General features: G+C 38.0%; 89 protein-coding genes and 1 pseudogene (2 of these 90 cut by a window edge). 46 read left to right on the plus strand and 44 right to left on the minus strand.

Annotated features, from left to right (window positions below; all coding sequences use genetic code 11):
* Window positions 1-496 carry the 5' portion of a methionyl-tRNA formyltransferase gene (gene fmt / locus QM524_RS15765; RefSeq protein WP_283345305.1) on the minus strand. The gene continues 428 nt to the left of window position 1, outside the view, so 496 of the gene's 924 nt are visible here — the first part of the coding sequence; the start codon lies at window positions 494-496; its stop codon lies off the left edge, out of view.
* 428 nt (window positions 497-924) lie between these two features.
* Here fmt and greA point away from each other — a divergent pair, with 428 nt between their 5' ends.
* The 4 genes from greA to QM524_RS15785 all read left to right on the plus strand — a co-directional run bounded on the left by greA (window position 925) and on the right by QM524_RS15785 (window position 4,944).
* Complete coding sequence (gene greA / locus QM524_RS15770) at window positions 925-1,398, plus strand: transcription elongation factor GreA (RefSeq protein WP_095160227.1); 474 nt, start codon at window positions 925-927, stop codon at window positions 1,396-1,398.
* Window positions 1,399-1,633: 235 nt separating this feature from the next.
* Complete coding sequence (locus QM524_RS15775) at window positions 1,634-3,697, plus strand: BatA domain-containing protein (protein WP_283345306.1); 2,064 nt, start codon at window positions 1,634-1,636, stop codon at window positions 3,695-3,697.
* Window positions 3,698-3,812: 115 nt separating this feature from the next.
* The gene (locus QM524_RS15780; RefSeq protein WP_095160229.1) at window positions 3,813-4,283 is read left to right on the plus strand and encodes a redoxin domain-containing protein; all 471 of its coding nucleotides are present in this window, start codon (window positions 3,813-3,815) and stop codon (window positions 4,281-4,283) included.
* Between the two features lie 67 nt (window positions 4,284-4,350).
* On the plus strand, window positions 4,351-4,944 hold the full coding sequence (locus QM524_RS15785; RefSeq protein ID WP_283345307.1) for a DUF6992 family protein: 594 nt from the start codon (window positions 4,351-4,353) through the stop codon (window positions 4,942-4,944).
* A 216-nt stretch (window positions 4,945-5,160) separates the two neighbouring features.
* Here the strand turns inward: QM524_RS15785 and QM524_RS15790 are convergent, their stop codons facing one another.
* From QM524_RS15790 to QM524_RS15815, 6 genes are all read right to left on the minus strand, one after another.
* Entirely contained in the window at window positions 5,161-7,992 is a 2,832-nt protein-coding gene (locus QM524_RS15790; RefSeq protein ID WP_283345308.1) for a T9SS type A sorting domain-containing protein, read from the minus strand.
* A gap of 441 nt (window positions 7,993-8,433) precedes the next feature.
* Window positions 8,434-11,262 (minus strand): T9SS type A sorting domain-containing protein, encoded by a 2,829-nt coding sequence (locus QM524_RS15795; protein ID WP_283345309.1) that lies wholly within the window; start codon window positions 11,260-11,262, stop codon window positions 8,434-8,436.
* Between the two features lie 287 nt (window positions 11,263-11,549).
* A complete protein-coding gene (gene rplI / locus QM524_RS15800) occupies window positions 11,550-11,993 on the minus strand; it encodes a 50S ribosomal protein L9 (protein ID WP_095160600.1) in 444 nt (147 codons plus the stop codon).
* Between the two features lie 87 nt (window positions 11,994-12,080).
* On the minus strand, window positions 12,081-12,332 hold the full coding sequence (gene rpsR / locus QM524_RS15805) for a 30S ribosomal protein S18 (protein WP_095160599.1): 252 nt from the start codon (window positions 12,330-12,332) through the stop codon (window positions 12,081-12,083).
* A gap of 65 nt (window positions 12,333-12,397) precedes the next feature.
* Window positions 12,398-12,760, minus strand: coding sequence for a 30S ribosomal protein S6 (rpsF, locus tag QM524_RS15810; RefSeq protein ID WP_095160617.1), 363 nt, complete (start codon window positions 12,758-12,760; stop codon window positions 12,398-12,400).
* A gap of 201 nt (window positions 12,761-12,961) precedes the next feature.
* Window positions 12,962-13,930, minus strand: coding sequence for a hypothetical protein (locus QM524_RS15815; protein WP_283345310.1), 969 nt, complete (start codon window positions 13,928-13,930; stop codon window positions 12,962-12,964).
* A 217-nt stretch (window positions 13,931-14,147) separates the two neighbouring features.
* On the opposite strand from QM524_RS15815, the gene QM524_RS15820 reads away from it, so the two are divergent.
* Window positions 14,148-14,813, plus strand: coding sequence for a YggS family pyridoxal phosphate-dependent enzyme (locus QM524_RS15820; RefSeq protein WP_283345311.1), 666 nt, complete (start codon window positions 14,148-14,150; stop codon window positions 14,811-14,813).
* Window positions 14,814-14,918: 105 nt separating this feature from the next.
* On the opposite strand, the gene QM524_RS15825 is transcribed toward QM524_RS15820, so the two are convergent.
* The 5 genes from QM524_RS15825 to QM524_RS15845 form a co-directional block, all read right to left on the minus strand.
* Window positions 14,919-15,635 carry a peptidylprolyl isomerase gene (locus QM524_RS15825; RefSeq protein WP_283345312.1) on the minus strand — a complete coding sequence of 239 codons (717 nt, stop codon included), beginning with the start codon at window positions 15,633-15,635 and terminating at the stop codon, window positions 14,919-14,921.
* Between the two features lie 67 nt (window positions 15,636-15,702).
* Window positions 15,703-16,629 carry a hydroxymethylbilane synthase gene (gene hemC / locus QM524_RS15830; protein ID WP_283345313.1) on the minus strand — a complete coding sequence of 309 codons (927 nt, stop codon included), beginning with the start codon at window positions 16,627-16,629 and terminating at the stop codon, window positions 15,703-15,705.
* Window positions 16,630-16,689: 60 nt separating this feature from the next.
* Entirely contained in the window at window positions 16,690-17,814 is a 1,125-nt protein-coding gene (gene holB / locus QM524_RS15835) for a DNA polymerase III subunit delta' (protein ID WP_283345314.1), read from the minus strand.
* A 98-nt stretch (window positions 17,815-17,912) separates the two neighbouring features.
* A complete protein-coding gene (locus QM524_RS15840; protein ID WP_283345315.1) occupies window positions 17,913-19,091 on the minus strand; it encodes a GlmU family protein in 1,179 nt (392 codons plus the stop codon).
* A 344-nt stretch (window positions 19,092-19,435) separates the two neighbouring features.
* Window positions 19,436-19,681: a type B 50S ribosomal protein L31 gene (locus QM524_RS15845; protein ID WP_095160592.1), complete on the minus strand. Its 246-nt coding sequence runs from the start codon at window positions 19,679-19,681 to the stop codon at window positions 19,436-19,438.
* Window positions 19,682-20,687: 1,006 nt separating this feature from the next.
* Here QM524_RS15845 and QM524_RS15850 point away from each other — a divergent pair.
* The 4 genes from QM524_RS15850 (at window position 20,688) to QM524_RS15865 (ending at window position 26,231) form a co-directional block, all read left to right on the plus strand.
* The gene (locus QM524_RS15850) at window positions 20,688-23,159 is read left to right on the plus strand and encodes a ribonucleoside-diphosphate reductase subunit alpha (protein ID WP_095160591.1); all 2,472 of its coding nucleotides are present in this window, start codon (window positions 20,688-20,690) and stop codon (window positions 23,157-23,159) included.
* A gap of 217 nt (window positions 23,160-23,376) precedes the next feature.
* Window positions 23,377-23,829, plus strand: coding sequence for a regulatory protein RecX (locus QM524_RS15855; RefSeq protein WP_095160590.1), 453 nt, complete (start codon window positions 23,377-23,379; stop codon window positions 23,827-23,829).
* A 311-nt stretch (window positions 23,830-24,140) separates the two neighbouring features.
* Complete coding sequence (locus tag QM524_RS15860) at window positions 24,141-25,313, plus strand: pyridoxal phosphate-dependent aminotransferase (protein WP_166577155.1); 1,173 nt, start codon at window positions 24,141-24,143, stop codon at window positions 25,311-25,313.
* A 69-nt stretch (window positions 25,314-25,382) separates the two neighbouring features.
* Window positions 25,383-26,231: a prephenate dehydrogenase gene (locus QM524_RS15865; RefSeq protein WP_166550631.1), complete on the plus strand. Its 849-nt coding sequence runs from the start codon at window positions 25,383-25,385 to the stop codon at window positions 26,229-26,231.
* A gap of 56 nt (window positions 26,232-26,287) precedes the next feature.
* Here QM524_RS15865 and QM524_RS15870 read toward each other — a convergent pair whose 3' ends face one another.
* From QM524_RS15870 to QM524_RS15885, 4 genes are all read right to left on the minus strand, one after another.
* Window positions 26,288-26,941, minus strand: coding sequence for a DUF4230 domain-containing protein (locus QM524_RS15870; RefSeq protein WP_283345316.1), 654 nt, complete (start codon window positions 26,939-26,941; stop codon window positions 26,288-26,290).
* A 95-nt stretch (window positions 26,942-27,036) separates the two neighbouring features.
* Complete coding sequence (hemA, locus tag QM524_RS15875; RefSeq protein WP_283345317.1) at window positions 27,037-28,314, minus strand: glutamyl-tRNA reductase; 1,278 nt, start codon at window positions 28,312-28,314, stop codon at window positions 27,037-27,039.
* A gap of 422 nt (window positions 28,315-28,736) precedes the next feature.
* Window positions 28,737-29,570, minus strand: coding sequence for a group I truncated hemoglobin (locus QM524_RS15880; RefSeq protein ID WP_283345318.1), 834 nt, complete (start codon window positions 29,568-29,570; stop codon window positions 28,737-28,739).
* A gap of 360 nt (window positions 29,571-29,930) precedes the next feature.
* A complete protein-coding gene (locus QM524_RS15885) occupies window positions 29,931-30,356 on the minus strand; it encodes a heavy-metal-associated domain-containing protein (protein ID WP_283345319.1) in 426 nt (141 codons plus the stop codon).
* 386 nt (window positions 30,357-30,742) lie between these two features.
* Here QM524_RS15885 and QM524_RS15890 point away from each other — a divergent pair, with 386 nt between their 5' ends.
* A complete protein-coding gene (locus QM524_RS15890; RefSeq protein WP_283345320.1) occupies window positions 30,743-31,654 on the plus strand; it encodes an SDR family oxidoreductase in 912 nt (303 codons plus the stop codon).
* Window positions 31,655-31,920: 266 nt separating this feature from the next.
* Here the strand turns inward: QM524_RS15890 and QM524_RS15895 are convergent, their stop codons facing one another.
* From QM524_RS15895 to recG, 5 genes are all read right to left on the minus strand, one after another.
* On the minus strand, window positions 31,921-35,451 hold the full coding sequence (locus tag QM524_RS15895) for a T9SS type A sorting domain-containing protein (RefSeq protein WP_283345321.1): 3,531 nt from the start codon (window positions 35,449-35,451) through the stop codon (window positions 31,921-31,923).
* 317 nt (window positions 35,452-35,768) lie between these two features.
* On the minus strand, window positions 35,769-36,824 hold the full coding sequence (gene obgE / locus QM524_RS15900) for a GTPase ObgE (RefSeq protein WP_283345401.1): 1,056 nt from the start codon (window positions 36,822-36,824) through the stop codon (window positions 35,769-35,771).
* Window positions 36,825-37,492: 668 nt separating this feature from the next.
* Entirely contained in the window at window positions 37,493-38,065 is a 573-nt protein-coding gene (locus tag QM524_RS15905) for an adenylate kinase (protein WP_095160578.1), read from the minus strand.
* Window positions 38,066-38,400: 335 nt separating this feature from the next.
* On the minus strand, window positions 38,401-39,180 hold the full coding sequence (locus tag QM524_RS15910; protein ID WP_283345322.1) for a DUF3050 domain-containing protein: 780 nt from the start codon (window positions 39,178-39,180) through the stop codon (window positions 38,401-38,403).
* Between the two features lie 307 nt (window positions 39,181-39,487).
* Window positions 39,488-41,584: an ATP-dependent DNA helicase RecG gene (gene recG, locus QM524_RS15915; protein WP_283345323.1), complete on the minus strand. Its 2,097-nt coding sequence runs from the start codon at window positions 41,582-41,584 to the stop codon at window positions 39,488-39,490.
* 580 nt (window positions 41,585-42,164) lie between these two features.
* Here recG and QM524_RS15920 point away from each other — a divergent pair.
* From QM524_RS15920 to QM524_RS15945, 6 genes are all read left to right on the plus strand, one after another.
* Entirely contained in the window at window positions 42,165-44,582 is a 2,418-nt protein-coding gene (locus tag QM524_RS15920) for a gliding motility-associated C-terminal domain-containing protein (protein WP_283345324.1), read from the plus strand.
* A 326-nt stretch (window positions 44,583-44,908) separates the two neighbouring features.
* Window positions 44,909-47,332, plus strand: coding sequence for a T9SS type B sorting domain-containing protein (locus tag QM524_RS15925; RefSeq protein WP_283345325.1), 2,424 nt, complete (start codon window positions 44,909-44,911; stop codon window positions 47,330-47,332).
* A 350-nt stretch (window positions 47,333-47,682) separates the two neighbouring features.
* Window positions 47,683-48,234, plus strand: coding sequence for an NADH-quinone oxidoreductase subunit NuoB (gene nuoB, locus QM524_RS15930; RefSeq protein ID WP_095160573.1), 552 nt, complete (start codon window positions 47,683-47,685; stop codon window positions 48,232-48,234).
* Window positions 48,235-48,262: 28 nt separating this feature from the next.
* On the plus strand, window positions 48,263-48,751 hold the full coding sequence (locus QM524_RS15935; protein ID WP_283345326.1) for an NADH-quinone oxidoreductase subunit C: 489 nt from the start codon (window positions 48,263-48,265) through the stop codon (window positions 48,749-48,751).
* A 424-nt stretch (window positions 48,752-49,175) separates the two neighbouring features.
* Entirely contained in the window at window positions 49,176-51,011 is a 1,836-nt protein-coding gene (locus QM524_RS15940) for an ABC transporter ATP-binding protein (RefSeq protein WP_283345327.1), read from the plus strand.
* Between the two features lie 280 nt (window positions 51,012-51,291).
* Entirely contained in the window at window positions 51,292-52,164 is an 873-nt protein-coding gene (locus QM524_RS15945) for a glycosyltransferase family protein (RefSeq protein ID WP_283345328.1), read from the plus strand.
* Between the two features lie 233 nt (window positions 52,165-52,397).
* On the opposite strand, the gene QM524_RS15950 is transcribed toward QM524_RS15945, so the two are convergent.
* Window positions 52,398-53,381, minus strand: coding sequence for a glycosyltransferase (locus QM524_RS15950; RefSeq protein WP_283345329.1), 984 nt, complete (start codon window positions 53,379-53,381; stop codon window positions 52,398-52,400).
* A gap of 108 nt (window positions 53,382-53,489) precedes the next feature.
* Here QM524_RS15950 and QM524_RS15955 point away from each other — a divergent pair, with 108 nt between their 5' ends.
* Entirely contained in the window at window positions 53,490-54,299 is an 810-nt protein-coding gene (locus tag QM524_RS15955; RefSeq protein WP_283345330.1) for an FkbM family methyltransferase, read from the plus strand.
* 245 nt (window positions 54,300-54,544) lie between these two features.
* On the opposite strand, the gene QM524_RS15960 is transcribed toward QM524_RS15955, so the two are convergent.
* The 5 genes from QM524_RS15960 to QM524_RS15980 all read right to left on the minus strand — a co-directional run bounded on the left by QM524_RS15960 (window position 54,545) and on the right by QM524_RS15980 (window position 61,983).
* Window positions 54,545-55,705 (minus strand): glycosyltransferase family 87 protein, encoded by a 1,161-nt coding sequence (locus QM524_RS15960; protein ID WP_283345331.1) that lies wholly within the window; start codon window positions 55,703-55,705, stop codon window positions 54,545-54,547.
* 515 nt (window positions 55,706-56,220) lie between these two features.
* The gene (locus QM524_RS15965) at window positions 56,221-57,015 is read right to left on the minus strand and encodes a polysaccharide deacetylase family protein (RefSeq protein ID WP_283345332.1); all 795 of its coding nucleotides are present in this window, start codon (window positions 57,013-57,015) and stop codon (window positions 56,221-56,223) included.
* Window positions 57,016-57,294: 279 nt separating this feature from the next.
* On the minus strand, window positions 57,295-58,020 hold the full coding sequence (locus tag QM524_RS15970) for a glycosyltransferase family 2 protein (protein WP_166577139.1): 726 nt from the start codon (window positions 58,018-58,020) through the stop codon (window positions 57,295-57,297).
* A 33-nt stretch (window positions 58,021-58,053) separates the two neighbouring features.
* Window positions 58,054-58,800, minus strand: a complete 747-nt coding sequence (locus QM524_RS15975; RefSeq protein ID WP_283345333.1) for a glycosyltransferase family 2 protein — start codon at window positions 58,798-58,800, stop codon at window positions 58,054-58,056.
* Window positions 58,801-58,878: 78 nt separating this feature from the next.
* The gene (locus QM524_RS15980) at window positions 58,879-61,983 is read right to left on the minus strand and encodes an AAA family ATPase (RefSeq protein WP_283345334.1); all 3,105 of its coding nucleotides are present in this window, start codon (window positions 61,981-61,983) and stop codon (window positions 58,879-58,881) included.
* A gap of 452 nt (window positions 61,984-62,435) precedes the next feature.
* Here QM524_RS15980 and QM524_RS15985 point away from each other — a divergent pair, with 452 nt between their 5' ends.
* Entirely contained in the window at window positions 62,436-64,679 is a 2,244-nt protein-coding gene (locus QM524_RS15985) for a beta-N-acetylhexosaminidase (RefSeq protein WP_283345335.1), read from the plus strand.
* A gap of 109 nt (window positions 64,680-64,788) precedes the next feature.
* Here QM524_RS15985 and QM524_RS15990 read toward each other — a convergent pair whose 3' ends face one another.
* The 3 genes from QM524_RS15990 to QM524_RS16000 all read right to left on the minus strand — a co-directional run bounded on the left by QM524_RS15990 (window position 64,789) and on the right by QM524_RS16000 (window position 67,826).
* Window positions 64,789-65,412, minus strand: coding sequence for an HD domain-containing protein (locus QM524_RS15990; RefSeq protein ID WP_283345336.1), 624 nt, complete (start codon window positions 65,410-65,412; stop codon window positions 64,789-64,791).
* A 229-nt stretch (window positions 65,413-65,641) separates the two neighbouring features.
* On the minus strand, window positions 65,642-66,682 hold the full coding sequence (locus tag QM524_RS15995) for a sugar phosphate isomerase/epimerase family protein (protein ID WP_283345337.1): 1,041 nt from the start codon (window positions 66,680-66,682) through the stop codon (window positions 65,642-65,644).
* A 265-nt stretch (window positions 66,683-66,947) separates the two neighbouring features.
* Window positions 66,948-67,826, minus strand: a complete 879-nt coding sequence (locus tag QM524_RS16000; RefSeq protein WP_283345338.1) for an NmrA family NAD(P)-binding protein — start codon at window positions 67,824-67,826, stop codon at window positions 66,948-66,950.
* 83 nt (window positions 67,827-67,909) lie between these two features.
* On the opposite strand from QM524_RS16000, the gene QM524_RS16005 reads away from it, so the two are divergent.
* The 3 genes from QM524_RS16005 (at window position 67,910) to QM524_RS16015 (ending at window position 69,823) form a co-directional block, all read left to right on the plus strand.
* The gene (locus tag QM524_RS16005) at window positions 67,910-68,284 is read left to right on the plus strand and encodes a winged helix-turn-helix transcriptional regulator (protein ID WP_095160616.1); all 375 of its coding nucleotides are present in this window, start codon (window positions 67,910-67,912) and stop codon (window positions 68,282-68,284) included.
* 71 nt (window positions 68,285-68,355) lie between these two features.
* Entirely contained in the window at window positions 68,356-69,060 is a 705-nt protein-coding gene (locus QM524_RS16010) for a hypothetical protein (protein WP_283345339.1), read from the plus strand.
* A 58-nt stretch (window positions 69,061-69,118) separates the two neighbouring features.
* Window positions 69,119-69,823, plus strand: a complete 705-nt coding sequence (locus QM524_RS16015; protein WP_283345340.1) for a hypothetical protein — start codon at window positions 69,119-69,121, stop codon at window positions 69,821-69,823.
* Window positions 69,824-70,008: 185 nt separating this feature from the next.
* Here the strand turns inward: QM524_RS16015 and QM524_RS16020 are convergent, their stop codons facing one another.
* Window positions 70,009-70,341, minus strand: coding sequence for a winged helix-turn-helix transcriptional regulator (locus tag QM524_RS16020; RefSeq protein ID WP_283345341.1), 333 nt, complete (start codon window positions 70,339-70,341; stop codon window positions 70,009-70,011).
* Between the two features lie 124 nt (window positions 70,342-70,465).
* Here QM524_RS16020 and QM524_RS16025 point away from each other — a divergent pair, with 124 nt between their 5' ends.
* From QM524_RS16025 to QM524_RS16035, 3 genes and pseudogenes are all read left to right on the plus strand, one after another.
* Entirely contained in the window at window positions 70,466-71,077 is a 612-nt protein-coding gene (locus QM524_RS16025; RefSeq protein WP_283345342.1) for an FMN-dependent NADH-azoreductase, read from the plus strand.
* A 75-nt stretch (window positions 71,078-71,152) separates the two neighbouring features.
* Window positions 71,153-71,575, plus strand: coding sequence for an SDR family NAD(P)-dependent oxidoreductase (locus tag QM524_RS16030; protein WP_283345343.1), 423 nt, complete (start codon window positions 71,153-71,155; stop codon window positions 71,573-71,575).
* A pseudogene (locus QM524_RS16035) lies at window positions 71,544-71,654 on the plus strand (AraC family transcriptional regulator); the annotation flags it as partial. The gene QM524_RS16030 and the pseudogene QM524_RS16035, both read left to right, overlap by 32 nt.
* Window positions 71,655-71,715: 61 nt before the next feature.
* Here QM524_RS16035 and QM524_RS16040 read toward each other — a convergent pair.
* A complete protein-coding gene (locus tag QM524_RS16040; RefSeq protein ID WP_283345344.1) occupies window positions 71,716-73,044 on the minus strand; it encodes a carboxypeptidase-like regulatory domain-containing protein in 1,329 nt (442 codons plus the stop codon).
* Window positions 73,041-74,216 carry a hypothetical protein gene (locus QM524_RS16045; RefSeq protein WP_283345345.1) on the minus strand — a complete coding sequence of 392 codons (1,176 nt, stop codon included), beginning with the start codon at window positions 74,214-74,216 and terminating at the stop codon, window positions 73,041-73,043. The genes QM524_RS16040 and QM524_RS16045 overlap by 4 nt, the downstream gene beginning before the upstream one ends.
* Before the next feature lie 566 nt (window positions 74,217-74,782).
* Between QM524_RS16045 and QM524_RS16050 the strand changes: the two genes are divergently transcribed.
* Window positions 74,783-76,117, plus strand: a complete 1,335-nt coding sequence (locus tag QM524_RS16050; RefSeq protein WP_283345346.1) for a PAS domain S-box protein — start codon at window positions 74,783-74,785, stop codon at window positions 76,115-76,117.
* A 430-nt stretch (window positions 76,118-76,547) separates the two neighbouring features.
* On the opposite strand, the gene QM524_RS16055 is transcribed toward QM524_RS16050, so the two are convergent.
* On the minus strand, window positions 76,548-77,438 hold the full coding sequence (locus QM524_RS16055; RefSeq protein WP_283345347.1) for an AraC family transcriptional regulator: 891 nt from the start codon (window positions 77,436-77,438) through the stop codon (window positions 76,548-76,550).
* Between the two features lie 601 nt (window positions 77,439-78,039).
* On the opposite strand from QM524_RS16055, the gene QM524_RS16060 reads away from it, so the two are divergent.
* From QM524_RS16060 to QM524_RS16075, 4 genes are all read left to right on the plus strand, one after another.
* On the plus strand, window positions 78,040-80,826 hold the full coding sequence (locus QM524_RS16060; protein ID WP_283345348.1) for a DUF1553 domain-containing protein: 2,787 nt from the start codon (window positions 78,040-78,042) through the stop codon (window positions 80,824-80,826).
* Window positions 80,827-80,900: 74 nt separating this feature from the next.
* Window positions 80,901-82,382, plus strand: a complete 1,482-nt coding sequence (locus QM524_RS16065) for a DUF1501 domain-containing protein (RefSeq protein ID WP_283345349.1) — start codon at window positions 80,901-80,903, stop codon at window positions 82,380-82,382.
* A gap of 240 nt (window positions 82,383-82,622) precedes the next feature.
* On the plus strand, window positions 82,623-83,696 hold the full coding sequence (locus QM524_RS16070) for a twin-arginine translocation signal domain-containing protein (protein ID WP_283345350.1): 1,074 nt from the start codon (window positions 82,623-82,625) through the stop codon (window positions 83,694-83,696).
* 230 nt (window positions 83,697-83,926) lie between these two features.
* Window positions 83,927-85,375: a c-type cytochrome domain-containing protein gene (locus QM524_RS16075; protein ID WP_283345351.1), complete on the plus strand. Its 1,449-nt coding sequence runs from the start codon at window positions 83,927-83,929 to the stop codon at window positions 85,373-85,375.
* Window positions 85,376-85,859: 484 nt separating this feature from the next.
* Here QM524_RS16075 and QM524_RS16080 read toward each other — a convergent pair whose 3' ends face one another.
* Both QM524_RS16080 and QM524_RS16085 read right to left on the minus strand, forming a co-directional pair.
* The gene (locus tag QM524_RS16080) at window positions 85,860-86,105 is read right to left on the minus strand and encodes a hypothetical protein (RefSeq protein ID WP_283345352.1); all 246 of its coding nucleotides are present in this window, start codon (window positions 86,103-86,105) and stop codon (window positions 85,860-85,862) included.
* A 79-nt stretch (window positions 86,106-86,184) separates the two neighbouring features.
* Complete coding sequence (locus QM524_RS16085) at window positions 86,185-86,694, minus strand: toxin-antitoxin system YwqK family antitoxin (RefSeq protein WP_283345353.1); 510 nt, start codon at window positions 86,692-86,694, stop codon at window positions 86,185-86,187.
* Between the two features lie 189 nt (window positions 86,695-86,883).
* On the opposite strand from QM524_RS16085, the gene QM524_RS16090 reads away from it, so the two are divergent.
* Complete coding sequence (locus QM524_RS16090; RefSeq protein WP_283345354.1) at window positions 86,884-87,570, plus strand: DUF4397 domain-containing protein; 687 nt, start codon at window positions 86,884-86,886, stop codon at window positions 87,568-87,570.
* 59 nt (window positions 87,571-87,629) lie between these two features.
* On the opposite strand, the gene QM524_RS16095 is transcribed toward QM524_RS16090, so the two are convergent.
* On the minus strand, window positions 87,630-87,977 hold the full coding sequence (locus QM524_RS16095) for a winged helix-turn-helix transcriptional regulator (RefSeq protein WP_283345355.1): 348 nt from the start codon (window positions 87,975-87,977) through the stop codon (window positions 87,630-87,632).
* A gap of 142 nt (window positions 87,978-88,119) precedes the next feature.
* On the opposite strand from QM524_RS16095, the gene QM524_RS16100 reads away from it, so the two are divergent.
* From QM524_RS16100 to QM524_RS16115, 4 genes are all read left to right on the plus strand, one after another.
* Window positions 88,120-88,878, plus strand: a complete 759-nt coding sequence (locus QM524_RS16100) for a type 1 glutamine amidotransferase domain-containing protein (protein ID WP_283345356.1) — start codon at window positions 88,120-88,122, stop codon at window positions 88,876-88,878.
* 3 nt (window positions 88,879-88,881) lie between these two features.
* Window positions 88,882-89,820, plus strand: coding sequence for a bestrophin family protein (locus QM524_RS16105; RefSeq protein WP_283345357.1), 939 nt, complete (start codon window positions 88,882-88,884; stop codon window positions 89,818-89,820).
* Between the two features lie 12 nt (window positions 89,821-89,832).
* Window positions 89,833-90,408 (plus strand): TMEM175 family protein, encoded by a 576-nt coding sequence (locus QM524_RS16110; RefSeq protein ID WP_283345358.1) that lies wholly within the window; start codon window positions 89,833-89,835, stop codon window positions 90,406-90,408.
* An 86-nt stretch (window positions 90,409-90,494) separates the two neighbouring features.
* Window positions 90,495-91,115, plus strand: coding sequence for an NADPH-dependent F420 reductase (locus tag QM524_RS16115; protein ID WP_283345359.1), 621 nt, complete (start codon window positions 90,495-90,497; stop codon window positions 91,113-91,115).
* 21 nt (window positions 91,116-91,136) lie between these two features.
* Here the strand turns inward: QM524_RS16115 and QM524_RS16120 are convergent, their stop codons facing one another.
* From QM524_RS16120 to QM524_RS16150, 7 genes are all read right to left on the minus strand, one after another.
* Window positions 91,137-91,361: a ferredoxin gene (locus QM524_RS16120; RefSeq protein WP_166577118.1), complete on the minus strand. Its 225-nt coding sequence runs from the start codon at window positions 91,359-91,361 to the stop codon at window positions 91,137-91,139.
* Window positions 91,354-92,601: a peptidase U32 family protein gene (locus QM524_RS16125; protein WP_283345360.1), complete on the minus strand. Its 1,248-nt coding sequence runs from the start codon at window positions 92,599-92,601 to the stop codon at window positions 91,354-91,356. The genes QM524_RS16120 and QM524_RS16125 overlap by 8 nt, the downstream gene beginning before the upstream one ends.
* A 384-nt stretch (window positions 92,602-92,985) precedes the next feature.
* The gene (locus QM524_RS16130) at window positions 92,986-98,397 is read right to left on the minus strand and encodes a T9SS type A sorting domain-containing protein (RefSeq protein ID WP_283345361.1); all 5,412 of its coding nucleotides are present in this window, start codon (window positions 98,395-98,397) and stop codon (window positions 92,986-92,988) included.
* A gap of 166 nt (window positions 98,398-98,563) precedes the next feature.
* Entirely contained in the window at window positions 98,564-99,691 is a 1,128-nt protein-coding gene (locus tag QM524_RS16135) for a lactonase family protein (RefSeq protein WP_283345362.1), read from the minus strand.
* A gap of 240 nt (window positions 99,692-99,931) precedes the next feature.
* Window positions 99,932-100,549 carry a PepSY-like domain-containing protein gene (locus tag QM524_RS16140; protein WP_283345363.1) on the minus strand — a complete coding sequence of 206 codons (618 nt, stop codon included), beginning with the start codon at window positions 100,547-100,549 and terminating at the stop codon, window positions 99,932-99,934.
* A 105-nt stretch (window positions 100,550-100,654) separates the two neighbouring features.
* Window positions 100,655-101,893, minus strand: a complete 1,239-nt coding sequence (locus tag QM524_RS16145; protein WP_283345364.1) for a metallophosphoesterase family protein — start codon at window positions 101,891-101,893, stop codon at window positions 100,655-100,657.
* A gap of 99 nt (window positions 101,894-101,992) precedes the next feature.
* Window positions 101,993-102,814, minus strand: coding sequence for a DUF3667 domain-containing protein (locus QM524_RS16150; RefSeq protein ID WP_283345365.1), 822 nt, complete (start codon window positions 102,812-102,814; stop codon window positions 101,993-101,995).
* A 790-nt stretch (window positions 102,815-103,604) separates the two neighbouring features.
* Between QM524_RS16150 and QM524_RS16155 the strand changes: the two genes are divergently transcribed.
* The 12 genes from QM524_RS16155 to QM524_RS16210 all read left to right on the plus strand — a co-directional run.
* Window positions 103,605-104,807 (plus strand): pyridoxal phosphate-dependent aminotransferase, encoded by a 1,203-nt coding sequence (locus QM524_RS16155; RefSeq protein ID WP_283345366.1) that lies wholly within the window; start codon window positions 103,605-103,607, stop codon window positions 104,805-104,807.
* A gap of 197 nt (window positions 104,808-105,004) precedes the next feature.
* Window positions 105,005-106,294 carry a sodium:proton antiporter NhaD gene (gene nhaD / locus QM524_RS16160; protein ID WP_283345367.1) on the plus strand — a complete coding sequence of 430 codons (1,290 nt, stop codon included), beginning with the start codon at window positions 105,005-105,007 and terminating at the stop codon, window positions 106,292-106,294.
* Between the two features lie 218 nt (window positions 106,295-106,512).
* The gene (locus tag QM524_RS16165) at window positions 106,513-107,448 is read left to right on the plus strand and encodes a fasciclin domain-containing protein (protein WP_283345368.1); all 936 of its coding nucleotides are present in this window, start codon (window positions 106,513-106,515) and stop codon (window positions 107,446-107,448) included.
* A gap of 113 nt (window positions 107,449-107,561) precedes the next feature.
* Entirely contained in the window at window positions 107,562-108,608 is a 1,047-nt protein-coding gene (locus QM524_RS16170) for a sensor histidine kinase (protein WP_283345369.1), read from the plus strand.
* The gene (locus QM524_RS16175; protein ID WP_166579458.1) at window positions 108,605-109,369 is read left to right on the plus strand and encodes a LytR/AlgR family response regulator transcription factor; all 765 of its coding nucleotides are present in this window, start codon (window positions 108,605-108,607) and stop codon (window positions 109,367-109,369) included. The genes QM524_RS16170 and QM524_RS16175 overlap by 4 nt, the downstream gene beginning before the upstream one ends.
* A 4-nt stretch (window positions 109,370-109,373) precedes the next feature.
* Window positions 109,374-110,087 (plus strand): hypothetical protein, encoded by a 714-nt coding sequence (locus tag QM524_RS16180; RefSeq protein WP_283345370.1) that lies wholly within the window; start codon window positions 109,374-109,376, stop codon window positions 110,085-110,087.
* Window positions 110,088-110,407: 320 nt separating this feature from the next.
* Window positions 110,408-111,106 (plus strand): ABC transporter ATP-binding protein, encoded by a 699-nt coding sequence (locus QM524_RS16185; RefSeq protein WP_283345371.1) that lies wholly within the window; start codon window positions 110,408-110,410, stop codon window positions 111,104-111,106.
* A gap of 88 nt (window positions 111,107-111,194) precedes the next feature.
* Window positions 111,195-112,130 carry an HlyD family secretion protein gene (locus QM524_RS16190; protein ID WP_283345372.1) on the plus strand — a complete coding sequence of 312 codons (936 nt, stop codon included), beginning with the start codon at window positions 111,195-111,197 and terminating at the stop codon, window positions 112,128-112,130.
* Window positions 112,127-113,266: an ABC transporter permease gene (locus QM524_RS16195; protein ID WP_283345373.1), complete on the plus strand. Its 1,140-nt coding sequence runs from the start codon at window positions 112,127-112,129 to the stop codon at window positions 113,264-113,266. Before QM524_RS16190 ends, QM524_RS16195 begins: the two co-directional genes overlap by 4 nt.
* Before the next feature lie 180 nt (window positions 113,267-113,446).
* On the plus strand, window positions 113,447-114,769 hold the full coding sequence (locus QM524_RS16200) for a TolC family protein (protein ID WP_283345374.1): 1,323 nt from the start codon (window positions 113,447-113,449) through the stop codon (window positions 114,767-114,769).
* 5 nt (window positions 114,770-114,774) lie between these two features.
* Complete coding sequence (locus QM524_RS16205; protein ID WP_283345375.1) at window positions 114,775-115,182, plus strand: hypothetical protein; 408 nt, start codon at window positions 114,775-114,777, stop codon at window positions 115,180-115,182.
* Window positions 115,183-115,326: 144 nt separating this feature from the next.
* Window positions 115,327-115,343, plus strand: the 5' end (the start) of a protein-coding gene (locus QM524_RS16210; protein WP_095164130.1) for a MarR family winged helix-turn-helix transcriptional regulator. It continues 637 nt past the right edge of the window; only the first 17 of its 654 coding nucleotides appear in the window; the start codon lies at window positions 115,327-115,329; its stop codon lies off the right edge, out of view.

The raw sequence follows: 115,343 nt of genomic DNA on the forward strand, positions 1-115,343 counted from the left end.
AGACGGTTCCAACATTATCCTCCTCATGAATAGGTTCTTTTTCTTGAAAAATCACAGAGCCTGTATCTATTTCATGCTTCAAAAAGAAGGTAGTCACCCCCGTTTCTTTTTCGCCATTAATAATTGCCCAGTTGATTGGTGCTGCACCACGATATTGCGGCAATAATGAACCATGTAAGTTAAATGTACCCAAAGGTGGCATTTGCCAAACCACTTCTGGTAACATTCGAAAAGCAACTACGATTTGTAAATCTGCCTGATAACTTTTGAGTTCTTCCAAAAATGCAGGAGCTTTCAACTTTTCAGGTTGTAGAATAGGAATGTGTGGTGCATTGTTCAATATATACTCTTTCACAGCCGACATACCCAACTTTTGCCCACGCCCGATTGGTTTATCGGGAGCTGTTACGACAGCCACAACCTCGCAACCATTTTCTACCAAAATTCTTAAACTCTCTACCGCAAATTCGGGCGTACCCATAAATATAATTCTCATAATTATTTGATTGTCTATTTTCTCTTAAAACTCTAAAAACGTTTTTTAAAAGCCACTTTTTACATTTTACAAAACAATTTGGTACTGTGTTTCGTTATTGAAAAGCAGGATTAAAAACAGGCAGTTATATTTATTCTTTTAAAAACACAAAAGGGATTTCTTTTTGAAAAAGCATAAAAATAAGCTATCTTTGTAATCTCAATTCACACAAAATGAAAAGAACACAAGCAATAACGGCACAAATATAACTTCGATTTTCTACAAAGGTCTTAAAATCTTGTAGAACGGTCAGAAGCCGTTCTTTTTTATTTGTCTGAGTTGAAACTTTAATTGGGAATTCCGTCTTTTTGCTGGCAAGAAATTGTCAGTAATTTTTTTTGTATTCACCACCAAATCAGTCTAAAACATTTTAAACATAGCAGAACAGTATGGCAAAGGTACAGTATTATACGCAGGAAAAACTTGATGAGCTAAGAGCAGAACTTCATTTCCTTAAAATCCAAGGACGTGCAGATATGGCTAAACAAATTGCTGAAGCTCGTGACAAAGGCGATCTTAGTGAAAATGCGGAGTATGATGCGGCCAAAGATGCACAAGGATTATTGGAATTAAAGATTTCTAAAATGGAAGAAATCGTAGCTAATGCACGTGTATTAGATGAATCTTCTATTGATACCTCTAAGGTTTCGATTCTTTCCAAAGTTAAAATCAAAAACCGCCGTAATGGTATGGAGGTAACCTACACGATCGTGTCGGAAGAAGAAGCTGATTTAAAAGCATTTAAAATCTCAATTTCTTCGCCATTTGGTCAGGGTTTATTCGGCAAAAAAGTAGGTGACGTAGCCGAAATTACCGCTCCTGCTGGAAAACTAGAATTCGATATTTTGGAAATTTCTCGCTAATATTCTCTGCTTTACTTCCTCTAAGCTTTTATTCTAGCGAAAAGTCCATAAATATTTTGGAATAAATTTTGCAAAAGCCCTCATTGAGATAAATCAATGAGGGCTTTTTTGTAGTTTTATAATAATATTCAAAACATTACCCTACAAGAATGGAACGAAGTACTTGCTTAGCAAATTTTTTCGAGCATCTATCGTTGTCAAACTAAAACCCTGAAATAAGACCTATATTTCGTACATGCAATTTTTATATCCTAGTTTTTTGTGGGCTTTGCTAGCGGCAGCCATTCCTGTTATCATTCACTTGTTTAATTTTCGCAGGACCAAAAAGGTTTACTTTACCAATGTCGCTTTTTTAAAAGCCGTTAACACGACCACTTCATCCTTTCGCAGACTCAAGCATTTGCTGATTATGGCCGCCAGAATCCTAGCGATTATTTGCTTGGTGTTGGCTTTTGCTCAGCCTATTCTTACTCCAAAGTCGGGGAATATTGCCAAAAGTGCTGGCTTGACCAGCATGTATATCGATAACTCTCTATCGATGCAAAACGAGTTGAACAAAAAGAGTTATCTCGACAAAGCAATCAATAAAGTAGAAGAACTACTAACGGCGTTTCCGCAAGGTTCGAGACTGCAATTGGTCACCAACGATTTTTCGGCACAAGAACATAGCTTGAACAATACCCAACAAATCAAGGAGCGAACCACAACCATTGATTACACCCATACGCCTCGTACCGTCGAAAACGTGCTCAAGCGCCAAATCAGTCTTGCAGCCAAACATCAATCTCAAGGTGGAAATCAATTTATCCTTTTTTCTGATTTTCAAAAAAGTACCGCTGGCGCTCTCAATCGCTTAAAAGTAGATACTTCGAGTACCGTATTCTTAGTTCCTGTGCAAGCCAAAGCTATACAAAACGTTTTTGTAGACTCAGTTTGGTTAAATACGCCTTTTATCAGAGAAATGCAAGTGAACACTTTGACGGTAAAACTTTCTAATACTGGCGAAAGAGCAGTGCAAAACCTACCGATAAAACTATTTGTTGACGAAGTACAGATTGCTTCGGCGGTAGCCAATATCGATGCTCATGGCGCTGCCACTGCTAATTTTAATTTTACCGTAAAAGATAAAGGCTTCAAAAAAGGAAGAATTTCTTTTGATGATACGCCTGTTACTTTCGATAATGATTTTTACTTTGTGTTGCATGCTGCTCCTAAAATTCGTGTCCTTCACTTATTTGGGCAAAGTGCTCCAGAAAAATTTGTCCAACACGTTTTTGAAAACGATAGCGTGTTTGTGTTACGTAGTGTTTCGGCAAGTAATGTAGATGTAGGTCAAATCAGAACCGCAGATTTGGTGGTGGTCGAAGGCGTGCAAGTGATAGATGGCAGTTTGAGTGTGAGCCTACAAGATTTTATCAAAGCTGGCGGTTCGGTCATGGTGATCCCTCCTACGGCTCCTGATATAGCCAATTATAATTCATTTTTAGGAAAGTACGGTATTCGCAACATTCAACTCAAATCGTCTACACCATCTGACTTAAGTATTCTAGCTGAGCCTAGCAAATCTGGTGGGTTCTTTGGTGATATTTTCGACAGCTCAAATCTTCGTGCGTTGCTGCAAATGCCTTCACAATCGGCGAATTTGACATGGCAAGTAGCTGGCGAAAAGCTTTTACAGTTTCGCAATGGCATGCCTTATTTGAGCAGTACAAGTGTTGGTCAAGGTGAAATATACTTGGTAGCCTCGCCACTCGCCAAAGAATGGGGAGACTTTGCTCGAAATGCCTTGTTTGTCCCAATTATGTACAAAATCGGTGCGCTTAGTGTTCGTCAAGAACCATCGGCGTATTCGTTCAAAGAAAATACTTTTACGTTAGAAGTAGATAATGCTAATGCAAACACAAGCTTTAAGCTCAAAAAAGGCAAGCTCGAACTGATTCCGATTCAGCAACTTAACGGTAAGCAACTGACCATTGAGCTTCCCAAAGCAAATCAACTCAATGAAGGTCAAGAAATAGAATCAGGCTACTATGAATTGATGAATAATGGAAAAGTAGATCGTATTTTGGCCTTTAATCATGACCACAGCGAGTCACAAATGGAATTTTATTCGAGTGAAGAATTAAAATCTATTTTTGGCAATCAGAAAAACGTTCAGGTTTTTGACCAAATTGATGATACCGATTTTGTCAAAACATTTAAAGAACAAAACTTTGGAAAAGCGTTGTGGCGCTATTTCTTGATTAGTGCACTTCTATTTTTGGCGATAGAAATCTTGTTAGTGAGATTTTTTAAATAATTTCAGCAAGAGCTTTAACTAGCAACGAGCAGTTAATCAAAAACATTTTTGCAGTCACTTAGTTATTTTATAAGATCAGGGTTATCTTGATTTCACATTCAAAACAATTATCAAAATGGCATTACAAAAAGGCGATAAAGCTCCAGCATTCACGCTTTATAATACAGAGAAAGCTGAAATTTCATTGGCAGATTATCAAGGCAAAAACGTAGTATTGTTGTTTTTCCCATTTGCATTTACAAGCGTATGTACAGCAGAATTGTGTGAAATGCGCGATAATATTCTTACCTATTCAAGCCTTAAAGCTGAAATTTTGGCGGTATCGGTAGATTCTTTATTTACTTTAGGAAAATACAAAGAAGAGCAAAATCTTCCATTCCATTTGCTTTCTGATTTCAATAAAGAAGTTTCAACAGCTTATGAAAGTATTTACGATACATTTGCTTTTGGGACTAAAGGTGTTTCTAAACGTTCGGCATTCGTAATTGATGCTGAAGGTATTATTCAATATGCTGAAGTGTTGGAAAACGCTGGCGATATTCCAAATTTTGCCAATGTAAAAGAAACATTAGCATCACTAGCTTAGTTTAAGAGTAATGAATAGTAGTTGTTAAATATCAACTACTATTCATTCACATTCATACCTTTTACTTATGCTAAAATATTTTACCATATTCATTGGTGTACTTTTAGGGTCTGGTTGTTTTTCACAAACAACAGACCCTAATTTGTTTTATAAAGAGCAAATTCGAATCAACCAAGACGGTATGAAAGTATTGGGAGGTTGGGCGGCGGCCAATATGATTGCCAGCGGCATAGCTACTGGGCAAACCCAAGGAAGCACTAAATATTTCCATCAAATGAACATTTATTGGAATATTGTAAATGGAGGCTTAGCAGCGCTAAGTACTTTGCAGGCCAACAAACAACTACAACGGCTACCTAACAATTGGGAGACAAATAGGGCTTCACAAAAGAAAATTGAAAAACTTTTTCTCATCAATACAGGGCTTGATTTAGTGTATATTGGTACTGGAGCATATTTACTGAATAGAAGCTCAACGAGCTGCAACTCTCCAGAAATGCTCAAAGGATATGGACAATCACTGATCTTACAGGGTGGATTCTTATTCTTATTTGATGGTGCCATGTACTTACTTCACCATAAACATGGTGTAAAGCACAGCAAGCTCCTCAACCAAATAGCATTTGATGGACAAAGGATTTCACTCACATGGGTATTTTAAATAATTGAGTGATTTGAAATTGAGTGAATGAGTGATAATTTAAAAATTGTATTCTGGCTGTAGAGTCGCAATGATTGCCTCTTAAGCTGAGTGATATCTAGCATAGTAGCATCAAAAAAGCGGTCAGGAAATATTTCCTGACCGCTTTTTTGATGAAAACTTAGAGAATAACCCCAATCTTAAAATTCGGGATGGCTCCTTTAAACCTAACTATAACTAGCGATTAATTTGTACATGTTTGGTTGCTGTAAAGTTTTCATTTCTAATTCTTATCAGATATGGACCTTCTGGCAACTGCGTTAAATTAATATCCTTTTTAGTTTCGAAAGTAGCTATATCAGAAGCATAAACAAGCGAACCACGATTGGTGTACACTTCGACTTTGAGATTTGCCCATGGATAGCGAGTATCTAGTGTAAATGCACCATTACTTGGGTTTGGATATACAGCAAATCCTCCATCCTCATATAACTGTATATTTTTTCTGTCGGAAATAGGAGAAAGACAAAACTTAGTACCGTAGCTCTGCGTTGAATAAAGCTTCTTGGCTGTCACCTGAATATCGCCTGGGTCACTCAATTTGATTTGACTAGTCGAACCATTCAACTGAGTTCCATTCCAAGTCCAGATATATTGTTCTGTTTGAGGGTTGGCAACTCCAATAGAATAAGGGCTATAACGTACAATTTCATCTACCGAAACTTTTGCAGGAGTAGGTTTTACTGCTACATAAATTGGTGAAGAAAGCGCTGAGTTACAGTTATTATTATCTGTTTGGAAAGCTCTAAATGTTCCAGATAAAGTAACATTGAGGTTTTGTACAAGATACTGATTTGTTTTTCCACTTTGTACTGCCACCCAAGTAGGATAGTTTCCGTTGGCTAAAGCCATTTGAAGAACAGTATTATCACCATCACAGAAAACGGTATCCTTGCTCCACGAAGTAGTTGGAGTTGCAGGAATTTGGTTTACTTTAATCGTTAATGGAGAAGAACTCAAAGAGAAACAACCTTTAGCATCTACAGTCTGTACAGTATAATTTCCGCTTTGACGAACATTGAGTGTTCTCGTTGTAGTACCTGTATTCCATTTATAACTTACAGCTCCTGTATTCGAAGAGATCAAATCAACACTTGTATCTGAGCAAAAGGTTGTTGGTCCATTTGGAACAATATTAGGCGTAACTGGTAAGGGATTTACCTTTACCACAACTGCATTAGAGGCAAATGAAGAGCAACCCTCCGAGTTAATCGTTTGAACGGTATAAGACCCTGACTGATTTACAGAAATCGCTGCGGAAGTTGAGCCTGTAGACCAACGGTATGCCAAGTTTTGACCCGAAGATGTTAATGTTACCTGTGAATCCGCACAAAACTCTAAAGCACTATTCGCACTAATCGTTGGTTGCGCAGGAGAAGCTTTTATAAAAGTTGTCAATGGAGCAGACTGTGTCAAACATCCAGAATTGTCGACTGCTGTAACGGTATAATTTCCTGCGCTGTTAAGAGCAATACTTTGTCCAGAGGCTCCAGTACTCCAACGAAAGGCAACACCATTTGAAGCAGAAACAGTCAAACCATCATTCTGACATACACCAACAGTTCCTGATGGGTTTGTAGTAACGGTCTGTGGGGTCGTAGTTCTCACTAAAATGGGTGAAAACTGCATCACATTACCACGGCTATCGATCGCACGTGCGTAATAAGTACCATTAGAAAGTGTTACTTTTTGTTGAGTAGAGAAAATAGCACTTTCAAAATTAACACTACGAGACCATTGATACTGATTATATCCCGATGGCATGGTCACATCTAAAGTATTATTTCCACAAGCAAAAGATAATTGAGGCTGTACTGTTGGTGCTTGTGGTACTGAATTCTGGAAAAAGCTATCATTTAGAGAGTTGCTCCATGCTTGGCCTAACTGTAATAGCCCGTCGCCATGGAAATGTAAACAATCTGACCTTCCTGGATTTTGGATATTATCTGTATAAGGCCCCAAAAATGCATTGGTCATACTTGAAGCTACTGTACGTTGTGCTGCCAGTACTGGCTCCCATGACTCAGACGCATTTGAAGGATTACAATTATTGGGCGCAACACTAGCAGAGGTTTGTGCTATAACCCAAGCGATATTTTTTCCAAGTTGCTCTCTTGTTTTTGAGATAACAACTTGAAGCTTTGCTGTATAATCAGATTGAGATGTTCTAAATGGATAATTATCTGCCTCTCCTTGGCACCATAATATAGACCTTGCCCCTAATAAAGGAACAAAATACTGTAATACTGATTCTAATCCGCTATAAGGTAACCGATTGGGATAATACCCTCCAAGATATATATTTGAAGCACTACCACCTATAGAGGAAACAAACCATGATTCTATTGAAGTACCATTAAAACCTGCATTTAGGAAAAGAATAGGTACATTGAGCTTTGCAGCTAATAAATCTCCAAGTTTTCCCCAACAATACGCACCTTTTCCTCTAGGGGCAATATATGTATCGGCACTTAGTTGCGTAAAGGGGCTCAATGTAGCATAAGAGGTTCCTCCATTTATTTGGTCATTGGCATTACCAAAGGTATTTACTCTATCATCCTGAGCGCCTTGTTGGCCCATGTTAAACAAACCTTCGGCGTTGGACTGACCTGCAATAATAAATACCTCTCCCACCCCAAACCTGTCAATGGAAGCAATATTTCCTACTACGTTATTATTGAGTACGCCTCTGATTTCCATTCGATACCATCCTTGATTAATGGTCATCGAACTTGAAAACCCTCCATTCGTAGGAAAATCTTTTAGGGTTTTCCAATCACTCCATTCCCCTGGATTGCCTTGACCTGCGTTGATAGCAATTAATCTGGCCTCAATTCTATCTACTTGCTGCTCGTATGTACCCGAAACAGTAATTGTGGCCACACCAGCATTATTACGTTGATAAACAGCGCGGTTTAGTGGCGAAGTAATGGAAAACTGCCCTAAACTTACACTAATACTTCCCAATAAAATAACTATGATACCTAATAATTTTCTCAAAAAAAGCATAAATCTACATTCAGTTTTTATTCATTCCAAAATCTACTGAGGCTTTGTAATACTTGTTTATTATAAAAGTTAATACACGGATAATTGTACTATTTCTAAACAAAAATCCTGCAAAGAAATTGCTTATCTGGCATATTTCTATCCTAGCATTACTCAAACTTAGTAACTGGTACAGAACATTTATAAACAAACATCACTTTATAGATGATTTAAACTAATCTTCTATAAAATGATGTTTGAGATTGGTAATAAATAACTTTAGGGATTCGCACTGCATTCTGTAGTATATTTTCAATAATCAATACCTACACCGCATTACTAATTATAATTTTACCCACATTAGGTATTAAGCTACAGGCAAAACGTATTAAAAGATTTCTTTGAAAACCAATTTGCCGAGTGCCTATAGCTCTATAATGCAATTGTCTTTTACATTAATACTTAACGCGTAATTATGAGCTGTTTAGTCAAACGATAGCTTTGAGAATCTACTCTTAGCAAATAAGTACCAGTTGGTAAATTACTTAAATCCAAAACTCTACGGCTATTAAAATCAAATTTTTCAGAGACATACACCTCTATGCCCGCCATGGTATATACTTTTAAAACAACACCTTCCAAGTTAAATTTACTATCAACACTAAATACTCCACTTGTTGGATTTGGGTAGATAGAAATCCCTTTGTCATCAGGAAACTTAAATTCTGTTGTCTCTAAAGTCGAGCTAGATTTGGTATCAAAATAAGTAACTAAAGATGTTTCTGATGATAAACATACCAATGGAGAAGCTGAAGCCAAAATAGGGTATTTTCTTTTTGACTGTAATGTATAAACACCTTCAGTTATAGCGCGAATTAAGGTATCTTTTGTAGCAAGTGCTTGTCCACTCAAACTCCAAGTATACTCATCAACAGGTTGTGTTGAACGTGCTGCCAATAAATATGGTCCTACTCTGTAAATAACTGGTGATACAGGCTTAGCTTTACGAACAGCCCAAATACCATTTGAAGGTTTAGAATAACACCCTTTAGCATCTACCACATACCCTTTTACTAATGCTGTGGTTGAAATATCAATGGCAGAAGCATTTTCTCCGCTCAAGGTAGCATTTCTTTCCCAGTTAAATGCCACATAATTGGCATTCGCTGGAGTCAATGTTAGACGAGTCTTAGACCCTTCACAAAATACAGTATCCGAAGTAGCTCTAATGGTTGGGCTCGTAGGCAAAGGATTCACAACTGTAGGTACACCACTCGATGGCGCCGAATAACATCCGTTAGATCCTAAGGTACGAACAGTAAAGGTTCCTGCTGTTCTGATATCTACATCTTGTGTTGTTAGTCCATTACTCCAAAGGTATCCTATGGCGCCTACATTTGACGAACTCAATTTAGCACTTTGACCATCACAAAACTCAGTTGAGCTTTTCAATGAAATAGTCGGTTGTACAGGTCTTGGTTTCGAAACTATTGTTACTCCATTTGACAATGGTGATAAACATGCATTTTGATCGATAATACGAACAGAGTAAGTACCATTAGTACCTATATTAAATGTTTTTGTTCTTGCTACAATAGTATTAGAATTACTGGCAACCCATTCATATAAAGCCCCATCTGATGAAGTTAGCCCAACGGTTGTCCCTTCACAATAATTCAAATCAGCATTAGCAGAAACAGTCGGTGCAGCAGGAGGAGTGTTTGCATTTACAGTGAATGATGGAATTTGAATAATGTTACCATTGGGTTTAGTAATTTTGGCAAAGTAAGTACCCGGACCAACTGTAACATCTTTGGTATTTCCCATAATTTCATAGTTACTACTCACCCATTGATAGGCAGAATATCCAGCAGGTAAACTCAAGCCAAGCTTTTGATTTGAAATACAGGTAAGATTCACTGCAGGAATAGTATCAGCCATAATTGGGGCATTCAAATCAAAGAAATTTCTAGAATCATTACTACTCACTGGACTAGTTAAAGAATTAATCCAAGAATTAGCAGCCTCATCTAAACCTGAACCTGTGAAGTGAACACATTGATCTCTATCTCCAATTTTATCAACTTGGATATTATCTGTAAAAGGTCCAGGGAAAATAGGAGAAAATGACTGGTCTGCAATGGCAAGGTTTTGAGCACGAACAATAACAGGAGACGGTTTAGGAGGCAAAGCTCCAGCAACGCCACAATTAAGCACACCAGAGTAAGAGGTTCTAGCAACTACCCAAGTTAAGTTATCATTTCCTAAATCTTGACGGGTTCTAGTAATCAATCGTTTCAAGTTATCTAAATAACTTGCCTCTGTTACAGGTAAAGGCTTTTGTTGAGAAAGTGGTAACGTAGCATTTTGTTGCTCCACTGAAAGATTTAGGAGATTTTGAGTTTCTCCTTCCATCCACAAAATGGCTCTAATACCCATGTTAATTCCATAGTATCCCAATACTGCTTTTAGGTTAGCATAAGGGTAACCAGGCATGTATCTGTTTATATTACCTGAATCAAATTGAAAATCACTCGGTGCACCAACAGTTGGATTTTCAGCACTTTCACGCCATACTCGTACAGAAGCACCACCCCAAGCTACATTAAAAAATACAATAGGAACATTTAATTTTGCTGCAAGCGCATCTCCTACCTTTCCCCAATAATAAGGACCAATACCCAAAGGACCAATCGTTACATCTTTAGATAGTTGAGAAAACTCAATAATAGAAAATGCATCGGTAGTTGTAGTAACAAAACTCTTATTTTTAGAGTCAAAATTCTTAATGTAAGAAGCGGAGGTACCGTATCCGGGGTCATTAATAAAGTTTGCACAATTGACACGGTCATCTGAAGATGCAGTCTCATTTGTCGATCTCAAGCCACTACCACCAGCGTTGGACTGCCCTGCGATTACAAAAACCTCTCCAACACCTACGCGTTCAATACGGCTTACATTACCAACAACAGCTCCACGAAGTAAACCTCTTACTTCCATTGAATACCAGCCACCTGTTAAAGTTACGGTTCCTTTAAAAAGTCCTCCTCTTGGGTTTGTTTTAAAAACAGTCCAATCAAGTGCCGTTCCTTGTCCAGTTTTTACAGGGATAAATCTAACTTGAAGCTCATCTACAGGTTGAGAATAACTTCCTACAATAGTAACAATAGCCTTATTAGCTAAATCTCTTTGAATTACTTGACGTTGTACAGGAGAGGTGATGGTAATCTGGCTTACTACAACATGGCTTATAAACCAGAAGCATAGTAGTAATGGTAATTTTTTAAGCATATCCACTTTAGATTAAATAATGGAGGGTTTGAGTCGAACGTTTATTAGAACTTCTATAAAAAACATCAAGAAAACAGATATTTGTTATATCCATTTTACTTAGACGGCATTTTAGTCAATTTGGTTGCTCTAAGAATTCATAAAACTTATCTTTATTTTGTGATTCAAGAGACAATATTCAAAAAACCAGTGTTTTAGAATAATCCAACAAAAATAAGAAAAGCATCCCAGTATTGGGATGCTTTTCTTATTTTTCTACAAAATTCGAGTAGACGGCATCGTAATGATTAGTCAGCTACTACTGTGAATTTCACTTTATGTTTTACATCTTTGTGAAGGTCAAGAGTTGCAGCGTATTCACCTACAAACTTAACTTCAGAGTCCAAAGAGATTTTCTTACGATCTACTTCAAAACCTTTCTCCTTCAATGCTTCAGAAATTTGAAGAGTCGTAACACGACCAAAGATTTTACCACTTTCACCAACTTTAGCAGCGATTTCAAGTGCTAACTCTCCGATTGAGTCAGACAATGTCTGAGCATCTAACTTGATTTTCTCAAGTTTGTGAGCGATTTGTTTAATGTTCTCAGCAAGAATTTTCTTGTTTGATGGCGTTGCCATTACTGCGAAACCTTGCGGAATGAGATAGTTACGACCATAACCAGGCTTTACCGTAACAACGTCGTTTTTATAGCCAAGACCTGCGATGTCAGTCTTTAAGATGATTTCCATTTTTGTAAAAGATTTTTAGTCAATGATTGCAAAGACAATCCTAAACTTCTAACTCTAATTTTTTGCGTATCGACAACGCGACAATTACTATTTCAAACCGTCTGCTACGAATGGCATTAAAGCCAAGTGACGAGCACGTTTAACAGCTTGAGCTACTTTTCTTTGGTATTTCAAAGAAGTACCTGTAATACGACGAGGAAGAATTTTTCCTTGTTCGTTAACCAACTTCAATAAGAAGTCTGGGTTTTTGTAGTCGATATACTTGATGCCTGATTTTTTGAAACGGCAATATTTTTTGCGTACTACGCTTTTGTCAACTGGTTCGTTTACTAAAGTCATGATTTCTTAAGTTTAAGTTGTGAATCGTGTTTTTTAGAAATGCTAAAACATTTCAATTCAACAGCTTATTCAGCTTTCGCTTCTTGTTTTTTACCTACTAAACCTTTTCTCTTGCGGTCGTTGTATTCAATCGCATGTTTGTCAAGTACTGTTGTCAAGTAACGAATTACTTTCTCATCACGCTTGTATTCAAGTTCCAATTTAGCAACGATAGTTGGTGCTGCAGTGAACTCGAAAATTTGGTAAAATCCAGTGTTTTTGTTCTGAATAGGGTACGCCAGCTTACGAATTCCCCATGCTTCTTCGTTAACGATTTCTGCACCGTTATCGGTCAAAACTTTTTTGAATTTTTCAACGGCGTCCTTTGTCTGCTGTTCTGACAAAACGGGAGTTAAGATGAACACCGTTTCATAATTACGTAATTCCATAAAAATGATATATTTTATAAACTGTTTTTTAAAAGGATTGCAAAGGTAATTATTTTAAAACAATTATCAAAACTTTCACAAGAAAGTTTTGATAATCAAGCTAATATAAGCTAAAACAATAAGCGGTAGAAAATAGATATCAGGCCATTTACCTTCTAAAACCTATCTTCTACCGCTTATTATATTGATTTCAACGAAACCTTACTTCACTTCAAAAGTTCCTTCTCCTATCTTGAATCCTTCTGCGTACAACTCTATAACGTGTTTGCCTTCTTTGTAAGCCTGTCCACGACTATAGATAAATTCTACTGATTGATGCGAGTCATCATATACAATACGTTGTTTGGCTGTGTAAGTCAAATCACGACCATGATACCCAAAATTACCAGAACCTGTTGCCATATCAGCAACAGTACTGCCAGAAGGGTCAATGATTCTTAAATAAATCATTTTAGCCTCTTTATTAGTCAAAGGGTTTTCTTGTAGATAGAAGGTAATTCTAATTTTATCTACCTTTTTAGATTTATAAACACCTCCATCACTTTCTTTTCCTTTACTAGAAATAGCATAGACATTGATATTTTCAGCACGAAGCGCAGCGGCTTGCGTAACCTTATCAGATAGCTCTTTATTTTTGGCTTCCATTTCACGCTGACGAGCAGTGAAATTGTTAGCAGAGTCGAATAAGGCTTTTTGTGCTGAAGAAATACCTTCACGTAATAACTCCGCCTCACGGCTTAATGAATCATTCTGAGCGACCAAAATACCATTTTCTCTACGTAAACGATTGATTTCCTGTTCTTTTTGCCCTAATAATGCTTCGTACTTTTTAATCTTGGCTTCATATTGCTTCATTGAAAAGCCTTTATCTAGCTTTTCAAGTGCAAGTTTGTCTTCACTTAGTTGTTTTTTAGCTCGTTCCAACTCTCGCACATCTCCTCCTAAACGCTGTATCTCGGCAATTTTCATATTGAGCTGATTAGCAATCGAGTCTAACTTTGTGTTGGCGGTCAATAACTCTTCTGCGTGCTCTAGTTTCAAATCCTCAATATCTTTGTTGTGTTGCCTCTCACGCAAATACAAATACCCCAAAGCAACAGTCAGTATGGCGAGTACTGCTACGGCTACTTTTAGTTTTTGTTCACTTTGTCGATTTGGATTATACTCCATTGTTATTTGATATTTATGAGTTTGATAATCTTTAATGAGCCATTACAAAAGCTCCTAAAAGTATAAAAAAAACGTTATATGAGCCTATTTAATTTTACAAAGCTAAGATATTAGCGCAAAAACTAAAAGAACTTGTAGGGTATTACGACAAAGTAGTCAAATTTTACGCTTTCCATGCTTTATCTTTGTATCATATTGCTAAACAATCCTACTAAAGATGACTATTGCTCAAAATATAGCTGACATCAATACGCAACTTCAAGGTACTCAAGCGCACTTGATTGCTGTGACCAAAACCAAACCCGTAAGCGACTTAGAACAAGCTTATCAAGCTGGTTGTAAGGTATTTGGAGAAAATAAAGTTCAAGAAATGGTGTCTAAATGGGAAGTATTACCCAAAGATATCCAATGGCATCTTATTGGGCATTTACAATCTAATAAGGTAAAATATATAGCTCCATTCGTTAGTTTGATTCATTCGGTAGATTCGTTTAAACTATTACAAGAAATTAACAAGCAAGCCATTAAAAATGAACGGGTTATCGACTGTTTACTTCAAATCTATATTGCCCAAGAAGATACTAAATTTGGACTTTCCGAAGAAGAGGCCATTGAACTATTGGAATCTCCAGAATTAAAGGAGCTTCAGAATATCCGCTTGGTTGGTTTGATGGGAATGGCAAGTAATACCGATAATCAGGAGCAAATTAGAGCAGAATTTAAAAGCTTAAAACAGCTTTTTGACCGTATTGCAAGTACATATCAGTTACCCAATACGGCTTGGAAAGAGATTTCGATGGGAATGTCAGGAGACTTTTTGATTGCTGCCGAAGAAGGCTCAACCCTTGTACGAGTAGGCTCTGCTATCTTCGGACATAGATAATATTTAGTGAGTGGTGATTGAGTAAATGAGTGATTATTTCATATGAATTTTGCTTGGAAAAATAATCACTCAATCGCACACTCACTAAATTCAGAATGACTCCTATTACAACCAATCGGTATAACCATATCGAGCTGTAATCTTTTTCTTCTTTATCTTTTTACAAGAAATTTTCATCGCAATATCCTTCAAAGGGCGGTTATTGCTATCTCTTTTTTGAGTAGCCACCGAGTCTATCACCCAAAGGTTATCTAACACCTGTCCGAATACAGTGTAATTTCCATCCAAATGTGGCGTCCCTCCTATTGTTTTATATACTTGTTGTTGCTCGGGTGTATAAGTACGAGACGGGCTTCTTTTCATTTGTTCTGCCAGTGTTTTGTCATCCCAAACTTTGCCCTGTACTACATAAAACTGACATCCTGAAGACGCTTTTTCTGGGTTATTATCTCTAGCAGCCGCGATTACTCCTTTTTTATGAAAGATATTGGGTAAAATTTCAGCTGGAACTCTATGTCCTACATCGCCTTCGCCTAGCATGGTTCCTTGTGTTGCTCCTTTTGACTTAGGGTCACCACCTTGAATCATAAATGTGTTGATAACTCGGTGGAAAAGTAGGCCATCATAGAATTTTTTATTGACTAATTTCAAAAAATTCTTTTTGTGCAAAGGGGTTGAGTTATACAAAACCCCATGCATATCTCCCCAAGGAGTACTAATAGTCAATAAATAATCTCTACGTTTTTTGAATAATTGCGCCGATGTGACCTGACTAATTCCAAAACACAATAGACTTAATAACAACAATCGGTTTAGTTTCATAGTTAGCTCTAGTTTGTTGATGACGAATTAGAGGTATCTAAAAGACGAGATACTTTGCCTAATCGGTTTATAAATTTGCTTTTATTTCTTGCAAAATACGCCCTCCGCCCAAATCTAAAATTTTGTCTGCCAAAGCAAAACCAACTCCCTCTGGATTTGAGCCTGAAAGAACCTCCTTGATAATTTCTTTTCCGTCCAAACTAATAATACCACCGGTCATAGAAATGGTATCTGTTTCGGCATCATATTGAGCCAAACCAAACACAGGAATACTACAACCACCTTGCAAACGCTTCAAAAATGCTCGTTCGGCCAATAATTGCTTTTCAGTATTAGGGTGATTCAACAAGCCTCTGATTTTTTCTTTGATGTCAGCATCCAAATTCACTGCGCACTCAATTGCCACTGAGCCTTGTCCAACAGCTGGCGTAAAAGTATCTGTGGTAATCAGTTGAGCAATATGCTCTTCGTATCCCATACGATGCACGCCCGCAAAGGCCAACAATAAGGCATCACAAACACCACTTTCGAGTTTGCCCATACGAGTTTGTAAATTACCACGCATATCTACGGTTTTGATATGTGGGTAGAAATGCTTGAGCATTGCCACACGACGAGTAGAGGATGTACCAACCAGAAAAGGCTGTCCGCTTTCCAAGGCCAAGCTTTTGTCAAAACTGATCAAGACATCGTTGACTTTTTCGCGTTCTGAAAATGCAATAATTTCAAATTTTTCACCTAAATCAGACTGCAAATCTTTGGCCGAGTGTTGGGCAATATGGATTTCACCTGAAAGAAGTTTTTCTTCTAGTTCTTCGGTAAAAACGCCTTTTGAGCCAATTTTTGATAAAGAACGATCCAAAATTTGGTCGCCTTTCGTTTCAATAATCACGATTTCGACAGGCAAACCGCCTGCTTCTAAAGTTTCTTTAACAAAATAGGCCTGCCATAAAGCTAATTTCGACCCTCTCGTTCCTAGTTTAATCGTTTGCATGCTGATATATAATTAGTATGTTGTGAATGATTAAGAGTATTTTCATCCACCAGAATTTCTTTATTTCTGTTTGAATAATTTGGCAATCAGTAAAGACAAATCCAAGTGCAGAATTTTGGCACGAGCATTTCTTTCGAGGTAATAATGGGTTTGTGAAAACTCTCCACTAATCAATTCTAAAGCACGCAAATTAACCGCTTTAGAAAAATTTTGGACAAAAGTTAACTCATCGCCTTCTAGTCTCACGAGACTTTCGGCACCACTTTTCCACATCAACAAATCTCTAAAGATATTCAGTCCGTACTCCATCATACCTTTTTGATCTTCTTTTGAAAAAGCGTCAAACTCATCGGCCAGTTTCACCAATGCAGCCACATCTGGTTTGTAAGCCATTCGCATCCAGTTGGCAAACCATTGGTGTTTTCCTTGTCCTTGATTTTTACTCAATGCCAAAGCCTTATTGAGATTGCCTTCCGACAAATATGCAATTTGCTTGGCACGCGAACTTTCCACATGAGCCTTTTCAGCTAAATACGAAGTAATATCCTCATCCGAAAACTGAGGAACACTCACTCGTTGAGTCCTTGACAAAATAGTCGTCAACAACTTATTGGCATCGTTACAAACTAGAAGAAAAAGCGTTTTGGCTGGTGGTTCTTCAAGGATTTTCAGTAAAGCATTTGCAGAGCTTTGATTGAGCATTTCGGGTTGCCAAATCAACAAGATTTTATATTCTGCTTCAAATGCTTTTAAGGACAATTTTTGTATGATTTTTCTGGCTTCTTCGGCCGAAATATTGCCTTGTTTGTTTCCTTCTACACCTATATGTTCAAGCCAATTAGGCAATGCTCCATAAGGTTGTTCAGCCGTGAATTCACGCCAAAGAGGCAAATAGGCGTCAGATTCTGCTTCTTTTACCTTTTTAGTTGTTGCTGTTGGAAAAATATGATAAAAGTCTGGGTGAACTAACTTGCGCATTTTAGCACAAGAAGCACAGCGCCCACAGGCATCGTCTGACTGTTTATCTTCGCAATTGATATAGGTTGCATACGCCCAAGCCAATGCCAAATTACCCGACCCCACTGGCCCGTGAAACAACTGCGCATGCGCAACGTGATTGCTCTGCACCGAATGAATAAGGGTCTTTTTGATGGATGATAAACCGGGTATTTCTCTAAATAACATAACTTTTGAACTGGCTTTGAGCTATTGGGAAAGCAGATTGCTTTACCTTTTTAGACTTTCTATTTATTTTCCTGAAAATATTTAGGAAGTATTGAATCTTAGAATGCGCTACGATGCGCCTCGGTTTGTTCAAATACTGCTTTCAGAATATTTTCTTCTATTCCTTCAAAAACACGCCCTCGACGCTCTAATACTGCACGAGCCACTTGATTGGCTTTGCGCAAATGATAGGTTTTGAACCCTGCGCTACCACCCCATGCGAAGGATGGTATATGCTTTGGCTGGAAATCTGCACCAAAGATATTACAATTTATGCCAACCACCGTACCTGTGTTAAACATTGTATTGATACCACACTTAGAATGATCACCCATAATGAGTCCTGCAAACTGCAACCCTGAATTTTCGAAACGGTTTGTGACATAACTCCAGAGTTCTACTTTCGAATAATCATTTTTCAGGTTTGAATTGTTGGTATCGGCTCCCCAGTTACACCACTCGGCAATAACCGAGTTTCCCATAAAACCTTCGTGCCCTTTATTAGAGTTTCCAAAAATCACCACATTACTTACTTCTCCACCTACTTTACAACCTGGTCCTATGGTAGTATTAGGGCGCATTTTGCCATCCAGATTTACGACAGAACCTTCCAATATCGCAAAAGGCCCTTGAATTTTGGCACCTTCCATAATGATTACATCTTTGCCAAGATAGATAGGCCCTTTTTCGGCGTTGAGCGTAGCAGCTTTGATATTAACACCCTCTTCCACAAAAATCTGCGATTCGTTATATACTGCCGTAAAGCGATCAGTAATAGGCTGAGAAGTGCGCCCATGCGTTATTCGAGCAAAATCCGCTTTAATTTGTTCTCCGTTAAGTAGAAATATATCGGTCAATTGGCGAATAATCGTCGCAGAGCCATCCCATTCGATTACCTCAATAGTATCAAGAGTATCAAGCAATGTGGCAGCACGATAGGCCAAAGTAACACCCTCAAAACTTAAAAGTTGTCCTGAACTTAACCCTTGAATAGCTTCCAATAAGGCAGGATTGGGACAAACAGCCCCATTGATAAAGATATTATCTGATTGAAGTTGGAGTGGATACTTCTCTTGTAGATAATCTTGTGTGGCAAAAGAAACCGTATTATCGAGATAGCTTTGCCATTTTTCAGTAATAGTATCTATCCCAAAACGGATTTCGCTAACTGGTCGCACAAAAGTAAGAGGAAGCAAAATCGCTCTAATTGAGGAGTCATCAAATATGATATAATTCATCGGTATATATAAATTTGAATGGAATGAGTGTGTTGCACCGAATTTTTGCTGTGTTCTAGCAAACCTAAAAGATTCTTGGAGAGAATACTAAATTTTCCAATTAAATTAATGAGCTATCGACAATAACGATGTATTAAGAATAGCTCAATCTTATTCATAGTACTTTTCCAAGTTTCTCAAAAATTCAGTACTTTTTTTATAGTGTTTGATTTTGCCTCAAAAATACGCAATATATTACTTGTTAAAAATGTCTTTGGATTGATTTTTAAAAACAAAAGCCTCTTAGCACGAAACTAAGAGGCTTTTTGGTACAACATGTAAGCCAAAGAGGCTTTGTTGTGAAATTATTTCTTCTGACCGAAACGTTTGTAGAATTTATCAACACGTCCAGCAGTATCAAGCAATACGTTTTTACCAGTATAGAATGGGTGAGATAAAGAAGAAACCTCAAGTTTGAATACTGGGTACGTTTCGCCTTCAAATTCTGTTGTTTCAGTAGTGTTAACGCAAGACTGAGTCAAAAATTTAAAGTCAGCAGACAAGTCATGGAAAACAACTGGTCTGTAATTTGGGTGAATGTCTTTTTTCATTTCTATTTTTTAGTTTTGAGACGATTCCCTGCCGTCTCGGTTAAATTGAAGCGTTTCGACAAGTCGTGGCTGGGAGGTTAGCGTTATCAGTAGGCCAATTATCTGAAGATAAGGCGATAACGTTTCACAAACAAGAGTCTCGAAACGGGACGCAAATTTACATTTTTTTTAGTGCTTTCAAAAACTTTTTTTCATGAAAATATTAATAGACAGCCGTTTACTCGCTAAAGATTTTTTTTTGAAAAAAATATTGTAGTAATATTCCAAGTTGCACTTTGTCTAGTGAACTGATTATCTAAAGTTTGAGTTGTACATTATAAATAATCGCTAGAGATGGCCTTGCGAGAACTATTTTTTTTCATTGCGTTGGGTAGATAAAATTACTAACTTTGAAGAAGAGAGAGCCTCACAGAAAACCAAACATCTCCGCTCAGTTTGAGCTAACTATTGTTTATTATTAAATCATTTTGACTGGCAAGTTTCTCGATGCATCAGACTTAGACAGTTCAATAATGAACAATCTCATTAAAAAACGCCTACTCCAAATTTCCTTAGTTTGGTAAGTAGAGCATCTAGGCCATTTTACTGCTAATACATTAATAATCTGCAAATTGAAAAAAAGATTTGCAATTAGTAAAAGCTAATAAATTCGTAGCTTAGGTGGACAGCTACGCTAAATTTCAAATGTTCATCGTTTACAAGATATTCGATAGATACTATTATTATCTTTTAGGTTATCGTGCAGAAGTAAGATTCAATTTATGTGTTTAGGCACTAGGCAACAGGCACAAGGCAAAGAGTGTTAAAATGTTTTTTAATAATCAGTGACATGCTTTTTTACAAAGCCCCCGCCGAAAGTCGATACCTGGAAGCCTAAAGCTCAAAAATTAAATTCTGTTTTGCCCACGAACTTATAATAAAAGTGTAAAATGTGTCTATCACCCAAAAATCCTTTAAGAAGAAAAATTAGTGGCTAATGCTTTAACCCCTAAAATCAATAGTTAATATGTACGTTATTAAAAGAGATGGCAGACGCGAGTCTGTAAAGTTTGACAAGATTACCGCTCGAATCGAAAAACTTTGCTACAGCCTCGACCCTTACTTTGTGCAACCGTTGGAAGTAGCCAAGAAAGTAATTACTGGCTTGTATGACGGTGTGACAACGACTGAATTAGATAACTTGGCTGCCGAAACAGCCGCTTCGATGACTACCAAGCACCCTGACTATGCGGTATTGGCAGCAAGAATCGCTATTTCGAACTTGCACAAGAATACCCAAAAGTCATTCTCAGCAACGATGAAAAAGTTGTACAACTATGTCGATCCAAAGACTGGTGAAAATGCAGCTCTTTTATCGAAAGAGGTTTACGATGTCATCAAAAAACATGCTGGTGAACTAGACGCTGCTATCATTTATGATCGTGATTTTGGCTATGATTATTTTGGTTTCAAAACTTTAGAGAAATCATATTTGCTCAAATTAGACGGTAAAATTGCTGAACGCCCACAACACATGTTAATGCGTGTGGCTGTTGGTATTCACTATGACGATATCGAGTCTGTGCTCGAAACTTATAACTTATTGTCAGAGCGTTGGTTTACCCATGCTACCCCTACCCTTTTCAATGCTGGTACTCCAAAACCACAAATGTCATCTTGTTTCTTGTTAACAATGCAAGACGACTCGATTGAGGGTATTTATGATACGTTGAAACAATGTGCTAAAATTTCACAATCAGCGGGTGGAATTGGCTTGAGCATTCATAATATCCGTGCTATGGGTTCTTATATCAAAGGAACCAACGGTACTTCAAATGGTATTATTCCGATGCTTCGCGTGTTCAACGATACTGCTCGTTATGTTGATCAAGGAGGTGGAAAACGTAAAGGTTCTTTCGCTATTTACTTGGAGCCTTGGCATGCTGATGTATTTGATTTCTTACAACTTCGTAAAAACCACGGTAAAGAAGAAGTTCGTGCTCGTGACTTATTCTATGCACTTTGGGTGCCAGATTTGTTCATGAAGCGTGTGAAAGACAATGACGTTTGGTCGTTGTTCTGTCCTCACGAATGTCCAGGCATGGATGAATCTTACGGTGAAAAATTTGAAGAACTTTACACTAGCTACGAAAAAGCAGGTAAGGCTCGTCGTGTAGTTAAAGCACAAGATTTATGGTTCGAAATTTTGGAAGCACAAACTGAGACTGGTACTCCGTTCATGCTTTTCAAAGACCACGCAAACCGTAAGTCAAACCAAAAGAACTTAGGTACCATCAAGTCTTCAAACTTGTGTACTGAGATTATCGAATATACTTCAAAAGACGAAGTAGCGGTATGTAATTTGGCATCTTTGGCTTTACCAAAATTCATTAAACAAAATGAAAGAGGATTCTTAGAATTCGACCATCAACGTTTGTATGAAGTAACAAAAGTGGCGACTAAAAACCTCAATAAAATCATCGACCGCAACTACTATCCAGTAGAAGAAGCTCGTCGCTCAAATATGCGTCACCGTCCAATTGGTTTGGGTGTGCAAGGTTTGGCAGATGCCTTTATCTTGTTGCGTATGCCATTCGAATCTGATGAAGCTCGTCGATTGAACAAAGATATTTTTGAAACGATTTACTATGCTTCGATGGAAGCTTCGATGGAACTTGCCATCAAAGAAGGCCCTTACGAAACATGGGAAGGTTCTCCTATCTCTCAAGGTATTTTCCAATTTGACATGTGGGATGTAACACCAGATTCAAATCGTTGGGACTGGGAATCGCTTCGTAAAAAAGTAGTTGAAAATGGCGTTCGCAACTCTTTATTGGTAGCTCCAATGCCAACAGCTTCTACCTCTCAAATTTTGGGTAACAACGAATGTTTCGAACCATATACTTCAAATATCTATGCTCGCCGTGTATTGTCGGGTGAATTTGCAGTGGTAAACAAGCACTTGTTGAAAGACTTAGTGAAATTAGGCTTGTGGAGTGATTCTATGAAGAATAAATTGATTTCGGCAAACGGTTCGGTTCAAGGTATTCCAGAAATCCCACAAGACTTAAAAGAGCTTTACAAAACAGTTTGGGAAATCAAACAAAAAGCAATTATCGAAATGGCTGCTGACCGTGGTGCTTATATTTGCCAGTCTCAGTCATTGAATATCCACATTCAAGACCCGAACTTCGGTAAGCTGACTTCTATGCACTTCTATGCATGGGAGAAAGGTCTTAAAACAGGTATGTATTACCTTCGTACTAAGGCCGCAGCTGATGCTATCAAATTTACAGTTGAGAAGCAAGCCGATGTAGCCATCGAGCACGCAAACGTTGTACACGAACATGACCTTAATTATGAGGCCTATGCTGCCAATGCGAAAGCTAGTGCCAGCACGTTCAATATTCCAGGACTGAACAACGTAACAGAACAAAACTGGTCTGCGATGCAATGCTCTCTTGACGACCCAGACGGTTGTGAAGCATGCGGGTCTTAATTATTGGCTTTAGGCTTTGAGCAGTCAACTATCAATTAGTTTGCTGTACAAGCCAAAGCAATCTAAAATCCCTCAATCTGTCATGGATTGAGGGATTTTGTGTTAAAATTGAAAGATTACAAACAAAAAGGCATACTTGTTATTGAGGATATTATGCTAAATAATCCGATAGCTGACTACCCAAAGCCTAAATAGCTATCCACTTACCTACATTTCTATGAATAAAGAAATTCTCAAAAAAGCTGCAGGATTCTGTGCGTATCAGGAAAGAACTCATCGAGAAGTAAAAGAACGGCTCGACGAATGGGGCGTGTGGGGAGATGAAGCCGATGAAATAGTAGTTTGGCTTATTGAGAATAACTATCTCAACGAAGAACGATTTGCCAAAATCTTCGCAGGCTCAAAATTTAGAGTTAAAAAATGGGGCAGACTCAAAATCCGTCAAGAACTAAAAATGCGTGGCGTATCCGATTATTGCTTGCAGATGGGTATGAAAGAAATCGACCCCGACGAGTATATTCAAACTTTGGAAGATGTTCTTAGCAAAAAAAGAACTGAGATTAAAGATACCAATCCATTAGTGGTCAAACAAAAATTGCTTCGTTATGCTCTTAGCAAAGGATACGAACAGGACTTAATCTGGGATGCGCTAGGTCGAATCACACTTTAATGACTGTTGAATCATGTCTTTGGTTGTGAGATTTTTAGCTCTTTTCAACAAATTCTCTTTTTTTTTGTCAAATAATTTTTTTCAGACTACCTTTGAAGTCATGAACCAGTCAATCAACACATACCGTGCTTATTATTACTACGCTTTGAAGGCTTAGTCGGTTGTGTTATGACTTTAATTTGAAAAAATCAAAAAACTAATAATACACAAGCCGACTCAGTGAGTCGGCTTTTTTGTTAACCAATTATTCGATAGCCCTGATTATTTAGTGAATAAAAACTTTTTGCTAAATAATATGTCTTAGTAAAACAATGAACATAAAACCAGCATCCCGCATGAACTTGGTTCAGGAGTACTACTTCTCTACCAAACTTAAACAAATAGCAGATATGCGTGCATCAGGCATTGATGTACTCAATTTAGGTATTGGAAGTCCAGATTTGCCTCCGTCTGTCGAAACCATCGACGCCTTGACAGACAGCGCTGCACATCCCAAACACCACGCCTATCAAAGCTATGTGGGTATTCCTGCCTTACGTGAAGGTTTTGCTCAGTTTTATCAAAAGTTTTACGGGGTAACGCTCAATCCAGTGAATGAAGTATTGCCTTTGATTGGGTCAAAAGAAGGTATTATGCACATTGCTATGGCATATTTGGAAGCTGGCGATGAGGTATTAGTACCCAACCCTGGCTATCCGACTTACCGAGCAGCTTCGCTACTAACAGGTGCAACTGTGGTAGATTATGACTTGGCAGAAGAAAATGGTTGGTTACCAGATTTGGATGCTTTGGCACAGAGAGATTTATCAAAAGTTAAACTGATGTGGGTCAACTACCCACACATGCCTACTGGCGCGCAAGCCAATACTGCGTTTTTCGAAAAACTCAGAGATTTTGCCATTGCACATAACATCCTGATTGTAAACGATAACCCATATAGTTTTATCCTAAATGATTCTCCACAAAGTATTTTGGCGGTTGAAGGCATGAAGGAAGTAGCGATTGAATTAAACTCTCTCTCAAAATCACATAATATGGCTGGATGGCGTATGGGGGTTTTAGTTGGAAATGCCGAATTAGTAAGTCATGTATTGAGGTTCAAGTCGAATATGGACTCTGGTATGTTTTTACCATTGCAAATGGCAGCAGTAAAAGCACTCCAAAATCCTCAATCTTGGTATGACTCTTTGAACGAGATTTATAGACAACGTCAGACTAAGGTATTTGAAATTATGGACTTGCTCGACTGCAAATACGACACCAAACAAATAGGAATGTTTGTATGGGCTAAGATTCCTGATACTTACACCAATAGCTACGAGCTTTCAGACGAGATTTTACTAGGTTCGGCGGTATTTATTACCCCAGGGGGCATTTTCGGAACGGCTGGCGAAAGATATATTCGTATCTCGCTATGTGCCGAAATCACCCTTTTTGACCAAGCTATCCAACGTATTCGTCAATCAAAAGGAATCTGTTCTTAGGATAGCGGGCTAAGTTTAAAATATATTTCAACATTTATCGGAAACGATAATCATCGAGCATTTACAAAAATGAATATATCAGTAGTCGGACTTGGTCTTATTGGTGGATCAATGGCCTTAAGTCTTAAAGAAAGTGGGTTTGCGGATTCGGTTATTGGCGTAGATAATAAAACCGAACACGTTATCAAAGCCCTTGAACTCCAGTTGGTTGACCGTGTGGCTTTGCTCAACGATGCCATCAAACAATCAGACATTATTATTTTGGCTGTGCCTGTAGATGCTTTGGTAAAGCTTTTACCTGAAGTTTTGAATCATGTTTCTGAAAATCAGGTAGTCATAGAAGTAGGTTCCACCAAAAAACCTGCGGTAGATTCTGTCAGAAATCACCCTAATCGTGGAAATTTCATTGCTACTCACCCCATGGCAGGTACTGAGTTTTCGGGACCAGAAGCGGCTATTCGAAATTTGTTCGATAATAAAACTTGTGTGCTCTGTGATGTGCAAGATTCAAAGCCAGAGCTCGTGAAGATGATTGAAAAAATGTACACCGAGGGACTAAAAATGCGATTGACTTATCTTGACTCGGCTGCACATGATGTGCATACTGCCTATATCTCGCATATCTCGCATATTTGTTCATTTGCTTTAGCCTCTACAGTTTTGCAAAAGGAAAAAGATGAAGAAAGTATCTTTAACTTAGCAAGTTCTGGTTTTGAGTCAACAGTACGTTTGGCAAAATCGAACCCTGATACTTGGATTCCGATTTTTAGACAAAATCAAGATAATATCATCGATGTACTTGACGAGTATATCAATACCTTATTGAAATTTAAAGGTTTGATGTTAGCAGATGGTTACGACAAATTCAAAGACTATTTGACTCAAGCTAACGATATTAAACGTATTTTGAATAAATAAGAGAAGAAGAAAGGGGCAATCGAATAATTCTATTGCCCCTTTCTTATGTTTTGACTTTATTTCAATCTTCTTGGCGAATCCTTCATGGCATATTTAAGGACTACTTTTTTTCCCGAAACTTTTTCAATAAAAGGTTTCAACATCTGTTCGGCGGATTCTTTTGTTTGCTCCAAAATACCCATCGATTGAGCTGATTGTTGCACCTGAGCTTCAGCTTTTTGAAAAGCTTCATCCACCAGTTTTGCTTCGTCCATAAAAGCATACTGCGTATCATATACCTTCGATTTGGAATGGTCTATTTTATAATTACAAATCTCTGGTTCAGGCAAATGCACCACTACAGTATCTTTTAATTCCTGTAAATCGGCTACTTTGATTTTTGTTAAATCGATACAACCAGTGGCCTCACCTGTCACAATTAGCAAGACTTTGGCATCTGGTAAAAAATTCTTCTTGATTTTAGATTCTACTACATCCCTAAAATTATATTTTACGAGTTCGATTTTACCCATTGAGGTAATCTCTTGAAGTAAAATATTATGACTTACCTCTGGCGCTTCAGCATTGTCATTTTTCAAAAATTTATATTGTTCCCAAAGCCAAATTCCACCAGCAATAAGGAGAAACAGCAATAGCAAACGGATGATTGTTTTGAGCATAGCCTTAAAAATTAATTGTGTATCGGTAAATGTAAATAGGGTATTCGACATTTTTACATTTATCAAGGTAACAAAAAAAGCCTACAAATAATTGTAGGCTTGAGGAATATTATCTTTATTAAACGCTATCTCTTAATCGCAAAAAATTAATGAGAATAAGACGATTCGTTTTGTTTTTCTAAATCAAAAATCTCGTTGATAACATCTACCAATTGGTCAGCTTCGCCACGTTTACATGCAGCTTTAAGTTGTAAAACTGGCATCTTGATAATTTTCTGAACGATACCCATCGTGATTTTATCAAGTTTCTCTGACTCTTCTGGAGAAAGATTTTTCAAATGACGTGCAAGCTCTTCTTTACGGATTTGCTCTAGGGCATTTTTCAATTTATTGATGGTTGGAGAAACCACCATTTCTTTTGACCAATCTTCAAAACCTGCTGTAGCTTCGGAGATGATTCGTTGAACGTGAGGGATAGATTCCAAGCGCGTTTGTAAAGCTTCATCAGCTCTTTGACGTAGCGTATCGATATTGTAAACCAATACCCCTGGGATTTCCTCTAAATTTTCCTCAACACTACGAGGCACAGATAAGTCAATAAAATATTTGAAAGTAAGAATTTCCATTGACTGAATCATTTCTTTGGTAATCAATGGCTTATCAATCATGACAGATGAGATAATCACATCAGCACGTTTGATTTCTTCTTCCATGTCCACAAAATCAGCAATGCGGAAGTTATGTCCTTCGGCGATGGCCTCGGCTTTAGCACGAGTACGGTTCATAACCGTGATTTCAGCAAATTCTTTGTCTGCCATATTTTTGCAAACATCGATACCGATTTCACCAAGACCTAGAATTAATACTTTTGGTAAAGCAATATTTTGAGTCATCTCCTCAGTCAATGCTACAGCTGCGTACGAAGTAGAAGCTGCTCCATCACGGAAAGCTGTCTCTTGCGCAACACGTTTGTTAGCAAAGAAAATCGTGTGCATCAAACGGTGCAAAAATGGACCAGCCATATTTAAGTCAGCCGCAATTTGATACGATTGTTTTACCTGATTTGGAATTTGAAGGTCGCCTACCACTTGTGAGTGTAGACCAGTAGCAACTTCAAACAAATGCTGTACAGCGTCGGCTTGAGCGTTGTATTGTTGGAAATATGCAAAATATTCTTCAGTCGTAGCTATGCCTTTGTCAAGCAACAAAAGCTTAATAATGTCAGTATTGCGGTTTTCCTCTGACACGTAGTAAACTTCCGTACGGTTGCAAGTCGACACCAAAATGGCTTCTTGGATATCGAACATATCTCTGATTCTGAGGGAGAAATTCTTGATTTCATCCTCATTCAAAGCCACTTGCTCACGTACCGCTAAGGGAGCTGACTTATATGATAAACTGATTGATTTGAATTGATTTTGCATAACACTTAACTATTCCAAGCACAAAATTACAACATGAATAGACATTAATAACTCCATTTTTAGCTAATTATTTATACTTAAACATAATTTAGAATGAGTATAAATAATTGCGAGATTTTGAAAGATTAAAACTTGGAAATGTACTATTTTGAAGCTTAATCTTCCGTGAAATTTCATACTGCGAGTTAGTAAAATTTATCGCTCACGAATATGACTTTTGTCACATTCAGACATGACAATTTTTGCTAGTACTCCAAAATTAGGTTGATGATAAGAAGGTAGCTATTGAATTTTGATAGAAAAACAGGAAGAAGTTTAAACGCAAGGATGAACTTTTGAGAACGAGCTATTGATAAACCATCTGAACTTTTATCAAAAGCTCATTCTCAAAGTCACTAAAAGACATCTTTCACTTTACTCAACTATTGACCAACGATATCGGCACGCATACCACCCAAAGCAGTCAACAATTCGATTTTAGCTTTAGACTGGACGTTGTATTTCACCAATGAAGCTTTCAAATCTTCTACCAAAGCATTGAAATGAGCATCAGTGATTTTCATTCCTTTGTGAGCAGTTTTCATATCTAAGCCTGTGTATTTTTCAGGTCCACCAGACGCCTGTCCAACTTGGTTGATTAAGTTGTTACGTAGCTTCGTCAAACGAGCTTGGTCAGCAGCCGCCGCAGCAAAAAACGCATTGATTCGTGTATCCGCCGCTACTTTACCAATAAAGTCATCAATCACAGCCGAAATACCAGCATTGGCGCCTAATCTGTTATACAAAGATACCTGTCCTTCAACGATATCGCCTTTCATACTAGCCAAAGCCGTCAACAATTCAGTTTTTTCGGTAGCACCTACTTTAAATTTATCTAAAGAAGACGTTAAATCTTCTACCAAAGCACCAAACTCGCCATCGGTAATACCCATTCCTTTGTGAGCTGTTTTCATGTCAAGTCCAGTATATTTTTCTGAACCACCAGTAGCCATACCAACTTGATTGATAAGGTTGTTGCGAAGTTTAGTCAAACGAGTTGGATCAGCGGCAGCATCTGCAAAGTAGGCATTGATGCGACTATCACTTGCTACATTGGCAATAAATTGGTCAATTACAGCTGAAATAGCAGTATTACCGCCAAGACGCAGATACAATGACTGTGTTGGTTGCATCGTATCGTCATCTTTTTTACAAGATGTAAACATGAGCATTCCAGACATGAGGATAGCTCCCCACAGTTGCGCAGATTTTTTCATATTTCTTTGAAATTTGATTGGTGATTACAAAAGTTGTCCACACCCGCAATGGTTAACCTTTGCGAATTAAAATAGAGAGAAAACGGGCTAATTTTAATTAATAAGCGTTTAGCGTGTTGAAAAGCTCAACACTTCAAACAAAGCAGGATTAAAATGTTTAAAAAGTGATATTTGATACAGAGTAAGGATTTTTAGTAAAAGAAGAAAGTACAAAAATGCTCTACCAAAGGGTATTTTACATACTTTCTTCTTACTTGATCAATAATAACAAGAAACTAAAGTTCTGTATGGTAAAACAGAAAGTTAATAACTATACGTAATCTTTTACGACAAACAAAGGACGGATCTTGTCGCTAAGAATTATCTAAAACATAAAGCTTTCTTGGCATCTAACACAAAATCTATGTAACCCATTGGAATCGGACATTTGGGTCCTTCCATTTGGCTAAATTCAAGTTTTGTTGCCATGACAGGAAACTTCTCAACTTTCTCTTTGAGTATTTCCTCATTTACTTCATCAGCATGATAAGTCACACTAACTGTCTGATTCTTAGGATTCACAGTTGAGGCTGTTACTCCTGTAGTACTTTCCAACGAAGATGCCAAGGATGTGCTGTCTGTCGTAGAAAGAGGCTTTGAGAGATTAAATACCACCAATTGGATTGGTTTCAAATTTAGTCTATCTGCTAACGACGGTTCCTCCCAGTTTGCATATACTACAAAGGCCAAAAAGAGCGCACCCACAGTCAGCGAAACAACTTTAGTGATTTTCAATAGAGTTTTCATATACATTTCAGGATAAAGTCATCTTGATAATAATCAAGCAAAAAATTCAAAAAGTAATCTCAACTAATTTTAAGCGATAATGAATTGTGCTATTTTTCTTAAGAGAATGTTTGTCGAAAAATAGACTCGAATGATTTAAGATAGAATTTAACTACTGGCTGATTGCGTAAAGGCCACAAACAACCATCGGCGGGTAAACCGATAGTTATTTTCGACTTACAAACATATCTACGGCTTATCTGAAAGTTCGGATTTACATAGTTCTATTTTTTTCTGTTTTTTTCCATTTTTTTGATTTGTGAATAAAAAGGTAATACTCTATCATTGTGAAATGACTCAGTCTGACTAAATAATACATTGATTTGAACTATATCATACAGGATAAAATGCAAAAAATATTGATTACAGGAGCCAATGGACTATTAGGACAAAAACTTGTTCATCTTTTGGCAAATAATCCAGAGATTAAACTAATTGCTACGGCGCGAGGTAAAAGTAGACTTAGCATTTCGGAGGGATTTAGCTATGAAGAAATGGATTTATGCAATCCAGCCCAAATACAGGAGGTAATCGATAAAGTACGGCCTGATAGCATTATCCACACCGCAGCCATGACCAATGTAGATATATGCCATCAAAATCCAGAAGGCTGTTGGGAGGCCAATGTTACAGCGGTTGAATATCTGATTGAGCAATGTCAACGCCACAATATTTATTTGTGTCATGTATCTACAGACTTTGTTTTTGACGGAGAAAATGGCCCTTACCAAGAAGAAGACCAGCCCGCTCCTATTTCGATTTATGGTAAAAGTAAATACGAAGCCGAATTGCGTGTACAAGCGTCTGGGTTACGGTGGAGTATTATCCGCACGGTTTTGGTCTATGGAATTGTGCCTGATATGAGCCGAAGCAATATTATTCTTTGGGTAAAAAGCTCCTTAGAAAAAGGTCAAGCGATAAAAGTAGTGAGCGACCAACTTCGAACGCCCACGTTAGCTGAAGATTTAGCCATAGGCTGTTGGCTAGCAACTCAAAAGCAAGCTCAAGGTATCTATCATATTTCGGGAAAAGATTTTATGAGTCCTTATGATATGGCAATTGCTACAGCAGATTATTTTGCCTTAGACAAAACCCTCATCACTGAAGTTACCGCAGATACTTTTACGCAGGAAGCCAAGCGACCTCCTCGAACAGGCTTTATTTTAGACAAAGCCATTCATGAATTAGGATACAATCCCGTTAGTTTTGAGGAAGGAATCTCTGTGATGGTCAAACAACTCAAAGCTATTCAGAAGTAATGTAAAACAATTAAGTAAGTTGAAATTGAGTGATCCAAGTCATTTCTAGCATAATAGCATCAAAAAAGCGTTCGGAAAATATTTTCCGAACGCTTTTTTGATGAAAACTTGGGGAATACCCATAATCTCAAAATTCTGGATGACTTATGATATTTCGAATGATATCTCTTTAGACGCAAAGCATTGCGTCTCTACCAGTAAAATTTATATTAAAAATAATCACTCATGCACTCAATCACCAATCATTCAATGGTATATTGGAAAACCTATCTAATTACAGATACATGTTTTGTTTTTTCATAACCATCTAATTTCACACGAACAATAAATGAATTGAATGGTACATTACTCAAATCGATTTGTTTACGTGAATCAAACTTTTCGACTACATAGAAAGAAAGTAATCGGCCTACTAAATCATAAACTGATACTTGTGCACCAACTAAATCATCAGCCACCTCAACCGTAAAGATACCTGTAGTTGAAGGGTTTGGATATATACTTAATCCATCGAGGTTAGGGTCAGCTTTGAAAGCTTTCACTGCCGAAACTTTTGAGAAACAAACCAATTTATTATCAGGCAAAGCAATTGGAGTGTAAGTAAAGCTAGAACGAACTTGGTAATTACCATCCATTCTTACCTTGATATTTTTGGCATTACCTGTAATTGTTTTTCCATTCAACAACCATTCGTAGCCATTTGAATCGCCATCACCTGTAGACTCAATCGTGTAAGAACCTACTTGTGTAACTACAGGTGTTACAGGAGTTGCTCTGACATCGATAAATCTCTGTGTAGAGGCAGGAGAAAAACAACCATTAAAATCTTGAACTCTTACCGTATAGTTACCTCCACGTTTGGCATACCATACGTTATTTGCCCCGTATCCGAGAGAATCAGCTCCAACCCACCAATAAGCTTTGTAGTTACTTACGGTACTAATCTGGACACTATCGCCCGAACAGAATATGGTATTACCACCTGCAAAAATATTTGTTGAAGCAGGAAGCGCATTTACTTTAGCTTCAATTAAATTAGATGGCTTAGACAAACACTTAAATCCATTGATCGTTTGTACAGAGTATAAGCCTGCCTGATTGATGGTGATACTTCGTGTACTAGCGCCATTGCTCCATTTGTAGCCTACGTCAGCAGATGAATTCAGGGTAAGACTTTTATCTGCACAGAAAGGGTTAAGTCCTACTGCTGTAATAATTGGAACAGTTGGCAATGGATTTACTGTGATTTTAGCCGTATCAGAATATGCGACAGACTGACAACCATTCGCGTCTGTCACTTGCACCGCGTATCCACCTGCACCTTTGGCGTATAAGTCTCTTGTGGCAACGGTCAGTAATGTACCATTAAAAGTCCATTTGTAAGATGCTGTATTATTGGGTAAGGTATTTGGTAAACTAGAACGTAACAAAGCGCTATCGCCATCACAAATAATTTTACCATTTACCGCTTGAATCACAGGCTTGGTTGGAAGAGGGTTAACCGTAACAATTTGAATAGACGAATAAGGAGAATTACATGTTCTAGAGTCTTGTACTTTCACACTAAATTTACCTGTACGTTTAATCAAAATGCTTGAGGTTGTAGCATACTCTAATCCTGTGTCTTCATCTCTCCAGCTAAAATTTGCGATGTTATTATTCGCAAATAGAGCTACCAAGGTCACATCTTTTCCATCGCAGAATACGGTTGGGCTAAGTGCGTAAATAGTTGGAGCTTGTGGAGCCTCGAGTACTGTTACCAAAGTTGTATCAGAACTTTTTGATACACATCCTTTTAAAGATTGAGTCTGTACAGTGTATTTACCCGATTTATTCACAAGGATACTTTGGGTATTCGAAAAGTTTGTCCTTTCACTTAATTTCTCACTCCAAATATAAATAGTCTCTGATGACGAAGATGTTAAGGTTACACTTTTATCAGGACAAAAAGTCAAAGACCCACTTGCTGCAATCGTTGGTTTGGGAGGCAATGGGTTCACTATAACATTGATATTACTTGAGGCTAATACAGAACGACAGCCCTTGTCATTAATAGCAATTACATTAAAAGATCCTGACTTCGTTACAGTAATAGCTGCAGTATTTTCTCCTGTGTTCCATAAATATTGAAACGATGTTGAAGAGGTCAAAATAACCTTTCCTCCATCACAAAATTCCAATGGTGAAGTATAAGAGATTACAGGTTGTGAAGGACGGCTATTGATTGTTACTATAAAAGCTGTTGATTCTACAGACCTACAACCAAGTGTATCGGTGTACACCAAATAATATGATCCAGAAGACGTAGCCGTAATATTTTTAGTTGTTTTAGTATTTGACCACAAGTAAGAACCTTTTGTGTAAGACCCTGTATTTTGAAGGGCAAATTGCACACTATCTCCTGTACAAAGTCCGATGTTAAAGCCACTTTGTTGAATAGGATTGCTTGGATATGTTACCACAGAAACTACAGGAGTAACAGGGCGAGCATTCATCTTGGTAGTTACCGATGTTGCCGGCAAAGAGTAGCAACCATTTGCATCCAAGGCTCTTACCGTAATTACGGCTGAATTTCTCACAGTCAATTTCGAAGATGTATTTGTGACAGTGTCACTTATGGCTCCTCCTACATTGCGTGTCCAAACATTTTTAAAAGCACTATAGGATGAACTCAAACCTACAGTGAACCCTTCACAAAAAGTAAGGGCTGCATCGGCAGTGATGGTAGGCTTTGCAGGCAAAGCGTTGATGCTAAGAACAAATGTGTTAGAAACTGGAGAAATACATCCAAAAGAGTTAGTAAATCTTACGCTATAGCTTCCTGCCGTTTTTGCGTAAATAGTTCTTGTAGTCTGACTATTACTCCATGTATACGAACCTGTTCCTTTATTATCTGAACTGATTAAAAGGCTATCTCCAGCACAAATACTCAAACTTCCACTTGGTGTAATAACTGGTGCCGTTGGTACAGGATTGACTGTTACAGTAACTGGATCTGACGATGGCGACACACAACCATTGGCATCTTTAGCCACTACCGAAACGGTATTGGTCACTCTTATTGTAATTTTGTTGGTTCCAGTAGTAGTAGTATCCGCACCCACAGAGCGAGTCCAAACATTACTACCAGCGGTATATGAAGAACTCAATCCAACTGTATTCCCACTACAAAAAGTAGTAACACCATCTGCCGAAATAGTAGGCTTGGCAGGCGCACTTGGATAAAGCGTTAACGAAATAGCATTAGACGTCGCCGAGCATGAAGAGGTAGGATTGGTAGTTGTTACTGTAAATGAGTAGGTTCCTCCAGTGACAATCGAATTACCCGTAACAGTCAAGGCAGAAGTACTCCCTACTACCACAGGACTAGGACTTCCACTTCGGCTCCAAGTATAATTAGCAGCAGTAGAAGCATTGAGGGTTACACCACTTGTTCCACAAAATATACCCGAAGTTGAACTTGCCGCACTAGCAGTAATGGCACTTGGGACAATTTGAGCTACTGTGTAGGCTGTAGCAGTTACCCAAGTAGTACTTAAGGCTGTCTCTTTATATCTTGCATTGTAGGTACCTGGCCCGACAATAATCGTACTGTCTGTACCAATAACAGTTGTAGGAGCTGAGGCATTAGTCCATTCGTAACTAAATTTACCTTTAGTCACTCTAAGCTTTACAGTACCACTTCCTGTACATGTATAAGTACCTGCTACTGGAGTTATCGTTGCTTGCGAATATCCATACATAATCGTCAAACAATAAAATAATACAAGGTAGAATAGTCTAAGTGTTTTTTTCATAACTGCTTTTTATTTACTCTTAGTCATTAAGATGCTTTCTAAAAGGATTATGCAATGGTTTTGGGTCAAGGTTTTATACATTCTTCACTTTAGAAGCAATTAGTAGGCTACTGATACGAGCGATTCCTGAAGAATACACTCTAGAACTATTAAGTTGTTAATGCAGAATAAAATTGCATTAGTATGCTTTAGGCTATAAGCGGTAGGCATTAGGAAAAACGTTTCTATTGTTCGCTAGAAATTCATCCAGACTTTTAGCATACGGCATAAAGCTTAAGGCCTAATGCCGTATATCTACAAGTTGTCTAGTTCAAAATTTATTCTTCAGAGGGAGCTACTTCCTCATTTTCTTCTTCTGGCTGTACGAATGATTCTTGAGCTTTTTGTAACGAGCCCCAAATCATATCTTTCAACTCCATAAGTCCTTGTTGCATCACTGATGAAATCATTACGAAAGGAAGGTTCTCTGGAATCTGTGTTTTGATTCTTGCTAAATCTTCGTCTTCGGTCACTAAGTCCATCTTCGAAATGGCAATCATACGTTCTTTATCCAACAAGGCTGGATTGTATTCTTTGAGCTCATTCAGCAAAATTCTGTATTCTTCTGTAATGTCTTCGGCCGTAGCTGGAATCAAAAACAATAAGATAGAGTTACGCTCGATATGACGCAAAAAGCGTGTTCCTAATCCTTTGCCTTCAGCTGCTCCCTCGATAATACCAGGAATATCAGCCATAACAAACGATTTGAAATCACGATAAGAAACTACACCAAGGTTTGGAACCAATGTTGTAAATGGATAATCAGCGATTTCTGGTTTTGCAGCAGAAAGCACCGACAATAAGGTTGATTTTCCTGCATTTGGGAAACCAACAAGACCTACATCGGCCAATACTTTTAATTCAAGTACCACCCACATATCTTCGCCATCTTCGCCAGGCTGAGAATGGTGTGGTGCTTGATTGGTTGAGCTTTTGAAGTGCACATTACCCAAACCTCCTCTACCGCCATGCAACAAGACTACTTCTTGTCCGTCTTTGGTAACTTCTGCCAAAACTTCTCCTGTCTCAGGGTCTTTTGCAATCGTTCCTAATGGAACTTCGATGTACATATCTTGACCTTGTGCGCCAGTACGACGGCCACCTTCGCCTCCGTTTCCGTCTTTGGCAAAAATGTGTTTTTGATATTTTAAGTGGAGAAGTGTCCAGTGTTGGGCATTCCCTTTGAGGATAATATGTCCTCCACGACCACCATCGCCACCGTCTGGTCCACCTTTGGGAACGTGCTTTTCACGACGAAAGTGAGTTGAACCTGCACCACCATGTCCAGAGCGAACGTTGATTTTTACGTAGTCAATGAAGTTTGATGTCATAATTACTAATTGAGATTTATAAAGGGCCTATGATTTCGGCCAATTGTAATGGTTAATACTATTTATTGAGATTTTCAAGCAGAGTGGTCAGGAGTTATCAGTCTTTAGAAAACCCCTTCTGCAATCTGATAGTTCAATGAGGGATTTTTGTCATGATAAAGTCTTATTCTACATTTCAACTTTATTGACAGCGTATCTCCTATAAAACTTGGGGTTAGGTTTTTGACCTAGCTGAAGACCAACAGCCACTGGCTATGGACTTATTTTCAGCGAGATTGAATAAGAATTGGCAGCTTCTATTGTATCCTTTTGCAAAAATAAGCAATTCTAAGGCATTGACCTATAAGGAAGTAAATAACTAATTAATCGGGATAGCAAATTACGTTATTTCGTAAAGCAGTTCTTCTGTTTTACGCTTGGGTCTGCTGGGTTATAAATTAGTAAGCAAAATAAAATTTAAGATTGTGCTTTGGGCATTCAGCAAAACATATCTATTGTTATTAAAAAACGACTTAACAGTCTTTGCCTTGTGCCTCGTGCCTGTTGCCTAAATCATATACCTTACGATTACTTAATAAACTAGGCTTTAGACAAAGGAATCCAAGATTTGATTTGTCAAAAGCCTAGTTGTATATGTGGTAAATGATGAGCGTGGAGTTATGAATAGCTAACTATTTTACTGCATCGATTGCACTACAAATATTTTGGAAAATTTCTTCGATAGCACCAATACCGTCTACTTTACTCACTTTACCTTGTGCTTCGTAGTATGGTAATACATGGATGGTTTTTGAGAAATATTCGTCAATTCTTTTCAAAAGTTTCTCTGCATCGTCATCAGCGCGTCCACTTACTTTTTGACGCTCAGCGATACGAGTTTTGATTTCGTCTTCTGTAACATCCAACTGAACAACACCGTTAATACTTTGTCCATTTTTCTCTAAGAAAGCATCTAAAGCTTCAGCCTGAGGAACTGTTCTTGGGAATCCGTCAAAGATAAACCCTTCTGCTTGTGGATTATTTTTCACTTCTTCTTCCAACATTTCGATAGTAATCGAATCTGGAACCAAAAGTCCATCTGCAAGAATTTGTTTTACACGCTTACCAAGCTCGGTATCGTTGGCAATATGCCCACGGAACATATCGCCCGTAGAAATGTGTACTAAATTGTATTTTTCAATCAATTTGGCTGACTGTGTTCCTTTACCTGCCCCCGGAGGTCCAAACAAGACGAGATTTAACATTGGTTTAAACGTTGTTTTGTGAATTGAAAATTGTGTTTTGCTATAAGAGTTGCAAATTTACAAGAAGCACTTTGAATTACCGTCCTATCTACTAATAATTTAGCAAAAGGAATTATTTTACATTTCCTAGAATCAGGTATTGTGAAAACGGTCTTTTGATGTTTTTTTGAAATATCTGAAAAACAAAAAGCGGAAAGCCTTGTTATACAGGACTTTCCGCTTTTTGTCAACTTATCGACTATCTAAAAAAATGGATTCTACCAATATGGAGATTTTCTTAAAAATCGCAGTTTTATTTCGAGAATACTCAATGTTATTGATTCTTTGCTTAATTACTATACCTCAACTGCTTGCACTTTAGCTTCTACGCCGTCCCAAAGTACTTTACGCATCTGTAAAGCTCTCTCTGAATAGGTCAGCGCCTCATGCCATTTTGTTTCGTCTGTTCCGCAAAGTTCTGTTACCATCTGAATCGCCAAATGACTATGGTGATCGCCGTCTACTTCGATATGACGCTCAAGGTAATATCTAAACTTGGCAATACGCTCTGGCATTTCGGCGTGTAGGTCTTTCACCATGGCAATAAACATATCAGGAATCAAATCTTCACGACCAAATGTAAACACAGCGGCTTGGATATGTGGCTGGTTGGTAGCAATTACTTCAAATGTAAAGTTGACAAAATCTTTTACACTTTGGCTCACTCCTACAATATCCAATGCTTCTGAAACACTTGTTTTTTGTGATAATAAAGCCAAAAACTGTTCGATTTGCGATAAGTCTGCACCTGATTGTCTCATAGCATCCAGATACAACTCAAAATGGCTCATACGCACACCATCTTCGTCAACGTCACTTTCTTCGCCATTGACAATTTCATTAATCAAATAACGAGTTTCGGCGCTACCTACAGGAACCCAAGGTACTTCGACACAAGTAAGGTTGCGCTGAAGAGCTTTGAGAATCGACATAAAATCCCATACCGCAAAAATATGGTCTTGCATAAAAAGCTGCAAATGTTCGATTTGATTGATTTGATGATATACTGAGTGATCGGTCAATGCCTCTCTCAAAGGGGTTATTGCTTCTTGGATTTTACTAATTGAATTATTCATAACTAACTTTTACAATCGTAGATTTGGGATTGCTGTTTTTAGATTTTCCTATATAATTAAGTATTAATGCAAAATAAAATTGCATTAATACGCTCTAGGCTATAAGCCGTAGGCATTAGGCAAAATTGTATTTATGATTTTGTTAAAAATATTTTTTGCCTATAGCATATAGCTTAATGCCTATTGCGGGTAAAGTTAATTTTATTTTGTCCATTAACTTACGAGAAAGGTATTTATTTAGATTGGTATAGTCAAATATAGCAACTTTATCTAAACTCCTATACAATTTTCAGCGTTCATTCTAAATTTAACTAATTCTCGACCAGTTACTTTGGTTCGTTTTTAGCGAATCTATTTGTTCACGAATCATGGCATGTTCTTCTGCACTCAAATTGGGATCGGCCTCTAAAATGGCTTGAGCACATTCTCTTGCTACTTTCAGTATTTCGCCATCTTTCGCCAAGTCTGCAATTTGTAAATCGATAATACCACTTTGCTGTGTACCCGAAATATCCCCAGGCCCTCGCAACTGCAAGTCTACATCAGCTATTTCGAAACCGTCGGTGGTGCGTACCATAGTTTCGATACGAGTACGACTATCTTTTGACAGTTTGAAGTCGGTCATCAAAATACAAAAACTTTGTTCGGCACCACGCCCTACCCTTCCGCGTAGCTGGTGTAGCTGTGCCAAGCCAAATTTTTCGGCACTTTCAATCACCATCACTGAAGCATTGGGAACGTTTACTCCTACCTCAATCACCGTCGTGGCAACCATAATTTGAGTTTCGGCCTTTACGAATCTTTGCATTTCAAAATCCTTATCGGCAGGCTTCATTTTTCCATGCACGATACTTACCTGATATTCTGGAAATGCTCTTACTATGCTTTCATAGCCATCCATCAAGTCTTTGTAATCCAACTTTTCGGATTCTTCAATCAAAGGATAAACCACATAAACCTGTCGCCCTTTCTGGATTTCATCACGCATAAAACCGAAAACATTGAGACGATGAGAGTCGTAACGATGAACGGTTTTGATAGGCTTGCGACCTTTGGGCAATTCATCTATCACCGAAACATCCAAATCCCCATAAAGCGTCATTGCCAAGGTTCTTGGAATCGGTGTGGCCGTCATGACCAAGATATGCGGGTGCATATATTTGTTTTTTTCCCAAAGTTTAGCCCGCTGTGCTACACCAAATCGATGTTGCTCATCAATTACACAAAGTCCTAAATTTTGGAATTGTACAATATCTTCTAGTAAAGCGTGCGTTCCAACAATGATTTTCACCGAACCATCCAAGAGCCCTTCATGAATCAAAGCACGAGCTTTTTTCTTGGTCGATCCTGTGAGTTTTTCGATTCTGATACCTAACAGTTCGGCAAACTCTTTTAGACCTTGATAATGTTGGTCAGCCAAAATTTCGGTAGGCGCCATCAAACAAGCCTGCGCACCATTGTCGATTGCCAGCAACATACAGATAAAAGCCACGATGGTTTTTCCCGAACCTACATCACCTTGCAACAAGCGATTCATTTGTCGTCCCATGCGCATATCTGCGAAGATTTCTTTAATTACTCTCTTTTGTGCATTTGTCAACGGAAAGGGAAGATACTCATCGTAAAAAGTTTTCAATAAAGCTGCACTTTTAAATATCTGACCTTCATAATCAACTCGGCGTAGCACTTTTTGTTTGATTAAGCGAAGTTGATTATAAAATAATTCTTCAAACTTCAAGCGTCGACGAGCCTGATGAAGCCACTGGTCAGAATGTGGCAGGTGAATATTATAAATGGCGTCTCGCTTGGCGACCAAACGATATTTTTGTAGCAAAAACGTAGGTAAATTTTCTCGAATCAGAGGATAGGCTTTTTCCAACAAAGCCCTTTGCATTAATGCAATCTGTTTGGATTCGATGTACTTTTTGCGGAGCTTTTCGGTAACACTATAAACGGGTTGGTAATAGCCTCCTTTTTCATTTGTCCCATTGAGTAACTCCAGTTCGGGATGTTGCATTTGTGGGCGTCCTTGAAAAAAGGATGGTTTACCAAAAAGTACATATTCAGCTCCCATTCGAAGGTGCTTTTCGAGCCAAGTAATCCCCTGAAACCAAGTCAATTCCATTGAACCTGTACCATCGGTAAAAGTCCCTGTCAATCTTTGTTTGAAACCCTCTCCTACCTTCTCAAGCGTGCGCAAACGACCTTTGATTTGGGCATATTCCATATCTTCAGTCAAATCGGATATGTAGTGAAACTGCGTTCGATCTTCATATCGAAATGGATAATACTGAATCAAATCCCCAAAAGTAAATATCTGCAACTCTGTATTGAGCAATTGTCCTCGCTGTGGACCAACATTTCGGAGTAACTCAATTCTAGTTTCAAAAAAATCGTTTTGCATGTTGTTATTTTTAAGTGATAAAGGCACAGAAGCGAGAAGTCTTTATTTTACGCTTTGCACTTTCGTCAATTGGGTCTCAGGTAAATGCGATGTAAAATATTTACAAATTTAACTTCTTCTCACATATCTTTCATGTTAAACAACCATTGAGCCCTTTTTATCTTCCTAAATATTTTGTATATTTATTATGATTAGTTTTTAACAAGTAACTATCTCAAAAGGTTATAAATACCCTTTTATAACTGACTATTAACCATTTACAAAATCGTAATATCAAAACCATTGAGCTATATTTCTTTTATTGTATACATTACTTTTGTAAAAACATTCATTTGCTTATTTACGCCATAATTTAAGAGTTTTGTGGTAATTACCCCACTCCCCCATCTACCCTTTTATCCTCTATTGCTTTATAGTTTCTATCGTCAACAAGTATGAATGAGTTGTTCTAGCACAATTATTGCTAGAAATCCCTTAAGGCCCGCCAGCTTTAGTGAATCCGCTTAATGTAACACAACACTATAAGCCCTTATTTCAAATGACCAAGCACATTTTCAGGTGTTTAAGCTTTTGTTTATGTATGATTATCTCGAATTATGTACACGCAGCTTCTGTGCTGGGTGGTAATTTAGAGCTAATCAGCAGAAGTAGCACTACAAATGGAAAATTTCGTCTATTACTTCATGTGTATTATGACAAATCTGGTGGCGCGCCAACTAGCAGTGATGATAATCTTAAGGTAGGTATTTTTCAGAAAAGTAATAACACACTCAAGGCTTCGCTTACACTCAAAGCGTCCTCGCTCACAGGGAAAGATGTTTCCTTCAACAATCAAGATTGTGCTAATAGTCAGCAACTTGGCATTTTGCAAGTAGACTACGAAGGTGACTTCGTGGTGTCTTCTGCCGACTATGCTGATGCTGGTGGATACTATGTAGTAGTCGAAAAATGCTGTAGAGCCAACGTAACTAATATTAGCAGTCCAACCTCAACGGGAGCTTTGTTTTACTTGGAGTTTCCTGCGCTTAAGCAGTCTGGTAATGAGTTCTATAATTCCTCTCCCGAATTTCATGCTATTACAGGCGCCTATATTTGTAAAGGACAAGCATTTAGCTATGATTTTGGAGCAAGCGATCGTGACAACGACCAACTATCTTATGCCTTGGTAACACCCTACAAAGGCTCATCGACAAGCTCAAATAGTAATCCAACCCCAACGGGTTCGGGCAGTTATGCAACTGTAAGCTGGGCAGGTGGAAGTAGTGCCACCGCACAAATACCGGGGAGTCCTGCGCTGAGTGTCAATGCTTCGGGTATCTTATCTGTCACAGCCAGTGCAGTGGGCACGTATTTGTTTTGTGTGGAAGTTACAGAAAAAAGAAATGGCGTTACGATTGGCAAAACTCGTAGAGATTTTGTCTTAAAAGTAATAGACTGTTCAGCAGCGGTATCTGCCACGCCCGTGATTAGTGATGCTTCTGGAAGTCCAATTAGTACAGGAACCGTTTGTAAAAACGGCTATATCGACTTATCGACTACCGCCAATAGCAATTATACCTATCAATGGCAAAAAGATGGCTTAAACATCGCTGGTGCAACGGATTCCAAGGTAAAGGCTGAAGGCGCAGGAACCTATACCGTTTTGGTATCAGCCAAAAATGGTTGTGGACTTCCTAAAGCCTCTTCGAGTGTAACCCTGACAGACAGACAAGGATTGGATTTGGAATTGACCTCTAGTTACCGTCAACTATGCAAATACACATTGATTCAAGTAAAAGAAAAGGGAACTTCTGGTCAATATAACACCAATGATTTTGTGTACACGTGGTCAGCCAATAATTCACCTATCTCAACTCAGAACTATGCCATACAATATGATACTCCTTTGAAATCAACAACGGTTGAGTTTAAAGTATCTCTTCAACCAGTCGCTTCAGCGGCTAATGCTTGTACTTATATGCTTAGTCTGAAAATTGACTTCCCGACTTTCCCTGATGCAACACTTAAAACTAGCAGTGGTCAAACTACCTACTGTGACTCAGATGATTTTAGTGTCGGAACTACCTTGGATTTAAGTGCTGATTACACTTATGTTTGGACAAAAAATGGAAGTACTTTACCTAATGAGAAGAGCAATATTGTCAAAGTAAAAGACACAGGACAAAACACTTACGGACTCACAGTTACTACAGCCGTTGGTTGTACTGATACGAAACAAATCACCGTCACAGGCACAGCCTCAACCCCAGTTACTTTCAAATTAGACCCTATTTGTTTGCCAACTACTGCAACGATTGATCTAACGAAATTTGTTAATCCATACAACGCAGGCGGAGTTTTTAAAGATTCACGAGGAACAACTTTGACCAGTACAACCATCAATCCTACTACCTACGGAGCTGGTTCGTATGACATTACTTACACCTTTGGCGCTAATGCGGGCTGTCAATCCAAAGCTACAGCTAACCTCAAGATTGGTGCAGCACCTGTATTTACGCTAAGTCCTGATGTTGCGATTCAAGCGGGTGAATCTACGACTTTAACTAGCAGTTTGGCAACCAGTACCAACCTTGCGGATTATACTTTACTGTGGTCACCAGCAACAGGACTGAGTGAGGTAAATACGCCAGTAACAGTAGCAACGCCCAGCCAATCCACTAATTATGCCTTGAAGGTAACCGACAATGCCACCCAATGTGCCGATGAAAAAATCGTAAAAGTTTTTGTCAGTGGAAAAATTGTAAATACTTTCACGCCAAACGAAGATGGCATCAATGACTTTTGGGATTTGTCAGATATCACTACCTCATTCCCCAATGCTTCTGTGAAGCTATTTAATCGCTGGGGCAACGAAGTCTTTACCACCAATGACTACGCAAGTAATCCTTTCAAAGGAATTATTGATGACAAGGAAGTTAAATCATCAACCTATTACTATGTCATCGAAATCCGTAAAGATTGGCCTACGCTAACGGGGTATTTGACCGTAATAAAGTAACTGTTTTCAACCGAGAATAACCATAGAGTTTTCAAAGAAAAGAAGTGTATTCAATAAGATAGAAGGTTTTTATGTATTTTTACAAACACCTTTTATCCAATTGAATACACTTTTTGCGTTTACTAAATAGATAGTATCTCAAAAGATGTCAAACATGATTTATTCATTAATTTAGAGTCACGAGTAATAAGAAAGATTCTTGCTTTAAACAATTAAGTGAAAGGTCTGAGTTAATTATTAGTATTTTATGGGATAAAGGCATTTTCCAATAACAGATACCCTATTAACCAATAACGTCCTAATACTTATAATAAACCCAATTGCTAATGAGGTTACGTTTATTAATCATCCTACTTTGTATAACAACCGTGCAACCTTTGTTTGCTCAAGACCCTTTTGTTGGAGGGTATTTGCAGCTTTCAAAAGTTTCGGGAACTACCAATCAATTTCAACTTACCGTTCATTTATATATCTCTTTACATAACGCCACCAATCAGGCAGATTTGGCATCTGGTGCACTCACTAAAGATTTAAGAGCTAAGGTTTTTCGAAAAAGAGATAATGTAGATGTTACTACGAATATTGATGCTTCTGGGGTAATTGACTTTACAGGAGGGTCTTCTACCAGTATAGACCTGAACTATCCCAACAATTGTAATATTGGTACTCTAAAGTCAAAAGACTTAGTGCTAGGCAAAAATATCACACTCGACTTTACTCAACTTTCAGCCCCTGACGGGTATTATGTCATTGTGGAGCGTTGTTGTAGAAGTAGTCAGTTAGTCAATATTGCTAATCCTAGTAGTTCGAGTTTAGTACTGTACCTTTTCTTCACCAATGCCATTACTCAAACCCCTGCATTTCAAGAAGCACAAGGAAGTTTTTACTGCTTAAACCAAGTCAACTTTGTTAATCTACCTGTGATTAACTCCAACGGCACAAGCACAGAATATTCATTTGAACCACTCTACAAGGGCTTAAGTTCACCAAGCTCGCCCTTAGTATTACCTCAGTTGGCATCTCCCAAAGAGGTGACGTGGCTGTCAGGATATTCAACTAGTTCTCCCATTGCATCAAACATTCCTATTGTATTATCCAATGCAGGAACGGTACAGTTTCAGCCCAACAAAGAAGGATTATATGCCATGAAAATTATGGCTACTCAGAAGCTAGGTGGCAACATCATTAGTCAAGCCCAAGTGGAGTATGATGTTTTGGTAAAAGATTGTAAAGAAGTAGAAAAGCCGAGAATTTATATTGAAGGAAATACCAATACAGCTCATATCAATACAATAACCCTTTGTCAGAAAAGCTACCGTGTTCTTGAAACACAAGCAAACCCCAATGCTACCTACCAATGGTATTATAATGGTAACCCTTTATCAGGTGCTACTAGCAACAAGCTTCGTATCAACGACGATGTTACAGGTGATTATAGGGTTGAAATCAAGGATCCTACTGCTACATGTAAGCCTACAGATACCTCATTGTTAACCAGAGTTATTGGCGCTGGAGGTGTTGGACTGTCTTTAACACCCTCATTAGGTACAACCATATGTGCGGACAAATCACCAGGCACCATTACCCCAAGTATTTCTGGAGCTAACCCAGCAGATTTTTCCTATGACTGGACATTAGACAATTTTACACTTACTAGTAATAGAGAAGCAGCCTACGACCGCTCAGGCGTTTACAGATTGGTGATTACCCAGAAAGCTAGTCCATTTTGTACATTTGATGCCTCACTCAATATCGCTGTAAATCCATTGCCACAGGTGAGCGTGCAAAATATTTCAAACAAAACTGAGGTCTGCGAAGGCGAAGTTGTAACCCTCAAAGCCGACGTGAATACGGGAACAACATGGTTATGGCAAAAAGATGGCGCTAATTTTAGCTCTGATCAGACTATCAATATAACTCAATCAGGAAATTATCAATTGCAGGCTACCTCCGATAAAGGTTGTAAAAAGAATGCTCCTGAAGTTGTAATTAGAGTATATCCTAAACCAAAGGTTACCTTTGCCCCCATTCCTTCATTTTGCGAAGCCAAGAATCTTTCAACAGATTTGAGTATTTATGTTACTCCTGTTAGCTCCAATGCTGGGGTATTTTCTGGAAAAGGAATGACAGGCTCCGTATTTGACCCATCCAAAGCGGGTTCGGGTGTGTGGCCAATTGTATATGAATACACCTCAGCAGATGGCTGTAAAAATTCTGCTACTAGCAATGCTATCGTCGATAGAGTTCCCAGAGTTCAATTAGGGGAAGATATTACGATTTTCAGAGGACAACAAGTACAAATCCCCGTAGTGGGTAGTCAAGGTTCAGGATATAGTTTTACTTGGTCGCCTACAACTGGTTTACTAAATCCAACCGACTTTTCTCCTACAGCAGCACCCATTTCGCATCAAGAATATACCCTTGAAGTTGTAGCCAACACCAGCAAATGTAAAGCTAGCGACAAAATCAATGTTTTTGTGTATCCCAAAATCGACATTCCTAATTCTTTTACCCCCAATGGCGACAGAATAAATGATACTTGGGAACTAGATGGCATCGGGGAATATCCCAATATCGAAGTGAAAATTTATAACCGATGGGGCAATGAAATATTCTATTCAAAAGGCTATTCTCAACCATTTGACGGCATCCAAGAGGGTCAGCGTATTCCTACAGGTACCTATTATTACGTCATCAAACCCAACGTAAACCTACCTGCGCTAACAGGATATGTGACGGTGGTGAAGTAGTTTTTTTTGAGTTTCAAAGGGAACAGGCACAAAGGCACAGAGTGTTTTACAATATAAGATGATAATCACTTTATACCTTTGTGCCTGTTCACTCATACCTTGAACTCCCTTCACATAAAGTACCCTACTTTCCTTCCACTTTGTGCCTTTGTGCCTGTTCACTCATGCCTTGAACTCTCTTCACTTAAAGCACTCCACTTTCCTTTATGCCTTTTTTCCCCTTCCTTCATCATAATTGCAGAGGGGTTTGTATCTTTGTAAGCTAGGGAATCAAAAACAATATTGTGCTGTTGATTTAGAATTGGGATTCCTTAACATCAATCACATACCTCAATCTAATATTTTCAGATATGAAGGGATTACTCGACCAGCAATTCGAAGAAGATAATATTGTACTTAGTCAAGTAGAAGACTTGCTCAATTGGGCACGTTTGAGTTCGTTATGGCCCATGGGTTTTGGCTTAGCCTGCTGTGCAATCGAAATGATGCAGACCATGGCTTCGGGCTATGACCTCGACCGTTTTGGGGTATTTCCACGCCCTTCGCCGCGCCAATCAGATGTGATGATTGTAGCGGGTACTGTTACCTTCAAAATGGCTGACCGTATTCGCCGTTTGTATGAACAAATGCCTGAACCTCGCTATGTGATTTCGATGGGTAGCTGCTCTAATTGTGGTGGACCTTACTGGGAACACGGTTATCACGTCGTAAAAGGTGTCGACCGCATTATTCCAGTGGATGTATATGTGCCAGGCTGTCCTCCTCGTCCAGAAGCCTTGATTGGTGGTTTTTTGAAGTTGCAAGAAAAAATCCGTCAAGAAACTATCGTAGCACCTAAAGCTATTTTAGATATGGAACAGGAAGAAGCACGTAATCAAAAACCAGCGTTTGCTTCTGCTTAATCAATAGCCAAACTTAGCGCCCTCAAACATGACTTTCGACCAAATCAATGACCTAATTGTTTCTGAATTGGGTTCAGATATCATTCTAGGAAAAGACCATCAATGTCTACATATTACAACGGATAAAATTGCTGTTGTAGCAAAGTTTTTATTCGAAAATGAAAACTGTTATTTCGATATGTTGTCGTGCATTACAGCTTTGGATAATGGCGTCGAAAAAGCGACAATGGAAGTAATTTATAATTTGTACTCTATTCCTTATGAGCACAAAATGATGCTTAAGGTGATTGTCCCACGCAATGCCAAAGACGAACCTGCTCCAAGCGTACCTACGCTAAGTCATATCTGGCGTACAGCAGACTGGCACGAGCGCGAGGCCTTTGACCTAGTGGGTATTCGTTTTGAGGGACATCCAGATTTACGAAGAATCCTATTGCCAGAAGATTGGGACGGACACCCTCTTCGTAAGGACTATCAAGCACAAGAATATTATCACGGTATTCAAGTAAAGTATTAGATCGAGGTATGGGCGATCTGTATTCGGCTGTTTTCGTATATTGAATATTGATTTTTGGCATACTAATAAACTTTCTCAGAAACCAATCATATTTATGAGCGCCATAGGTGCGAAAAACTCCAAAACAATTTACTTTCTTTCACATCTACGACACTCTAAGAAGATGTTATTTCTATCGTTTACCTCAAAATAAAATACTTACATATTTGTATGTTTATTTTTTTGAAATCCTTCTGTTTGAGCCGAAGGCGAGTTTAGGATTTCTTGACTTTCTTTTGTTACTTTTCTTGTGTCAAGACAAGAAAAGTAAGGTGTGGCGAAGGGAAATTTTGTTTATTTAGACAAATGCTTAAACCACTGACTATCAATTTTCAAACTAAAAACCAATACATATACTTAATTCATAACTCAAAATCATCATTCATTGAAAACATATTTAAGTATTTTACAATATACAACATCACTCAAAAAGTATATTGCCCCCTATTTCATACTATCTTTATTAGCCAGCATATTTGGAGTACTCAACTTTGCCCTACTTTCGCCTTTATTGAAGGTTTTGTTTAATCAGGTCGAAAGCGGAGAAGCAGAAAAAAGAGTTACGCAACTTCCTGATTTTAGCTTGAGTAAAGAGTTTTTCTCTGATACTTTCAACTACTATTTGTACAATATGTTGGATGTATATGGTCGTATGGGCGCGCTACAGTTTGCCTGTGCTATCATTGTAGTATCAGTTTTCCTTTCAAACGTATTCCGTTACCTTTCTCAAAGAATCCTTAAAACTGTTGAATCCGAAACGATTGCGAGTTTGAGACATGCCGTTTTTCAGAAAACGGTTAGTTTGCATTTGGGTTTTTTCAACAATGAGCGCAAAGGTAATTTGATGTCACACCTGACAACCGATATTCAAGAAATCGAAAACTCTATTGCTCGTGCCTTTACCGCTTCATTAAAAGAGGTATTTGCCTTGGTGGTATATTTTGTATTCTTGTTTACACTTTCTGCCAAGTTGACCTTTTTCTCTATCCTGATATTACCTATTTCTGGTGGAGCAATTGCAGGGATTACTCGTCGCTTACGTAAAAAAGCTTTAGAGGTTCAGGAAAATTTAAGTACGATTATCAGTACGATTGATGAAGTATTGAGCGGTATGCGTGTGGTAAAAGCATTTAACGCTGAAGGTACTATTATCAAGCAATTTGATAGCCTGAATACCAAATACAAACAGTCGGTTCAACGAATGGTTTATCGTCAAGAAATGACCTCTCCTACTTCTGAGACTTTGGGTGTAATGGTAATTGCAGGGATTTTGTTATACGGTGGCTCGCTAGTCATCAATAAAGAAGGTGGCTTTACGGCGTCTGAATTTATCAGTTATTTGGCTTTGTTTTCACAAGTACAAAGACCTGCAAAAGTAATCGCTGATGCCTTTAGTGGTGTTCAAAGAGGCGTTGCTTCGGCTGAGCGTATTATTGCTTTGATGGAAACGGAGTCTGCAATTCAAGACCAGCCGAATGCTATTAATTTACCAAGCTTCGAAAAAGGAATTGAATTTAAAAACGTGTCATTTAGCTATAATGGTGAAAATGATGTGTTGAAAAATATTTCATTTACTATTCCAAAAGGTCAAACCGTTGCACTAGTTGGTGAGTCGGGCGGTGGGAAATCTACCCTAGCCGATTTAGTTCCTCGTTTTTATGACCCAACAGGTGGCGAAATTCTTTTGGATGGCATCGACCTGAAAGCAATTTCTGCTGAATCTCTGCATCGTCAAATGGGGATTGTGACGCAAGAATCTATTTTGTTTAACGATACTATTGAAAACAATATCGTATTTGGTGCCAACGCCACAGAGGCGCAAATTATCGAAGCTGCCAAAATTGCAAATGCACATCAGTTTATTTCTCAGTCACCTGAAGGCTATCAAACCGTTATTGGTGACCGAGGAAGTCGTTTGTCGGGTGGACAACGCCAACGTTTGAGTATTGCAAGAGCGGTATTGAAAAACCCTCCAATTTTGATTTTGGACGAAGCCACTTCCGCCTTAGATACCGAATCAGAAAAATTGGTACAAGAAGCGTTGACTAATTTGATGAAAAACCGTACCACCTTGGTCATTGCTCACCGTTTGAGTACCATCCAAAATGCGGATAAAATCATTGTTATTAGCAAAGGACAAATCGTAGAAGAAGGAACACACGAAGAACTTGTGCAAATTCCAAATGGCTATTACGCCAAACTAAGCAGCTTGCAAAGCTAACAAGATTTCTGATTGGGGATTTTTGATTTCGGATTAGTACTGTACGAAGGATGAGCTTTATTATTAAAATAGAATTGGTGTATTGGCAACCGCAAGGGTTGCCAATACACCTCAAAAAAACAATGAATAAGAACTCATTTTAACACAATAAAAACTTTCGTACAATCCTAATACCGAATGTTGGATTTTGGAAGTATAAATCTTGTTAAAAATCACTCATTCGCCAAATCACTCAATCACTAAATTGAGTCCCACTATAACATTAAAGCTATCAAAAAAAATGAAGATTGCAGGATTTACTTTTGTCCGAAATGCTATCAAATACGACTATCCCATCATCGAAGCTATTACTTCGATATTGCCAATATGTGACGAACTGGTAGTTGCCGTAGGAAATTCGGAGGATGGTACATTAGAATTAATACAAAGTATAGATTCGCCCAAAATCAAAATTATCGAAACCATTTGGGATGATTCTTTACGTGAAGGTGGGCGTGTGCTAGCAGTCGAAACCGATAAGGCGCTGGCTGCTATTTCGCCCGATGCTGACTGGTGTTTTTATATCCAAGGCGATGAAGTAGTCCATGAAAAGTACCTTCCTGTTATTAAAAAAGCCATGGAAGATAACCTTCATAAAACTGAAGTGGAAGGACTACTATTCAAATACTTGCATTTTTATGGTTCTTACAACTATGTAGCCGACGCACATCGTTGGTATCGTCGCGAAATTCGAGTAGTGCGCAATACAGGCAATGTATTGTCTTATCGTGATGCGCAAGGCTTTAGAACAAAAGATAACCAGAAGCTCAAAGTCAAACTCATAGATGCCTTTATCTATCATTATGGTTGGGTAAAACCTCCCGAAATCCAAAAAGAAAAAATTAAAAGCTCTAGTCGCTTTTGGCATAGCGAACAAAAAGTAGAAAAGATTTCTCAAGAATTAGAGGATTTTGACTATTCCGAAATTGATTCATTAACACACTTCGACGGTTCACATCCACAAGTTATGCAGGCTCGTGTAGAACGTATGAACTGGCTTTTTGATTTTGACATCAAAGAAAAGAAGCTCAATTTTAAAAACTCCGTAAAAATGTGGATTGAAAAAACGACAGGTTGGAGAATCGGAGAGTATAAAAATTATAGAGTGTTGTAAACTATAAACATCATAAAACTCTAAAGAGGGTGCAACCTAAGTTAGTGGGCAAAATAGAATTTAATTTTTGTGCCTAAAGCATTCAGGTATCAGCTTTCGGCGGTGGGCTTTGGAAAAAAGCATAGCTGTGGTTAATAAAAACATTTTAACACTCTGTGCCTTGTGCCTGTTGCCTTGTTCCCAAACACATAACTTAAATCTTATTCTGCTCGATTACTTAGATTGCACCCTCTTTAATTTACTTCATAAGGTAAAAATTTAGGATAATCAAACAGGGCTTTTGGTGCAACCGAGTTGATTTTTTTCCCTGATAAAACCATTTCAAAATACTGCAAATATCCCAATGCCATTTGTCGAGAAGTGAAAGTATCTCTGGCATATTCATGGCAAATTTTTGGGTCAAACTGTGCTATATTTTTCAGCTTCTCAGCCAACTCATTTTCCGAAATAGATAAAAATCCAACTTCTGGTGTTACAATTTCTGGTAACGAACCGTAGGGCGTTCCCAAAACACTACAACCCATATAAAGGCTTTCGACGATAGCCAACCCAAATGGTTCATGCCATAACACAGGGAATAGTAAAGCTTTGGAACGATGTAATAAATCAAACTTTACCCTTCCTCCTACCATTCCATGAAATCTTACATGTCGATCGGGAGTAAAACGAAATCCCATCTTAAAATTGAGACGATGCCCGCCCATAACTGCTAACTTTTCGTTTGCTTTTTTGGCAATATGAATCGCTCCTTTAACATTTTTTACTCGCCATGAGGCATTTGCCAAGAAATGAGTATGCCCTCTTTGATGTGAAAATGAAGGTTTGGGATAATCTTCAAAATCGACTCCATTCAACACATAAGCCATTGAATTATGACGCTCTGCATGATTTTTTGAAACAAATACTGCATTGTGATCGAGCACTTCATCAGCTCTTGGGTTGCCATGAACCGTATAGACATAAGGCTTAGGAAAATCTTCGGGAGGTGGAATACTCAAATGTACCACATCGATATAATCAGGAATCTGTAGACTTAATGAAAGCTCGGGATTATAAAACAGCACCTCAGCAAATGGACATTCCGAACCTTTTGCAACCAAAAATGAAACACGATGCCCCATTTGGGTCAACTCTTTGCCCAACCACCAAACCACTCGCTCGGTTCCTCCGTACTCCAATGCAGGCAATACTGCATTGTGGAAAATCAAAATGTGCATATTGTTAAAAAATGTTATAAACCCTTTTTTATGCAAATTTAAAGCTATTTTTACAGAACGTATATTTCCTCTAATGCAAGTATAGTCCAACTTTAAACACACATACAAATGTTCAATTACCTAAAAAAGAAGTACACTAAGTTTGTGGCCAAACGCAAATTTAGTGATTATGGTGACGCAACCTCTGTCATCTCAATCGAAGGAATCGGCAATATCAACTTCACTTGTTGGTTAAATCCTTTAGAACAAGAGAAAACTATCTCACTCAGTCAGGTTAATTTCTATCGTAAATTCCTCAAAACTGGCGATTTTGTCATTGACATCGGCGCACACATTGGCGATACTACCCTCCCAATGGCTTTGGCAGTTGGCGCGCAAGGCACGGTTTTGGCCTTTGACCCAAACCCTCACGTTTTTAAAATTTTACAGAAAAACGCCGATCAAAATCGTCACATTTCCAACATTATTCCTTTACCTTATGCTATTGCAGTGGAAGAAGGCGAGTATTCGTATGCTTCTTCTGAGGCCAGCTTCAACAATGGTGGAATCAGTGGAAAAAATGGAAAATTTGGTTTAGGAGAAAAAGTAAAAGGCGTCAACCTTCAAAACTTTATTCACACACAATATCCAGAAGTCAGTAAAATCTCCTTAATTAAAGTAGATGCAGAAGGGTATGATATTCAAATCTTGAAATCAATCAGTAAGCTTCTTGACCAGTACAAGCCCACATTGATTTTTGAATGTTTCAAAGATTTATCAGAGCAAGACCGCCACGACTTGTTTAATTATATTAGTCAAAAAGGCTATAAAATCAACAAAATGGATGATTTTGAAGAAGATGCAGCCATTACGCCTATTCCTCAAAAACAAAATATGCTAGATTGGAAACACTTCGATATTATTGCTTTTGCAGAATAGATGTTAAGTGAAGGCACAAAGGGGCAAAGGCACAGAGGCACAAAGTGATTTTAGTGCTGAGTGTGGAGTATAGAGTTTTGATTTAGAATATGTCAAAACTCTACACGCTCTAGTTCAAGACTTAGTCTTGGACTCATTTTTTAAAACAGTTTACAAACTGTCACAAAACATAGTCCGAGACTAAGTCTCGAACTAGATAATAATTCACTTTGTGCCTTTGTGCCTAAATGCCTTTGTCCCTTAACTTAAAACTCCTCTTTCTTACTCGCCAACATTTCCCAATGTACTTTTATCCAAACTAGTAACATGGGTAATACCATTAGAGCATATTTTCTTAAAAATTCATTTCTAATATATTTGGGCATCAAGTCAGTAGGTCCAAAACTTGTCACCAGCAAAGCAAAAATAAACAACGCTTTGTCAGTCGTGGTTTTGGCACTTTGCATATACCAAATCACTGCGCCCACAAACCCAATCAGCAAGGTAGATGCCTCGGTGCCTGTACTTGCCAATACAACCAACATCAACGTTGAGCATAAAAGTAATAATTGATAACGGGTATTGAAAAACAAGTTGATCCGTATATATGACAGCGCAAAAACCAAAACCGCTGGCAGGATATACCATAAATTTGAAATACTAGCATCTTGCGCCAATCTTCGCACCATACCCATCACCGAAAGATCTTGATAAGGATTCGTCAAAACCTCATTGATATCATTCTTTTTCACCAATACTTCAAACCATTCTTGGTAAGTCTGAAGAATATAAGTTGGCGAACTAAACGCCATTGGCAATACAAACAACAACGCTATCCAAAACAAGCCAGAAGCAATAAGTTTGAGTTTATTTTTGGAGAAAAAGAAAAATGCCAGCCCAACCACGCCATATAGCTTGGTCATAGTACCCAACACAATACAAAAAGCTGCCCAAAAGTCTTTTTCTTTCTTGATAAAAGTATAGGCCAAAATAATCAAGGCGGTCACAATACCATGATACTGCACATTGATAAGGCTGGTAATACAACTATTCAGACAAAGCCATGACATAATAGCTTTGGTTTTTTCGTCGAAAGAAGGTAATTCATAAATAGCAAAAAGTAGTGCTACTGCATTCGCAACATTCCACAAAATTACTCCTGCTAAAGTAGGCAATAGAGCCAATGGCGCTATCATAACCGCAAAAGGTGGTCCGTACAAAAACAAATCTACATATTCGTCAGGATGATAAGCGTACAAGTGCTCCTGATGAATCAAGTGCCAGAAGCTCGTTCTGAAAATAATGAAGTTGTTGATATGCGCATGCGGATTATCGCCTGTAAAGTATTGCTTCATGGCCATTGCTACTGCCACGGCAATCCAAATCAACAAGATGTTGCGCTTATTGAGCAAAAAGTCAAATTTCATAAAAATTACTATCTATGTATCTAGCGGTTGGAAAGAGAATTTCGTTAGGTCACCTTTAAAAATTATGATAGCCTTCGTCAAAAAACATAATTTTCATTAGACACTCCTTACTTTTCTTGTCTTGACACAAGAAAAGTAACAAAAGAAAGTCAAGAAATCCTAAACTCGCCTTCGGCTCAAACAGTAGGATTTCAAAAATAGAAACTTATCTAACTATAATATTCTTATTATAAACAACTTACCAAATTTAAATATACACTAATCTTGACGTCCTATCAAGATTTAATAATTATCAGTAACACCATCCCATAGTGAATGTTAGTAATGGTGAGTTTGTAAATTCATAACCTTCTTTTGTAGTATCCACAAAGACTATTTCTCTTGTGTAAGAAAGGGAAGTCTAATAAAAAAAGTAAGATATTACGGAAGGATAGAATGCTTTCTACTTATACAATATTAAATAATTTCTATAACCATTCTGTATGGATAGGATTACTACCGATTATTACAGCATTTTATTTTGTATTACTTTTCAGCTTCAACTCCTCTACATATTCCTTCATGGTGATGAAGGTTACTCCTTTAGCTTTTAGCCAAGTAATATAGTCATCCAAACGCTGTAAAAGTACTCTGTCTGAATGCTTACGTACATACGCAGGAATGGTGGTATAAGCCGAAAGGTCGGTAAACTCCCAAGGGTGGAAATACAAATTAATAATCCCGTAGCGATTGAGAGCGCTATTCGAAAACATTTTGTAAACACTAAAAGGTAAGTTTTTAAAACTCAACCAAAACATCGGAAAGCGCAAATTTGGGGTAACCGTTGCAGGAATTTGCCATAGTCTATCCTGCACAAAAGGGAGCTTCGGTTTGTCTAAATGGTTGTAACGTCCTGGCAAAAAAGTAGGATTCAATGAAGCATTATACACATAGCCAGCATCTGCGATATCCTGATTTTCGACAGGCATCATTCTAGCCATTCGGAATCCTTCAACAGACTGTCCTGTGATTTGAGAAAGTAACTTTTTGGAAGCGGGTAAATCAACTTTAGCATCAAAACTACTGTGATACATTCCATGCGAAGCAATCTCGTGTTTTTCGGCCAAAGTTTTCAATAACTCAGGTTGAGAAAGTGCATATTGTCCTGTACAAAAAATAGTACTTTTTACTTGATGTTTATCTAATAATGCTTTCAAAAGCAATGTCCCACGAGTCGAAACCTCTATCTGTTCCTCCATCGTGATTTGTTGACCGTATTCCAAAGGCACATCAAACTCTTCTACGTCAAATGTTAAGATTGCTTTTAGCATAATAATAAAAAAAAATTAGTAGACTTCCGTATTAGTGCTGAATTATGAGTTATGAATTTTGAATATAAAGACCTAAAAACCAATAAGTTAATCATCTCATAATTACTCAGTAGCTGACGCAAAATACTTGTTGGAGAAAACTCCAACAAGGGCAGTGAAAAACAGCAAGTTAATCATCTCATAATTGCTCAGTAGCTGACGCAAATCGCTTGTTGGAGAAAACTCCAACAAGGGCAGTGAACTCATCACTCCAAACTCAAAACTCATCACTTCTATCTCTTATTTACTTCGACTAAAAATATTTTGAAAACTCAGTAGTTCTTGTTTAATCGTTTTCCAGCTCATTTGTGAAAAACTTATGCCATCGCGTACATGTACTTGTATTTTGGCCAGTCGTAAATCTTTACGACGTGATGCCAACACCACAAACTCCATATCAAATAAAAACGAGTTGATATGAGTTTTGAGAAACACTTCTTTCCCTTTTTGATTAAATCCTTTTAAGCCAGATTGGGTATCTTTTACGAACATCGATGGAAAAAAAACATGGTTCATCGTGCGTAAGGACAAAGAGAATACTTTTCTCAAAAACGGTAATTGACTATAATAATGGTCATCACGAACGCCCAAAACCACGTCATAATTTTCATCGTTCAATAACCTAAACATCTCCCACGCATTTTCCATACGATACGGATAATCGGCATCGGTATAAATAATCAAATCGCCTTGTGTTTTGGCGATAGCAGTACGCAAAGCAAATCCTTTTCCCCTATTCTGGGAATACGTAACATACTCGAAAGAAGGAATATTTTCTTGGAGATATTGCAAATGGGCTTCTGTTACTCCTCTGATAGAACCATCATCAACCAAATACAATTTAACCTCCACTTGTGAAGGGAGTTGCGAGACAAATATTTTATAATAATGTAAAAGCTCCTTTTCCCAACCTTCGTGGGGATTGTAGCACGGATGTACGACATCCAATTTAGTAGTTCGGTTCACTGTTTAAAGAGAGCAAAAAAATAAAGGCGCAAGTTATGATTTTTCTTTCTGATTCATTTCATAAAGCTTCATGTATTTAAAAAATGCGCCTTGTGCATTGCAATACGAAATCAGATAGCCTTCGTAGCCATACAAAAATCCTTTTTTGAGTAAATAGTAATTCCAAAAATGAAAGGTCTTCTTGAAATAGGCAATCACAGGATGCGTCCCTTTTTTGTGCTGATTTTGCACCGCAAAAAGAGTGGAATAATAGTTCATTTTTGCCAAAAGCTGATCAGCCGTTTCATAGGAATAGTGATGGATAACTCCTTCTATATCTACAACTTGCAAACCTTTGGTATTTAATCCTTCATGAACATCTTTGTCGTTGAACTGTGTACTGTTTTTATGAAAAAGTCGAGTTACTTTGTCATTGCCCCAACCAGCGCCATTGATGTATTTGCCATTGTAATATTGTTTTCGTAAAAAACGATACAAATGCTTAGGGTTGAGCGATAGATTTTGAATGTTTTGTATCAAAATCGGGTCTAATACCTCATCTGAATCGACCCACAGAATCCAATCATTTTTACAAAAGCTCACAGACAAATTGCGCATCTTACCAAAACCCAAAAATGGGTGCTCATGCACACATACATTGGGATATTGGCGAGCAATTGCCAAAGTCTGGTCGGTCGACCCATTATCGAGCACAATTACTTCATCGAATCCCTTCAAGGCATCCAAACACTGAGCCAACCGCGCTTCGCTATTTTTGGTAAGTATTGTTACGGAAATCATTTGAGTTGTGAGTTTTGAGTGTTGAGTGTTGAGTTCATTGAGTGAGGAATTAAAAACTCAGCACTCACAACTCAAAACTCAACACTTAATCTGGCTTCCCATTTCTGGATGGTTTTCTACGGTGATATAGCTTTCTATTTCTTGTTGTAAATCTTCTACGTGAGAAATAACGCCGACAATGCGGTTTTCTTTTCGTAAAGACTTTAAGGTTTCAAAAACTTCTGTTAGCGAATCTTTATCCAACGAACCAAAACCTTCATCCAAGAAAAAGAAATTATTGGTCGATTGTGTTTGCGCATGGATATTGTCTGCCAAGGCTAAGGCTAAGCACAGCGCTACTTGAAATTTTTGTCCCCCTGAAAGCGTTTTTACCGCTCTGGTTCTGCCCTCATTGAGCAAATCTCTCACACGAAAATCAAATTCTGAGGGGCGCGTCTCATATATTTCGAGTTGCAAAGCCTGTCGGGTCATTTTACTAAAACGCTCATTAGCTTGGTTACAAAGATTTTGCAGGTACATACCAGACACAAAGCCTACAAAACCTTGGCTTTTAAACAGTTTCGCCAGCGTATCTATGTCCGTACGACGAATCTCCAAAGCTTCTTTTTCCTTCAATAAATCTGCTTGAGTAGCCAAATCTTGTTCCAATTGCATTTGACGTCCTTTGAGTGCGCCAGCCTCCGCTTGCAAGGTATTGATTTCTTGTTGTAAAGAAGCGATATCCGCCAAAAGTTGCTGATGTATCTCAACATCATATCGCAAGCCTTTCGTTTCTTCTGATAGCGATTTATGATGCTGTTGGGTCGCTTGCCATTGCACTTTGAAAGTTTCAATGGCTTTTTGTTCTGCATCGATTGCCAAGTTCCAAGCCAAAATCTGCTCTACTTCCTGTTGCGACACATAGCCCATTTCGTTCATCGCCGATTGAAGTTGTTTTTCAAAATCCTGAATCACTTTTTGATGTTGTTCTAGATTTTGTTTCAACGCCACAATTTCACCTTCGAGACGATTATTTTTGTCTTGCAACAATTGAAGGTCTTTTTGTAATTGCTCCACATTTTTGACCAAATCCTGATATTGATTTTGTAGTCTTTGAATATGCTTGGCAATACTGTCGGCCGTTTCTTTTTCCAATGTCAACATATCTAGGCGCTGTATTTGCGCCTTAGTAGTATTTACCTCAGAATCTTTTGCCGAGATTTCAACTTCTATTTTTTGTAAAGTTGGCAAAAACTTCTCTTCCAAATCCTTTTGCCAAACTTGCAGTTGTTGTTCTTGAGCATTACGTTTTTCTTCAAAAGTATTTATTTCTTTTTGCTGTTGCTCGGCAAAGGCAAAGGCTTTTTGTACTGCTTCTTCATCATCTTTCGCAAACTCTGACCACACAAAAGCTTGGTCATGTTCCTGTATTTTGGTTTGAATATCCTTGTACAAATTACCCTGTTTGTTGCGTTCGGCATTCCACACCGCTATATTTTGTTCTATCGCATCCCATTGTGCATTGAGTTGCTCGATTCTTTGCAAGCGATTTTGCCAAGCTTTTTGGGCGTTTTTTTCTGCTTGTATTTTCTGAGAAAAATCCTCCGAAGAAGTCAACTTGGCTGGATGATGAATTGCGCCACACAGCGGACAAGGCTCATCATCGTGTAAGGCGTTGGCGTACGCCTGTAAAGCCTTCTGAGTTTCGAATTGCGCAATATGTTGCTGATGAAAATCTATTTTCTGCTGAAAATCCTGCTTGAGCTGCTCTACCAAAACACCTCGCTGATTGGATTCAGGCACTTGAGTAATTTGTCCTTGAAAAACCTCATCTTGTCCTATTGCCTTAAGTTGTTGTTCGAAGCCCTCCGTCTTTTGTTTAGCTTCTTTGCCTGCATCTATAATATGTTGCCTTTGTTGCAAAAGATTTCTTTTTTGTCCAAACCACGTAGCCACTTGCGAAAGTTTGTGCAAGTCAACCAATTGAGATTTGATTTTTTGTAGACCTTCCTCAATTTGTTGACGTTCCGTTTGTCCATTTTGAATTTTGCTACGCTGTTGTTCTACCGCTAATTTGCCTTTTTCCAAACGCTCTTGCAACTTCAACTTTTCGCTTGTGGCTTGTTTCCATTTCAAAGCCCAGCTCCATTCTTCCGCTTCTTTTAGCAGGTTTTCTTTTTGTTCAAAAGCAGGTTTTAGCTCATCGAGCTTCGCTTGTGACTGTTGTATTTGTTGTAAAAAAGTCTGTTGTTCAGCGGTTTTATGAGTAAATGCCAGAGAATCCTTTTGTTGTTCTGCCAAGCGTGCCTGCTGCTGCGCCAACAAAGGCTTGAGTTGCATCAATACCTTTTGGTAGACTTTCAGACGATTTTCTCTTGTTTCAAAATCTGGTATTTGCGCCTCTAATATCTGAAGTTGCTTTACGGTTTCTTCTAAACTCTTAAATAGTTTGGCTATCCAATCCAAGCTTTTTTCATCGGCTACTTTATCGTTGAGTGCTTGATTTTTAAGCCCTAACAACGTTTGTAATGCCAGAATTTGATCTTTGACTGCCTCTAACTGTTCGGGCGTACTTTGTCCTAATTGGGCAATTTTACCATTCAGATGTTCAAGCTGTTTTTCATTGGTCTCTTTTAATACCTTTACCTTAGCTGCCAAATCAAAACGCTCCAATTGAAATATCTCGTTCATCATCTGGGTACGTTTCGACAAAGGCAATTCGATAAACTCCTGAAAACGCCCCTGAGGAATGATAATCGTTCTTTTAAAGTTTTCGTAAGAAAGACCTATAATTTTTTCGGAAGCATTTTCAACTTCAATAGGCGCCCAATCGGATAATTCGGGCATCCATTGATACGTTTTTCTTTCAAAAGTTTTTACATCGTCAAACTTCTTGCTATTTCTACGCCCTTTTACCGTAAAACGATACAAGTGATTGTCTTTGCCCGCACGACACTCAAAATCAATGAGGAGTTCATCCGAGCGCAGGTTCATCATATTATAGTTTCGGTCGTCGCCCGACTTGTTCATCCTTTCGGTATCGCCATACAAAGCAAAGGTAATCGCCTCCAAGATAGAGGATTTACCAGAGCCAACTTTCCCAAAAATCCCGAAAATAGATGCTTCGGTCAACTTGGTAAAATCAACTACCTGCGTTTCGCGATATGAATACAAGCCCTTTATGGACAACTTAATAGGAATCATATAAGTGATGAATTTTGAGTGCTGCGTTAGGAGATTAAACTCTTTATTAACGTTTTTCCACTAGTTTAATCCACAAATCGGATGCAAATTAGTACTTCGTGGGTAATACCACAACAATTCAGGTTTGGGAAGACGTTCTATACAAATGAGTATAAAAGCCTCAATATCATTTTATACCTTTGAAAATGATAGACTACAAGTATGTTCTAATTTTACAAAACACTAAAAATGAAAAGCTTATACTTATAAGTGTCAATTTTTATGAAATCCTACTGTTTGAGCCGAAGGCGAGTTTAGGATTTCTTGACTTTCTTTTGTTACTTTTCTTGTGTTAAGACAAGAAAAGTAAGGTGTGGCGAAGGGAAATTTTGTTTCTTCTCAAAATGCAAAATAAAATTTTCAAGCATACTATCAGGTCATAATCACTCCACCCAATTTCAATTAAAAACAATATGAAAAAACAACTTTTGATTTTATGGTGTCTGCTTTGTTCGGGTACAATACTAGCGCAAAATCGTTACCCAATTATTCCTCAACCCCAAAAGATTATTCCTCAAAATGGGAGTTTCGAGCTAAACAAGCAGGTAGTTATTGTAGACAAAACCCACAATCCACAAACCTTGGTGGCGCTTCAACCACTGAAAGACAAATGCCGCTTGGCAGCAGGTTTGGCATTGCCTATCGTGAGCAAAGCCAAAGGAAAAAAGCCGATTGAGGTGATGTTGGACAACAAAATGACTCAGGCTGAAGGATACAAATTGAGTATTACACCACAGCGTATCCAACTCAAGGCAAAAACGCCTGCAGGGATTTTTTACGGAGTACAAAGTTTATTACAACTCCTACCAACGGATATAGAACAGAAAATCCGTGCGAACGATACCCAGTGGACAATTCCTTGCGGAACAATTGAAGATGAGCCACGTTTTGGTTACCGTGGAATTATGCTCGATGTATCTCGTCATTTTATGCCTGTTGATTTCTTGAAAAAGTATATTGATGAATTAGCAGCACTCAAAATCAACCGTTTTCATTGGCACTTAACCGACGGACAGGCTTTTAGATTTGAAAGTAAAAAATATCCACTTTTACACACAGCCAAGTCTCCACAATGGCCAACTAATGAAGGTTTTTACACGCAAGAACAAATGCGTGAATTGGTCAAATACGCTCAAGACCGTTTTATCACAATTATTCCTGAAGTAGATGTGCCAGGACACTCGCAAGCAGCCTTGGTTGCTTATCCACAGTATGCTTGTCAGGATAGTACGGGTAAACAGTTATTGTTTCAAGGAGAGTTTTGTCCAAAACCAGAATCAGCCCAATTTATTGCGGATATCTTAGACGAAGTAATTAGTATTTTCCCAAGTGAATACATTCATATCGGTGGTGACGAAGCAAGCAAAGTAGCTTGGCATAAATGTCCAGTTTGTCGTAAAACTACCCAAGATTTAGGCTTAAAGAATGTAGATGAATTACAAAGTAATTTTATCAAAACGCTTGAAAAACATCTGAATAGTCGCGGTCGTAAGATGATTGGTTGGGACGAAATCCTAGAAGGAGGATTAGCTCCAAATGCAACGGTTATGGCTTGGAGAAGCCTAGAAAGTGGCGGAGAAGCAGCCAAAATGAAGCATAACGCCATTATGTCGCCAACTTCGCATTGCTATTTGGATTATTATCAATCAGAAGATCCAAACGAACCTTTGGCTTTTGCAGGATTTATTAATCTTCCAAAAATTTATAGCTTTGAGCCTATTCCAGAAAACTTAACAGCAGAAGAAGCGAAGTATGTGTTAGGCCCACAAGCAAACCTTTGGACAGAGCAAGTACCCGTTGGAGGTCATGCCGAATATATGACTTTTCCGAGAGGAGTAGCCTTGGCGGAAGTAGGTTGGTCGAAAAAGGAAGATCGAAATTATGCTAACTTCCTTGATAGATTATCGAGCTATTTGACTCGTATGGATTATCGTTCGGTCAATTATGCGAAGCACTTTTTTGAAATCAAAACACAAACTTCAAGAGATGCTAACCAACGTATTAATTTGTCGTTGCTATGTGATAACAATGGAGCTCCTATCTATTACACCACCGACGGTAGCACGCCAATGCAGCAATCCAACTTGTACACGGGTCCTATTTTGATTTCGCAGACTACCAATATCAAAGCGGCCACCGTCATGAAAGGTAGAATGGTAGATGAAATTACTCGTACCATTAGTATCAACAAAGCTACAGGAGTACAAATGGAACTGACGACTCTTCCTAGTAAAAAATACTTTAGAGGCGGAATTGGGGCAATAACCAACGGTACTTTTGGCGGCAACGGTCGCTTCAATGACGAAGAATGGCTAGGCTGGAATGACCAAGATTTTGAAGGTGTGATTAAATGGAATCAGGCAACAGACTTTTCAAAAATTACACTTCGCTTTTTCCATAAACCTTCAAGCTGGGTTTGGATGCCTAAATCGGTAAGTGTTTTAGCATCAAATGATGGAGTAAATTATACCCCTTTGGCAACAGTCAACCCAAGTGTACCTGCACAAGAGGGCGTTTTGACTATACCAATGTCCTTGGGAAATCAACAATATAAATTTCTCAAAATCAAAGCTCAAGCCTACGGAACCATTCCTGCCAATATGACTGGTGCTGGAGATAAAGCATGGCTTTTTGTGGATGAGGTTGTAGTGGAGTAGTTTTTTTTGAGGGAACAGGCACAAAGGCACAGAGGGCCAAAGTGTTGATTAGGGGATAGGGGTTAGGCAAGGAGGCTTTAGTAATTAAACTTTACTTTTGTCTTTTTGCCTAAACCCTGTCCCCTTCCAATTCTCTACTTAGATTTAATCTCGCTTGTTCCTCGTATCTCTGAGTAAAGTAATCAGTCTTGTAAATCTGGTTCATTGCGAGAAAGTGTTTTAAGACCTTCTTTCTCCCAGGATTATACAATAAATCTGGATAAATCGCATATTCATTTCTCACCTGCTTCGCATATTGGTTGTACACTTCCCAATCTTTTCCAAGAATAGATAAATCAGCATCTGTAAAATAGTTAATATCTTGATTTTCAGAGACCACATGCGTTTTTGTTGCCAGAATCATCTCAACAACTTTTGTAACGATTTCTTCCGAAACCCCTACGCTTTTCATTCTTTTTTCGGCTAAAGCTGCACTTTTTTCTTCATTATTCGATTTTAAGGTGTCATATACGGCATCGTGGTAAAATAATGACCATAGGATTACCTCCCAATCATGAACTTGAGTCTTTACGGATACTAATTCATGATACAAATTTTCTAAGTGAGTCAAATTATGATAATGTCGTCTAGGCTGCGAATAGGCATCGCTAAGCTCTGTCCAATACGTCGCAATCTTCGCCATATCTTGAGTATAGCCTTGAAGCAATTCGGAAAAAAGGTGTTGTAGGTTCATATATTTGAGGGAACAGGCACAAAGGCACAGAGGGACAAAGTGTTATTAGGGGATAGGGTTTAGGCAAAGAGGGGTTAGTAATTAAACTTTACTGTTGATTCTTTACCTATCTAGTGTTATAGCTCTACTAAAAATATAAGTATCTTCAGGGAAACAACAAAGGCACAGATATACTTCGTGATTTACCCTCCTTCACTTTGTCCCTCTGTGCCTTTGTGCCTGTCCACTATTAAGCCAACGCTTGCTTACAAAACTCTAGACATTTTTTCACTTCTTCTACCGAATTTGAGCCTTTTGGAATTTGGTATTCTAATTCGATAGTTGCAGGGAAATTGTATTTGTTATCACGTATCAATTTGAGCGCATCAGCGATAGGCGTATCGCCTTGTCCCCATGGCAAATTGCCACGACCGTTGGCTTTTGTCTGACGATCTTTGATGTGCATACTCACAATTCGCTCATGATATTTTTTGACCATCTCCAAAGGCGTTGGGTTTCCTGCTGCCACAAAGTGTCCAAAATCAAGATTTAAAGCATTGGCAGGTGACTGCGCCAAAGCTGTATCCCAGAAAGTATAAGTTTGTTGCTCGTGACCATGGTAACCTACTTTGATACCAACTTTTTCAGCCATTTTACCCAATTTCAAGGTATGAGCATCATTACTTGGATGCTCCAAAGTAACCTGCGTAGCACCCAAAGCCTTTGCAGCACGCATACCATATTCAATTTCAGTATCGGTATTTTGCATACCAAAGGCATCAGGTTTGAAAGCATAAATAGAAACTCCTGCTTTTTTATAGGTCTTTCCTAATTCCTCAAACTTACTAATAGGAGCCGTCGCACGCCATTGCGCCATTTCAGCACGATAAGCTTTCATTTTAGTTTCAGCTTCGTCTAGTTGTTGCTGCTCCTCGGGAGTCAAGGTTTGTTTTTCATTGCGTTTACGCATCAATGGAAATACAGCACGGAAATCTACAGGATTTTTAGGTGCGCCAGCAAAGCTTTCGGCTGGACCGCCCATCAGTTCAATCGCACTAATACCACAATCACGGACATATTGTAAAGTTGCCTCCGCACTTTGGTCGGGCATTTCACGAAACGAATAGGTAATTACACCGATTTGTACGCCTTTAATCAAAGAGCTAGATTTTCCGAAATTATCAATAATGGCAGGCATCCCCCAGAGTTTTCCATTGGCCATGAGTGTACCTGTAAGCAAAGCAGCGCCAGCACCTAAAAACTGACGGCGAGAAGAATTGTAATCGTTCATTTTCAAATAGTTAAATTGGTTTATGTAAAAATTAAAGGGAATAGGAACAAAGTACTTGTGACAATACAATGCATCTGATGTAATGTTACGCAATCTGTATTTTTTAGCCAAAAAATTACGACTATCAATCGACCAAATACCCAAACTATTAGACAGTTATGGCATATTTCAAGTCTATTTTATCATAAAGATAAAATAAAAATCCACAGCCCAAACAAGAAGTTGTTTAGACTGTGGATGAAATCATTTTTAGGTCTTTTTAACCTTAAAATGCTCCTGCAAACTCTTTAGCAAAGTCCTGAATTTTGATAGAACCTACCTGTGGAGCACCACTTGCGTCAAAATCCTTTTGTAATTTTCCTTCACGAACTGCCACGCCCATTTCGGTATATAAGTTTGCCATTTCGGCAGGTAGACCAGCTTGTTGCATTCCTTGTAATGATTGTTCGTCGGTAAACTCTACCCAAGGAAGTTGTTTTCCAAGAGCATCCCCAAATGCTTTAGCCACCTCCGACAAACTTACATAGTCGCTAACAACATAACGAACCTGATGTCCTGTAGTACTGGTTTGTAATTCCTCCGCTACTGCTTCGGCGATATTTTGTGGATGCACCACTGGCATTTTAGCCTCAGCGGGATAATTAGCACCAATAATTCCCATACCTTTAATCAGTGGAACATTACTGTAGAAATTTGTATAGAAATACCCTGCTCGCATAAAGCTTACGTTCACATTGGGAAGTAATGTGCGATACAAATTTTCGATATGATAAAGCCCAGCGATTGGCCCAGTTCCATTTTCGAATTCAGCGCCAATACTACTAAGCATTACTACTTTTTGAACTCCTGCTTTTACAATAGCCTCAGCGTACGATTTTCCTGCGTTAACCGTGTTCTCGATGATGTTCTGACCACCCATGTTTGGAGGAGTCATTACATATACCGCATCAGAACCCGTAAAAGACTTTACCAAAAAATCAGTATCTGTAATCGAGCCAATAGCAGCCTGGGCACCAAGCGCTTCGATGGCAGACTTTCTATCTTCGTTGCTACTGATAACAGTTACTTCGTTAGAATTTGCTACCAATATTTTTACCAAATGTTTACCTATGTTTCCTAATGAACCTGTGACTGTAATTTTCATGATCTTATATTTTGTTTTTTGTTGATACAAAGGTATTTTTGTACTTACTTTTTTACAAGTACTTACCCTAAAGTATGTATCAAATGACAGCGATTAAAGAATCATCGACCATACAACAAAATAAGAAAACAGCCTTGGAACTATGTCCTGTAACTTTTACGATGGAAAAGATTGGAGGATACTGGAAGCCCATCATTATTTATCATTTATCTCAAGAAAGTAAACGATACAGTGAACTCAAAAAGGCGATTCCAGCTATTACTGAAAAAGTATTAATTCAGCATTTGAAGCAGTTAGAAGCAGACGGATTGTTAATCAGAGAAGCAAAACCAGTTGTGCCTCCTTTTGTAACTTACCAGTTGAGCGAATCTGGGAAAAAACTCCTTCCTGTCATACACGCCATGGCAACTTGGGCTTTTGAGCATCAGGGGAAAAGTGTTGATATGGAAGGTAAATAGTTTGAAAACTATTTACAAAAATAGGTTCAAGTCAAAGACTTGAACCAGTGCATACAATAAACATCTACACTATGAAATATTGGCGACTAAAATGTAAACGTCATGTTAATGGAGTCTCAAAAGGCTATTTTCCAGATGATTATAAGTATCATTCGAGTGAAGTTGAGAACTTTTTTTTTAGAGATCTTAATCCTTCCGATTTTTTTCTGGGTAATCTGCCTGATTTTGAAGTACGGCTTGATGGTATTATTTTGGATAAAAATGTCAGAGTGACTGATTTTATTGGCATTGGCGCATTATTGAGAGGTGTTTGCATTTCCGATAGAGTCAAAAAAATACTAGAGGAATATAATTTGCCAAACCATCGATTTTACCCAGTCACTTTTCATCAACCTAGTAAAGTTGAAAAAAAAATAGAGGTCATAGAGGGCTATTGGCTGTTACATTTTGAGTTGGAGTTTGGTGAAAATGTAGATTTTGAAAAATCAGAATTCGTTAACGATATTCTCTTTTTAGGTAAATCAGACCCTTCTCTAATCATTCGGGTAAACTCATTGGAGGAATATAAAGCAGTTCGTTTGTCGACGAAAAAAGGGCTCGTGGCAACTAAATTAGTATTAAAATCTAGCTTTGATATTAGCTTAGATGTGTGGTCTACCAGATTTTTGACGGTTGGTGGTAGTTATTTTTCCTCTAGGTTAATTAAACGATTAAAAAAAGAAAAAATAACTGGTTTTGAAGCTCTTGAACCTTTAAGTGATCTTGTTTTTGAATAGACCTAACTCTAACTCAAGTCGTTGACTTGAACCAGTGCATACAATAAACAACTACACTATGAAATATTGGCAACTACATTGTACAGATCATATTGATGGAACTTCAAAAGGTTATTTTCCTTATAATTACAAGTATCATTCGAGTGAGGTTGAGAACTTTTTTAACAGAGATTTTGAACCTTCCGATTTTTTTCTTGGCAATTTGCCTGATTTTGATGTACGGCTTGATGGTCTTATTTTGGATAAGAATGTCAGAGGAACTGATTTCATTGGCATTGACTCATTGTTGAAAGGTGTTTGTATTTCTGATAGAGTCAAAAAAATATTAGAAGAATATAATTTACCAAACCATAGATTTTATCCAGTAACTTTTCATCAACCTAGTAAAGTTGAAAAAAAAATAGAGCTTATAGAGGGCTATTGGCTGTTACATTTTGAATTGGAGTTTGGCGAAAATGTAGATTTTGAAAAATCAGAATTCGTCAACGATCTTTTCTTATTATACGCAAAAGACTCTTCTCAAATCATTCGAGTAAACTCATTGGAGGAATATCAAGCCGTTCGTTTATCGACGAAAAAAGGGCTTGTTGCAACTAAATTAGTATTAAAATCTAGCTTTGATACTAGCTTAGATGTGTGGGATACCAGATTTTTGACGGTTGGTGGTAGTTATTTTTCCTCTAGGTTAATTAAACGATTAAAAAAAGAAAAAATAACTGGTTTTGAAGTTTTCGAGCCTAAGACTAAACTTGTTTTTGAATAACGTTTTCCAGACTAAATATAGTCCAAGTCTTGGACTTGGACTCACTCTTTAAAAAGTTTACAAACTTTACTTTCGAGGTTTATCTATAAACAACTATTGCAAAAGCCTCAAGTCTAAGAATTGAAACTATAAAAGTAGAGTCAGGTTTTCAATAAATTCGACGACAACTACTTTGAACACAATCCTCATCCAATAATCTTCTTTCTATGTCCAGCTCCCCAATCACTCAAGGCTCTTAAAACATCCTTCAAGGTTTCGCTATATGGCGATGCTTCGTAAACAATACTCACGGGTGTGGTAGCATATACATTTCTGATGACTAACTCATTTTGCTCTAAATGTTTCAGCTCTTGAGCCAATATTTTGGGAGAAATACCTTCCACATCTTTCATGATTTCATTAAAACGCTTGGGAGCGTTTACCAAACTCAATACAATGGGTAATTTCCATTTCCCATTCAATACATACAAAGCATCTATTACATTCTTTAAATTGCTTGCGCATTCTGTTTTTGTCATTTTTGTTGCCATGATACAAAAATAATAGCTTTCATAAAGGGAAGCGCTTTCCTTTGGGAAACTAGTAACTTTCCGATACTTACTTTTTCTACCTTTGAGCCATTCAATTTTAAAAAACCAAAAGATGACTTCAAAGAAAATATTACAGCTTAATTCCAGTATAATGGGAGAGCAATCGTACAGCAAAAAACTGGGAAATGCTATTGTAGAAAAAATTCAGGAAAAATACCCAAACAGCACTGTTGAGCAATTAGACTTAGTAGAAAGTAACATTCCTCATCTTAGTCCAGAGACACTTCGGGCTATGTTTACGCCAACAGAATATCAAACCGATGAAGTAAAACAGCAACTTGAGCTATCGGACAAACTGGTAAAACAGTTATTTGATGCGGATATAATTGTAATAGGTGCAGCACTAATCAACCGCACAATTCATAGCTCACTAAAAGCTTGGATAGACCATATTACGCGTCGTGGTATTACATTTGGTTATAGTACAGAAGGTTTACCAATAGGCTTTGTAAAAGACAAAAAAGTATATGTTGCCATGAGTTCGGGTGGTATTTATACCGATGAGCAAGGCAAATTGCATGATTTTGTAGCACCTTATCTACAATCTTTTTTAGGGTTTTTGGGCATGACAGACCTTAGTGTATTCAGAGCAGAAGGACTACACGTACCTGTAGTTCAAGATACTGCGTTACAAAAAGGAATTGATAGCATTGTCATTGATTAATATATTGAAAGCCATTTTGAACACATTCAAACTTTTTGAACTTCAGACCTTTGTAACTCACAAATAAACAAAGCGATGAATAATAAATTAGAAAACAAAGTGGTAATTGTAACAGGTGCATCCAAAGGAATTGGTGCTGGAATTGCCAAACAAATGGGTGCATCTGGAGCAAAAGTGGTAGTAAATTATGCCTCAAGTAAAGAAAGTGCTAATGCGGTGGTTGAAGAAATAATCAGTGCGGGCGGAAACGCCGTTGCCATTCAAGGAGATATGTCAGAACAAAGCGATGTTAAACACCTTTTTGAAGAAACTTTAAATGTTTTTGGTGGCTTAGATGTTTTGGTTAATAACGCAGGTATTTATGGGTTTTCTCTATTAGAATCATTCACAGAGGATTCATACAGACGTATCTTCGACATCAATGTTTTAGGTGTACTTCTTGCATCTCAAGAAGCTGTCAGGCTATTTGGAGAAAATTGCCTATCAATTAGGGTTTGAATACTCACAATCCTTCAGCAAGCTATTCAAAAGCAAAACTAATTTGACACCTATTGAATACCGACATAGTTATAACTAGAAGCAGTAACTTCTAGTCCAAGTCTTGGACTTGGACTAGTATCAAAACTTTACTCTCAATTTTACTTCACCTTTTTAAATTGATTTTCGAGAGGTTCGTTTGCTTGTGATTCTAGGTTATTTTGTGATTGTTTGGAAAGGTATAAATCCAATGGGATTTTCTCCCAAAAAGTTGGGTTGAAAACCTCATTTACTTTAGGCCTTTGTCGTTTTAGGTTTCCCTCTTTATCAATCTCAAACCCAAATTCTTTCTTATAGGCATCTGAGCTTCCTGATATTTCCCCTAAATCTGTGAGGACTAACTGGTTTTTCTTAGTGATGCTTATTTCTTCTTCTGTTGGAGCATTTTTGTCTAGGAAGGATTCCTCATACGATATGTATTTAGGAAAATATTTTCCTTGGTATGGCTCATACAGAATGACTCCTTCTATATAATTCCACTTTGCCTTGAAGTCTTGCTCATTTTTGAGAACTTTATAAAGAGTCGTATATTTTTTAGTCGAAAATACTACCTTATGAATCGCGTAATTCTTCGCATTCACATAAAATTCGGCTTCGTATAAGCCTGCATGTATTGGAAAGAATGCCAAAGGTGTTTTGTTGATTTTTTTGAGTAAAGATGTACTCGGTTCACACCTCAATACATATACGACCTCATTGTTGTACATCGTAGTATCTACAATTTTGACCACACTTTTACTTTTCCCTTTCACCAAAAAACCTTTATGAAGTATATCTTCTTTCACGATGTTTAACCAATCATAAAACTTCCCTTCTTCCTTTAATCCACGTATATCTTTACCGTAGAAATAGGTACTTTTTCGCTGCTCTTTGACATTGATCAAATCTGTTGTTGAAACGTACATTGTGGGTAGTTCGGTGTAAGACCAATCAAATCCTCTATTGAAAATATCAAGTTTCATTTGCGTAAAACCCACACATTGCCCGTCTCTGAAGGAGGTTGAGGTAAATATCCCCTGTTGTTTGTAGATATTTTGATAGAAGTTATCTCCCATTTTTTGCTTTAATTTCTCCAAAATTTCTTCCGCAGATAAATAGGGGAAAATCATTACCTCTGGAAGTAGATACAATTTAGAAGACAAAGCAATATTCATGGGCTTAGACCCATCGATTTTGCTTTTGATGGTGCTATATCCAACACAGGAAAAAAATAAAGAATCTTGTAAGTATTGGCTGGGAACTTGGAGCACAAAATTGCCAAACTCATCACAAATAGTACCGATAGATGTATTGCTTATGCCTACTGAAACATAAGGAATACCCTTGGTGTCATCTTTTGAACTAACATGACCTTTTACTGTGGTAGATTGACCAACAAGGTGGTAGAAATGCCCTAAAAAAAGGCAAATCAGCAAAATAGTTTTTTTCATAGCGTAGGTATTTTAAATTTATAGAATGCTAATTTTTCATTTGACTCATCTAGGTATCCATCGGCGTAAATAAAGTTTTCGTCGTATCCAATAATATTAAAGCGACTAGGAACTTGAACATCTCCGACTAAAACAGTGCCTTTATAAATTTGCATTCTACGATTATTAGCGTCATCATCATCGAAGATATCCGCTTCACTATTGCCTGTGGTATAACATCTAAAGGTCAAATCCAACTTGGCAATTCTTTTAATAGCCGAGTAAAACCCTTTCGCTGCTCTTTCTTGAGAAAATACCTTTATAGCCTCTTTATAAGTGGTAGTTTCAATATACTTCTGGTTCATATCTACGCCTTTTCTTCCGAAGGCGTACAAAGGTTTCAATTGCTTGTCGTAAATATATATTAAAGAGTCTGCATCAAAATTTAAGTATAACTTACTGGCATCCATATCATAGCTCCAATTGGAAAAATTAGGCACATTAGGATGCGCTACATAATAATCAGAATAATGGAGAAGGTTTTTCTCCCATTTCCCTGTATTAATATTTACCCTTGCAAAAATGTTGGCTTGCTGGTAGTATGCCTTTGCAAAGGCACTGAAGTATCTATTAAACTTAGGGTGTGGGGATTCGATATTGAACAAAACATTCGTAGAATCTAACATCGTATGGTTATTCTGAAAATACTTTACTTCATATACTTCTAAAAAGGATGCCTTGGGCTTATCAATAAGCTCTTTTTTCGAAATAGTTGAGTCTGTATTAAGCGAAGAGACTTTTATTTTTTGCCATTTGCTGTCATATTGATAAATTCGGTATCCTTCGAATAACACATTATTACTTCCATTTTTACACCAAGAGTCTATTTCTCTTGGTCCTTTACCTTTAGATAGTGGCGTTGAAACGAACTTACCTGTTTTATCAAAGATTGAGACAGCGCCATACATTTTATCAAAATATAGCAGTTGACTTCCATCCATTTTCCAAAATCCACGGTACGAGAATTTTGGAAGATTGACAAAGACCGTATCAATACCGATTTGTGTGATTGATAGCTGTTGCGCTGTGGGCTTTATCTCCCAGTTGCTAGTTGTAGATTCCTTTTTAGACTGACATCCAGTCATTACCAAAAGTAATACGATGAATACTTTTGAGTAAAAATTATTAAGCATATAGACTATTTGTTTAGTTGTTTCAAGCGAGTTTGTTGTTACCTAGTAGGGCAATAATAGAAAAATCCTATTTGTCAGAATATCAAATAGTTAAACCATATTAAAACAATAACTTGGGAAGATTACAGGCATACAATAGTACTTGAAGAAGCCTAAGGTTAGAGCATCTTATGTTTACCGTATAAAGTAAGATAAAGTGCTGTGAAATGAACGAATAGGAAATACTCATGTCGGGAAATCGAGCCCTTGTATAGAACTGTAGAGTTTGGCATGATACTTAAAAAGGTTATGGAGGTTTTGGCGTATTAATTTTGGTAGAATAACTACTTAATAGAAGAAATATTGTGTGTGATACGACTGATTTTTAGACGATTCCTATAGTTCTTGATTCAAGTCTTTGCCTTAAACTCACCCTCTTTAAAGTTTCAAAACATTACTTCCAATATTTCAGTATCTATAATAATTTTGCAATGGTAATTTTATTACCTATAACACATCATTATTAAACCTATCATTTTATATCCCTTACTATGCACAACTCTCATTTAGTCGAGTTAGTCCAGACTATGCTCAATTGTAGTGAAACGCCATCTCTATTTGTTTCTCCTAGTCATGAAATCATTTCATTCAATGCCCATTTTGAAACAATATTTAATTGGCACAATCCTCAACCACTCCAAAAAGGTTTATCTATCACCGAACACCAACTTCCTTTCGACCACAATCATTATTTTCGGCTATTCGAAGAAGTAATGTCTGGTCAAAAAGTAGATACTAGCTTGACAAAGCAAAGCCATTCAAACACCATTCAATGCTACATCAAAGGAGAACCCATCTACTGTAATCAAGGCACGATTCAAGGGGCTCTTTTCTCCTTCAAAAACCTACCTTTAAGCCCTCCTTCCTACAGAGAAATCGATACGCTCACACACTGTTTTGAATCCATCTTATCAGAGGCTCACGAAGGTGTCTTATTCCTAAATCAAGACCTCACGATTTTATACCACAACGAAGCGCTCACGAAGCAATACATGTATGACAACAGGCATCTTCTCAAAAATGGAGCCAACATTTTAGAGGTTGTAAGCGAGGTAGATAGGGCTCAGACGGAGTTTCTATTGAAATTGGCTTTAGAAGGTAAAATAATTGATAGAGAGGTTCCTGTTAATGCTTCTAATGGGCAAACTTACTGGTTTAAAATAAAGATATTCCCTATCAAAAATTCAACAAATCAAGTCATTGGTGTTACCATTTTATCACTTGATGTTTCTCAAAAAAGAAAGTTTGAATTAGACCTGCAAGAAAGTGAAATCAGGTTCAAAAATATCATCGAAAATACGCCCATCGCACTCGCCGTACTTGACAAAAACTTCAGAGTTATTCATATCAATTCAGCAGCAGAAGAACTTCTAGGCTATACTTGTGAAGAATTAGCAGGAACAGATATCCGTAATATCATCTTTTGTTCTTATTTCGATGATATGGGCAGTAGTCCGCTTTTTGAAAATTCTGATGCCTTTTTTACTAACCTAACTTCCGATAGGTTTATTTCTACAATCAACAAAGCAGGCGAGCTTGTTACCGTCGATATTACAATCAATGCCTACAGGTTTAATACCAATAAAACCATTGTGCTAGCAGCGAGAGACGTTCGTGTTTTGCTCAAACAAGAAGAAAAGCTACAATTACATTCGGAATTGTTCAGAAAAATAGCTTGGCAACAGTCTCATGAAGTGCGCAAGCCACTTGCCAATATCAAAGGCATTACGGAATTACTTCTGGACAACGCAACCTCCTCTTCGATCGACTTATATCTCAACTATCTGAAAGAGGCTACCGAGGAGCTCGATACAATCATTAAGAATATCGTTAATCAAACTTATCTGACACAGGGTGAGTAATGGGCTTTCAGGGGTCAGCTATGGGGATTTCGGATTTCGGATTTGGGATTTGGGAAATAGAGATTATTACCTTTATTTCCGAAATCCAATATTAAGTAAGTGAGCAAAGTTTTTTGTTTTAGGCACGAGGCAACAGACACAAGGCCACGAGTGTAATTTTTTTAGTAGATACAGATTCATTTTTGCCGAATGCCCAAAGCTGAAAGCCGATACATGAGAGCTTTAGGCAATAGGCAACCAGTGTAAAATTGTTTTTTATGAAATTATAAAGACCTTTTGCCTAATGCCTACGGCTTACAGCCTAAAGTAGCGACAAAAATCCTAATGATAAGAACGCATTTGAACAACATAAAATCCTTCGTACAGCACAAATCTAATATCCGAAATCCATGCTTTTTTAATCCTACCTATAACTCTAACTCGTACTTCACTATTGCTTATCTGCTTTTCTAAAATCTCTGGGAGATATACCCATCACTGTTGTAAAAACTCGACTAAAATGATAGGGGTCACTATAGCCTATCTGATAAGCGATTTCTTTGATGCGAAGCCTGCTATATTCCAACAATCGACAAGCTTGTTGGATTTTAAGAACGGTAAAAAATTGGATAGGCGAACTTTGCACTTTCTGACGAAATACCGCTGAGAAATGCGAAGTAGACATCCCTGCCACTTCAGCAAGTTGCTCTAATGTCAACATTTCTGTCAGATGCTCTCTCATATAATTGATGACTCGTGAAATGGAATCGGGGTCATCAATACGCTGTGAATTTGGACTAAATACTGTAGATTTGAAGGTTGTCAAAAAATACGCAAAGCGGGTATTAGCATAGACCATATTATCATCGTTGAATGACATCTCGATATGTGTCATAATATCTTCGAAAATAACAATCCTGTCGTTGTTTGGAGCTAGAAATATTGGCATTACTCTATCTGAATTATCCAGTAAAAAATTCCAATAATCTGATGCTTTTGTTCCTGTAAAATGTACCCAATAGATTGTCCAAGGATTATCACTATTGGCTCCGTATTTATGTGGTATATGGGCAGGTAGTATAAAAAAATAGTCAGGGGTTATCTCATATCTCGACCCATTTATTTCAAAGTATCCTTCCCCTTGCACACAATAAATCAAGATATATTGAGGACAACCAGATTTTCGCTCCCTTGCATGAAAGCTTGCCTTGGGATAGTAGCCAATATCTGTAATATGCAGGGCTTCCAGCAAAGGATGTTGAGATATTCGTGTTAACAAATCGCTGGGTACCACATAAGATCGCTGCCCTATAAATCCTTCCTTTTTCTCTATCATCGCCATACAATCATAATATTATCTATCTTTTTCATTAAAATAGTCATGTAAAAGTAATTATTCAAGTTCTATTTTTGCATAAATCCAATCGAGATAATCAAAAAATATCTTCCCAAAACACAAAAAATAAAGTATTATAACCTTTTGAATATCTATAAGTCTTGATAAATTTTACTAAATCATATATGTGCAAATTTTACAAACAACGATAACACATTAATAATAAAGCCATTAATCATTACAATTTAATCCTAACCCATTTTTACCTATACCTTCATGATTATGATAATAGTATGCCTTAGAGAAAATCCTATTTACCATAAATATATTCAGTGATTTATCCATCTTTTGTATAAGCTTTAAGCTTTCCTATTACCAAATTCATCTTTATAATCTCCTAATCACCATACTTACAGACAGTATTTAAAAATTTTCTTTTCTACTTAGAGTATAATAAAATCATTATTCATTACCATTATGAGAACAGCAAGCATATCGAGTTGTCCTCCTCTAACTCTAGCCATCTACAGCTATTCTGAGCCTTTAAACCAAGCTATTACTCACGCGCTTATTCCATAAATTAACTCGTTACGGAATTATTACTCTTATGAATACCAACAAATTACTCTTCATTAGTAGCATCGTTTTAATCGGAGGATACTCTGTATACTCTTTTTGGGGAGCAAACAACAACGTTGATTACAGCACAGAAGTAAAACCGATTTTAAATAAACACTGTATTTCATGTCATGGTGGCGTAAAAAAGCAGGGAGGCTTTAGTCTATTATTTCGAGAAGAAGCCCTAGGAAAGACTGAGTCTGGAAAACCCGCCATTATTCCAGGTGATGCCAAACATTCTGAGTTTATTATTCGTCTGACGCATAAAGACCCAGAGGAAAGAATGCCGTTGAAGAAAGAACCTCTGAAAAAAGAAGAGATAGAAATTTTGACTAAATGGGTAAATCAAGGAGCGAATTGGGGCGAACACTGGGCTTTTGTCAAACCAGAAATGCCCAAAGTTCCCAATAAAAGCTTTTTTGCAGGCATATTTAGCTGGTTTTCTACTAAATGGGAGAAAAACGACATTGATTATTTTATCAAAAATAAACTAGATGAAGAAGGGTTATCACCTTCGAAACAAGCCGAAAAATCTATTCTACTTCGCAGAGTGTGCTTAGACCTGACGGGCTTACCTCCTACCGACAAGCAGATGCAGGATTTCTTGAATGACAATTCAGATAATGCTTATGAAAAAGTTGTGGATGCCTTACTAGCTTCTCCTCAATATGGCGAACGATGGGCTGGTATGTGGCTAGACATGGCAAGATATTCGGATACCAAGGGTTATGAAAAAGACGAAGCTCGCAATATCTGGCAATATCGCGACTACGTCATCAAGGCATTTAATAAGAATATTCCTTATAATCAATTTATCAAGGAACAACTAGCTGGCGATTTATTAAAAAACCCTTCCGAAGAACAATACATCGCTACTGCCTTTCATCGTAATACCGTTAACAATGACGAAGGTGGTACTGATGATGAAGAATTTCGAAATGCCTCGATGGTCGACCGTGTAAATACGACTTGGGAGATGCTTCAGGGAACAACTATGGCCTGTGTACAATGCCACTCGCATCCTTATGATCCAATTCGACATGAGGACTATTACAAATCAATGGCATTTTTTTATAATACTCGCGACGAAGATATTCCTGATGATTCGCCATACCTCCGCCAATTTACCCAACCAGAAGATAAAGCAAAGCTTGAGCGGTTGAAAAGCTGGTTGAAAAGCAATTTTGGCACCGCCAAAGAGCAGGAGATATCCCACTACTTGACTTTTTTAGAGCCCAAAATTCATCCACATGCAGGAGACCAATTTATCAATGGCGCCCTAGCAGATAACAAGTATTTGGGTGTTCGCAATGGCGGTTCTGTTCGCTTCAAAGCCCTTCCTGTAGAAGGCAAGCGACACCTTTTGGTCGCTTATGGCAACAAAACTGGCAGCCCTACTTTGATGGAAATACGCCTTGGTTCACTAACAGGGAAACTCTTGACGACTATCAAGCTAGATACCACCCAAAAAGGTGGCTGGACCAACTCATGGGATTATCAGTTATATGATTTGCCTGCCATGAGTGGTCGTCAGGATTGGTATCTTGTATTTAAAAATACCAAGGTAAAACCTGACCAAAGCACCTGTGTCATTGGAAGTTTTACCTTATTACCTGAATTTCCGGGAAAAGATAGAGCTGATTTTAGTCAAAGAAAAAAGGATTTTCTAGCCTTAATCAGTGCCAGCACCGAAAATACCCCTGTGATGCTGGATTCGCCAAAAGAGTTTACTCGTCAAACACAGGTTTGGGAGCGGGGTAATTGGTTGGCCAAAACGCAAGTGGTGACACCAGAAGTACCTGCGATATTTGGAGGATTACCTAAAAATGCCCCTAAAAATCGTCTTGGACTAGCCATGTGGTTAGGAAGTCAAGACAATCCGTTAACAGCCAGAGTAGCGGTAAATCGCTTTTGGGAACAAATTTTTGGCATAGGTTTGGTCGAAACTTTGGAAGATTTTGGCACACAAGGATTTACGCCTACGCATCCAGCTTTGTTGGACTATCTAGCCGTAAAATTCATGACTGAATACCAATGGAAACCCAAGCAACTCTTGAAAGAAATGGTTATGTCGGCTACATACCAACAAGATTCTAAAGCCAACCCAGATTTATTAGAAAAAGACCCTATGAATCGACTTTTAGCCCGTGGACCAAGAGTACGCTTGTCAGCTGAGCAAATCCGAGATCAAGCCTTACTGGTGAGCGGCTTGTTAAGTCCTAAAATGTATGGAAAAAGCGTAATGCCGTATCAACCCGATGGAATTTGGAATACACCTTACAGTAGCATGGCTTGGAAAACAAGTGAAAAAGACGATCAGTATCGAAGAGCCTTATACACCTATTGGCGACGCTCAACGCCCTATCCTTCGATGATTACTTTTGACGGCGCTAATCGTGATATTTGCTTGGCAAGAAGAATCCGAACCAATACGCCTTTACAGGCACTTGTCACGCTCAATGACCCTGTGTATTTGGAATGTGCCAAACATCTAGCCCAAAAAATGGATCATATTCAAGGCTCGTTTGACACACAAGTTAGTAATACTTATCAATTTACGATTGGTAAACCTATTTCTAAGAAAAAATTAGCGGTATTTAAACGACTCTATACCAATTCATTGCAAGCATATCGGCAGAATAAAAGCGAAGCCGAAAAGCTTCTCAATATTTGTCCTGATGATAATATAAAACCTAAAAACATTCCAGACTTAGCTGCTAAAACCCTCGTAGCTAGTACGTTGCTGAATCTGGATGAGTTTATTATGAAAGAATAAATTTGATTGTGGATTTTTGATTTCGGAGGTCAGATTTTCTTAAACCTAAAAGCTTTTGTTCATTGAATAAACGTATGAAAAACTTACAGCAAGAACTTCTTTTTGAAAAGCTTCGCTACGAGACCCGTCGGCATTTTCTCAAGCAATGCACTACGGGCTTGGGGATGATGGCTATGGGTTCGTTACTGCAAAGTTGTAGCAGTACTCCACAGAATACAGTAGCGAGTGCGGCTAATCCTCTTGCACCCAAAATGCCTCATTTTGCAGGTAAAGCCAAATCTGTCATTTACTTACATATGGCAGGTGCGCCTTCGCAGCTGGAGTTATTTGATTACAAACCCGATTTGATGAAATTGGATGGAAAAGACTGTCCAGCTTCTTTTCTAGAAGGCAAAAAGTTTGCCTTTATCCGTGGTGTCCCGCAAATGATGGGACCACAAGCCCAATTCCAACAAGTAGGTCAAAGTGGCGCTTGGGTTTCGGATAAAATGCCTCATTTACAATCAGTGGCAGATGATATTTCGTTTATCAAGGCGATGTACACCGACCAGTTCAACCATGCTCCTGCGCAATTGCTACTTCACACAGGTTCGGCTCGCTTAGGGCGACCGAGTACGGGTACGTGGGCAACGTATGGTTTGGGATCCGAAAATCAGAACTTACCGGGATACATGGTGCTTACTTCTGGTGGAAAAAACCCAGATGGCGGCAAGGCCTTGTGGGGTAGCGGATTTTTACCTTCGGTGTACCAAGGTGTTCAATGTCGGAATCAGGGTGAGCCTGTTTTATATATTTCAGACCCAGCAGGAATGAGTCGTGATTTACGCAAAAGTACCATCGATGCCATTACCGAAATCAATAAAGAATCTTACGAAGAGTTTCATGACCCTGAAACCTTAGCACGTATTTCGCAATACGAAATGGCCTTCAGGATGCAGACTACTGTACCAGAAGTAATGGATATTACCAAAGAACCAGCCTATATCCACGAAATGTACGGCACACAATTAGGCAAAGAATCCTTTGCCAACAACTGCCTGCTAGCACGCAAACTCGTAGAACAAGGCGTGCGTTTTGTACAACTTTTTGATTGGGGATGGGACTCCCACGGCGGAGGTTCGGAAGATACTGACGTGGCAAATGGTTTGACCAAAAAATGTTCGACCGTCGACAAAGCCATTACAGCTTTAATCCAAGACTTAAAACAAAGAGGTTTACTAGATGAAACACTCATCGTTTGGGGAGCAGAATTTGGGAGAACCCCAATGGCAGAAAATCGCGAAGGTAAAGCGGCTGCCTTCAAAGGAAGAGACCACCATACCGAAGCGTTCACCGTTTGGATGGCAGGCGGAGGCATCAAGGGCGGCTATTCACACGGCGAAACAGATCCTGTGGGTTATGTCGGCATAAAAGACCGTACTTCTGTTTTTGATTTGCAAGCAACCATCATGCACTGTTTAGGCTTCAACCATGAAGAATTTACCTATCCATTTCAAGGTAGAAACTTTAGATTAACCGATACTAGTGGAAAAGTTATCCGTTCGGTTTTGTCTTAATGATGCCTTAGGCTATGAGCTATAGGTATTAGACAAATCACTAGCCTAAATCTATAATTCTCAATTAGTACTGTAAGAAGAATTTCCAATAATTGCGGATTTGGGATTTCTGATTTCGGAAATAAAGAAAATAAATGATTAAACTTCCGAAATCCCATATCCGATATCCGAAATAGTTTGGAAACTCTTCGTACAGTATTGATTCACAATTCGTAATTTACCATTAACATATTATCCTCTATGTACGAGCATCAATCCAGAAGAAATTTCCTCAAAACTAGCACCTTAGCTGTAGGAGCTGGTTTAATCACCAATACTAGTTTAGGCAATAAAACATCTCAAAAAATGGAAGAAATCATCATTGGGCATAATTCCCACAAGTACAAAGTAGTAGCAGGATGGGGCGTACTAGATGCTGCTAAAAACCCTGTGAACGACTGTCACGAAATGGTAGAAGATGCCAAAGGTCGTTTGATTATGTGTACCAACGAAACCAAAAACAATATCTTGATTTATGATAAATCAGGAAAATTATTGGAAGCTTGGGGCACAAGTTACCCCGGTGCACATGGTCTGTCCATTTCAAATGAAGGTGCCGAACAGTTTTTATTTATTTGTGATAACAATCGTCATCAAGTCATCAAAACCGACTTGAAAGGACGTGAAGTAATGAAATTGGAATATCCTAAAGAAACAGGCGTTTATGAATCGCCTAACCGCTTTGTACCTACAGAAACAGCTATTAACCCAGCCAATGGCGATATCTATGTAGCTGATGGATATGGTTCACAATATATTATTCAATATGACAGCAAAGGCCGATACATCCGTCATTTTGGAGGTTACTCAAATGCTTATACTGACGATAAATTTGATACTTGTCACGGTGTTTTGGTAGATACTCGTGATAAAAAGAATCCAACTTTATTGATTACAGACCGTTCGCATACTTGTATCAAAAGATTTACACTTGACGGAAAATTCTTGGCGGTGTATCATTTACCGGGCACTTTTGTGTGCAGACCAGTATTACATGGCGACTATATTTTTGCAGCAGCCTACAGAAGCTCCGACCAATCTTGGAATAACTCGGGTTATATTCAGGTAATGGATAAAAATATGAAAGTAATCTCAACCCCTGGTGGGTCTGAGCCGACTTACAAAGATGGTAAGCTACAACGTCAGTACAAAGACGACCCTCACAATGTGTTTATGCACCCTCATGATGTATATGTAGACTCTGACGAAAACGTGTACATTCCTCAGTGGAATTCTAAAAAAACATATCCCATCAAACTGGAAAGAATTGCTTAAGCGTGATGAGTTTTGAATGCGGAATGAGGAGTGATTTTTAGAGCAATGGGGGCTGAGTGGTGAATTGTGAATCATGACCATTAACATTTTACTTTATTACTTATCATACTTAAATATTGGGCTTTCGGCGGTCAGCTATGTACATTGGTCATAAAGGAAATATTTTGCCTAATGCATACGGCTTACAGCCTAAAGCCTACATTTACCGTATTTTTTCAAATCAACATATAATGATAGTATTGCAAACCAATGCCTCTTCGGATTGGGCCATATTTTTGGGGCATTTTCACCCTTTAGTGGTTCATTTACCTATTGGAATGTTGATAATGGCGGCCATTTTAGAGTGGTTATCTCGTAAAAAATATTTACAGACACTTCAGCCTGCCATTGCTCCTATTCTTCTAACTGGCTCACTCACCGCTGTGTTATCATGTATTTTTGGCTATTTACTTTCCTCCTCTGGCGAGTATAACGAAGATACGCTCTTTTGGCATCAATGGATGGGAATAGCGGTAGCGGCTGTTTCCTTATTGGCTTGGTATCTAAAAGGTTACGAGCAAAGTCCCGTCATGAATAAAGGATATTTATCTGCTTTATTCACTATGCTAATTCTATTGACGGTTACGGGGCATCTTGGAGGTAATATGACGCATGGTGAAGATTATTTGTACGCCAATACACCTGAGCCATTTCGCTCGATGTTTGGGCTACCCAAACGAATAGCTACTGGAACAGCCAAAAGGAAAATAGAGAATATCGATGAGGCATTAGTCTATCAAGATATTATAGCCCCAGTCATGGAGCAAAAATGTTGGTCATGTCACAATGCCAATAAAATCAAAGGAGAATTGCGTATGGACCAGCATGACTTACTTTTGAAAGGAGGTAAACATGGCGCCATTATCAAAGCAAATGATCCAGCCAATAGCGAACTTATCAAACGCTTGCTATTACCTGAGGAAGACGAACATCACATGCCTCCAAAAGGTAAAACACCACTGACTGAGCAAGAAATCGCGCTTTTGCATTGGTGGATTCAGCAAGGCGCACCTTTTAACAAAAAGGTAGCCCAACTAAAACCCGATGAAAAGGTAAAGCCTTTGCTAGCATCGCTATCAAATGGTGGCAATACACAAGAAAATGGTGAAAGTATTTCAGCAGTTTTTAAAGAAAATGTTCCTGCTGCCAATGAAGAGGATATTCAAAAATTAAGTGCATTAAAGGTTATTGTCATGCCTGTAGCCAACGGACAACATTTTCTACAAGCCAACTTTGTGAATGCTCCTAACTTTGATGATGCGCAAATCAATTTATTAAACAACCTATCAGAGCAAGTCATTTGGTTAAAATTGGGGCGCACTAAAATAACCGATAAATCTATGGCGGAGGTCGCCAAATGTAAACATCTAACGCATCTACATTTGGAACATACCGCTATTACAGACGCAGGGTTAGCGCAATTGAAAGATTTACAATATTTGGAATATCTGAATGTATTTGACACGCAGATTTCTGATTCAGGCATTCAAGCTTTAGCCAAACTAAAGTCTCTTAAAAATATCTATTGCTGGAAAAGTAAAGTCACCAAGACAGGTATTCAAGCATTGAAAAAAGCGCTACCTGACGTAGCAATACATACAGGTTGGGAGGAAACTAAGAAGATTTCCAAGAAGGAATAAAATTGCTGTTAATCCCGAATTGTGTAATTGCGATTGCATGATTATGATAGAATTTGCATTCTCACATAATCACAACAACACTATGATTATCAATATTTTAGCCCTAAATTGTAGTTTTTCAAAAAAGGCGTTCGAAATTTGTTTTTCGAACGCCTTTTTTGAAAAAGTGTTGTCTTGTCCTAAGATAGCAATTCAAGCAAATACTACACAAAATCTTCCATCTTAAAATTAGTCACTTTGAAAGGCTTCTTTAGGTTTTTAATAGTTTTCTCATACTTCTCTGGGCTATATTTATCGAAAGAACTTGTTGTAATATTCTTTAAATAAAAACTATTGTTTTCGAAAACAAACTGGAAAATCTTTTGAACATAATACCTTGACCCATACTCTATTGATACTTCAAAGCCAGCACTTGTTTCTTTGATCCAATTTACGGAGAACCCCTGTGCTATATCTGGAGTTAAAAATAATATTTTACCTTGGGTTACATGATTTTTTGAATGAGTAATTGTCGTTTGTCAGTCTTATAATCTTTAATGTCCAACAACGTATATTTTAATTTTTTCAAGACGATTATACTTGTATCAGCACTCTTCAAACCATTATCGTTGTTCACTTCTAATAGAGTGATTGTTTTAGGATAAATACTTGGTGTAAACGTTCCGAAATGCGTATTCAATTGATTATAAGTTGTGAGAATAAAGCTCAAACAAATGCTTAAAGTTATCATGTGATGTTTTTGTATTTTAGAAATTTTGTATTGTAGATTGACTGAGCAAGTTGAACAGACCAAGGAATAATGTTAGACTTCACTCAAAGACTTTTTTCTTAATAATCTTACCATTCTCCCATAACTCATAAGTCATCAACTTACCATTATCACTGTAGTAAAACCATTCTCCTTTCATTTTATTATCGTCATATACACCCTTTACTGTAAGTAGACCATTATCATTAAAACATTCAAATAATCCATTTAACTTTCCATTCTTACAGTGAAATTTTCTAATGATCCTTCCAAAGTCATTATAAAAAAGACACTCACCATTTGCAATTCCATTTACATAGGTAACAATATTGTTAATAAATCCAACATCATTATACTCTATCCACAAGCCTTGTTTTAGTCCGTTAATTTCCACTCCTTGGGGTAGTACAATTTTTTTATTTATGACTACATATTTAACCTTAACTTCTTTTTTTTCTTGGCATGAAAATAGTGTCAGTGCAACCATACACAGCGTTGCTTTAATCCAACTAATGCCTCCAGAGTTGGTTTTCCGTGTGATTCTAGGAGTATCTAAACTATTAGTATACATAAATTATTCTTGTGAAAAGCAGTTAGAACAAGTGATTCAAAGCTAATATAATGCTATATACTGCAACTTTAATAATTTGCGCCATTGAGTCTATCTCACCCACTTGTTAAAGAATGTTAAATCCAGAAAAGGTTTACAACCATCTTCTGAAGCCATGCCTCATTGAGATAAATTTAAACCTTCTCTTTTATGAAATTTACAAACATCTCTTTTGTTCTTGTGGCAGTATTGTCCATTTCTTGTAAGAAAGTTTACGAGGTAAACCCCAATGTAGAACCTAAGCCAGCCAAACTATCAGTATTCAATGCCTGTACTGATTGTGGAACGGTAAGTTTTTATGTGGGTACCAAAAAGTTTCTTGATAAAGATATTGACTTTATGACTGAGCTGGGCTACCAAGATTCCCCTACGAATAAAATGGAGTTAAGTTTTAGTACTAAAGGCTCAACAACTGCCATAGCAAAAAAAGAAATCACCTTGTCAGAACAAGGTAACTACACCGCCTTTGTGGCAGGCACAAAAGCTACTCCTTCTATTATGGTTTACAATGACGATTTATCAAAACCAAGCCCTAAGTTTGCCCATATTCGCTTTGCCAATTTTATGGTCGAAAACAAAGGACTAAATCTTTACCTTCAAGGTCAAAATACTCCTTTATTTTCACAAACGGGTTTTGCAGGTGTGCAAACTTTTGAAGCTATTACGCCTGGGTCTAATTACACATTTCTAGTAAAAGACGCGAGCAACGATTCGTTGCTGTTCCAGTTAGAAAAAGTGTCGATTGCCACTGGGAAAATTTATACACTTGTAGCCAAAGGAAGTTTAAAAGGAACAGGCAATCAGAAAGCTTCGCTAGCACTCGTAACGAACAAATAAGAAATTATAATGCCCCGTAGAAACGACAAAAAATACTAGTTTCTGTCGTTTCTACGGGGTTACTTATGATCTACTCCCATTTCTTTCATTAGTTCCAAGCCATAATTACGAATAACGGTAACGACCTCAATGGCTCTTAATCCTCTTTCTGTAATGGTATACTCCGTCTTGGGAGGTACAACAGGGTAGACTTTTCTTGTCACAAAACCATCTTCTTCCAACTCGCGAAGCTGTGTGGTTAGCATCTTCTGCGAAATATGGGGTATATCCTTCTGTAGCTCGCTATAGCGCATAATACGGTCTTTCAAACGCCATAAAATGGGCATTTTCCAAGTTCCCCCGATTCTGTCCATCGCAAACTCTACAGGGTTATAATACATTTTTCCATTATACTTAAAATCTCCCATTAGCTTTTTTTATTCAAATATAGTGGTAAAGTCCTGTTGAGGTATACACACTTTTTGGTACGTATCGTACAAAAAAGTTGTACACATGGTTTTGTTGGTTTGTCAATACAATTTTGTTTCATCAATCAAACAACTCAACAACATGATCAAAGAAATAAACACTTATGTACATTTTCATGGAGCACCCACTAAAGGTACAATCCTAATGGTGGCTAGTTCTCCAAGCACTTCATTACAAACGGGTTGGCCAATTGGCTTTTGGGCTGCCGAACTAACTCATCCACTTCGAGTTTTTCAGGAGGCAGGTTATGAAGTAGTATTGGTTTCAACCGAGGGAGGAAAACTTGAAATGGATGGTTATTCTAACCCGACTGATTCAAGTGGTTATTCGGCGCATGATGTGATTTCATTAGGTTATATGCAGCAAGACTGGTTTAATTCTATGCTTGCCAACACCAAAAAACTCACAGAAGTTGAAGCTTCTGGGTTTGATGCTATCTTTTTAGTGGGTGGACAAGGTCCAATGTATACTTTCAGAGGCAACCCCGATTTAGCAAAGCTTTTTGTCGAATTCTATGAGGCTGGTAAGCCAAGTGCTGCTGTATGTCATTCTACAACTTTGTTGTTAGAAGCCCAAAAATCCGATGGAGAATTATTGGTTAAAGGAAAAACATGGACAGGCTTTGCCGATGCCGAAGAAGAATTTGCCGACCAAGCCGTTGGAATGAAAATCCAACCTTATCGTATAGAATCTGAGGCTAAAAAATTATCAGATACAACATTCAAAGTAGCCCCACCTTTTTCTTCTTACGCAATTCAAGATGGTAACTTGATTACAGGACAACAACAAAACAGCGGTACAGCAGCTGCCGAACTTGTCGTTTCATTACTAAATAGATGAGTCATGATACTTCGCAAAGTTTTTAATCCTCTTGCGGTAATTCGCTATATGTTTATAGAAATAACCATAGCAACCTTTGTTTCAGTAACAATTTATTTCGTGTATGATAATAAGCATCTTGAAACGATAAGTTTACCCTTTTCGATTGCTGCCATTTTAGGCAGTGCTCTTGCCATTTTTATTGCTTTTAGGAACAATAATGCCTATAGTCGCTGGTGGGAGGCTCGTACAGTTTGGGGGAATATTATCAATAACAGTCGGATTTTTGCTCGTCAAATTATTGTTAATGCAGAGAACGCTGCTGCAATTGACAAAGCCTCCGTACAGGAAGTAGACGTTTACAAAAAAGAACTGGTTTATCGTCAAATTGCTTTTGCTCATGCTTTACGGTTACAGCTAAGGCAACAAAACGCTTGGGAGGAGCTAAAACCATTTTTATCAGAAAAGGAATATCGAGAATTACTAGAGAAAAATAACAAAGCGAATTTCTTAATACAAACCCAGGGGTTCAAAATAAAAGAGGGCATTAGGTTAGAATTATTAGGAGCCTTTGATAATATCAGTATTGAACCAACACTTGCAGGGTTTAGTAATTACCAAGGTGCTTGTGAACGTATCAAGAATACCCCGCTGCTACGCCAATATCATTATTTCACCAAGCTCTTTTTGTATGTTTTTATGGTGCTTCTTCCATTCTGCTTGATTGCTGATTTTAGCAAAATGGATGCTCCAGCTTTAATGATTCCTACAAGTATTTTGATTTCATTTGTTTTTGGAGTCATGGGAAAAGTAGGAGAAGTAAACGAAAATCCTTTCGAAAACCAAATAACAGATATCCCAATGAGCTCGATGTGTAATACCATAGAAAGAGATTTAAAAGAAATGTTAATAGAGCTCGAAATTCCAGCTAAATTAGAACCTAAAGACGGTTTTATTCACTAAAATATTGATACAATGCTTAGTAAAAGTAGAGTTGAGGCTTTTAGCGACGGGGTAATCGCAATTATTATTACCATTATGGCTTTTGAGTTGAAGATACCAGAATTGTCTCAGAGCTTTTCAAGCCAAGAGGTTTCAGAGGCACTAGTCAAAGTCATACCCAAGGTATTATCTTACACGCTAAGCTTTGTGGTAGTGGGTATTTTGTGGCTTAATCATCATACCATGTTTGACAAAATTCCTCATGTTGGTACCAAGCTAATTTGGCATAATCTGTTTCTACTCTTTGCTATGTCGTTAATCCCGATGCCTACTAGTTTTTTGGCATCCTATCCCTTGTTGCCACAAGCCGTTATGTTCTATGGTTTTATTATGTTTTTAAATGCTTTTGGTTTCTTGATACTTCGGAGATACGTAGAAATCCATGCTAAACTGATTCCTTACAATAGTACCATACAAAAAAGCAACTGGATTTCCTGCTCATTATATCTTCTTTCTATTCCTTTGGCATTGGTATCTGTGTATCTGTCTTTTTTCATTTTTATTGGCATTCCTCTCTGGTATTTTTTGCCAGACAGATTTCATAAGTAATGCCGATATCCTAAAATTTGTCTTGTTTAAAATAGTAACAGGACTATCAACTTTACCTATTCTTAGATTTTTAACTTTTTACTTTTATGAAAATTTCAATTATAGGCTCAGGTAATGTGGGTGGGGCATTAGCTCAAAAGTTTATCAAAGCTGGACATACTGTTTTGATAGGCGCTAAATTTCCACTCAGTGAAAAATCCATCAAACTAGCATCTCAAATTGGTGAAGACCGATTTACGACTATCAGAAGTGCAGTTGAGCAAACAGAGGTAATTATACTAGCAACGCCAGCTCCTTATGCAATTGAAATATCCCAATCATTAGGTGATACAAGCAATAAGGTAATTATCGATACCATGAATATTGTTATGGGACGTGAACCAGCTGGGTTTAGCAATACAAGTGAGGCGATTTTGGCTAATACCCTGACAAATGATGTAGTAAAATGCTTTAATACAACAGGTTTTAACAATATGTTGGATCCTCGTTATGGTGAGCAAACAATAGATGCTTTTGTTGCTGGAGATTCCACAAAGGGGAAAGCTATTGCTCAACAATTAGCTATCGATGCAGGATTTGAAAACTGCTATGACGTAGGTGGCAATGATAAATTTGATTTGATGGAACAATTTGCCTTCTTCTGGATTAATCTTGCGATGTTTCAAGGACAAGGTAGAGAGATTGGATTTAAGCTTCTCAAAAGATAGGATTAGAGATTGTGAGGTTCTTCACCTCACAATCTGAATAACCTTTACAGGACAAGCCTCTAACGCTTGTTCATTTTCGGGGAGTTCGTCCTCGTTAAGCTGAATTTGATAAATTCCCTTTTTTTCGATAGCTCCCAACAGTACAGCTTTACCATCTTTTTTGGACATACGCCAGCGCTGATAGGCTATTTCTACGCAGGCATTGCAACCAATACAACGGTTTCTGTAATGAATCAACTTAAACATGAGCAGGTATGATTTTGTAAAGTTTATCGGACGGACGTATCTTTTCAGTCACTCGTATCGCTATGGTTTCGCCTCTACTTGCAGTTGTTACGGGATTACCTTCATTGTTTCGTATTTCCTCTGCTACAGCCTCCACATACCCAGTGGTTGGCCCTGTAATAATCAATTGGTCGCCAAGGTTGATTTCTTGACTTTCGAGTAAAAACTCCCCAACGCCTATTTTTTCAAAATACTTCACTCCCTTTCCTAAATATACCTTTTTCTGAGTAGCTACCGAGCCGTATTGATTACTCCATTCGCCCATTTTACGACCTAGGTAATATCCATCCCAAAAGCCTCGGTTATATACTTTGCTAAGTTCTGCTTTCCAATGTTCAATTTTTTCGGGTGTATAAGTACCATCTGCTATGGCATCTACCGCTTGTCGGTAACACTGTGTAGTGGTAAAGACATAATCGGCAGCGCGTCCACGACCTTCAATTTTTAAGACCTTCACTCCTGCGTCAATGATTTTGTCCAAAAAATCAATGGTACATAAATCCTTTGCCGACATGATATATTCATTATCGATTTCGAGCTCTATTCCCTCCTCTTTATCAATAACCGTATATTCTCGACGGCAGTTTTGAATACAAGCCCCCCGATTTGCCGAGGCATTATGGGAGTGTAAACTCAAATAGCACTTTCCAGAAACAGCCATACATAAAGCGCCGTGTGCAAAAATTTCGACTTGTACCAAATTACCCGATGGACCAGTAATTTGATTTCGTTGAATGTTTTTTACGATGTCCCCGACTTGTTTCAAAGTCAGCTCACGAGCCATTACCACCACGTCAGCATAATCGGCATAGAGTTCGACTGTTTCGATATTAGTGATATTTGATTGTGTTGAAATGTGGAGTTCCATCCCTTTTTTCCGACAGTAATTCATCACTGCTAAATCTGAAGCAATCACTGCGGTGATACCTGCTTCTTTAGCTTTATCAATAATTCTTCGCATCAAAGAAATATCATGATCGTAAATAATAGTATTGAGCGTAATATAACTTTTCACTCCATGTTCAGCACAAACACGAGCTACTTCGGGCAGGTCATCAACCAGAAAATTATTGGTTTGGCGAGCACGCATATTGAGTTGTTCTACCCCAAAATATACCGAATTAGCTCCTGCTTTGATGGCGGCCATCATCGACTCCCAAGAGCCAGCTGGAGCCATGATTTCTATAGATGATTGTGTCATTTTGCAAAATTCTTTGAAAATCTATCTCCATGAGATACGATTTAGACTTGTCTTATTTCAAAACAAGTCTTCCTTAAAAACCCGCAAAGTTAGGTGCCGAGACATTTTCACTGTATAATAAAAGTAGGTGCTCAAAACTGATATTTATCAATTTTGAGCACCTCAGTAAAGGAAGTTATCTGTTAATTAGACTGTATTTAAAACCAGAAGAATAAGCTCGAAGTGTACTAATACGAATCTGATTACTGGACAAAACGAGTAATAGACCGATAGGTGTTTGAACCCCACCATTGAATTGGATAAAACAGTTTTAAACTGTTTTATAAAGTAAGTCCAAGACTAAGTCTTGAACTAGTAACTTTAAACAGCTTCATTATAAACTCTTTACTCCTTTATCACCTTACGAATAAAAGTTTTATCTCCGACGGTCAGTTGCAGGAAATAAACGCCTGTTGGTAATGTACTAATATTCAATTGACCTTCATGCGCTTGGGAACGTGTGGTATTATGTTGCACCTCCAACACTCGTCCTTGTGTATCGCTTAAGCGTAAATCGTAGGAAGCAGGCTTATCGGTTCTAACTTTCCATGTCAAATAATCTGAAGTTGGCACTGGGAATACCTCTACAAGAATACCGCTTTCCTCCTCTATACCTAATACCAATACCGTAACTTTGGCGGTACCACTTACTGTACCTGTACCGCAGATATTTTTTACTTCTGAAAGTGTATAGGAGGTTGTCGATAAAGGATTTACCGTAATCTCAAATGGTGTTTTCTGAGCGGTAAATTCTCGTCCATCCGACAATTTAAAAGTCCATGGAGCGTGAGAACCCAAGTCCACCTTCAACTTAGCTTCCTTGCCATAATCAATCGATTGGTCGCCTGAGATACTGGCTGTGGCTGGGATGTTGGGTAGTTGCCCAATTTTAACAGATGGGCTCATATCCCAACATTTTTCATCGTAAACTAGGCTTCGATAAACTCCTGACTTATTTACTGTCAAAGATGCGGTCGTGGCATTTTCGATTTCTTGCTGATTCAATTGCCAACGGTATCGTAATCCTTTTGCTTCTGGCAATTTCAATTCTACCGTTTTACCTTCACAGAAATACACAGAATCTGCAGGCGTAACGGGTAAAGATAACTTAGGTTTATATACAACTATTTTTTTTGATTCGCCTGTACAATTTCCTGAAGATACCTTCAACTGATAAATGCCCTCAGAGACTTGTTTCACATGCGCATCTGTATTCTTGATTGGACTATTGTCCTTATACCATACGTACTGATAGTTTTTTGAAAACTGGTCTGAATTAGCACTATATATCGATGATTCAATGCTGTCATCTATGGTGTTACAAATTTTCAAAGAGTCATTCGTAATATAAAAAGGGAAATCAGATCTTAGCTCAACCTTGATTGAATTAGGATAATAATTGATTGATTGCGTTTTGGCTACACATCCTGTTACATAATTTACAATCAAGCGATAAGTTGCCTTTTCTGAAATCGTAAACTTATTTAGTGTATCCAAGGATGTGGTTGTTTTGACCGTTACATTATTTTTCTGAATCGTATATTTCGCTACATTAACCCTTCCCGTCGTTGATTTTATATATTCCTCAAATGGTCTTATCTCATTAGAGCATGTTCTTAATTCTCTTACGTTAGGATACAAAGCGGCACTTAAGCCTGAATGAACAAATCGAAGACCAACGGTATCTTTTGCCCAGACTAGCGTAAGGTTTTTTGAAGAAAAATCACAACTTGAACCATCTTTAAATTTTGTACTCACCACCACTTTATAGGTACCAACTTCTTGAAGCCCTGCCTGACCCCAATCATAGGAGTAAGTGGAAAAAGTATTAGTTGAAAAAGACGAGGTGGTATTGGTATTATTTTCATATTTATGAATATAAATAACTTGATTGTCTTTATACCATATTTGGGTACCACTTACCAAGTTTTTCTCTTGCGCCGAAGTAAGATTATTATACATCGAAAAACTTAGGTTTATACCACTTCCACTACAAATACTGATGGTATCTGGCTGAATACTATTGTACTGGTTTAGTTCATCAGCTAATGTAGTAATAGAAAATTCAATAGTGGGTGGTACTAATGGGTTATTAATCATGACCTCATTTGATAACCCAAAACAATCTCCTGAGCTTACTTGAAGCCTATATCTCCCCGACTCAGTTACTGGCAAATTCTCAGTGTTTACATTAGGAATTTTAACATCATTCTTTAACCAAGAAAACACGATACTTTTGGGTTCTATTATACTCGAATAGAGAACATAATTGGTGGAATTACAAGCAAGAGGTTGTGCTACTGCCATATCTCCCAAATAAATAGAAACAGGTATTAGTTTATCTTTTCGGGTATTAATTTGCAAGGTTTCAGAATTTGAACGACAGGCACCCAGAGACATCGATACCTTATACACACCTTCCTTGTTAATTTCTAAAGTTGGCGATTTTGTGGAGGCAATAAGCGTATCATTCCGACTCCAAGAATAGCTTGCATTATTATATGAGCTGGCTCTAATAGTCATACTCTCTCTGCCACAATACAAATAGTTATCGTTATTGTAGGTGTAAACATTAATGGGTGGATAAATATATTGAAAGCTAACATTTACCTCCTCACTTTTTAACGAACAGCCCGAAGCAAATGCTACTTGAACAGCATATTGCCCTCCTTTATTCTGTTTGACAGTATAGCTTACATCCTTTGTCGTGGTCAAGGCTTGATTATAAAACCATTGAGTATTTGATTTGTCCAGCGCTAAAGCAGAAACATTATCAATCTTCAATACTAGCGAGTCACATCCTGAAAAATTGGTTTTACTAATCAGTTCACTCTCTGATGATGGTAATAATTTGGGTACGTTATTTTTATCTACTGAATTGATAGCAAAGGTTCTTTTGGAAGAAATAATACTTCCATCTACGGTTTCAACCCACACATTAGCTACATCAAACCATTGTGGAATAGTGATTTTGATAGGACTAGTTGTTCCCTTTCCTACCGTAATGACAGTACCATTTTGCTCCATTTTAGCCACAATCTGCTGATTAGAAGGAAAATCTCCTACCAGTGTGATGGGTAAATCAAATGTTCCATTCGGACAAGGCGGCTTCAGGGAATTAAGGGTTTGCTGGTCTATGCGGAGGTCTTTGCAGGTAGAAACAGTTTTTAATTGTGTTGTAACTTTCACAGGACACGACGAATAAGGAGAGTAACCTACCAACGTGTAAGTTCCTTCATAGTTCTTATTATAAACAGGAATTGTAACATCAAAGGTATTTAATGTACCCTTCTGATTGATATTTGGTCCGTATAACTCATAGGTTTCTGCAGGAAAAGATACATTCTTGTTGTCGGGTAAAGACAAAGGATTAGGAAACTTAAAAGTAAATCCTTCACAAGCCTCCAAGGTCGAAAAATAAGTCATTGTAGGAACGACTGATACATACACCGAAACATCTGCTGTAAGAGCACAAGCAATATTGGTATCCCATGCTCTTACGGTGTAAACACCACTGTTGGCAAGTGAAGGATTAGATATTTGTAATTGTGCATTAGAAGAAGTAAAATTATTTGGTCCACTCCACTGAATATTTTTCAAATTGGTTTGTGCTGAAAAAGTAAACGGTGTACCAGAACAGGCTGTTATCATACTTTTTTCGACCGCAAGTTTATTATTGACATTCAAAAAAGAAGAAATGGAGGGACAGCTTCCTTGTGTGTATGCCACAACTTGATAGTTATTATTAGCTCCTTGATCTATTGGTAAATTTGGCGAATTAGTTGCGCCTAAATAAACTCCCTTTGAGTACCAAAAGAAGGTATTAGCAGTACTAGAACCAGCGCTTAGTTGAAATGAGGTTCCATTACAACTCATACTTAATATCGGCTGTGCTAGTGCTGGGGTAATTTCAACCGTCACTGTATCTGAGTAATTAGTACAATCTTGTAACTGCCATTCTACCCAGTACTTCCCTCCTTCACTGACTGTCAAATTACAAGGATTATCGGTATCTGGCGAAATAGTTTTACCATCTTTTTTCCATGTTTGAGTAATATAAGTGCTCTGACACTCTGGGCTTGAAAGTGTGTATTCATTACCCGTACAAATTTTTATATTCTTCTTTTCAAAAGTTTTATAGACAAACGGTGTTTTAGCTGGAGAAATAGTTAATAATTGACTTTGAGCCACACAACCAGTCTTGCTATTTTTAGCAATAAACTGATATACTCCAGGTTCTCTCATGGATGTACCATATCCAGTTTTGAACTCTTGTCCATCTTTATACCAAATACTACTCCAATCACCACCAATATACTCTTTCATAGAAAGATAGGACGTAGCCTCATTAGGGTTTTTGCAAATGTCAAAGTTCATTATGCTATTTCTAATGGGTACTGCAGTTGCTTTACTTCCTTTCGTAATCGTTAATGTGTCGTAAGCCTCACAGGCACCATTCTGTACCTTCAGTACAAAAGTTCCAAATTTATCATCAGTTGAAACGAGCGTCTCCCATTCAGAATAACTTCCAATGAGTTTTCCTTCTAGAAATAACTGCTTTGCTCCAGCTCCTTCAACCCACAAATAAGTGTAATCTGACCAGTCGTTACAAACCAAAAACTCTCTGGTGTCATATTTATTAAGAACGCTAGTTCTAACAGATAGATTGGCATCTATCTTATTAGTCTTTTTTACGACAAAACCTTCCGATATACCTGAGCAAAATGCATCACGCACTACTAATTTGTACGTACCCTCATCTGATACCGTAATACTCGATCCAGATGTGTTGTCGATAGGTTTATCATTTCTTAACCATTGCCAATTAACATACTTTTGGTCTACAGTTTGCCCATAAGTACTACCATTCAAAGTTAATGAGCCATTTTTATCACAAATAATATTGCTTTTTACACTTGTAGTTATTAAAACTGGTGTATTGGCTGTTAGCTTAATATTAATGGGAGAAGAAACATACCTACATGCACCTTTGGTCACAATGGCGCTATATGTTCCATCAGTGTCTATACCAATTGTAGGAGTTCCTACAGAAATTTGCTGTTGATTTTTCAACCATGTAACTTTCACATCACTACCCCAATAGGTAGTATCGATAGTTAATTTATCAAATGTATTTTTGCAGAAAGTGTAATCACGAGAAGATGATGATGCTATATAAATTTCCTTATTTGTACCAGTCTGACTTGACTGAAGTAATGCTGTTAAAGAATAAGGACAATCTACATTTGTGAGTTTTACAATAATCGAGTCCTTTTGAATACAACCGTAATCATCTGTTATTTTCACTTTATATAGTCCTTGTACCTTCTCATTGAAGCCCTTAAATACAGGAATCTTATCATTGCTACTAAATCCATTGGGGCCTGTCCAAGCATAGGTTATATAGTCGGACTCTAGCCCTGGAACAGAGATTAACGACAATTTTGCACCTGTAATTTCTTGAAACATGTATCTTGGATACTGCGGGCGTTGTCCTACAACTATGTCTTGTGTAAAACTTTTTTGATCAATGATTACAGTATATCTTCCAGAGGCTAATGCGGTCGCATTGGGTATCGAAGGATTTTGGAGATTTGAGGAAAAACCATTGGGGCCTGTCCAACTGTAGGAGCTTCCTCCACTGGCAGTCAGCGAAACTGTACTCCCAATACATACTGGTGAATTTGATGAAGCTTTTTGTGCGTAAACTAACTGATAGTTAAATAGTAGCAAAATAATTAGGTAAAGGTGTTTCATAATATGATGTTGAATTTTAGACTACAAATAAATAAAGTTTTTCACTCGATAAAAAACTTATTCTTCACTCAAAATCAAAAAAGGCTTAGTGATATCAATCACCAAGCCTCTCGGTATAATCGCAGTTAATTTTACGTTACTTTATCGTATTGGAAAATATTATCCCCTACAACGCATCAGCAAATTTTATACATACAGGCATCGACACTTCTATAGAATAGCCTGTGTATTTGAGCTTACCTGTTTTTTTATCTCTACTAAACACGGTAATATTATCGCTATCTTGATTGGCAACTACTACATAATTACCTGTCGGGTCTATCGCAAAGTTTCTTGGCGTTTTGCCTTCTACTGGTGTATTATCTACCCATGTAAGTTTACCTGTTTTAGCGTCAATGGCATATACCGTAATACTTTCGTGTGCACGATTGGAAGCGTACAAAAATTTACCATCAGCCGAAATATGAATATCAGCATCCCACTTGAGCCCAGTGTAGTCAGAAGGCACGGTCGAAATCGTCTGAATGGGTTTTAAAGCGCCTTTTTCATAACGATATGCCGTAACTGATGCCGTAAGTTCTTCAATAACGTAAGCGTATTTGTTATTAGGAGAAAATACAAAATGGCGCGGTCCTGAACCTGGTGTCGAGCTAGTAAAAGCAGGTTTACCAGGGTTTAAAAGCCCTTTTTGTGTATCTAACTTATAGGTATAAACTTTATCCACACCCAAATCTGGCACAAAAACATCGGTATTATTTACCGCAACATTCACAGAGTGAACATGTGGTTTTTCCTGACGATTTTTGTTTACTGAGCTTCCTGTGTGTTGAATGGTCTGGGTAGCTTTTCCGAGTGTTCCATCTGATTCTACAGGGAGAATACTCAAACTTCCTCCTCCGTAATTACCTACCATAACCCACTTTCCTGTACGGTCGGTAGTCACATGACAAGAACCTGGACCTCCTGCCGATTGTGAGTTGAGATAGGACAACACTCCTTGTTTTCTATCAAATCTAAAAGAATTTACGGTACCATCGCCATCGGTTTCTCCTACCGAATACACCATTTCTTGTGTTGGTGAAACTGCCACAAAGGAAGGATTTTTGACACCACTAACATGACTAGTATATTGTAATTTTCCAGTAGTAGGATTAAAACGATACACATAAATGCCTTTGCTAGTTTTGGCAGTGTAGGTACCCACAATCATATAAAATTCTTTGGACGCTGTTTGGGCTAGGACATTCACCATGGTCGTCATGGTAAGTCCAACGAGTAGCAATAGTTTTTTCACGGGATAGCTGAAGGTTTGACATAAAATACTTTAACAAAACGAAGTTAGTATTCTGGAAGTAAAATATTGTACTTTACCCAATAAAAAACCACGTTCTCAAAACAAGAACGTGGTTATGTGCATTACACAAATTACACTTTTAAAATATTTTGTTTGCATTAAGCTATTTGCATTATGCTGGAAGTAATCGTTGAATATTAGGTCATTTTCAAATCTTCAAATTCCCTAATTTTCAAATGATCAATGTCCTCTACCTTTTCCTTTGCCACGACCACCATTCATTGGAGGAATGTCGGCTACTTTAACAAAAGTACCTGCCGAGTCAAATACCAACACGACTCTTGTGGTATCATTTGCAATACCTACAAACAAATTACCATCGGCATTAGTACCTGCTTTCTTGATGGTATAACCTGCATAATTGGCCGTAACATAGCTAGTTACAGAAGCTGGCAAGGTAGAGATAGCTACGTCTGTTAGTTTTGCTTTATTTCCATATTTTTCGATAATCTGAACAAAATTACCGCTTGCGTCAAATAATAAACCAGTGTGAGTCTTGTTGACAAAAATACCAACGAAATACTGTCCTAAAGAATCCTTCGCAGCAAATTTCACCTGAGCACCAGCATAGTTTGCACTGATGTAAGAAATAACTTTGCTAGGTAGAGCAGTAGAATCAATAGGAGTTAGTTTGCCTTTACGTTTAGGTTTTGTAGTAGAATCCGCGGCAGTACGAGCTGCTGATACTTGGACTGCTTCCAAATCACCATCACTTGAAGGCGTAGCATCTTGTGATTGACAAGCCACCATATAAAGGCCAACGACAGCCATCAACAATAATAACAATTGTTTTTTCATGTGTACTTATTGGTTTAACTTTTTATGAGATTAAAAAATATAGTTGAAACGTTTCATAAGTACATGACTGATGGTCTACAAAAACCGTTGCCTTCTCGACAAAAATTATTCAAAAATCTCTACTGATTGTATTTCTTTGAAAAGCTCCATCAAAGATTCGCTTGGGGCTTGACCTTTTCCTTCTTTGCTATTTTTAAAATATTCTACAAAAAGTTCTTCCATACTTTTGTTATCTATACTCACAATTTTGGAAGTACCATCATTGCCTTTTTGCAAATTTTTCACCTCAGGAATAATAGGCATCATCATCGGATGCGCCTCCATCAGCCTTTTCTTATCTGCCGATTCTAAATAACTTTCCGTCACCATCGTAATCTGAACAATAGCGTCTTGATTTTCCTCCAACCAAGTTATAGCCTCTTCTACTTCGGTAAATTTGTTACGCAATAGTTTTTTACCCTTGGTCAATGCCACTGGCGTAAGACTCACAGGCTTACCAGCTTCTGCTTCTACGACAACAACATATTTGGTTTGATTAGCCTCAGAAAAACTATAGGCCAAAGGACTACTCGAATAAATAATTGGGCACGGTTCTGTATCAATCGTTTGGAATCTGTGTAAATGTCCCAGGGCTACGTACTGCGTTTGAGGAGGAATATTTTCAGAATAAATCGCAGAGGCGCCACCTACATGAAGTATTGGTTTTTCGTCATCTGGTTCTTCAGGTTGCTCTCCTCCATTTTTCATCATAAAGAGGTGTGTTACCAAGAAATTAATCCCTTTTTCGTCGAAATATTGGTCTGCCAACTGCTTCCAGTGCTGTGCCAAATGCTGGCGAAGACTATCCTCTGTATCCTCTACTCCCAAATACGTTTTCAAGCGTACTTCGTTGGCATAAGGTGTCAAAATCAAACGTAATGGCGTTTGCTGTTTGGGCAATGCCAACTCCATATATCCATTATCTACATGCAATACCTCAATGCCTCCATCGGTAGTGAAGGGACGTAAATAGGCGTTTGGATACCCCACAAAAATAATCCCGCAAGCACGGGCTAAGGCATCAGGTACTTCGATACGCTCAGGAGAATCATGATTGCCTGCAATGGCAATCACAGCGCGTGTTCCATTGTTTGACAAACGATGTAAAGTAGAATACAACAGCTCGGTAGCTTCGGAAGAAGGATTAAAGTTATCGAACAAATCACCTGCTACAATCACAGCATCTACATCCTCTTTGTCGGCAATCTCCACGATTTCAGCCAATACCTCACGTTGTTCCTCCAATCGAGAAAACATATCTAATCTTTTACCCAAATGCCAATCGGCGGTATGTAATATCTTCATTTTAAAATCAATTATGTATAATGGGCTTTGGGCTGTCAACTGTGTACTTTGGCTTAGTACAATACATCGAACTCAAAATTTATCTCCCAGCACTCTTATTTATTTTCCTCCAGTCACAGCGTTTATCAAGGCAGCTTTATCTCCAAAAAGCGAGATAAAGAATCCTCCAAAACCAGAAATCACAGCAATTACGATAGCCGCTGCGAATATAGAAAGTAATGTTTTTCCAATCGCTGACCAAGTACTTTTCTCCTCGAAAAACTGCTTATACGCCCAAATCATATATACCATACTGATGAGGGAAGATATCATGGATTGAACATAAAAACCAACAATACTATTTTTCAAAAAAAACAAAAATGGAAACAAAAGTAACTTAATCAGTTCAGAATGTGAAAGTACAAAAAGATGTAAAACAATGCCTTCAACCCAGTTGTATCGTTCTTTTCCTAAAATTTTAATCGAGAAAAAACCATACAATATAATACTAAACATGAGTTGATAGGTATAGTTTTCAAAAGCAAAGTGTAAGGCTTTTTTGACAAAAGGCATCACAGCTTTTTGTTCTTTGGATTTCATATTCTGGAACATAATTCCCATATTGAAAAGATCATCCCAATAATGAATGTAGATCCAAGTAGCCACCCCACCAATCAACAAAAGATAGTTAACAGGATGAAAATGATTCACTCGTTTTCCCTGTACATACTCCCTTACCGAATGCCCTGGACGAGTACTCATCATTTTTAGGGTATATAACAAGCCTCTGTTGAAATAAGTAAAGGCGTTGAGTAGTTCCGAAAATATGTCATTGAAAACCAGTCTTTTGGTGGTAGCTTTTTGCCCACAATTTGGACAATAGTGCCCGTGGTATTCGTTTTGACAGTTTTTACAATGAATTAATTCGTGCGAATGACTCATACAAATATAGGTTTGGCTAATAATGGAGAGGTTAAAATGGTGAGTTGTGAATAATGAATTGTGAATTAGTAATGAGCAAAGGATACAAAAATAATTTATTTCAGATTTCTGATATTAAGTATTAGTGCAGAATTATAGTTAAGTTTTGTGTGTTAGGGACAAGGCAACAGGCATAAGGCAAAGAGTGTTAAAATGTTTTTAACGACCACAGACATGCACTTTCCCCATAGCCCACCGCCGAAAGCCGAAAGCTCAAAAATTACCTTCAAAACTCATCACTCACAATTCAGCACTCATACTTACCTATCCTTCAAGCGCAAAATACTGAATTCTTTGTCAATGAACAATCAGAAAAATTTGAATACCCAAAACAACGCCACATTGAAGCTGTTTAAACCTTTTCGTTACGGGTGAATAAATTCACCCGCTAAGTGGAAAACTTTCATATTGTTAACCATTCCCCTAGCGACTCACCCCTAGTGCCTAGTGCCTATACCCTCACCCCTATCCCCTAAAAAACACTCAAACACTCTGTACCTTTGTGCCCATTCCCTAAAACCAAAACCTATCCCCTAACGCCTCACTCCTTTCCCTGTCCAAAAAAATTACCATTTCAATAATTTAAATACTCTTTTTTTAACAAGTTTACAAAAAATAAAAGCCAATATTAATTAATCAAAAAAAAGTTAGTTTAAGCAATCTCCTTCAAGTAACTTTGTGCAATTTTGGGGGTGACTGTAATTTGCTCAAATCTTCCTCGTTTTTTTCATAATCCGAAACAACAAAAACAATGTCTGTCGAATTATTATCAAGTCGAATCAACGCATTAGAAGAGTCGGCTACGTTGGGAATGACCAAAAAAGCTCGCGAATTGGCAGCTCAAGGTCACAAAGTGATTAGTTTATCTGTAGGTGAACCAGATTTCAAAACTCCAAAGCACATTTGTGATGCTGCTAAAGACGCTATTGATGCTGGTTTTCACGGTTACTCACCAGTGGCTGGTTACCCTGACTTGCGTAAAGCAATTGCCGATAAATTAAAACGTGACAACAACCTTGAGTGGGGTCCAGAAAACATCGTAGTTTCTACAGGAGCAAAACACGCCTTGGCAAACGCTATTTCGGTATTGGTAAACCCTGGCGAAGAAGTAATCATCTTTGCTCCTTACTGGGTATCATACTCTGAAATGGTAAAATTAGCTGAAGGTACTTCTGTAATCGTAGAAGGTTCTTTTGATAATAACTTCAAAGTAACTCCAGAGCAATTTGAAGCAGCAATCACACCTAAGACTAAATTGGTGATGTTTGCTTCTCCAAACAACCCTACTGGTTCGGTATATACTGAGGAAGAATTGAGAGCTATCGCTGCTATTGTTGAAAAACATCCAAATATCTTCGTTTTAGCTGACGAGATTTATGAATATATCAACTTTACAGCAGGTGGTCACTTCTCTATCGGTTCTATTCCAGCTATCAAAGACCGTGTAATCACTGTAAATGGTGTTGCAAAAGGTCATGCGATGACTGGTTGGAGAATTGGTTTCACGGCATCTGCTAAATGGATTGCAGAAGGTCTTGAGAAATTACAAGGTCAAGTTACTTCAGGTACTTGTTCAATCGCTCAGAAAGCTGCTACTGCTGCTTTCAATGGTCCTTTGGATGAGGCTTACAAAATGAAAGAAGCTTACGACCGTCGTCGTCATCTTGTAGTTGGTTTGTTGCGTGAAATCCCAGGTTTCAAAGTAAACATGCCAGATGGTGCGTTCTACGCATTCCCAGATATTAGCTACTACTTTGGTAAAACTGATGGCAAAACAGTAATCAACAACTCTGACGATTTCTGTATGTGGTTATTGGCTGAGGCTTTTGTAGCTACTGTAGCTGGTTCAGGCTTTGGTGCTCCAAACTGTATGCGTATTTCAACTGCTGCCGCTGACGAACAATTAGCAGAAGCTTGCGAAAGAATTAAGACTGCTGTAGCTAAATTGAAATAAGCAACTTTAAGCTTAGTGTAATAATGCAAAGTGAAGTTAGTGAGATAATAGATTAGTAAGTAAAGTTTACATTCATCACTCACAATTCCGCAATCATATTTAAAACCCCTGTTTTGGTTCTTCCAAGCAGGGGTTTTGACTTTATATTGTATTTTGGTACCTTCGAAACTCTATCGAGTATCATTATCCCTTTTATCATGCTATCAGGAATCGTTATTTTATTCACCCTTGGCTATTTGGCCATTGCCCTTGAACATCCTATCAAAATTAACAAAACGGCAACGGCCTTGCTCACAGGCGTGGCTTGCTGGACAGTATATGCGCTCGGAAGTGCTCATGAATCTGAAAAGGTAGTCGAAGAGCTTTCGCATCATTTGGGAAGTGTTGCCGAAATCCTATTTTTCTTACTAGGTGCCATGACTATTGTGGAGTTGGTAGACGCCCATCATGGGTTTAAACTTATTACCGACCGCATTACTTCCAAAAACAAAGTAACACTTCTTTGGATTTTAGGACTCATTACGTTTTTCCTTTCTGCTGCCTTAGACAACCTAACTACAGCCATTGTTATGATCTCGGTGGTTCGCAAACTCATAAAAGAGCCTGAGACTCGTAAGCTTTTTGCAGGTATCGTAATCATTGCTGCCAATGCAGGTGGAGCGTGGTCGCCAATTGGGGATGTTACCACTACGATGCTATGGATTGGAGGACAAATTACAGCAGGTAATATTATGAAAGGTTTATTTTTACCAAGCTTGATTTCTTTATTAATTCCTCTTTTGTTTATGACTTCTCGACTCAAAGGAAAAGTAAAATCTTTACCTGCCAATGAGGAACAATATTCGCCCGAAAATACGCATCAACTTATTGTAGAAACACAAAATTCAACCATTATGCTTGTTATTGGCTTGGGCAGTTTATTGTTTGTGCCTGTTTTCAAAACCATTACCCACTTACCTCCTTACATGGGCATTTTACTAGGCTTAGGTATCGTTTGGGTTGTTTCCGAAATTTTACACAGTGGTAAGGACGAAGAAGATCGTAAGCCTTTTTCGGTGGCACATGCCCTCAGCAAAATCGATACGTCGAGTATTCTATTCTTCTTGGGAATTCTAATTGCTATCGCAGCCCTCGAGTCTACGCATCTGCTTTCAGACTTGGCTATGTGGATGGATAAAACTATTGGTAATCAAGATATTATTGTAACTACCATTGGTTTAGCCTCTGCCGTTATCGACAACGTTCCTTTAGTGGCCGCCTCGATGGGTATGTATGACTTAGCTCTATATCCTGTTGACAGTAAACTTTGGGAATTCATGGCATACTGTGCTGGTACAGGCGGAAGCATTCTAATCATCGGTTCGGCGGCAGGTGTGGCCGTAATGGGTATGGAGAAAATTGATTTTATCTGGTATATGCGCAAAATCAGTCTTCCCGCCCTCTTGGGTTATTTTGCAGGCATTGCAGTGTTTTTATTGCTTTATTAGAGTCTAAAGCCTCCTTTCCACAATGCGCTCTATATTTTCAACAAAATATAGAGCGCATTTTTATTAAAATACGCCTAAAGTTCAGTAATAAAATCGAACAGTTCACGGAAAAGAATTTAGGTTTCACACCATAATATAGTTGTTTCACTCCGTTTTCAATATCCTATTTTCAAGAGCCAAAGTTATAGAGGTGAATTAAACATTAATCCTTTATACTTATGAAAAACCTTAAAAAAACAGGACTAGCCTTATTAGGCTTCGTATTACTTGGCTTGAGCGCATGCTCAAAAGACGAAGAAAACAACACGGTCATGACAAAAGACATCACAGATGTTGCCATTGCAGACCCACAATTTAGCACCCTAGTGTCTGCTTTAACCAAAGCCAACTTAGTCACTGCGCTGAAAGCAACAGGACCATTTACGGTATTTGCGCCCAACAATACAGCATTTACAAAAGCGGGTATTACTAGTCTGGATGGTATTAATAACACTGACCTTACCAATATCCTAACCAACCATGTGGTTTCGGGAGAAGTAATGGCAGCCAATGTAACTTCGGGTACTGTACCAACGCTCAACTCTAGTAGCCCGATTTACATTTCGAAAAATGCAGATGGTGTATTTATCAATGGTAATATCAAAGTTATTGCTACGGATGTGGATGCTTCAAACGGTGTAATTCATGTAATTGATAATGTGATTACTCCTCCTACTAAAAACTTGGTTACTATTGCAGCAGAAAACAGCAACTTCTCAGAACTTGTAAGTCTAGTGACTGCTGCCGACCCAGCTGTAGTAACTGCTCTATCTCAGGCTTCAGCAAGTGGATTGACAGTTTTTGCTCCTACGAATGCCGCTTTTACAGAACTTTACAAAACTGTGCCAAAAGCAACTTTATTAGACCCAGCCAATCGTACACTTTTGACCAATGTGTTATTATACCATGTGGTACCGGGACGTGTATTCTCTACAGACTTACCAAATGTTTCGGGGGAGGTCGCGACAGCTAATCCGGCGGCGAAGGTAACATTCAACTTAGCAGGTGGAGCTAAAGTAATCGGTAAATCAAGCGGAAACTCAAATATTACTTCAGCTAATATTCTGGCTACCAACGGTGTAATTCATGTAATCGACAAAGTATTGTTACCATAAATAGTAGATAGTGTCTTTACTTAGCCCTCGTCGACTTTGGACGAGGGCTATTTATTTTCAAACATACCCGTACTCAAAACCGTTATCGATATACCACTCTTTCTTCTCAATTTATGCAAAGTCTATATGCTCATTCATTTCGATTTTTGTGGGTTATAATCCTCACGGTGTATTCTTTTGCCAATACACTCGTTACCGAAACCCTCAGCTACTATCCTATCCCATTAAAAGAACCAGAGCTACTGTTCTTGTTTTTCCTCTTGATTTTGGGTATTTGGGAAGGTAATAGGCTTATTTACTTATTTATTTCCCGTTTTCATTATCCCAAATTATGGTATAAACTCCTGCTAGGTATGGCAAGCAGTATTTTGCTTACCGCTATTTTAGCTGTTGGGTTAGGATACATTTTTGCAAATACTTGGGATGTTAGACCCAGTGATAATTTTGGTTTGCTGATCAAACTATTTTTGATGTTTGCTTTCAGAATCAACCTTTTTCTCAATATTCTTAATACCATTTATTTGTATGTGCATGAGTTTGAGATGATGGCTCTCGAAACCGAAAAGCTCCGTCAAATCAGTACTCAAGCGCAGCTTCAAGCCATTCGAAATCAAATAAATCCTCATTTTTTATTTAATAACCTGAGTGTTTTAAGTTCTTTGATTAGCACCGACACCACCAGCTCAATCCAGTTTGTTAAGCAGTTTTCAAATGTTTATCGATATGTATTAAAACACCATGATAAAGAACTTATTACCATTGCTGAGGAACTTGATTTTACAAAATCCTATCTATTTCTCTTGCAAAAGCGTTTTTATGAAGGCATTCTTGTTGAAATCAAGGTAGAAGAACAATACCTCAATTGGCAAATTGTACCAATGGCTTTACAAATGTTACTCGAAAACACCATCAAACATAACATCGCTACGAGTACAAACCCTTTGAAAATTTCACTTTATACCGAACACCCTTATTTAGTTTTATCAAACAACTTACAACCCAAACTGGTTAATACTACGGAATCCACCAATAAAGGCTTGAGTAATATCATTCAACGCTATCAGTTCTTGAGTCCTTTGAAAGTGGAAGTTATTAAAACTACACATGAATTTCTGGTAAAAATTCCCATTATTAAATTATCCTCTGAAGATCTATTATGAAAGTATTGATTATTGAAGACGAATATCACTCTGCGCAACGAGCCAAAAGTTTGCTCCTTGAGTACGACCAAAACATTAATGTGGTAGATACCGTCGACTCAGTCGAAAAAGCTACCAATTGGCTTGTTAAACACCAAGAGCCAGACCTATTATTGGTAGATATCCACTTGGCAGACGGTTCAAGTTTTGATATTTTCAAGAAAATACCTGTCAAAAATCCTGTCATATTTACGACAGCTTATGACCAATATGCTATTCAGGCCTTCAAAATTAATAGCATAGATTATCTTCTAAAACCACTGGATTTTGAAGATTTGAGCCAAGCACTTAACAAATATCATCAGCTCAACTACGACAGAAAATCCATCGACTCGCTCGATATTCAGCGAATCATCCAGAGTATAGAAACCAATCAAAAAAAATATAAATCTAGATTTTTGGTAAAATTTGGCGATACACTTCAGTATAAAACACTGGATGAAATAGCCTATTTCTTTGCCGATGATAAAATTGTGTATTTGGTTTGTCACGATGCCAAACGATATATCATTGATTACACTTTAGAGCAACTCGAACAGCTTTTACAACCAGACTTTTTCTTCCGCCTCAACCGAAAAGTCATTACTAAAATCGCCTCTATCGCGACTGTCAAGGCCGTGTACAACGGGCGATTGCTCGTAAAGCTTAAACCTAATTTTGAATCAGAAATTTATGTATCAAAAGAGCGATGTTCAGAATTTAAGACATGGCTAGACCAATAATATTATGAAAAAAAATCTCATCAAGACCTTTTTCCTAGCATTCATTTTGTTAATCAATCAGACTATTGGTATAGCTCAACATCGTGTACATCTGAAAAATGGAAGTCAAATTGTAGGAAAACTCCTGAAGTCTGATGCTTCTTCAGTTTCAATTCAAACCATTGATCAATCTATATGGGTTTTTACTAATTCCGAAATCCAACGAGTAGATACCCTTGGACAGAATTTTGGAAAGGCTACTTACAAAAGAAAGGGCTTTGTCAATTATACCGAACTCGGACCGCTTGCTATGAGTAATCGAGCATCCAATGGTGTTACAACCTCAGCTTTCTCGTTTCAAACAACCAACGGATATAGATTCAATCCGCTCCTCTATCTTGGCGTTGGTGTAGGGGCAGATTTGTATGCCGTTCAGACTTTTGTCCCTGTTGTGCTGAGTGTTCGCGGTGATTTAAGTACGACCTCCGCCAAAATTCCATTTTACTTTGTGGAGGGAGGATATAGTATCAATGCAACATCCAATGATGTTCCGACCATCAAATACCAAGGCGGTGCAACCTTTGCGGTGGGTCTAGGTATCAAACTTCTTTTTCAAGAAAATAACGGATTTTTACTCGGACTCGGCTATCGTTATCAAGAATCCTCCGTGACAGAAAAACTCCAAAAATCTACCGAAGTATTCAATAGATTAAGTATCAGGGTTGGCTTTAGCTTTTAAACCAGACGTTTATTCTGGAGCTTAACTAGTTCAAGACTCAAGTTACGGGTGAATAAATTTACCCACTAAGTGGAGGTTCACACTAGTTCAAGACTTAGTCTTGAACTTATTTTTTTAACAATTTTAAAACTAAAAATCAATGGTATAAAATATCTATGTTCAGCACCTTTTAACATTTCCTAAACTTCTTCAAACAATTTGCCAGCCCCAGAGGTTTTATATATGTTTTTGAACTATTACAAAAAATATAGCACGAAAACATATATTATTAATAAATATTCGTATTACTTTTGACAAAGTAAAATGTTATCGTACTATTTATGGATATCGTCGCAAGTGTTTCAAATGCCTCGAAGCAATACAAAACTGGGGATACAGTGATTACAGCGTTGCAACCATCAAGTTGTGAATTCAGGAAAAATGAGTTAACACTTATCATTGGTCCTTCTGGTTCTGGCAAAACTACTTTACTATCACTCTTAGGGTGCGTGATTTTTCCTAGCACAGGTGAGGTTACTATCTGTGACCAAGTGATCAATGGGCTTAGTCAGAATCAACTTGCCAAAGTACGTCTTCAAAACATTGGGTTTGTTTTCCAGAGCTTCAACCTATTGGCACCGCTCAATGCGCTCGAAAATGTCATGCAGCCTTTGTTACTCCTAGGTATTTCTAGAAAAGAAGCACGTCAACGCGCCACAGACGCCTTGCGCAAAGTAAGTATGGAGGATAGAATGTATAACCTTCCGAAGATGCTGAGTGGTGGACAACAACAAAGAGTTGCCATTGCTCGTGCGCTAGTAACCAATCCCCCTTTGATGTTATGCGACGAGCCTACAGCCGCCCTCGACACCAAAAGTGTATCAGTCGTCATGGACGAACTCAAAATGCTTTCGACTACAGGCAAATCAGTGGCAGTAGTTACGCATGATTTAAGACTAAAAAAGTTTGCAGATAGAATTATTTACGTCAACAACGGCATGATTTCCGACCATCAGGAAGAAGAGGATATGCTTCTTTAACTGACCACCGAGATTTATTACGTATACCAAAAAGAGTTTGATTTTTTAGAAATACGCTTTTGTACTTTCATTCAAAATAACTATCAAAATGAAGCATTACTTGATATTGAGCCTATTAGTAGCCCTACTGATGGGCTGTAATAAAGATCAATCAAAAGAGTCAACAAATCAAAAACAATCTAACCCCAAAGCTCCCACAAAATTGGTGGTAGCCATCGGGAGAGTAGAACCACAAGAAGGTATTATCAAGCTATCTGCACCAGTTGGTGGAATTGTCGAAAAAGTCATGAAAAATGATGGTGACAAGGTGCAACTCAATGAGGTTATTCTGCAACTCGATGATGATGCTGAGCAGAATAAAATCAATGAATTGAAAGTAAAAATAGCGACTCAACGTACTCAAATTGAAATCACACAATCGAAGGTAACGGAGGTTATTGCGAATCTCAAAAACAAAAAATTACTATTGGATAGAGCTAAACAACTCATTACTAAGGGAGCCGAAACGCAACAAGTCTACGATAATTTAGCAACAGACCTAGAGGTTTTAGAAGCCAATCTCAGTGCGGCCAAAACGCAAGTACAATTAGCCAATAGTGAGCTGAATGAGCTTCAAGCACAATTGAAAACTCTTTATCAAGAAGCTGGGAAAAAAGTATTCAGAGCTCCATTTGCGGGTATAATCCTTGACAGAGCCGTCAACCAGGGCGAATCTGTTAGCCAATTTGCCAGTTATGCGGAGGTGGCTCCTCAAGGAAAGCTTATCATCAGAGCCGAGGTAGATGAAATGTTTAGTAATAATATCAAAATTGGGGACACTGTCGAAATCGTCAATATTGGTAGTAGCAATGTAATAGCAAAAGGTCAAATTTCATCGATGGCTCCTTACTTGAAAAAGAAATCTCTCTTTTCTGAAAAAGCAGATGACCAAGAAGATCGAAGGGTGCGCGAGATACGCATCTCTGTTGCTGATGATAAGAATCTCGTAATCAATGCCAAAATTGAATGTAACATCAAGCTATGATACTGACGGCCTTTAAATTTATCAAATACGACACCGCCAAAAGTATTGGCGTAATCGTGGGTATTGTGATTAGTATTTTCCTGATTGGTCAACAAATCGGTATTCTTGGCTTCTTGACTGGTCTCATGGGAGGACTCGTAGAAAACTCCCGTAAGGATATTGCTCAAATTTGGGTCATCGACAATATTACCCGCAATGCCAACGAACTTGGCAAGCTAGACGAACGATATGTTCGAGAAATCAGAAGTGTTGATGGAGTAGCTAATACTTATCCTGTAGTAATCTCAAATGGTTTGGTAAAATTCAAAAATGGAAAAACAGCCTCTGTTTTATTAATTGGAAGTGAAGCACCTGTTTTTGTGGCAGGCCCAAATCCTGTAAAGGTTTTTAAAGGCAAAATCAATGACCTAGCCCAAGACCAGGCTATGTCGGCGGAATTCTTTGACCAAAAGACCTTTGATGCAGCACTAGAAGTAGGCACTAGAGTCGAAATTAATGGAAAAGAAGCTGAGGTGCGCCTGCAAACTAAAAATGCAAGAGGTTTTGCTGGAGCATTCTTTTATACCACACTGAGCAAAGCTCGATACTATGGTGGGTTTCCTGAAAATAAGGTCAGCATCGTAGCAATCCAAGTAAAGCCGGGTTACGATGTAGCCTCTGTTATCAAAAGCATTAACACCAAATTTTATGGTATTCGTGCTTGGGATGCCAACGAGCTTCAAGCCTCCACGATTAGCTTTATCACCATCTCATCCAATATCGGTACAAGTGTAGGGTCGTTGGTTGTGTTTGCCATCATCAGTGGCTTCTTTATTATTGGACTCACATTGTATTCGGCGGCACTCGACCGTATCAAGGATTATGGTACGCTCAAAGCCATTGGCGCAACCAACAGCTATGTCCGAAATTTGATTTTACTGCAATCCTTCTTTTTTGCTATCATCGGTTTTGCAATTGCCTTTGCACTTTTAATAGGCTTCAAAAAAGGGGTAGAAAATGCTGGATTGGCCATTAATTATTCGACTTGGGAGATACTGGGATTATTTGTCATAACGCTATTTATCTCAATGGGAGGTTCTTTGTTTGCCATCAAAAAAATCAACGGCGTCGAGCCAGCCTCGGTATTTAGAGGATAGCGGTTAGGTTTGAATTGCGGATTTGGGATTTCTGATTTCGGAAATAAAGTAAAATACCTCTATTGTTGATAAAATATAAAAGATTACACTTCCGAAATCCCACATCCGATATCTGAAATAAATGGTTTTTATTATCCTTCGTACACTCCTAATTCATCATTCGATATAGCTTGATATTTTATGAAATCAATACTAATCATCATTTGTTTGCTATTGGCACATTCCATGTATGCTCAAATTACAGTCAATGAATGTATCGAAAATGGCTTAAAACATAGACCTAGCATCAAAACAGCTCAAGCAGATCTTGCTGTGGCTGCTCTAAAAAGTTTGGATGCTCAATCTAAGTTTTTACCTCAAATTGCCTTAGCTTATGAATACCGTTACAACCCGATTATTGCCACACAGGTAGTTCCTACGGGGTTATTTAGCGGTACGCCTACTACCGAAACACAGGCTATTCGATTTGGTAGCAATTGGCAGCAAAATGCAGGAGTTACGGTGTATCAGCCCTTGATTGATTTGTCCTTAAAAAGTAAGATTAAGGAAAGTAAAATCAATGAGGCCTCGGCAAATTGGGATCTCAAAAAAGCAGAAGAAGATTTTGTCTTTGAAATAGTTAAATCCTACAGTCAAATACTGCTTTATCAGCTACAAAGCCAAGAATCTGCCTCTGATTCTGTTCGCAGTTATATTTCTATGGCTATGATGGAGGCAAAGTTTAAAGAGGGGAAAATATTGAAAACCGAATGGAATACTGCCAAAATCAATCATAACAATAACCTATCGGCATTTCAGAAAGCTTTTTCAAACCTAATTAATGAGAAAATTTATTTGAATTATCTTACCAATATCAGTCTCGAAAAACTGTTAGCTGATTCCTATGCCCCTATCAACGATTTTTTGGAGAACACACCGAATAACTCCACATTTGAATCAAGTATTGATTTTCAAAAATTCTTAACAAAAGAACAACTGCTCAATCAGCAGATTCAAACAGAGCAAAACCAGTACCGACCAACATTGGGAGTTCAAGGATACATTGGCGCCAACCAATACACGCAAAGTATCAATCCCTTTTTAGCAAATTCATGGTTTGGCAATAGCTATGTAGGTCTTTCTGTGAAATTACCCATTTTCGCACCTGACAAATCTATCAATTTGAGCAAGCAACTCAAGAAGCAACTCACGGTAGTAGAAAACCAAAAGGAAGAGTATAAGTCTCAAAAAAATAAGGATATTTTACAAAATTCGAATACCATCGAAAGACTCCAGAAAGAGATTGCATTTGCTGAAAAAAACATCGTCCTTTTAAAAGAAAACCTAGACATCTATCAAGCTCGCCTTCAAACAGGACAACTTGAAGCCTCTGAGTTAAACACGCAAGAAAGCGCATTACAAAAAGCACTTGTACAACAATTACAACTCAAAGAGCAGCTCAATAAGACTTTTATGGATAGGCTATACATTAGTGGTAACCTTCTCGAAAAATTCAAAAAATAAATCACATGACTCTCAGACCTGATACCATCAATCACAGCATTCAAATAACTCATTCATCGATTGAGTCTTTTGGCTTCGAGTTAAAAAATTGGAATTTGGATGCCGATAATTTTAGTTTATTCTTTTCGAAAAATAATGGTTATACGAAAGAAGATAAAAGCTTTTCGATTGACACTTTGTTACTGCAATCCCTAGAGCTTTACAAACGATTTGTAGAATATGGAGATCATTTCCAGCTCACCAATTTTCACTGTATTAATTTGATTATGAATCAGCAGTCTATCCATGATTTCACCATTGAAATAGATTGGTTACCTACCCCAAACACCCAACAGAAATTTCTTGAGGCTTATTGCTACAATGAATCTGGACAGCTTTTGGGCAAAGGCACCGCCCTGTTGAATAAGCAATAATTTGCGTAAATTTGATATTCAGTTATATCGTTCAGGCAGTATGCTATAGCCATTAGACCAAAAGTTTTAAGATATTTAATACTTTACCGTTTGCCCATAGCTGATTGCTGAATGCTTTACCACAACATAACGGTTTTGAGGCTCATGAATAAGCAAGTTTT

This window comes from Flectobacillus roseus, from assembly GCF_030056595.1.
In the GTDB taxonomy this organism is placed as follows: Bacteria; Bacteroidota; Bacteroidia; order Cytophagales; family Spirosomataceae; genus Flectobacillus; species Flectobacillus roseus.

Coding starts and splice junctions, on each gene's coding strand:
- greA (WP_095160227.1), top strand. CDS start 925: ATGGCAAAGGTACAGTATTATACGCAGGAAAAACTTGATGAGCTAAGA.
- QM524_RS15775 (WP_283345306.1), top strand. CDS start 1,634: ATGCAATTTTTATATCCTAGTTTTTTGTGGGCTTTGCTAGCGGCAGCC.
- QM524_RS15780 (WP_095160229.1), top strand. CDS start 3,813: ATGGCATTACAAAAAGGCGATAAAGCTCCAGCATTCACGCTTTATAAT.
- QM524_RS15785 (WP_283345307.1), top strand. CDS start 4,351: ATGCTAAAATATTTTACCATATTCATTGGTGTACTTTTAGGGTCTGGT.
- QM524_RS15790 (WP_283345308.1), bottom strand. CDS start 7,992: ATGCTTTTTTTGAGAAAATTATTAGGTATCATAGTTATTTTATTGGGA.
- QM524_RS15795 (WP_283345309.1), bottom strand. CDS start 11,262: ATGCTTAAAAAATTACCATTACTACTATGCTTCTGGTTTATAAGCCAT.
- rplI (WP_095160600.1), bottom strand. CDS start 11,993: ATGGAAATCATCTTAAAGACTGACATCGCAGGTCTTGGCTATAAAAAC.
- rpsR (WP_095160599.1), bottom strand. CDS start 12,332: ATGACTTTAGTAAACGAACCAGTTGACAAAAGCGTAGTACGCAAAAAA.
- rpsF (WP_095160617.1), bottom strand. CDS start 12,760: ATGGAATTACGTAATTATGAAACGGTGTTCATCTTAACTCCCGTTTTG.
- QM524_RS15815 (WP_283345310.1), bottom strand. CDS start 13,930: ATGGAGTATAATCCAAATCGACAAAGTGAACAAAAACTAAAAGTAGCC.
- QM524_RS15820 (WP_283345311.1), top strand. CDS start 14,148: ATGACTATTGCTCAAAATATAGCTGACATCAATACGCAACTTCAAGGT.
- QM524_RS15825 (WP_283345312.1), bottom strand. CDS start 15,635: ATGAAACTAAACCGATTGTTGTTATTAAGTCTATTGTGTTTTGGAATT.
- hemC (WP_283345313.1), bottom strand. CDS start 16,629: ATGCAAACGATTAAACTAGGAACGAGAGGGTCGAAATTAGCTTTATGG.
- holB (WP_283345314.1), bottom strand. CDS start 17,814: ATGTTATTTAGAGAAATACCCGGTTTATCATCCATCAAAAAGACCCTT.
- QM524_RS15840 (WP_283345315.1), bottom strand. CDS start 19,091: ATGAATTATATCATATTTGATGACTCCTCAATTAGAGCGATTTTGCTT.
- QM524_RS15845 (WP_095160592.1), bottom strand. CDS start 19,681: ATGAAAAAAGACATTCACCCAAATTACAGACCAGTTGTTTTCCATGAC.
- QM524_RS15850 (WP_095160591.1), top strand. CDS start 20,688: ATGTACGTTATTAAAAGAGATGGCAGACGCGAGTCTGTAAAGTTTGAC.
- QM524_RS15855 (WP_095160590.1), top strand. CDS start 23,377: ATGAATAAAGAAATTCTCAAAAAAGCTGCAGGATTCTGTGCGTATCAG.
- QM524_RS15860 (WP_166577155.1), top strand. CDS start 24,141: ATGAACATAAAACCAGCATCCCGCATGAACTTGGTTCAGGAGTACTAC.
- QM524_RS15865 (WP_166550631.1), top strand. CDS start 25,383: ATGAATATATCAGTAGTCGGACTTGGTCTTATTGGTGGATCAATGGCC.
- QM524_RS15870 (WP_283345316.1), bottom strand. CDS start 26,941: ATGTCGAATACCCTATTTACATTTACCGATACACAATTAATTTTTAAG.
- hemA (WP_283345317.1), bottom strand. CDS start 28,314: ATGCAAAATCAATTCAAATCAATCAGTTTATCATATAAGTCAGCTCCC.
- QM524_RS15880 (WP_283345318.1), bottom strand. CDS start 29,570: ATGAAAAAATCTGCGCAACTGTGGGGAGCTATCCTCATGTCTGGAATG.
- QM524_RS15885 (WP_283345319.1), bottom strand. CDS start 30,356: ATGAAAACTCTATTGAAAATCACTAAAGTTGTTTCGCTGACTGTGGGT.
- QM524_RS15890 (WP_283345320.1), top strand. CDS start 30,743: ATGCAAAAAATATTGATTACAGGAGCCAATGGACTATTAGGACAAAAA.
- QM524_RS15895 (WP_283345321.1), bottom strand. CDS start 35,451: ATGAAAAAAACACTTAGACTATTCTACCTTGTATTATTTTATTGTTTG.
- QM524_RS15905 (WP_095160578.1), bottom strand. CDS start 38,065: ATGTTAAATCTCGTCTTGTTTGGACCTCCGGGGGCAGGTAAAGGAACA.
- QM524_RS15910 (WP_283345322.1), bottom strand. CDS start 39,180: ATGAATAATTCAATTAGTAAAATCCAAGAAGCAATAACCCCTTTGAGA.
- recG (WP_283345323.1), bottom strand. CDS start 41,584: ATGCAAAACGATTTTTTTGAAACTAGAATTGAGTTACTCCGAAATGTT.
- QM524_RS15920 (WP_283345324.1), top strand. CDS start 42,165: ATGATTATCTCGAATTATGTACACGCAGCTTCTGTGCTGGGTGGTAAT.
- QM524_RS15925 (WP_283345325.1), top strand. CDS start 44,909: ATGAGGTTACGTTTATTAATCATCCTACTTTGTATAACAACCGTGCAA.
- nuoB (WP_095160573.1), top strand. CDS start 47,683: ATGAAGGGATTACTCGACCAGCAATTCGAAGAAGATAATATTGTACTT.
- QM524_RS15935 (WP_283345326.1), top strand. CDS start 48,263: ATGACTTTCGACCAAATCAATGACCTAATTGTTTCTGAATTGGGTTCA.
- QM524_RS15945 (WP_283345328.1), top strand. CDS start 51,292: ATGAAGATTGCAGGATTTACTTTTGTCCGAAATGCTATCAAATACGAC.
- QM524_RS15950 (WP_283345329.1), bottom strand. CDS start 53,381: ATGCACATTTTGATTTTCCACAATGCAGTATTGCCTGCATTGGAGTAC.
- QM524_RS15955 (WP_283345330.1), top strand. CDS start 53,490: ATGTTCAATTACCTAAAAAAGAAGTACACTAAGTTTGTGGCCAAACGC.
- QM524_RS15960 (WP_283345331.1), bottom strand. CDS start 55,705: ATGAAATTTGACTTTTTGCTCAATAAGCGCAACATCTTGTTGATTTGG.
- QM524_RS15965 (WP_283345332.1), bottom strand. CDS start 57,015: ATGCTAAAAGCAATCTTAACATTTGACGTAGAAGAGTTTGATGTGCCT.
- QM524_RS15975 (WP_283345333.1), bottom strand. CDS start 58,800: ATGATTTCCGTAACAATACTTACCAAAAATAGCGAAGCGCGGTTGGCT.
- QM524_RS15980 (WP_283345334.1), bottom strand. CDS start 61,983: ATGATTCCTATTAAGTTGTCCATAAAGGGCTTGTATTCATATCGCGAA.
- QM524_RS15985 (WP_283345335.1), top strand. CDS start 62,436: ATGAAAAAACAACTTTTGATTTTATGGTGTCTGCTTTGTTCGGGTACA.
- QM524_RS15990 (WP_283345336.1), bottom strand. CDS start 65,412: ATGAACCTACAACACCTTTTTTCCGAATTGCTTCAAGGCTATACTCAA.
- QM524_RS15995 (WP_283345337.1), bottom strand. CDS start 66,682: ATGAACGATTACAATTCTTCTCGCCGTCAGTTTTTAGGTGCTGGCGCT.
- QM524_RS16000 (WP_283345338.1), bottom strand. CDS start 67,826: ATGAAAATTACAGTCACAGGTTCATTAGGAAACATAGGTAAACATTTG.
- QM524_RS16005 (WP_095160616.1), top strand. CDS start 67,910: ATGACAGCGATTAAAGAATCATCGACCATACAACAAAATAAGAAAACA.
- QM524_RS16010 (WP_283345339.1), top strand. CDS start 68,356: ATGAAATATTGGCGACTAAAATGTAAACGTCATGTTAATGGAGTCTCA.
- QM524_RS16015 (WP_283345340.1), top strand. CDS start 69,119: ATGAAATATTGGCAACTACATTGTACAGATCATATTGATGGAACTTCA.
- QM524_RS16020 (WP_283345341.1), bottom strand. CDS start 70,341: ATGACAAAAACAGAATGCGCAAGCAATTTAAAGAATGTAATAGATGCT.
- QM524_RS16025 (WP_283345342.1), top strand. CDS start 70,466: ATGACTTCAAAGAAAATATTACAGCTTAATTCCAGTATAATGGGAGAG.
- QM524_RS16030 (WP_283345343.1), top strand. CDS start 71,153: ATGAATAATAAATTAGAAAACAAAGTGGTAATTGTAACAGGTGCATCC.
- QM524_RS16040 (WP_283345344.1), bottom strand. CDS start 73,044: ATGAAAAAAACTATTTTGCTGATTTGCCTTTTTTTAGGGCATTTCTAC.
- QM524_RS16045 (WP_283345345.1), bottom strand. CDS start 74,216: ATGCTTAATAATTTTTACTCAAAAGTATTCATCGTATTACTTTTGGTA.
- QM524_RS16050 (WP_283345346.1), top strand. CDS start 74,783: ATGCTCAATTGTAGTGAAACGCCATCTCTATTTGTTTCTCCTAGTCAT.
- QM524_RS16055 (WP_283345347.1), bottom strand. CDS start 77,438: ATGGCGATGATAGAGAAAAAGGAAGGATTTATAGGGCAGCGATCTTAT.
- QM524_RS16060 (WP_283345348.1), top strand. CDS start 78,040: ATGAATACCAACAAATTACTCTTCATTAGTAGCATCGTTTTAATCGGA.
- QM524_RS16065 (WP_283345349.1), top strand. CDS start 80,901: ATGAAAAACTTACAGCAAGAACTTCTTTTTGAAAAGCTTCGCTACGAG.
- QM524_RS16070 (WP_283345350.1), top strand. CDS start 82,623: ATGTACGAGCATCAATCCAGAAGAAATTTCCTCAAAACTAGCACCTTA.
- QM524_RS16075 (WP_283345351.1), top strand. CDS start 83,927: ATGATAGTATTGCAAACCAATGCCTCTTCGGATTGGGCCATATTTTTG.
- QM524_RS16080 (WP_283345352.1), bottom strand. CDS start 86,105: ATGATAACTTTAAGCATTTGTTTGAGCTTTATTCTCACAACTTATAAT.
- QM524_RS16085 (WP_283345353.1), bottom strand. CDS start 86,694: ATGTATACTAATAGTTTAGATACTCCTAGAATCACACGGAAAACCAAC.
- QM524_RS16090 (WP_283345354.1), top strand. CDS start 86,884: ATGAAATTTACAAACATCTCTTTTGTTCTTGTGGCAGTATTGTCCATT.
- QM524_RS16095 (WP_283345355.1), bottom strand. CDS start 87,977: ATGGGAGATTTTAAGTATAATGGAAAAATGTATTATAACCCTGTAGAG.
- QM524_RS16100 (WP_283345356.1), top strand. CDS start 88,120: ATGATCAAAGAAATAAACACTTATGTACATTTTCATGGAGCACCCACT.
- QM524_RS16105 (WP_283345357.1), top strand. CDS start 88,882: ATGATACTTCGCAAAGTTTTTAATCCTCTTGCGGTAATTCGCTATATG.
- QM524_RS16110 (WP_283345358.1), top strand. CDS start 89,833: ATGCTTAGTAAAAGTAGAGTTGAGGCTTTTAGCGACGGGGTAATCGCA.
- QM524_RS16115 (WP_283345359.1), top strand. CDS start 90,495: ATGAAAATTTCAATTATAGGCTCAGGTAATGTGGGTGGGGCATTAGCT.
- QM524_RS16120 (WP_166577118.1), bottom strand. CDS start 91,361: ATGTTTAAGTTGATTCATTACAGAAACCGTTGTATTGGTTGCAATGCC.
- QM524_RS16125 (WP_283345360.1), bottom strand. CDS start 92,601: ATGACACAATCATCTATAGAAATCATGGCTCCAGCTGGCTCTTGGGAG.
- QM524_RS16130 (WP_283345361.1), bottom strand. CDS start 98,397: ATGAAACACCTTTACCTAATTATTTTGCTACTATTTAACTATCAGTTA.
- QM524_RS16140 (WP_283345363.1), bottom strand. CDS start 100,549: ATGAAAAAACAATTGTTATTATTGTTGATGGCTGTCGTTGGCCTTTAT.
- QM524_RS16145 (WP_283345364.1), bottom strand. CDS start 101,893: ATGAAGATATTACATACCGCCGATTGGCATTTGGGTAAAAGATTAGAT.
- QM524_RS16150 (WP_283345365.1), bottom strand. CDS start 102,814: ATGAGTCATTCGCACGAATTAATTCATTGTAAAAACTGTCAAAACGAA.
- QM524_RS16155 (WP_283345366.1), top strand. CDS start 103,605: ATGTCTGTCGAATTATTATCAAGTCGAATCAACGCATTAGAAGAGTCG.
- nhaD (WP_283345367.1), top strand. CDS start 105,005: ATGCTATCAGGAATCGTTATTTTATTCACCCTTGGCTATTTGGCCATT.
- QM524_RS16165 (WP_283345368.1), top strand. CDS start 106,513: ATGAAAAACCTTAAAAAAACAGGACTAGCCTTATTAGGCTTCGTATTA.
- QM524_RS16170 (WP_283345369.1), top strand. CDS start 107,562: ATGCAAAGTCTATATGCTCATTCATTTCGATTTTTGTGGGTTATAATC.
- QM524_RS16175 (WP_166579458.1), top strand. CDS start 108,605: ATGAAAGTATTGATTATTGAAGACGAATATCACTCTGCGCAACGAGCC.
- QM524_RS16180 (WP_283345370.1), top strand. CDS start 109,374: ATGAAAAAAAATCTCATCAAGACCTTTTTCCTAGCATTCATTTTGTTA.
- QM524_RS16185 (WP_283345371.1), top strand. CDS start 110,408: ATGGATATCGTCGCAAGTGTTTCAAATGCCTCGAAGCAATACAAAACT.
- QM524_RS16190 (WP_283345372.1), top strand. CDS start 111,195: ATGAAGCATTACTTGATATTGAGCCTATTAGTAGCCCTACTGATGGGC.
- QM524_RS16195 (WP_283345373.1), top strand. CDS start 112,127: ATGATACTGACGGCCTTTAAATTTATCAAATACGACACCGCCAAAAGT.
- QM524_RS16200 (WP_283345374.1), top strand. CDS start 113,447: ATGAAATCAATACTAATCATCATTTGTTTGCTATTGGCACATTCCATG.
- QM524_RS16205 (WP_283345375.1), top strand. CDS start 114,775: ATGACTCTCAGACCTGATACCATCAATCACAGCATTCAAATAACTCAT.